Raw genomic sequence first — 115343 nt, 5'->3', positions numbered from 1 at the left:
CGCAGTCCAGGCGCATTTCGTGCAACTTCTGCACATGCCCCGATTCCTCGCCCTTGCGCCACAGCTTGCCACGCGAACGCGACCAGTAGATGGCGCGTTGTTCGGCGGCGGTCAACGCCAGCGATTCGCGGTTCATCCAGGCCATCATCAGTACGCGTCCGGTCTTGTGGTCCTGGGCGATCGCCGGCACCAGGCCGTCGCTGTTCCACTTGATCTCGTCCAGCCAGTCTTTCATCGTCGACTCCAAAACCGGGCCCGCTCCTGTGCCGGGCCCTTTGCGCTAGTGTGCCAGCCAGCAGCGCGGCTGGCTATTGGCGCACGATCAGGTACAGGCCGCCGGCCAGCATCAGCCACGCCGGCCAAGCGGCGGGGGCGGCCAGGCTGGCCGCTTCGGCGGCGCCGGTGGCCAGCACCGCACCGCCGCCGAGCAGGCCGGCGCCGAGCAGGCGCAGCGCCCAGCGGTCGCCCTGGCTGCGGCGCCGCTCGGGCATCTGCGGGTCTTGCAGGTGCGGCTGCGACAGGCGTTCGAGCAGGTCGCGGGTCATGCCGGCCAGGTGCGGCAGCTGCTCGGCCTGGCTGTAGATGTTGCCAAGCACCGCCTTGGGGCTCATGCGTTCGCGCATCCAGCGTTCCAGGAAGGGCTTGGCGGTGCTCCACAGGTCGAGGTCGGGGTACAGCTGGCGGCCCAGGCCCTCGATGTTGAGCAAGGTCTTCTGCAGCAGCACCAGCTGTGGCTGCACTTCCATGTTGAAGCGCCGCGCGGTCTGGAACAGGCGCATCAACACCTGGCCGAAGGAGATGTCCTTGAGCGGTTTTTCGAAGATCGGCTCGCACACGGTGCGGATCGCCGCTTCGAACTCGTTGACCTTGGTATGCGCTGGCACCCAGCCCGAGTCGATGTGCAGCTGGGCCACGCGGCGGTAGTCACGCTTGAAGAAGGCGATCAGGTTGCGCGCCAGGTAGTCCTGGTCCTCGGCGGTGAGGCTGCCGACGATGCCGCAGTCGATGGCGATGTACTGCGGGCTCCACGGCTTGACCGTGCTGACGAAGATGTTGCCGGGGTGCATGTCGGCGTGGAAGAAGCTGTCGCGGAACACCTGGGTGAAGAACACCTCCACACCGCGCTCGGCGAGCATCTTCATGTCGGTGCGCTGGTCGGCCAGGGTCGCCATGTCGGTGACCGGCACGCCGTAGATACGCTCCATCACCAGCACCTTGGGACGGCAGTGGTCCCAGTACACCTGCGGCACGTACATCAGCTCCGAACCTTCGAAGTTGCGCCGCAGCTGGCTGGCGTTGGCCGCCTCGCGCAGCAGGTCGAGTTCGTCGTAGATGGTCTTTTCGTAGTCGCCGACGATTTCCACCGGGTGCAGCCGGCGGGCATCGGCCGAGGCCCGCTCGGCGGCCTTGGCGATCAGGAACAGCCAGGCCAGGTCCTGGGCAATCACGGGCTTGAGGCCCGGGCGCACCACCTTGACCACCACCTCTTCACCGCTTTTCAGGCGTGCGGCATGCACCTGGGCCACCGAGGCCGAGGCCAGCGGTTCGACGTCGAAGCGGCTGAACACCTCGCCGACCTTGGCGCCCAGTTGCGCCTCGATCAGCGCCACGGCCTTTTTCGGGTCGAACGGCGGTACCCGGTCCTGCAGCAGCATCAGCTCGTCGGCGATGTCGGTGGGCAGCAGGTCGCGGCGGGTCGACAGCAGCTGGCCGAACTTGATGAAGATCGGCCCCAGGTCCTGCAGCGCCAGGCGCAGGCGCGCACCGCGGCTGAGCTCTGACGGCTTGCGTGGCAGCCAGCGCCAGGGCATGAGCAGGCGCAGGCTCCGCAGCCACCAGGGCAGCGGCAGGTCGAACAGCAGGTCATCGAGACGGTAGCGGATCACCACGCGCTGGATGCGAAAGAGACGGCGGACGGCGAGCAGCTTCATGCGTTATCGCTGGTATCAAGGGATCGGGAGAGGCGCTGCAGGCGCGCCTCGAGGCGTTCGATATCGACCTTCAGCGCATCGAGCTCGCTGAAGGCGGCTTCGGCTTCACGCTTGCCCACCAGGGTGCGCGATTCTTCGGCCAGGTATTCGGAAAGGTTCTGCTGGAAACGCGCCAGGCCCTGGCGGGTCCAGCGCGCGCGCAGGCGCACGTGGCCGGCGAGCAGGGCGGTTGCGACCGGGCCGAGCCAGCGCTGCAGCTCGTGCTCCCAGTCCAGTTCCAGGTCCTGCAGCACGCCGAACAGGTCGAGCAGCACGGCGCTGTCGCCATGCAGCTCGACCTGCGGGGTGTGCAGCACGCCGGTCTTGTCCTTGGCCAGGGCCAGTTGCAGCAGGCTGCCGGCCGGGGCGCGCAGGCTGCAATCGACCTCACCTTCCCAGTGGGCGGCGAGCATCAGGCCCTCTTCATCGGGCAGGATGAAGACCTGCAGGGCCGGCTGGCGGCAATCGATCTCGATGACCTTGCCTTCCAGCGCGGCCAGGCGCGGCAAGGCCGTGCTGTCCATGCGCAAGACGCGGTTCAGGCCATGTTCGACGCTGGCGAGCAGCCCTGCCAGCAGCATCAGGGCTTGATTCCCCGGTGCACGGCGACGATGCCGCTGGTCATGTTGTGGTAGGTGACGCGGTCGAAGCCGGCATCGACCATCATGGCCTTGAGGGTTTCCTGGTCGGGGTGCATGCGGATCGACTCGGCGAGGTAACGGTAGCTTTCCGAGTCATTGGTGATCAGCTTGCCGGCCAGTGGCATGAAGGCGAACGAGTAGGCGTCGTAGGCCTTGGACATCAGCTTGCTGGTCGGCTTGGAGAACTCCAGCACCAGCAGGCGGCCGCCTGGCTTGAGCACGCGCAGCATCGAGCGGATGGCTTCGTCCTTGTGGGTGACGTTGCGCAGGCCGAAGGCGATGGTCACGCAGTCGAAGTGGTTGTCCGGGAACGGCAGCTTCTCGGCGTCGGCCTGGACGAACTCGATGTTGCCGGCCACGCCACGGTCGAGCAGGCGGTCACGGCCGACCTTGAGCATCGATTCGTTGATGTCGGCGAGCACCACCTGGCCAGTCGGGCCGACCAGGCGCGAGAACTTGGCGGCCAGGTCACCGGTACCGCCGGCGATGTCCAGCACCCGGTTGCCGGTGCGCACGCCCGACAGCTCGATGGTGAAGCGCTTCCACAGGCGGTGCATGCCGCCGGAAAGCACGTCGTTCATCAGGTCATACTTGGCGGCCACCGAGTGGAACACTTCGGCGACTTTCTTCGCCTTCTGGCTCTCGGGGACGTCCTGGTAGCCGAAATGCGTGGTGGGTTCGGCGTGTTCGCCTTTGCGCTGGTCGTTCATATCGCTTCACCGGAAAAAATTACCGCCATTCTAGGGCGAACGGGCGGATTTGTCTTGGCGGGGTGTGCCGTGGGGCAGGGGCGGGCATAATGGCGATTATGTCTTCATATCCAGGAACACCCGCATGACCCAGATCAGCGTCGAACGCAAACACTCCCTCGGCCGCGAGGCCGCCCGTGCCAAGGCCGAAGCGCTGGTGGACAAGCTGAGCCGCGAGTACGACCTCAAGGCGACCTGGAACGGTGACCGCGTCGACGTGGCGCGCAGCGGCGCCAACGGCAGCGTGCACATCTTCGATGACAGCATTCGCGTCGAGCTGAAGCTGGGCATGATGCTGTCGATGATGGGCGCCAGCATCAAGAGCGAGATCGAGCGGGCGCTGGACAAGGCGCTGGCCTGACCCCGCGCGGTTTCAGGCAGGCGGGAACGGGATCACCCCCTCTATCTGCGCCAGGCGCAGGTCGCCCCGGTAGATGTCTATGCGCTCTGCCGGGGCGAGCGAGCGTTCCAGCCGTTCGTCCCGGCCCATGGCCCGGGGCTCCCAGAACTTCAAGTGGCCCTTGGCGAAGGCGCGCGGCGCGGCCTGGGCGCTGGTGTAGTGAAAGTGCGCCTCCCAGAGCATCTGCCTGGGCTGCTTGCGATGGATGCTGTAGACATCCAGGTAGTCATTGGCCTTGAGCCGCTTGCGCCTGGTGATGAGGCTGATCTCGACCTGGTCTTGCTGGTGAAGGTAGGCCAACGCCTTGCTGTCCGGGTGCCGGGTGTTGAGGTAGGCGTCGATGAGCAGGCGGCGCTTTTCGGCTTGCAGCTCCTCCACCGCTGCGTTCAGCTGCGTTTCCATTGCCTTGCCGTCGGCCGGGCCGGCGGCCAGTTGGCGGGCGATCTCCGCCATGTCCTGGATTTGCCAGTCCATGAGGTCTGCCAGGCTGTTGGGTTCGCGTGAGTAGCGGGCAATGAGCGCAAGCTTGTCGTTTTTCTGCGCCAGCAGGCTGGCGCCGACGCGTCGAAGGTAGGCATTGCTGTGCGCAGTAGCGGCACCGGGGATGGCCTCCCAGTGTTCGCCGTGCTGCTGGTACTGGACCTTCTGCTGAGTCAAGGGGTCGGTCTGGGAGGCCAGGCTGCCCTGCTCCTCGGTGTGTTCGGCCAGGATCGTTCTGCCCTGCGTGGTGCGGATCATCTTGGGTTTGCCTGGCCGCCCGCGGTAGGTCAACTGCCGAGGCTGTGCAGGCGCCCCGCTTTCGCTGGCGAGCAGGGCGCTGCTCAAGTCGCGCTCGGCCGCCGACTGCAACGCTGCCACCTCGCGGATGTACTGCTCCACGCGGGCAGTGTTCAGTGCCGGGTCGTTCATCGACAGCAGGTAGTTGGCCTTGCCCAGCGAGGCCTGGTACTCGCGCAGTGTATTGCCGAGGATTTCCGCCTGTTCCTCGGCGGGCAGGTTTGCCTCCGCCAGGCCATCATGGCTCAGCAATGCCGCCTCGAAGTTGCGATTGCGCAGCGCTGCCTGCATGCGCAGCATTTCGTCGAAGTTGTCGCTGGTCAGTTGCTCCCGGTTAATCACCAGCTGGGCCAGGTCGCTGATGACCTGGGCGCGGGTGATGATCGTCGAGTAATGGCGCTGGTCGATGATGTCTTCAAGCTTGGACTGCTTGTTCTTGAACTGCAGGGTGTTGTCGAGCAGGGCCTGCGCGATGTTCTGGTCCAGGCGTTCACTGACCGCCAGTACGCGCGCATGGGTGGTGTACGCCGCTTCAAGGTTGGCGCGAAAGGCAAGGTACAGCAGCCCTTGCTCTTCACCGAACGGCAGCACCACCAGTTGCTGCGACTGCTGCCTGAGGACCTCGTAGTCGGTCAGGTCGAGCAACAGGTGAAACAGGTGCAGGTCGGTTTCGATCAATTGCTCGGCCCACTGCCCGCGGCCATAGGCCGAACTGCCGCGAGGGTCGAGCCTGGCGAAGCGGGGCTCGCTCATCTGGGTGAACAGCTCGATTTGCGAGGCCATCAGGTTGGCCTGCTTTTCATAGGTCAGCGAGATGACCAGCAGGTTCGGGCGGGCCTCCTTGCGCATCGCCTGTACCGTGCGCAACTGTGCCTGCAGTGTTTCGGGCAGGTCTTCAGGGGCTACGCCCGGGTGTTGCAGCAAGGCCTGGCGAAATGCCCGCGCGGCATCGTCGTAGGGCTTGGTCAGTGCCAGGTAGCGCTTGAGGAAGGCCTCGTTCTTCATGATCGTCTCATCGTTGCGCTTGCGCAGGTCTTGCAGGGCAATGATCGCGCTGCGGTTTTCATCGATGACGCCCTTGCGTGACCTGGGCATGCCGCCCGCCAGCCGCAGGTCGATCGCCCATTCGCCGTTCCAGCGCGCAAGCCACGGCCCGCGGCTGCGTTCGCGGCCGACGATGTAGTAACCATCCCAGGCGCCGCCGAATGCCTGCCAGTCGCCCTTGCTGGTGTCGGGGCCGATGATGCGCAGGCCAGTCCAGCACTCTTCGATTTCGTAGGCGGTTGCCTCGAGCTTCACGTAATAGCGCTGGCCGACCTGGTATAGCCCGCGCAAGCGCCCCTGCTGCAGCGCAGCCAGCCCTTGCAGGTCAACGTTGGCGCGCAGTTGCAGCAGCGCGTTGCGGGCCGCGGCTGGAAGGTTGCCGATGCGCTGCTCATCGCCCCAGGTGCTCACCTCGAAGGGGGCGGGCGCAGGCTGCTGTTCCGGCGCTTGCCAAGCGATGGTCTGCGGCTGCTCCTGCGTTGCCGCGCTGCCGGCCTGGCGGGGCGCCGGGCGCAGCCTGGGCTGCTCCGGCTGCGGCAGTGAGCTTGTGGGTGCGTGCACCAGCAGCATGGCGATATTGAAGACCAGGTCGGAGGCGGCCAGGGCCTTTTCCCCGGGGCTGCCCCCGGTCAACGTCGCCAGGTCGGTTTTCAGGCTGACCAATGCGGCCACCAACCAGGCCAGCGTGGCTGCGGGGCCGCGCAGCAGCACGGTGACCGTGTTGAACGCCATCCAGCCCAACTGCACCACCATCGCCCAGCGCAGTTCGGCATTGGAGGCGCTCTGGCGCGAAGCCAGCAGTATTATCGCCTCGGCATGGGCTTGCAGCAGTTGGCTGTGCAGGTCCTCGGCCCAGGCGCTGAAGGCCAGGCTGGCCGGGGCCCGCAATTGCGCCAGGCTCTGGAAGCTCAGGTCGGAGCCGGGCCCCAGCAACTCGGCCAGTTCGGCCAGGTGCGGGTGCAGGTTGGGCACGCTGAAACCGCCGTTGTCGTAGAGGGGGCGGTCTGCATCATCCAGCCAGGCGAGGACGCTTTGCTGCAATTGGCCGGCGCGACGAATAGCGGCCATCAGGTCCGCCTGGCTGGCGTAGGCCACGAGCCTGCGGGTCGCGCTCAGGGGGCGATAGAGCAGCCAGGTGTGGGCCACCTCGATCACGAACATGCCGTGCACCCGGTTCGCCCGGCTGGCGCCCGGTGTGCAGTGAAAGGCCAGCGGCGCTACCTTGGCGGCACCCGCAGCAGTTGCCGCGCCCCGGCACCATGGCGCCAGTGCGTGCCAGGCAGGCTCGCTCACGTGCCCCTCGATCCTGGCCTGCAGGGCGTCCAGCAGCAGGCTGTTGCGCCAGGCGCTGGCGAAGCGCTGGATACGCCCGTCTCTATCGACCGGGTCTTGCAGCCTGGCGTGGACGTACAGGGGGTATTGGCCGCCCACGTCGACCGTTTGCACCAGCCGATTGAGGTAGTCGAGGTTCAGCCAGCTCTGGCTGGGCTGGGTGCAGGGCGTGGCGATTGCCGAGGCCACTTCATTCAGGTTCGCCCGCATGCGGGTGATGGCCAGCTCGGTGAGCGTGACGGTCTTGAGCGGCTCCAGGCGCGCCGGCCCGCTGGACGATGCCTCGATCACCTGGGAAATCGTGATCAACAGTTGGTCGGGCTCTGGCACTGGCAAGCCGGGCTGGTCCGCCTGCATCTGCTCGCGCAGGCGGCGGGTGGTATAGCGCTGCAGGTCGTCGAAGCCGTCCGGCGCTGCCGTGCCTTTTGCCAGCGCCTGGCGTGCGGCCAGCGTGAGCATTGCCCGGTGGTAGTCGAAGCGGTCGCTGGCGCTGGCCTGGGCGAGCCAGGCCGGCAGGGCGATGGCCGGCGCCTGGCGGTCGATGCAGGCGTGCTCCGGGAATACCGAGGATGGGTCGCAGCGCTGGCTGTAGAGGTGCTCCAGTTCGCTGACCTTGGCGATCGTGCAAAGCGGCACGCGCTCGATGCCCTGCAAGATGGCGTTGAGCAACTGGCTGGCCTGGTAGCGAAAGGCATCGCCCACTACCGGCGAGCAGGCCCACGACAGTGTGTCGAAGTCATGCTGGTCGGCCAGCGCGTCGCGCAGGGCCAGGGCAAACCCGGGCAGGTCGTCGAAGCACCGCAAAGTGCCTGATGGCTGGCACCAGAGTACCAGGCGGGCGTCGTCGCGCTCGGCGATCAGCAGCAGGTCCGCCGATACCTGGCGGTACTCCACCCCCTGATGCCGCAATGACAGCTGCAGCCCCTGCAAGGCGGGCGTGCTGCCGTCTTCGGCAAGCCACGCGTACAACAGCCTTTTCGCACCCTCGGCCAGGCCCTGGCGTTCGAGCGCACTGAGCAGGGTTGCCTTGAGCATCTGCTCCAGCCAGCGCAGGCGCGACACCTGCGAGTCGCCCTGCTGGCCATTCCAGAAGCTGACCTGGGCCAGCTGAAAGCTCAGGGCAACGGTTGCCAGCATGTCGTCGAACGCCTGGTTCACATCGTCCATGCGCAGGTCGATGGTGGGGTTGTGTGCTTGCGCGCGGAACACCGCCGGGGGCTGCAGGCTGAGCTGGTCGGTGGCGGCCAAGGCCATGCTGCGGCCGCTCAAGAAATGCGCAAGCAGCGTATCGAGCAGGTCACTCTGCTGCGCCGCATCCGGGCCTTGCGGCGCATGCAGGATGGCCATGCCCTCGAGCGACTGCAGCGTCGGGTGATTGCTGCGGATCCACGGGTAGCGGCCTGCCAGGGCCTCGAAGGCGGCCCTGGCCATGACGCTGCGCAGGTCCGGGCGGTCGGCGAAGTGGGCGGCCACCTGTTGCTTGAAGGCGTGGCAGGGGAGTGAATGGGGCATGGCATCGGCGCTCCGTTGGCAAGGGAGGCGCATGTTCGGCGGCGGTGCCTGGGCGGCGGTGGTAGATAGGTCAGCGCGAGCTTAGGGTGAAGATTCTAATTTGCCTCACTACCTTATGCTCAAGCCCAACCTCCATGGGCGGTTCCTCCCCTCCACTCATGAGCATGAGGTACAGAGCATGGCCAAAGTGAATGTGAAGAAGACGGATGACGCCCAGAGCACCTTGGGTGAAGTTCGCGGGTACGCACGCAAGATCTGGCTGGCAGGCATCGGCGCCTATGCGCGCGTCGGCCAGGAAGGTTCCGACTACTTCCAGGAACTGGTGAAAGCCGGTGAAGGCGTCGAGAAACGTGGCAAGAAGCGCATCGACAAAGAGCTCGATGCCGCCAACCATCAGCTCGACGAAGCGACCCATGAAGTCAGCCGTGTACGCGGCAAGGTCGAGGTTCAGCTCGACAAGATCGAAAAGGCTTTCGACGCACGGGTGGGCCGCGCCTTGAATCGCCTCGGCATTCCGTCTAAACATGACGTTGAGGCGTTGTCCATCAAGCTTGAACAGCTGCACGAGCTGCTCGAGCGCGTCGCGCACAAACCATAAGGAGAGCAGGATGGCTGGCAAGAAGAATTCCGACAAAGAAGGCAGCTCCTGGATCGGCGGGATCGAGAAGTACTCCCGCAAGATCTGGCTGGCGGGGCTGGGTATCTATTCGAAGGTCGACCAGGACGGCCCGAAGCTGTTCGATTCGCTGGTCAAAGATGGCGAGAAGGCCGAGAAGCAGGCGAAGAAAACCGCTGAAGACGTGGCCGAGAACGCCAAGTCCTCGACCACTTCCCGCGTGTCTGGCGTGAAAGACCGCGCCCTGGGCAAGTGGAGCGAGCTCGAAGAGGCCTTCGACAAGCGCCTCAACAGCGCCATCTCGCGCCTTGGCGTGCCAAGCCGCAACGAGATCAAGGCCCTGCACCAGCAGGTCGACAGCCTGACCAAGCAGATCGAGAAACTGACCGGCGCTTCGGTGACCCCGGTTTCCGCGCGCTCGCGCGCAGCTGCGGCCAAGCCTGCTGCCAGCAAGACCGCCGCCAAGCCACTGGCCAAGGCCCCGGCCAAGCCTGCGGCGAAAACCGCTGCGGCCAAGCCTGCTGCCAAACCAGCAGCCAAGACTGCCGCGGCCAAACCTGCGGCCAAGCCTGCTGCGGCCAAACCCGCTGCGGCGAAGAAGCCTGCTGTGAAGAAGGCCCCGGCCAAACCGGCCGCCGCCAAGCCTGCAGCACCGGCTGCCAGCGCCACCCCGGCCGCCACCGCCGCGCCTGCGCCAAGCGCCGCCCCGGCCAGCAGCGCACCCTCGGCACCGGTGAACGCAGCCACTCAGGCCTGATACCGCGTCGTCCCCATCGCCGGCAAGCCGGCTCCCACGGTACCTGTGGGAGCCGGCTTGCCGGCGATGGCGCCAGGCCTACCCCTCCAGATACCGCCGGGCCAGCTGCTGCGCTGCCTGCCGCGGCTTCTCCTCAAGGTGCGGTGCCACCAGCATCATCACCTGATACACCACCACCCCCACATCGCCCTCACGCCCCAGCACCCGCTGGTAATCCAGCGAGAACAGCAGGGTCAGGCTGATCTGTTCCACCAGCTGCCCCAGCGCCTGGGTTTCGCTGACCACCTGCCCCTGGCCCTTGAGGCTGGCCAGCAACGCCGCCAGGGTGCGCTTGAGGCCATTGATCAGGCTGCGCATGCCACGGGCCAGCTTGGGCAGGCGCCCGGTCAGGTTCGACAGGTCCTGGAACAGGAAGCGGTAGCGGGCCATGTGCTCGACGATCAGGTGCAAAAACAGCCAGTAGTCCTCGGCCTCCAGGCGCACCTCCAGCGGCGGGTCGAGCAACGGCATCAGGCTTTCTTCGAAGCGCTCGAACAGGCCCAGCACCAGCGGCTCCTTGCCGTGGAAGTGGTAGTACAGGTTGCCCGGGCTGATGCCCAGTTCGTTGGCAATCTCGAGGGTCGAGACATTCGGCTCGCCCTGCGCGTTGAACAGCTGCAGGGCGCATTCAAGGATACGGTCGCGGGTTTTCATCCAGGCAGGCTGCTCATCGGGTCAGGACATAGGTGCCTGGCGCAGGGCCCAGCGGTGGATAGGTGGCGTTGCCCAGCTCCAGGCGCGGCGCCTTGAGCGGGCCGGAGCGGGGGGTGATCCACTCCAGCCACAAGGGCCACCAGCTGCCGTCGCTGCGCTGGGCATCGTGGAACCAGGCGCGTGGGTCGCTCGACAGCCTGGGGTTGTCCAGGTAGTAGGCCTTGGGGTTGCCGGGTGGGTTGATGATGCTCTGGATATGGCCGCTGTTGGACAGCACGAAGCGCCGCTCGCCGCCCAGCAGCAAGGCCGAACGGTACACGGCATCCCACGGGGTGATGTGGTCGTTGCTGCCGGCCACGGTGAAGCTGTCGAGGTCCACCTGCTTGAGGTCGATGGGCGTGCCGCACACTTCAAGCCCAGTGGCGTGGGCCAGCGGGTTGAGCTTGAAGAAGTCCAGCAATTCGCCGTGCAGGGCCGCGGGCAGGCGGGTGCTGTCGGCGTTCCAGTAGAGGATGTCGAAGGCCGGTGGCGTCTTGCCGAGCAGGTAGTTGTTGACCCAGTAGTTCCAGATCAGGTCGTTGGGCCGCATCCAGGCGAAGATCCGCGCCACCTCGCCGCCGTCCAGCACCCCGCGCTGGTAGGAGCGGCGCTTGGCGGCCTCGATGGTCTGCTCGTCGGCGAACAGGCTGGCCGGGCTTTCGAACTGGCTGTCCAGCAGGCTCACCAGGTAGGTGGCGCTGCGCACCTTGCGCAGCTGGTGCTTGGCCTGCAGGTGGCCTTGCAGCGCGGCCATGGTCAAGCCGCCGGCGCAGGCGCCCATCAGGTTGGGGTCGCGGCTGCCACTGATGCTGCGGCAGGCGTTGAGCGCCTCTTCCAGCGCCTGCACATAACTCGACAGGCCCCATTCGCGGTGCCGTGGGTCGGGGTTGCGCCAGCTCACCATGAACACCTGCAGGCCATGCTTGAGCATGTACTGCACGTAGCTGTTGTTCGGCTGCAGGTCGAAGATGTAGTACTTGTTGATCTGCGGCGGCACCACCAGCACTGGCCGGGCGTGCTGCTTCTCGCTCATCGGCTTGTACTGGATCAGCTCCAGCATCTCGTTGCGAAACACCACCGCGCCGGGCGTGGCGGCCAGGTTGCCGCCCACTTCGAAGGCGCGCTCGTCGACCTGGCGCGGCAGGCCGTCGTTGTGGCGCAGGTCATCGAGCAGGTGGGCCACGCCACGCACCAGGCTCTGCCCGCCGGTATTGAACAGCTCCTTGACCGCCAGCGGGTTGAGCAGCGAGTTGCTGGGCGCCAGGGCGTCGTTGATCAGGTTGAACAGAAAGTGCGCGCGGGCGCGGTCATCGTCGTCGAGGTGGCTTTCCTCGATCCACAGGCGCGTCTGCTTCTGCCAGGCCAGGTACGCCTGCAGGCTGCGCCGGTAGAACGGGTTCTGGCTCCAGGTCGGGTCGTTGAAGCGGCTGTCGCGCGGGTTTGGCTGGTAAGGGGTGTCGCCCAGCATCACGCGGCCCAGCTGGCCGCTCAGGGCCAGCAGGTGGCGGGCGGTGTGCAGCGGGTTGCGCAGGCTCTGGCGGCCGACGCTGCGCAGCGTGGAAATCAGGTCGCGCCCGCGCAGGCCGAGTATGGCGTTCTGCACGTTCATGCTGGTGGCGGGAGACGTTGTCGTTCCTCGAGCCGGTTTGTCTTTCATGGCAACACTCCCTCGTCTTACCGGATTCGCGGGCAGCGACTATCAACCGCCAGAGGCGGGGCGCGGATGCATGACCGCGCGCTGACGTTCTTCCTGGAGAAACTTCATGATGATCGGGGCGACGGCCTCGGCCCGGGTAATCAGGAACAGATGGCCGTCGTCGATAATGTGTAGCTGGGCATTGGGAATTCGCCAGGCCAGCAGGCGCATGTTGATCAGCGGGATCAGCGGGTCATCGTCACCGGCCAGCACCAGCGTCGGCTGCTGGATCTTGTGCAGCCAGTGGATGCTGGTCCAGCCAAGGCCGGCGAACAGCTGCCAGTAGTAGCCAAGCTTGCCGCCGGAGCGCACCTTGGCCGCGTGGTGCATGGCCAGCTCCGGGTCGCGGCGAAAGCCGCCGCCGTAGATCAGCGGGGCGATGCGAATGACATGCGAGGGCTGCACGTAGCGCCTCGGGCTTGCCATCATCCACAGCACCTTGGGCTTGCCCGGCACCATCACCGCGCCGGCCGCCGTGGCCGCCAGCACCAGTTTCTTGCAGCGCTCGGGGTAGTCGTGGGCGAACTGCTGGGCCAGCGCGCCGCCCCAGGAAACGCCAATGACATTGACCTGGCCGTAGTCCAGGTAGTCGAGCATGCGCGCGCTGAGCTTGGCCAAACCCGGGAAGCGATAAGGGTGGCGCGGGGTGGAAGAGCCGCCCACCCCCGGTACGTCGAACGCGATCACTTCCAGGTCCGGGTCGAGCGCTTCGATGAACGGGAACACCAGTTCCAGGTTGGCGCCGATGCCATTGAAGATCAGCAGCGGCGTCAGGTGTGGCTTGCCCGGCCGCACCGCGGTGCGGATGGATTGGTCGTCCAGTTCGACGGTCCTGAATATGTAGGGTTGCGACATGCGCGTGGCTCTGTGGTGGCAAAAAAAAGCGCCGTGGCGCGCCATTGGCGGCCACGGCGTTGCAGCTCATCGTTCGTGAACGTAGGTACCCGGTGCGGCTTCGCCTGCGGCGTAGGCGCGGTTGCCCAGGCGGGTGGGCGCCTTCTTCAGGTCGCCGGCGCGCTCGCCCAGCCAGTTCTGCCAGTGCAGCCACCAGGAGTCGGCATGCTTGTCGGCGTTCTCCTGCCAGGCAACCGGGTCACCCGGGCGGTCGGCGCCGGTCATGAAGCGCGCCTTGGGGTTGCCTGGGGGGTTGAGGATGCTCTGGATGTGGCCGCTGTTGGACAGCACGAACTCGATCTTGCCGCCGAACAGGTGCGCCGAGCGGTAGCACGACTGCCAGGGGGTGATGTGGTCGGTGGTGCCGGCCACGCTGAAGATGTCGCACGTGACGTTCTTCAGGTCGATGGCGGTGCCGCACACTTCCAGGGCATTGCTGCGGGTCAGCGGGTTGTTCTTGAACAGCTCGATCAGGTCGCCGTGGAAGGCGGCCGGCAGGCGCGTGGTGTCGTTGTTCCAGAACAGGATGTCGAACACCGGCGGCTCGTTGCCGAGCAGGTAGTTGTTGACCCAGTAGTTCCAGATCAGGTCGTTGGGGCGCATCCAGGCGAACACCCTGGCCATGTCGCTGCCTTCGAGCACACCGGCCTGGTAGGAGTGGCGCTTGGCCGATTCCAGCGTCTGCTCGTCGACGAACAGCGCCACATCGGTGTCCATGGTGGTGTCGAGCACGCTGACCAGCAGGGTCAGGGCATTGACCTTGTTCTCGCCCAGGGCGGCGTAGTGGCCGACCAGCGCGGTGCAGGTGATGCCGCCGGAGCAGGCGCCGAGGATGTTCAGGTCCTTGCTGCCGGTAATCGCCAGCACCGCGTCGACCGCTTCCTTGAGCGCATCGATGTAGGTCGACAGGCCCCATTCGCGCTGGGCCTTGGTCGGGTTGCGCCAGCTGATGATGAAGGTCTGCTGCTGCGAGCGCAGGCAGAAGCGCGCCAGGCTTTTTTCCGGGCTCAGGTCGAACACGTAGAACTTGTTGATCTGCGGTGGCACCACCAGCAGCGGGCGGGCATGCACCTGCTCGGTGATGGGGCTGTACTGGATCAGCTCCAGCACGTCGTTGCGGTAGACCACGGCGCCTTCGGAGTTGCCGAGGTTCTTGCCCACTTCGAAGGCGTCCATGTTGACCTGGCTGGGCATGCCGCCATTGTTGACCACATCCTTGGCCAGGTTGGACAGGCCATCGAGCAGGCTCTTGCCGCCGGTCTCGAAGAAGCGCTTGACCGCGGCCGGGTTGGACAGGGTGTTGGTGGGCGCCATGGCCTCGGTCAGCAGGTTGATGACGAACTGGCCGCGGGCGATGTCCTGGGCTGACAGGTCACTTTCGCCGATCCAGTCCTGAAGCTCCTGGCGCCAGGCCAGGTAGGTCTGCAGGTAGCGTCGATAAAGCGGGTTCTTGCTCCAGGCCGGGTCACTGAAGCGACGGTCGTCGCTCTGCGGGGCCAGGGTGGATTTGCCCAGCAGCACATTCTTCAGCTCAAGGCCGAAGTGGGCCACGTGCTTGGCACTGTGCAGCGGCTGGCGCATGGCCTGGCGCAACACGGTACGCGCTGAGCTCAGCAGGTCCTTGCGGCGGATGCCGATGACCGGGTTCAGCCCCAGGGTGTTGTCCGAGGCCTGCCGCTGCAACTCATCGTTGTTCTTGTTACTCATCTACGACGCTCCGTTGTCCTGAGACGAGTACCGGTTTGCTGTGGCACATGCACAGTCTGCTGCCCGGTACTGCTACTCGGGTGACCAGTGATAAGGAACAGCGGTGCTGCGGGCCGGATGCTTTCGGCGATGAGCTGCGGGGGAATCTGCGTGTGAAGACAGCCTGCTTTCGCTCGCGACCTCTACAAACCGGCCTGGCCCTGCTTGCCTCATTGGCGATGCAGGGAACTTGCCAGCCCCATTGGTTACCCGACTTTCATGTAATGCGCAAGACAGCCCGATTGCGGGCTGTCTGTAGGGCATTCAAGCAGATGAGATTAGAAAATGCGCTCTAAACCCTGGAAGGCTTGCGCTAGAGCATGAGTTTGACCACCGACTCGGCCGGGTCGCGGGATTTGCCGGCCTTGTGCAGTTCGTCGAGGTACTCGGCCCAGAGCTGTTCCTGGCGCAGGCAGAGCTGTTCCAGGTACTCCCAGGTGAACAGGCCGCTGTCATGGCCGTCGTCGAAGGTCAGTTTCAGTGCGTATTGGCCGGCAGGTTCCAGGCCGACCAGGCCGACGTTGATCTTGCCGAACTGCAGGATGGGGTTGCCGTGGCCCTGGACCTCGGCGGACGGGGAGTGCACGCGCAGGAACTCGGCGGGCAATTGGTAGACCTCGCCGGGGGCGTAGGTGAGGCTGAGGGTCTTGGAGGCTTTGTGCAGGTTGATGGCGGTGGGCAGGCGGGCCATGGGCAGAATCTCTGGGGAGCTGATGGTGCAAGCTTCGAGAGATTCTGGGGATAGTGCAAGAGGCTGCTGCGCAGCCCATCGCCGGCAAGCCGGCTCCCACAGTGGCCAGCGCTGCTTGTGGGAGCCGGCTTGCCGGCGATTGGCCTTACAGGATGTAACGCGACAGGTCTTCGTTCTGCGCCAGTTCGCCCAGGTGGCCGTTCACGTAGGCCGCGTCGATCTGGATCGGCGTTTCGTCATGGGCACTGGCCAGGTCGCCAGCACTGAACGACACCTCTTCGAGCAAGCGCTCCAGCAGCGTGTGCAGGCGGCGGGCACCGATGTTCTCGGTCTTCTCGTTGACCTGGTAGGCGATCTCGGCCAGGCGCTTGATGCCGTCGGCCTGGAACTCGATGTTCAGCCCTTCGGTCTTGAGCAGCTCGCGGTACTGCTCGGTCAGCGAGGCGTGCGGCTCCTGCAGGATGCGCTCGAAGTCTTCCGGGGTCAGTGCCTTGAGTTCCACGCGGATCGGCAGGCGGCCCTGCAGCTCGGGCACCAGGTCGCTCGGCTTGCTCAGGTGGAACGCGCCGGAGGCGATGAACAGGATGTGGTCGGTCTTGACCATGCCCAGCTTGGTGTTGACGGTGCAGCCTTCGATCAGCGGCAGCAGGTCGCGCTGCACGCCTTCGCGGGACACGTCGGCGCCGCCAACGTTGCCACGCTTGGCCACCTTGTCGATCTCGTCGATGAACACGATGCCGTGTTGTTCCACCGCTTCCAGGGCCTTGGCCTTGAGCTCTTCCTCATTGACCAGGCGGCTCGCTTCTTCGTCGCGAACCATCTTCAGCGCTTCCTTGACCTTGAGCTTGCGCGCCTTGCGCTTGCCCTTGCCCATGTTGGCGAACAGGTTCTGCAGCTGGTTGGTCATCTCTTCCATGCCAGGCGGCGCGGCAATCTCGACGCCCACGCTGTCGGCGACTTCGATCTCGATTTCCTTGTCGTCCAGCTGGCCTTCGCGCAGGCGCTTGCGGAACAGCTGGCGGGTGTTGGAATCGCTGCTGGTCTGCGCGGCTTCCTCGCTGAAGCTGGTCACCCGCGCCTGCGGCAGCAGGGCGTCGAGGATGCGGTCTTCGGCGGCGTCTTCGGCACGGTGGCGCACGCGGACGATTTCCTGCTCGCGCAGCATCTTCAGCGCGGCATCGGCCAGGTCACGGATGATCGATTCGACATCGCGGCCGACGTAGCCCACTTCGGTGAACTTGGTCGCTTCGACCTTGAGGAACGGCGCGTTGGCCAGCTTGGCCAGGCGGCGGGCGATTTCGGTCTTGCCGACGCCGGTAGGGCCGATCATCAGGATGTTCTTCGGCGTCACTTCGGCACGCAGCTCGGCAGGCAGCTGCATGCGCCGCCAGCGGTTGCGCAGGGCGATGGCGACGGCGCGCTTGGCGTCGTCCTGGCCGATGATGTGGCGGTTGAGTTCGTGGACGATCTCGCGGGGGGTCATGGACATGATGAAAATGGTCCTCGAGCGGGGCAATCAGTGTGGAAAAGTCCCGCAGCGAGCGGGACGCCAAAACAACTGATCACTCGGCCAGGTCCTGCTCCTCGATGGTCAGGTTGTGGTTGGTGAACACGCAGATGTCGCCGGCGATGTTCAGGGCAGTCTCGGCGATTTCACGCGCCGACAGGTCGGTCTTGTTCAGCAGGGCGCGGGCTGCGGCCTGGGCGTAGGCGCCGCCGGAGCCCATGGCGATCAGGCCGTCTTCGGGTTCGACCACGTCACCGTTGCCGGTGATGATCAAGGATGCGTCCTTGTTGGCGACCGCCAGCATGGCCTCCAGGCGGCTGAGGGAGCGGTCGGTACGCCATTCCTTGGCCAGCTCGACGGCGGCGCGCACCAGGTGGCCGGAGTGTTTCTGCAGTTGCGCTTCGAAGCGCTCGAACAGGGTGAAGGCGTCGGCGGTGGCACCGGCAAAACCGGCGATCACTTCGCCGTTGTACAGGCGCCGGACCTTCTTGGCGTTGCCTTTCATGACGGTGTTGCCGAGGGATACCTGGCCGTCGCCACCCATGACGACTTTGCCGTGACGGCGGACAGAAACGATGGTGGTCAAGGGGAGAGTCTCCACGCAGCGGGGCGAAAATGCCTGATGCAGACTCATATGGGGGTGGGGGGAAGGATTTCAACCGGGGGGGATGAATGGTTGCTACCTGGCAGTGCTGGCCTCATCGCCGGCAAGCCGGCTCCCACAGTGGCTGCAGCGCTGCAAATCCCTGTGGGAGCCGGCTTGCCGGCGATGAGGCCGCAAGGCCTACTCAGCCCTCGTGGCAGACATGCCCATCGACCAAGGTATAACGCACCGCACCCGGCAGGCAGTGGCCGATGAACGGGCAGTTGTCGCCGCGCGAGAACCACTGCTCGCCCGCCACGGTCGAGGCCTTGGCATCGAACAGCACCAGGTCGGCCGCGCCACCCACTTTCAGCTCACCGGCTGGCAGGCGCAGGGCCGCAGCCGGGCCGCTGGTCAGCCGCGCCAGCAGGGTAGGCAGGTCGAGCAGGCCATCGTCGACCAGGGTCATGGCCAGTGGCAGCAGCAGCTCGACGCTGCTGATGCCAGGCTCGGTGGCGCCGAACGGGGCCAGCTTGGCATCGCGCTCGTGGGGCTGGTGGTGGCTGGAAATCGCCTGGATCACCCCCGACTTCACCGCCTCGCGCAGGCCGTCGCGGTCTGCAGCACTGCGCAGCGGCGGTTGCACGTGGTAGAGGCTGGAGAACTCACGCAACGATTCGTCGGTGAGGATCAGCTGGTACAGCGCCACGTCGGCGGTAACCGGCAGGCCGAGCTGCTGGGCCTGGGCGATCAGCTGCGCGCCGCGGGCGCTGGTGATCTGGCTGAAGTGGGCGCGCACGCCGCTTTGTTCGACCAGCAGCAGGTTGCGCGCCAGGGCCACGGTCTCGGCGCTCTCGGGGATGCCCGGCAGGCCGAGGAAGCTGGCCATGGCGCCTTCGTGGGCCAGGCCGCCCTGGGCCAGGTCGCGGTCCTGGGAGTGGAACACCACGGTCAGGTCGAAGGTGGCGGCGTATTCCAGGGCGCGGGCCAGGGTGCGGTTGTTGGGGATTTCCTTGAGGCCGTTGCCGAAGGCCACGCAACCGGTGTCGCGCAGGGCCACCAGCTCGGCCAGTTGCTCGCCTTCCAGGCCCTTGGTCAGGGCGCCGATCGGGTAGACCTTGCTGTTGCTGGCCTCGCGGGCGCGGTCGAGGATCAGCTCGGCCACGGCCGAGGTGTCCAGCACCGGCTTGGTCTGCGGCGGGCAGCACAGGCTGGTGACGCCACCGGCCACGGCGGCGCGGGTTTCGCTGGCGATGGTGCCCTTGCGGCTGTAGCCCGGCTCGCGCAGGGAGACGCCAAGGTCGACCAGGCCCGGCGCGGCGACCAGGCCATCGGCCTGGATCGTGCGGCTGGCGCTGAAGCCTGCCGGGGCGGCGCCGATGGCGGCGATGCGCCCGCCGTCGATGTGCAGGTCGGTGACCTGGTCCAGGCCGGTCTTGGGGTCGATGACCCGGGCGCCAAGAATGCTGAGGGTCACTGGGCGTTCTCCTGGTCGAATTGACGTTGCGCGTTCTGCCCGCTCATGGCCATGGACAGCACCGCCATGCGCACGGCGATGCCGTAGGTGACCTGGTTGAGGATCACCGAGTGTTTGCCGTCGGCCACCGCCGACTCGATTTCCACGCCGCGGTTGATCGGCCCCGGGTGCATGACGATGGCATCGGGCTTGGCCCCGGCCAGGCGTGCGGTGGTCAGGCCGAACAGGCGGTAGAACTCGCCTTCGCTGGGCAGCAGGCCGCCGGCCATGCGTTCACGCTGCAGGCGCAGCATGATCACCACGTCGACGTCCTTCAGGCCTTCGGCCAGGTCGGTGTAGACCTTCACGCCGTATTGCTCGATGCCGATCGGGATCAGGGTCTTGGGGCCGATCACGCGGATGTCCGGGCAGCCCAGGGCCTTGAGCGCGAGCATGTCGGAGCGGGCCACGCGCGAGTGCAGGATGTCGCCGACGATCGCCACCGAGAGGTTCTCGAAGCTGCCTTTGTGGCGGCGGATGGTGAGCATGTCGAGCATGCCCTGGGTCGGGTGCGCATGGCGGCCGTCACCGCCGTTGATGACCGCGACGTCCGGGCACACGTGCTCGGCGATGAAGTGCGCGGCGCCCGAGTCGGAGTGGCGCACGACGAACATGTCGGCGGCCATGGCTTCGAGGTTGCGCAGGGTGTCGAACAGGGTCTCGCCCTTGCTGGTCGAGGAGGTCGACACGTTCAGGCTGATCACGTCGGCCGACAGGCGCTGGGCGGCCAGTTCGAAGGTGGTGCGGGTACGGGTGGAGTTCTCGAAGAACACGTTGCACACGGTCTTGCCGCGCAGCAACGGGACTTTCTTCACGGCCCGGGCGCCGACTTCGAGGAACGAGTCGGCGGTGTCGAGGATCTCGGTGAGCAGTTCGCGGGGCAAACCGTCGAGCGAGAGGAAGTGGCGCAGCTGGCCCTGGTCATTGAGCTGCAGCGGGCGCTTGGCGTCGATTGGCGTCATCGCGAGGGGACTCTTAAAGGGCGGAAGCGGTGGCGAGGTCCTGGCGCTCGAGGACGAGCGGTGCGGGTCCGGTCAATTTTACCCGTTCATGGGCGGCCAGCGACAGCGTGGCGCCAAGCACGTTGGGGCGGATCGGCAGTTCGCCGGCATCCAGGTCGAGCAGGCAGACCAGCGTCACGCTGGCCGGGCGCCCGTAGTCGAACAACTCGTTCAACGCCGCGCGGATGGTGCGGCCGCTCATCAGCACGTCATCGATCAGCACCAGGTGCTGGCCCTCGACTTCGAACGGCAGCTCCGATGGGCGCACCTGCGGGTGCAGGCCGTTCTGGCTGAAGTCGTCGCGGTAGAAGGACACGTCCAGGGTGCCCAGCGGGCTGCTGTCGGCCATTTCTGCCTGCAGGGCCTGGGCTACCCAGACGCCGCCGGTGCGGATGCCGATGAAGCGTGGTTCGGTGATGCCACGGCGGGCCAGATGGGCGCGAAGGTCGACAGCCATCTGCCGGATCAGGTCGGCGGGATTGGGTAGGCTCATTGCGTGTCTCCTGGAGGGCGCCGGGCTGGCCCGACGCTGAGGCGGGAATTCAGGTGTTGGCCTCCAGCCAGCCTTGCAGCAGCAGGGCGGCGGCGATGGCATCGACCGGGTTGTCGCGGTAGCTGCCGCGCTGGCCGCCACGGGCCAGGCGTTCGCCCTTGGCCTCGAAGGTGGTCAGGCGCTCGTCGTGGGTGTGCACGGGCAGGTTGAAGCGGCCATTGAGGCGGCGGGCGAACTTCTCGGCGCGGGCGCTCATTTCGCTGGGCGTGCCGTCCATGTTCAGCGGCAGGCCGACGACGATGGCGTCGGGCTTCCACTCATTGATCAGTTTTTCCACCTGGGCCCAGTCCGGCACGCCGTTCTGTGCCTTCAAGGTGCACAGCTCGCGGGCCTGGCCGGTGATCACCTGGCCGACGGCCACACCTATCTGTTTGCTGCCGTAGTCGAAGCCCAGCAGCAGGCGCAGCTCGGCCATCAGGCGTGGCCCGCCTGGCTGGTCAGCAGGCTCAGGTTGATGCCCAGGCTGGCGGCCGCGGCCTCCAGGCGCTGGTCGCTGGCCAGGCCGAAGATGATCTCGGGGTCGAACGGGCAGTTGAGCCAGGCGTTGTCGGCCAGCTCCGCTTCCAGCTGGCCGGCTTCCCAGCCGGCGTAGCCGAGGGTGATAAGGCTTTTCTGCGGGCCCACGCCGCCGGCGATGGCGAACAGCACGTCCTGGGAGGTGGACAGCGACAGGCCCTGCAGCTCGACGGTGGCCTGGTAGCTGCATTCGCTGGTGTGCAGCACGAAGCCGCGGTCGGTCTGCACCGGGCCGCCCTGGTAGATCGGCACCTGCAAGGTGCTGGCGGGAGGTTCCTCGTCCGGGCGCAACTGCTCGAGAATGTCGGCCAGGTTCAGCTCCTGGGGCCGATTGACCACCAGGCCCATGGCGCCATTGGCGTTGTGCTCGACGATGTACGTGAGGGTCTGGGCGAAGTTCGGATCGGCCATGTGCGGCATGGCGATCAGGAACTGATGCTTGAGATAGCTCGGGGCGAGGGTTTTCATGGGGGATAGTGTGGCGCCAGGTGGCGAGGCTGACAAGGTGCTGTGCGGGCAGTTTGGGGGCCGCTTCGCAGCCCATCGCCGGCAAGCCGGCTCCCACCGGGACGGCGCGGCTGCAAGGCAGCCCCTCAGTTGCTCGACAGGCGATCCCCACGGGCAAAGCGCCAGGTGCGGATGATCTCCAGCCGGTCGAATTCGGCCAGGTCCCCGGTGAACGGCGCGAACGGCGCCGCCAGGCGCACGATGCGCTGCGCCGCCTGGTCCAGCACCGGCTGCCCGGACGACTCCAGCACCAGCACCTCATACAGCGAGCCATCGCGGTTGATCGACACCATCATGCGCAAGTTGCCGTAGATCTGCTGCCGGCGGGCTTCATCCGGGTAGTTGAGGTTGCCCACCCGCTCGACCTTCTTGCGCCACTCTTCCTTGTACCAGGCACCCTTGTCGCGCATGGTCGAAGCGGCATTGAGGCGGTGGATGCGCGGGCGCTTGGCGTACAGCTGCTGTTCGTTGGACAGCTCGGCCTCAAGGCTGGCGATCTGGCTCGACAGCTGGGAGCTGTCGAAATCCGGCGTGGCCGCCGCAGGCTTGGGCTGCGGCTTGCTTTCCTTGGGCTTGGGCTCGACCTTCTGCGGCTTGGGCGCCTTGGTGGCGACGGCGGATTTCTCCGGCGCGGGCGGCACTTCGGGCTTGGCCGCAGGCGGCGGGGTGACCTTGTTGATCTTGCTGTCCTGGAACGGCGCGACCTCGGTGGTCTTGGGCACCGCCTTCTTCTCCAGGGTGCCGCTGCCCTGCTGGTTGTCCTGGGCCTGGAAATCGGCCTTCTCGGGCGCTTTCTCGCTCTTGAAGGTGGCCAGGGTGATGTCCATGGTCTGGCGGATTTCTGCCGGCTTGACCACGGTAAAACCGACGCCGAGGATCAGCGCCAGGTGCACCAGGGCAGCCAGGAACAGGGTAAAGCCAAGCCGGTCCACCGGGCGAACGCGGGGTGGCAGCAGGTCGGCGGGGATGTCGGCGGGCAGCGTCATCAGGTATCCAGCAACCGCGAGGCGGGGCAGCAGCTCAGTCGAATAGGACCGGCATCATACCCCACTGCGCGTCATTGCTCTGTGTCGGCGGTCAGCGCGCCTTCAGCTGGCGATCAATGGCATCCATCAGCTTGCCACCGATATCGGTGTTGTAGGCGGCGTCGATCTCGCGAATGCAGGTCGGGCTGGTGACGTTGATTTCGGTGAGGTAGTCGCCGATCACGTCCAGGCCGACGAACAGCAGGCCCTTTTCGCGCAGGGTCGGGCCGACCTGGGCGGCGATCCAGCGGTCGCGCTCGCTCAGCGGGCGCGCTTCGCCACGCCCACCGGCAGCCAGGTTGCCGCGGGTCTCGCCGCTGGCCGGGATGCGCGCCAGGCAATAGTCCACCGGCTCGCCGTCGATCATCAGGATGCGCTTGTCGCCGTCCTTGATCGCCGGCAGGTAGGCCTGCGCCATGATCTGCTGGGCGCCCAGCGCGGTCAGGGTTTCCAGGATCACCGAGAGGTTGGGGTCGCCTGCCCGGTGGCGGAAGATCGAGGTGCCGCCCATGCCGTCCAGCGGCTTGAGGATCACGTCACCGTGCTCGGCGGCGAACTGGCGGATGATGTCCGGGCGGCGGCTGACCAGGGTCGGCGGCGTGCACTGCGGGAACAGCGTGGCGAACAGTTTTTCGTTGCAGTCGCGCAGGCTCTGCGGGCGGTTGACCACCAGCACGCCTTCGGCCTCGGCCTGCTCCAGCAGGTAGGTGCTGTAGACGAACTCCATGTCGAACGGCGGGTCCTTGCGCATCAGGATCACGTCCAGCTCGGCCAGCGGGCTGTCCTGCTCCTCGCCCAGCTCGAACCAGCGCGCCGGGTCGGCGAACACGTTGAGCGGGCGCATGCGCGCGCGGGCCTTGCCTTGCGCCTGGTACAGGTCGCGCTGCTCCATGTAGAACAGGCTCCAGCCGCGGGCCTGGGCGGCCAGCAGCATGGCCAGCGAGCTGTCCTTCTTGTAGGAGATGGACGCGATGGGGTCCATGACAATGCCGAGGCGAACGCTCATGGGGGTGGTTCCTCTTGGCGGCCGGTAGCCGCGACGAATCGAAAGAAAAGTGGCTCAGGGTGGCGCTGCGAACGCCGCCGGTCAAGGGGGCGGCAGATGGAACGGGCTCCGGGAGTGTGCTAAAAATGCCTTCAGCTTCAAGCTGCACGCCATCCGCGGCCTGCAGCCCTCACTGTGCAGCGATGGTAGCGCAACTTATGGAACAGCCCCTGAAGGTGATGGTGATCGACGATTCACGCACGATCCGCCGCACCGCGCAGATGTTGCTCGGCGAAGCGGGCTGCGAAGTGATCACCGCCAGCGACGGCTTCGATGCCCTGGCCAAGATCGTCGACCACCAGCCGCAGATCATTTTCGTCGACGTGCTGATGCCGCGCCTGGACGGCTACCAGACCTGCGCCGTGATCAAGCACAACAGCGCCTACAAGGACATCCCGGTGATCCTCCTGTCGTCCCGCGACGGCCTGTTCGACAAGGCCCGCGGCCGGGTGGTCGGCTCCGACCAGTTCCTCACCAAACCCTTTGGCAAGGAAGAACTGCTCGATGCGATCCGGGCCCACGTGCCCGGTTTCGTCGCGCAGCAACAACACGCACCCTGACCGCGCCCGAGGTGGCGCGGCTTCTATTTCCTGATGGGGAAACAGCATGGCCCGAGTTCTGATTGTCGACGACTCGCCGACAGAGATGTACAAACTGACCGCCTGGCTGGAAAAACACGGCCACCAGGTGCTCAAGGCCAGCAACGGTGCCGACGCCGTGGCCCTGGCGCGCCAGGAGAAGCCTGACGCGGTGCTGATGGACATCGTCATGCCCGGCATGAATGGCTTCCAGGCCACCCGCCAGCTCAGCAAGGACCCGGAAACCAGCGCGATTCCGGTGCTGATCGTGACCACCAAGGACCAGGAAACCGACCGCATCTGGGCACAGCGCCAGGGCGCGCGCGGTTTCGTCACCAAGCCGGTGGAAGAAGACGCCCTGATCGCCAAGCTCGACGAAGTGCTGGGCGCTTGACCACCCGCCCCCAGGGCGCGTCGCTGACCGCCTTCGAGCTGTTGCTGGACATCGACCGGCGCTGCCGCCTGCTGGTGGCCGACCAGCCCCCGCAGGACACCCGCCTGCAGCAATGGAGCGGCATCGGCTTTCGTATTGCCGGGCAGTGGTTCGTGGCGCCCATGGGCGAGGTCGCCGAGGTGTTGCGCGAGCCGCGCAGCAGCCGGGTGCCGGGCGTGCAGCCGTGGGTTTGCGGCGTTGCCAACCTGCGTGGCCGGCTGCTGCCGGTGATGGACCTGAGCAGCTTCTTCGGCCTCGGCCCGGCAGCCCCGGGCAAGCAGCGCCGGGTGCTGGTGCTGGACCACGAAGACCTGTTCGTCGGCCTGTTGGTCGACGAAGTGCTGGGCCTGCAGCATTTCGCCCTGAGCAGCCTGGAGCTGTCGCCGCCGCAGCCGTTGCTGCGCGCCGCTGCCCGTTTCGTCCAGGGGCATTTCCCGCGTGAACGCAACTGGGCGATCTTCAGCCCCTTCGCCCTGGCCCAGGCGCCGGGCTTTCTCGATGTGGCGTTATAGGACTTTCGAACGTGAACAAGCCGGCCACCAGTGTCGCCCCCAACAGCATGACCCCGCGCACGCGCAGCATCGTGCAGATCACCGTGCTGTTCGTGGTGCTGATCCTGTCGATCATCCTGCTGTTCGCCAATTTCGCCTACCTCAACACCCAGTCCAACCACGACAAGCAGTACATCGGCCATGCCGGCGAGCTGCGCGTGCTGTCCCAGCGCATCGCCAAGAACGCCACCGAGGCGGCGGCGGGCAAGGCCCTGGCGTTCAAACTGCTGTCGGATGCGCGCAACGATTTCGAGCGGCGCTGGGGCTACCTGCGCGAGGGTGACAAGTCCACCGGCCTGCCCGCCGCGCCGGCCACGGTGCGCGATGAAATGGAAGCCGTGCGCCAGGACTGGGAAAACCTGCGCAAGAACACCGACACCATCCTGGCCAGCGAACAGACCGTGCTGTCGTTGCACCAGGTGGCGGCGACCCTTGCCGAAACCGTCCCGCAGTTGCAGGTGGAATACGAAAAAGTCGTCGAGATCCTGCTGCAGAGCGGCGCCCCGGCCAACCAGGTGGTGGTGGCCCAGCGCCAGTTGCTGCTCGCCGAACGCATCCTCGGCTCGGTCAACACCGTGCTGGCCGGCGACGACTCCGCCGCCCAGGCCGCCGACGCCTTCGGCCGCGACGCCAGCCGCTTCGGCCAGGTGCTCGAAGGCATGCTCGCCGGCAATGCGGCGATCCAGGTCACCCGCGTGGAGGACGCCGATGCCCGTGCGCGGCTGGCGGAAATCGCCGAGCTGTTCCAGTTCGTCGCCGGCTCCGTGGATGAAATCCTCGAAACCTCGCCCGAGCTGTTCCGCGTGCGTGAGGCGGCGGGCAATATCTTCAGCCTGTCGCAGACCCTGCTCGAAGAAGCCTCGCACCTGGCCAACGGCTTCGAGAACCTGGCCGCAGGCCGCACCCTGGATACCGTGGGCGGCTACGTGCTCGGCCTGCTGGCGCTGGCCTCGATCATCCTGATCGGCCTGGTGATGGTGCGCACCACCAACCGCCAGCTGCGCGAAACTGCCGAAAAGAACGAGCGCAACCAGCAGGCGATCATGCGCCTGCTCGATGAAATAGAAGAACTGGCCGACGGCGACCTGACCGTCACCGTGTCGGTCACCGAGGACTTCACCGGCGCCATCGCCGACTCGATCAACTATTCGGTCGACCAACTGCGCGACCTGGTGGCGACCATCAACCACAGTGCCGAGCAGGTGGCCGCGGCCGTGCAGGACACGCAGAACACCGCCCGCCAGCTGGCCAAGGCCTCCGAGCACCAGGCCGAGCAGATCAGCGAGGCGTCGGAAGCGGTGGGCGACATGGTCGAGTCGATCGACCGGGTGTCGGCCCACGCCTACGAGTCGGCCAAGGTGGCCGAGCGCTCGGTGGCCATCGCCAACAAGGGCAACGAGGTGGTGCACAACACCATCAATGGCATGGACAACATTCGCGAGCAGATCCAGGACACCGCCAAGCGGATCAAGCGCCTGGGCGAATCGTCCCAGGAGATCGGCGACATCGTGAGCCTGATCGACGACATTGCCGACCAGACCAACATCCTCGCGCTCAACGCGGCGATCCAGGCGTCGCTGGCGGGCGAGGCCGGGCGCGGCTTTGCCGTGGTCGCCGACGAGGTGCAGCGGCTGGCCGAGCGTTCCTCCTCGGCCACGCGGCAGATCGAGGCACTGGTGCGCACCATCCAGGCCGATACCAACGAGGCGGTGATTTCCATGGAGCAGACCACCGCCGAGGTGGTGCGCGGTGCTCGCCTGGCCCAGGACGCCGGCGTGGCGCTGGCCGAGATCGAAGGCGTATCGCAGAACCTCGCCGAACTTATCCACAGCATCTCCGACGCGGCGCAGTTGCAGACCTCCTCGGCAGGGCAGATTTCCCACACCATGGCGGTGATCCAGCAAATTACCGCGCAGACCTCCGCCGGCTCCGGCGCCACCGCCGACAGCATCCGCCACCTGGCGCGCATGGCCAGCGAGATGCGCCGTTCGGTGTCCGGCTTCACCTTGCCGGCACCGGCCGAGCGGCGTTGATGGACGTGCCCATGGCTTCTGCAGCAGTGAACCCCGAACGCCACGACACCGTGGCCCTGGCCTGGACCCGGGCGGCCATCCTCGATTGCCTGGGCCAGGCGCGCCAGGCTCTTGAACGCTTTGCCGGGGAAACCGACGACCGCTCGATCCTGGCCTTCGTGGTCGACAACCTGCACCAGGTGCATGGCTGCCTGCGCATGCTCGAACTGCGCGGCGCCACGCGCCTGGCCGAAGAGCTCGAACTGCTGGCGCGGGCCTTGGCCGATGGCCAGGTGAGCCCGCGTGGCGACTGCCTGGGCCCGCTGTTTCGCGGCCTCGAACAACTGCCCTCGTACCTGGAGCGGCTGCGCGGCGCGCGCCACGACCTGCCGCTGGTGATGCTGCCGCTGCTCAACCAGCTGCGTGCCTGCCGCGGTGTCGAGCCACTGGCCCAGGGCAGCCTGATCAGCGGTGCGGCCCAGCGTTTTGCCGGCTCCGACGACCTGGCCAACCTCGACCTGTCGCTGGGCAACTGGCGCGAACAGGTGCAGGCCGGGCCGGGCCGCGATGCCCTGCGCTCGGTGATCACCGCGCTGTGCGACGACCTGGTGCGGATCAAGGAGCGGCTTGACCAGTTCGTGCGCAGCGATCGCCAGCACATCGAACAGCTCGATGCCCTGCTGGCGCCGCTGCGGCACGTTGCCGACACCTTGGCGGTGCTGGGTTTCCAGCAGCCTCGGCGGGTCATCATCGACCAGGTGCTGGCCCTGCAGGCCCTGGCCCAGGGCGAGCGTGCGGTGGATGACCCGGTGCTGATGGATGTGGCCGGCGCGCTGCTGTACGTGGAGGCCAGCCTCAATGGCATGGTCGGCCCGATAGAAGAGGGTGGGCAGAATGGGCTGCCCGGCTCGGACCTGGCCGAGATCCGCCAACTGGTGCTCAACGAGTCGCTGGCCGTGTTGCAGCAGGCCAAGGACCTGATCGGCGACTACCTCGAATCCGATTGGCCGCGCCAGCGCCTGCAGCCGCTGCCCGGCTTGTTGCAGCAGGTGCGCGGGGCGCTGGCGATGCTGATGCTGCCTGCCGCCGCGCAGGTGTTCGGCGGCTGCGCAAGTTATGTGCAGGGCTGGCTGCAGCACCTGGATGTGGAGCCGCCAGCGGAGCAACTGGAGCACTTGGCGCAGGCGCTCAGCGCCGGCGAGTGCTACCTGCAGTGGCGGGTGGCCGACCCGCTCGCCGATGGCCAGCCGTTCCTCGACATGGCCCGCGCCAGCCTCGCGGCGCTGGGCGTGGCGTGCAGCCATGGCGAGGCGCCGGGCAGCCACGACGACAGCAGCGATGGCATCGACGACGAGCTGCGCGAAGTGTTTCTCGAAGAAGCCGGCGAGCTGTTGCCGGAGATCGAGCGCCACTGGCTGCGCTGGCGCGCCGACAACAGCCTGCGTGACGCCCTGGTGGAGGTGCGCCGCGACCTGCACACGCTCAAGGGCAGCGGGCGCATGGTGCATGCCCAGGCCGTCGCCGAGCTGGCCTGGGGCGGCGAACACCTGCTCAACCGCGTGCTCGAAGGGCGCATCGCGCTGTCGCCGGAAGGCGCCGTGGCGCTGCAGCAGGTGGTGGTGCACCTGCCGGACCTGCTGGCCGACTTCGCCGCCGGGCAGATGCCGCAAGTCACCGAGATCGAGCAGTTGGCCAGCCACCTGCACGCGCTGGCCGAGAACGACACGCTTGCCAGCGCCGACATCCAGGGCCTGGACCCGCAACTGCTGGATATCTTCCGCAATGAGGCCCAGGGCCACCTGGCCAGCCTGGACGCCTTCCTGCAGGCGGCCAACGGGCAGGGCACGCCGGTCAGCGATGACCTGCAGCGCGCCTTGCACACGCTCAAGGGCAGCGCTGCCATGGCTGGGGTGATGCCGATCGCCGAGCTGGCCACGGCGTTCGACCGCCTGGTGCGCGAATACCGCGGCCACCAGTTGCCATTGCAGGGCGCCGAAATCGCCTGGCTGGAGTCGGCGCATGCGCTGTTCCAGCAGGGCCTGGCGCAACTGGGCAGCACCCCGTTGGCCGCTATCCCGGGCGCTGCACCCTTGATCGAGCAGGTTGGCGAGGCGGTCGACGAACGCCTGGCGACATTGCACGAGGAACAGTCCCATGCGCGGCGCAACGCCCGCGACCCGCAACGCACAGCCCTGTTCCTGGCCCAGGCCATGGACATCCTGCTGGATGCCGAGTCGCTGCTGTCGCGTTGGCAGGAGCAACCTGGCCAGCGCCAGTCGCTGGACAGCCTGCTCGATGAGCTGACCACGCTGTGCCACGCGGCCCACCTGGCCGACCTGTGGCAGATGGATGACGTCTGCGAGGCCCTGCTGGACCTCTACGGCGCCGTCGAAGAGGGCAGCCTGGGGGCCGATGCCCGCTTCTTCGCCCAGGCCCGGCAGGCCCATGAAGTGCTGCTCGACATGCTCGATGAGGTGGCTGCCGGCCAGGAGCTGACCCCGCGCCCCGATTGCGTCGATGGCCTGCGCGCCTTGCTCGCCAGCGCCCTGGCACCGGAGGCCACGGGTCTGGTGGCGCCTGGGGCGGTGACGCCGCTGAACGCGCCGCTGGAGCTGGCCGAAGAAGACGACAGCCCCGGCGACAAGGAGCTGCTGGAAGTCTTCCTCGAAGAAAGCTCGGACATCGTCGAAAGCGCCGGCGCCGCGCTGGCCCGCTGGCAGGCCGACCCGCGCAACAGCGTCGAGGTGGAAAACCTGCTGCGCGACCTGCATACCCTCAAGGGCGGCGCACGCATGGTGGAAATCGCCGCCATCGGCGACCTGGCCCACGAACTGGAATTCCTCTACGAACTGCTCGCTGCCGGGCGCTTGCCGCCCAGTGCGGCGCTGTTCGCCTTGCTGCAGAACTGCCATGACCGCCTGGCACACATGCTCGATGCCGTGCGCCTGGGCCAGCCGCTGCACGCGGCCACCGCGCTGATCGACTACATCCGCAACTTCAGCAGCGCCGCCTTGACCGACAGTGCTGCCGGCCAGGCGCCGGCCGAAGCGGCGCACCCCGACCAGCCCAGCGCTGCGCCGGAGCGTGCGGCCGGCGACATGGTCAAGGTCGACGCCGAACTGCTCGACGACCTGGGCAACCTGGCCGGCGAGCACTCGGTCATCCGGGGGCGTATCGAGCAGCAGGTCAACGACGCCCAGTTCGCCCTCAACGAAATGGAAACCACGCTGGAGCGCATGCGCGACCAGTTGCTGCGCCTGGACAACGAGACCCAGGGGCGGCTCAGCAGCCGGCAGCCGTTCGAAGGCGACGCCTACGAAGATTTCGACCCGCTGGAAATGGACCGCCACTCCCAGCTGCAGCAGTTGTCGCGGGCCTTGTTCGAATCGGCCTCCGACCTGCTCGACCTGAAAGAGACACTGGCCCTGCGCGCCCAGGAGGCCTACAGCCTGCTGCAGCAGCAGGCGCGGGTGAACAGCCAGTTGCAGGAGGGCCTGACCGCCACCCTGATGGTGCCGTTCGAGCGCCTGGTGCCGCGCCTGCAGCGGGTGGTGCGGCAGGTGGCGAGCGAGCTGGGCAAGCAGGTCGAGCTGGTGGTCGGCAACGCCGAGGGCGAGCTGGACCGCAGCGTGCTCGAGCGCATGGTCGCGCCGCTGGAGCACATGCTGCGCAATGCCGTCGACCATGGCCTGGAAGCGCGCGAGGTGCGCCTGGCCGCCGGCAAGCCGGAGCAAGGCACCATTGCTTTGAACCTGCTGCACGAGGGCGCCGACATCGTCATCGAAATGACCGACGACGGCGCCGGCGTACCTCTGCAGGCGGTGCGCCGCAAGGCCATCAAGCGCGGGCTGCTCGACCCCCAGGCCAACCTCAGCGACCACGAGATCCTCCAGTTCATCCTGCGCCCGGGGTTTTCCACCGCCGAGAAGATCACCCAGATTTCCGGGCGCGGCCTGGGCATGGACGTGGTGCACGAGGAGGTCAAGCAACTGGGCGGCTCGATGACCATCGAGTCGGCCCAGGGCAAGGGCGCGCGCTTCCTCATTCGCCTGCCGTTCACGGTGTCGATCAACCGTGCCCTGATGGTGCACCTGGGCGAGGAGCAGTACGCCATCCCGCTCAACACCATCGAGGGCATCGTGCGCGTGCCGCCGGCGGAGCTCGCCGCCTGCTACCAGCTGGATGCGCCGCGCTACGTGTATGCCGGCCACGAATACCAGCTGCGTTACCTCGGCGAGCTGCTGCAAGGGCTGCCGCGGCCCAGCCTGCTGGGGCAGAGCGTGCCGCTGCCGGTGCTGCTGGTGCATTCCCAGGAGCAGTCATTCGCGATCCAGGTCGACAGCCTGTCGCCAAGCCGCGAGATCGTGGTGAAGAGCCTTGGGCCGCAATTTGCCGCCGTGGCGGGTTTGTCGGGCGCGACCTTGCTCGGCGATGGCCGGGTGGTGCTGATTCTCGACCTGCTCGGCCAGTTGCGTGGCCAGCAGCGGCGCCTGGCGCGCCTGCCGGGCGGCAGCGGGGTGCAGAGCACGCTGTTCGGCCCGGCGCCACGGCGCGCCTTGCTGGTGATGGTGGTGGACGATTCGGTGACGGTGCGCAAGGTCACCAGCCGCCTGCTCGAGCGCCACGGCATGAGCGTGCTGACCGCCAAGGACGGGGTCGATGCCATGGCCCTTCTGGAAGAACACCGCCCCGACGTGCTGCTGCTGGATATCGAGATGCCGCGCATGGACGGCTTCGAAGTGGCCACCCGCATTCGCCGTGACGAGCGGCTCAAGGACCTGCCGATCATCATGATCACCTCACGCACCGGGCAGAAGCACCGCGACCGGGCCATGGCCATCGGGGTCAACGATTACCTGGGCAAGCCGTACCAGGAGTCGGTGCTGCTGCAGAGCATCGCCCATTGGAGCCAGCACCATGCTTGAACTGATCGCCGGCCAGCGCAGCAGCCTGACCGGCCTGCTGCTGCCCCTGGGTGACCGCACCCTGGTGCTGCCGAACGTGGCCGTGGCCGAACTGATCGGCCAGCGCAATCTCTTGTGCCAGCCGGGCGAGCCGGCCTGGCACCTGGGCTGGCTCGACTGGCGCCAGCAGCATTTGCCGCTGATCGGCTTCGAGGCCGCCTGCGGCGGCGAGACGCCGTGTGGCGAGCGGGCACGGGTGGTGGTGCTCAATGCCCTGGGCGATACCGGGCTGCGTTATCTGGCGGTGTTGCTGCAGGACATCCCGCGCTCGTGCAAGCTCGACAGCCAGCTCAACTATGTGGATGTGGCGCTGGGCAGCCTTGAGCTGGCGGCGGTGCAGGTGGGCGAGCAGGTGGCGCGGGTGCCGGACTTGGTCGGGCTGGAAAGGCTGGTGCGTGACGCGCAATTGCAACCTGGGGTTGGGTAGGATGTAACGCTCATGGCCCTGTCGCCAGGCTTTGCGCGGTACCTGTGGGAGCCGGCTTGCCGGCGATCGGGCCGCAAGGCGACCCCAAGAAGGAACCCAGCCCACCCAAGGAGGTCTGTGTTTGCATGTATTACGGTGAACGCTTCAACGCCTGGACCCACCTGGTCGGTGCCGTCCTGGCCTGTATCGGTGCCATCTGGCTGATCGTCGTCGCAGGCCTGCAGGGCGACCCCTGGAAGATCGTCAGCTTCTCCATCTACGGCGGCACCTTGCTGCTGCTCTACAGCATCTCGACCCTTTACCACAGCACCCGCGGCCGGGCGAAAGTGATCATGCGCAAGCTCGATCACCTGTCGATCTACCTGCTGATCGCCGGCAGCTACACGCCTTTCTGCCTGGTCAGCCTGCGCGGCCCGTGGGGCTGGAGCCTGTTCGGGGTGGTCTGGGGGCTGGCAGTGATCGGCATGCTGCAGGAAATAAAACCGCGCTCGGAAGCGCGGATTCTGTCGATCATCATCTATGCGGTGATGGGCTGGATCGTGCTGGTGGCGGTCAAGCCATTGCTCGCAAGCCTGGGCACCGCCGGCTTTGCCTGGCTGGCGGCCGGCGGGGTGTTCTACACCGTGGGCATCATCTTCTTCGCCTTCGACAGCCGCTTCCGCCATTGGCACGGCATCTGGCACCTGTTCGTGATCGCCGGCAGCCTCATGCACTTCGTCGCGGTGTCGTTCTACGTGCGCTAGCGCCGGTCAAAAATCGCCCCACAGCTGCTGCGCCACGGCCAAAGCCACCACCGGCGCGGTCTCGGTGCGCAGCACGCGAGGGCCGAGGCGCGCGGCATGAAAACCCGCCGCCTTGGCCTGGTCCACTTCCGCCTCGCTCAGGCCGCCTTCGGGGCCGATCAGGAAGGCCAGGCGTGCCGGCCTGGCGTGGCTGGTCAGTGGCTCGGCGACCGGGTGCAGCACCAGTTTCAGGTCGGCATCGCTGGCCTTGATCCATTCGGCCAGGGTCACTGGCGGGTGGATCACCGGCAGGGTCGAGCGGCCGCATTGCTCGCAGGCGCTGATGGCCACCTGGCGCCAGTGGGCCAGGCGCTTGTCGGCGCGCTCGTCTTTGAGGCGCACTTCGCAGCGTTCGCTGACGATCGGGGTGATTTCGTTGACGCCCAGTTCGGTGGCCTTCTGGATTGCCCAGTCCATCCGCTCGCCGCGGGACAGGCCTTGGCCCAGGTGGACATGCAGCGGTGAGTCGGCCTGGCCGGGCAGGGCCTGGTCGAGGGTCACGCGCACGCTTTTCTTGCCCACTTCGAGCAGTTGGCCGAGGTATTCCTGGCCACTGCCGTCGAACAGTTGCACGGCATCACCCGGGGCCATGCGCAGGACGCGGCCGATGTAGTGGGCCTGGGCCTCGGGCAGGTCGTGCTCGCCAAGGCTCAGGGGGGCGTCGATGAAGAAGCGGGACAGTCTCATGGTTCTGCTCAAACTGAAGGGTGGGCACAGCCCGTAGGAGCGGCCTTGTGTCGCGAAAGGGCTGCAGAGCAGCCCCATATTTCAGCGGCGCTGCAACATGCCGGGGGCCGCTTTGCGGCCCTTTCGCGACACAAGGCCGCTCCTACAGGGTATTGCGAACGTGGGTGGGGCTAGCCCGGATCGCGGAAGTCGGGGTGGAAGTTGGCCGGCACCGCAACGCTGACGCTATCACGCGTGGCGATATCGATGCCTTCGCTGGCCACCTCGGCCAGGAAGTCGATCTGCTCCGGGGTGATCACATACGGCGGCAGGAAGTACACCACGCTGCCCAGCGGGCGCAACAGGGCGCCGCGGCTCAGGGCATGCTCGAACACCTTCAGGCCGCGACGCTCTTGCCACGGGTAGGCGACCTTGCCGGCCTTGTCCTGGACCATCTCGATGGCCAGGGCCATGCCGGTCTGGCGGATCTCGGCGACATGCGCGTGGTCGGCCAGGTGTGCGGTGGCGCTGGCCATGCGCGCCGACAACGCCTTGTTGGCCTCGATCACGTTGTCCTGCTCGAAGATGTCCAGCGTCGCCAGGGCCGCAGCGCAGGCCAGCGGGTTGCCGGTGTAGCTGTGCGAGTGGAGGAACGCGCGCAGGGTCGGGTAGTCGTCGTAGAACGCCTGGTACACGGTATCGGTGGTCAGGCACGCGGCCAGGGGCAGGTAGCCGCCGGTCAGGGCCTTGGACAGGCACAGGAAATCGGGGCGGATGCCGGCCTGTTCGCAGGCGAACATCGTGCCGGTACGGCCGAAGCCCACGGCGATTTCGTCATGGATCAGGTGCACGCCATAGCGGTCGCAGGCCTCGCGCAGCAGCTTGAGGTACACCGGGTGGTACATGCGCATGCCGCCGGCGCCCTGGATCAGCGGCTCGATGATTACCGCCGAAATGGTCGCGTGGTGTTCGGCCAGGGTCTGCTCCATGGCTGCGAACAGGTTGCGCGAGTGCTCTTCCCAGCTCATGCCTTCGGGGCGCAGGTAGCAGTCCGGGCTGGGCACCTTGATGGTGTCGAGCAGCAGGGCCTTGTAGGTTTCGGTGAACAGCGGCACGTCGCCGACCGACATGGCGGCGATGGTTTCGCCGTGGTAGCTGTTGGTCAGGGTGACGAAGCGCTTTTTCTCTGGTTTGCCGATGTTCTGCCAGTAGTGGAAGCTCATCTTCAGCGCCACTTCGATGCACGACGAGCCATTGTCGGCGTAGAACACCCGGTCCAGGCCGGCCGGGGTCATGGCCACCAGGCGCTCGGACAGCTCGATCACCGGCTGGTGGCTGAAGCCTGCGAGGATCACGTGCTCGAGCTGGTCGACCTGGTCCTTGATGCGCTGGTTGATGCGCGGGTTGGCATGGCCGAACACGTTGACCCACCAGCTGCTGACCGCATCCAGGTAGCGCTTGCCCTCGAAGTCCTCGAGCCACACGCCTTCGCCGCGCTTGATCGGGATCAGCGGCAGTTGCTCGTGGTCTTTCATCTGGGTGCAGGGGTGCCACAGGACCTTGAGGTCACGTTGCATCCACTGATCGTTGAGGCCCATCGGCACTTCTCCTGGCGTTGCGGCATGGTTTGACCGCGTAAGCCTAAGCAATGCCAGGGGGCAGGACAACCGCTAGTGGTCAATGGCGACAGGTGCCCGTCCATTCGAGCTTGCGGATGTGCACGGTGCCGGCCTGGGAGGTGGAGATGGTCAGGCACCGGAACGGCCCATCGAGGATCTGGTGGTAAGGCTGGGTGGCGATGGGGCCGGGCAGGAACGCGGTGTGGCCGCTGCCGGACAGCGTGAGCCAGTAGAAGCTGCGCGGGACCGGCACGAACAGGTCGGCTTCGTGGCCATCGGCATCCTGCAGCACGTGCATATCGTCGTAATGCGGGTCGCTAACCACGTAGTACTCCAGGCAAAGGCTCTCGACCTCCTGGCTGAAGACGATCTCTACCTCGCTGTGCTCGCCAATCACCAGTTCGGTGCCATTTTCACCTTTGAAGGCTTCGTGAAAGGCCGTCCAGGACGTGCCATTGGCGCAGATGCTCAACCCTGAGGGGGTGAGTAAGGCCTGTTTGTGCCACAGAAACTGCCTCTGGACCTGTGCGAAATGCTCCTCAAAGATCATGCGCAGCTCCTTCTGTCGGTTCTTCTGGCTATGCGTGAGAGCATCGCCCGCAAACGCAAAGCCGGCTACTGACAAAAATGCCAGTTGCCAAAGGCACTTGATATCGCCGTGCTGGCAGGGTCTGCAGACCTGACGTATTCTTAACGCATCTCGCTCGGGGCAATTCTTGCCTCTTCCCATTCCTGTAACGTCTGACTCGGAGTTCGCCATCATGGCTGCTGCTTGGGTGCGCCTGTGCGCGTTGGTATTGATCGGTGTATCCAGCGGCGCCACGCTGGCCAAGGACAAGACACCTACGGCAATCGTCGTGGGCGGTGGCCTGGCAGGCCTGACCGCAGCCTACGAGCTGCAGAACAAGGGCTGGCAGGTGACCCTGCTGGAAGCCAAGTCGGGCATGGGCGGGCGTTCGGGGCTGGCCACCAGCGAGTGGATCGGCAATGGCAAGGCCCAGCCGGTGCTCAACCAGTACCTGGACCATTTCAAGCTGGAAACCCTGCCGGCACCGGAGTTCGTGCGGACCCCGGGCTACCTGATCGACGGTGAGTACTTCAGCGCCGCGGACCTGGCCACCAAGCAGCCCGCCACCGCCGAGGCGCTCAAGCGCTACGAGAAGACCCTCGACGACCTGGCCCGCTCCATCGACGACCCGCTCAACCCCCAGGCCAACAGCACCCTGTTCGCCCTCGACCAGATCAACGTGTCCAGCTGGCTCGACAAGCTGCAACTGCCGACCACCGCACGCCAATTGGTCAACCAGCAGATCCGCACCCGCTACGATGAACCGTCGCGCCTGTCGCTGCTCTATTTCGCCCAGCAGAACCGCGTCTACCGTGGCGTCAGCGACCGCGACCTGCGCGCCGCGCGCTTGCCAGGCGGCAGCCCGGTGCTGGCCCAGGCCTTCGTCAAACAGCTGAAAACCATCAAGACCAGCTCGCCGGTGACCTCGATCGTGCAGGACAAGGACGGCGTGACGGTCAAGGCCGGCAGCGTCGGCTACCAGGCCGACTACGTGGTCATGGCCGTGCCGCTGCGCGCCCTGGCCAAGATCCAGATCACCCCGGTGCTCGATACCCAGCACGTGGCCGCCCTGCGGGGCACCAACTACGGCTGGCGCGACCAGTTGATGCTCAAGTTCAAGCAGCCGGTGTGGGAAAGCCGTTCGCGGATGTCTGGCGAAATCTTCAGTAACGCCGGCCTCGGCATGCTGTGGATCGAACCGGCACTCAAGGGCGGCGCCAACGTTGTGATCAACCTGTCCGGCGACAATGCGCGGTTGCTGCAGGCCTTTGGCGACAAGCAGATGGTCGACCAGGTGCTGATCCGCCTGCACGCCTTCTACCCACAGGCGCGTGGCGCGTTCACCGGTTACGAGGTCAAGCGCTACAGCACCGACGCCGGCACCGGCGGCGCCTACCTGGCCTACGGCCCGGGGCAGATCAGCAAGTACTGGCGCCTGTGGGAGCGCCCGGTGCAGCGCATCGCCTTTGCCGGCGAGCATACCGACGCCCTTTACCCAGGTACCCTGGAAGGCGCCCTGCGCAGTGGCCAGCGTGCGGCCAGCCAGGTGCAGGACCTGCTGGCCGGCAAGTCGTTCGACCCGGCCAAGGCCGCGACCGTGGCGGCTGCGGCAGGCGCAGGCGCGGCGGCGAGCAAGGACAAGGGCGGGTTCTTCTCGCGCCTGTTCGGGGGCGGCGACAAGCCTGAAGTGAAGGCTGCACCGGTGGCCAAGGCCGAGGAAGTGGCCCCGGCACCAGCACCTGCGCCAGTGGCGGCACCTGCCCCGGTAGTGCCGGCACCGATCGCCAAGGAAGAACCCGCCAAGCCAGCCGCCACCAAGGCCGCTCCGGCCAAACAGGCGCCCGCGCACAAGCCGGCGGCCAAGCAGGCGCACAAGGCGGCTGAGCCGAAGAAGGCGACCGTGAAGTCCGAACCTGCCAAGAAGCCGGTGAGCGACGCCCAGGCCAAGGCTGGCTGATGCCTTGACCTGTATCCGCTCCCACAGAGCTAAGCAAATTACCTGTGGGAGCGGGCTTGCCCCGCGAAGAGGCCGGAACTGACAGGTTGCTATTTCCCGCTATTGTTAATGTTTCCTTAATAGCCAACTCACACACTATTTATCGGATTTCTCGATAATCCGGAGCAATTTTTTACGCTTTTATTCGATACGATTCGCGTTAGTCTGTGCACAGCTTTCACGGGGAAACACTGCATCATGCAACTGCGCAACTCACCTTCTCGCTATGGCGTCGTCAGCATCGTCCTGCACTGGGGCGTGGCACTGGCGGTCTTCGGGCTGTTCGGCCTGGGCTTGTGGATGGTCGGCCTCGACTACTACAGCCCCTGGCGCAAATCGGCCCCTGACCTGCACAAGAGCATCGGCCTGGTGCTGCTGGGGGTGATGCTGCTGCGCGTACTCTGGCGCTTCATCAGCCCACCGCCTCCGGCGCCGGCCAACCACGGGCCACTCACCCGCCTGGCTGCCAAGCTGGGGCACCTGGCGCTGTACCTGGGGCTGTTCGCGGTGATGGGCGCCGGTTACCTGATTTCCACCGCTGATGGCGTGGGCATCCCGGTCTTCGGCCTGTTCGAAGTGCCTGCACTGATCAGCGACCTGCCTGACCAGGCCGACGTGGCAGGTGTCATCCACCTGTGGCTGGCCTGGGGCCTGGTGATCTTTGCCGTGCTGCATGGCCTGGCAGCCTTGAAACATCATTTCATCGACCGTGACGCGACCCTGACACGCATGCTGGGCCGCAAAGCTTGACTCTCAACTCAATTGCATAGGAAGGAAGTAAGGATGTTGAAAAAGACTTTTGCCGCTCTGGCGCTCGGTACCGCACTGTTCTCCGCCGGCCAGGCCATGGCCGCCGAGTACAAGATCGACAAGGAGGGCCAGCACGCGTTCGTCGACTGGAAGATCAGCCACCTGGGCTACAGCTTCATCCACGGCACCTTCAAGGACTTCGATGGCACGTTCACCTGGGACAGCGCCAAGCCTGAAGCCAGCAAGATTGCAGTCGACGTGAAAACCGCCAGCCTGTGGTCGAACCATGCCGAGCGTGACAAGCACATCGCCAGCAAAGACTTCCTGGACGTGAGCAAGTACGCAGACGCCAAGTTCGTATCCACCAGCGTCAAGCCCACTGGCGACAAGACTGCTGATGTAACTGGCGACCTGACCATGCACGGCGTCACCAAGCCGGTCACCTTCAAGGCGACCTTCAACGGCGAAGGCAAGGACCCATGGGGCGGTGAGCGCGCAGGCTTCAATGCCACCACCACCCTCAACCTGAATGACTTCGGCATCAAGGGCCCAGGCCCAACCTCGCAGACCCTGGACCTGGATATCAGCGTCGAAGGTGTGAAGCAGAAGTAAGCGTTTGCCCGCGCAATAAAAAACGCCGCCCGATTGGGCGGCGTTTTTTATTGCCTGGCGTTACTCAACCCTTGCGGGTCAGCAGCGCAGGGCGCTCGCCACGTGGGCGGCTTGGCAAGTCGTCCAGTTGCTCGGGCGTCGGGTAACGGTCGAGCTTGGATTCCTTGCGGATGATCACCGGCTGGTTCTGCGGCTCACGCGAGCTGCGCACTGCCGGTTCCTGGCGCAGGGCATCGTCGCGACCGGCCGGGCGGTTGCGACCACCGCCACCATCACGGCGGCCAGCGCCGCCATTGTTGTTGCGCGGCGGGCGCTTTTCGCCGCTGGCGCTTCGAGGCTGGCCGCCATTACGGCCCTGGCCACCGCCGTTGTTGCGCTGGCTCGCGCCCTGGCCCGGCTGGGCCTGGCCGGCACCGGCAGCGCCACCTGGGCGGCGGTTGCGGCCCTGGTTCTTGGCGTTCTGGTAGGGGCTGACGTAGTCGGCGCGGTTGCCGAAGTTGTCGACGTCGTCGTCGAGGAACTCTTCCGGGTCACGGTCGGCAGAGGTTTTCGGCGCGTTGCCCTGGCTTGCCTGCTGCTGGCGCGGCTTCTTGTCGCGTGGCTTGCGCGGCTGTTGCTTGTCGCCGGCCTTTTCCTTGTCGGCCGGTTTCTCCGCAGCTTGCGGCTTGGCCTTGCCTTTGTCCTTGCCCTTGTCCTTGCGGCCACCGCCGCCGTCCTTGCCGCCATCGCCACGGGCCTGCTGGTTACGGCCACCGCGGCCGTTGGTCTGCTGGCGTTCGCGTACTTCCGGCTTCTCGGCTTCCACCTGGCTTGCGTCGAAGCCCATCAGGTCGCCATCGGCAATCTTCTGCTTGGTGACGCGCTCGATGCTCTTGAGCAGCTTCTCTTCATCCGGCGCGACCAGGGAAATGGCCTCGCCCGAACGCCCGGCACGGCCGGTGCGGCCGATACGGTGAACGTAGTCTTCCTCGACATTCGGCAGCTCGAAGTTGACCACGTGGGGCAGTTGGTCGATGTCCAGGCCGCGCGCGGCGATATCGGTGGCGACCAGCACCCGTACCGAGTTGGCCTTGAAGTCGGCCAGGGCCTTGGTGCGGGCGTTCTGGCTCTTGTTGCCGTGGATCGCGGCGGCGCTCAGGCCGTGCTTTTCCAGGTACTCGGCCAGGCGGTTGGCGCCATGCTTGGTGCGGGTGAACACCAGCACCTGTTCCCAGGCACCCAGGGTGATCAGGTGCGCCAGCAGGGCACGCTTGTGGCTGGCGGGCAGGCGATAGACGCGCTGCTCGATGCGCTCGACCGTGGTGTTCGGTGGGGTGACCTCGATGCGCTCCGGGTTGTGCAGGAGCTTGTCGGCCAGGTCGGTGATGTCCTTGGAGAAGGTCGCCGAGAACAGCAGGTTCTGGCGCTTGGTCGGCAGGCGGGCGAGGACCTTCTTGACGTCATGGATGAAGCCCATGTCGAGCATGCGGTCGGCTTCGTCCAGCACCAGGATTTCCACGTGGGCCAGGTCGACCTTGCCTTGGCCGGCCAGGTCGAGCAGGCGACCCGGGCACGCCACGAGCACGTCCACGCCCTTGGCAATGGCCTGGATCTGCGGGTTCATGCCGACGCCGCCGAAGATGCAGGCGCTGACCAGTGGCAGGTCGCGGGCGTACACCTTGAAGCTGTCATGCACCTGGGCTGCCAGCTCGCGGGTCGGGGTCAGGACCAGGACGCGCGGTTGGCGCGGGCCATGGCGCTGGGATTTGTCAGGGTGACCGGCCGGGAACAGGCGCTCGAGGATCGGCAGGGCGAAACCGCCGGTTTTACCAGTACCAGTCTGTGCGGCAACCATCAGGTCGCGGCCTTGCAACACGGCGGGAATGGCCCGCTGTTGCACCGGAGTCGGCTGGGTGTAGCCCGCAGCTTCGATAGCGCGGACAAGAGCCTCGGAGAGACCGAGGGAAGCAAAGGACATGGGCAATCCTGTTCTCGTTGGGGCTGGGCCCGTTGGGATGTTCTGCCTGGCGCGACGGGCATCGGAGGGATGCGATCGCGTCCGGTCCAGCTGGGCTTTCACTGCACATCCGGGAAGCGGGGGGTGGACGCCAAGGGGCGTCAATGCCGATCGGGATGCTTGTTTCGAGGCCGAGCGTCCGGGCGTGAGCCGGGCGGGAAGGCCCGAGTATAACAGAGCTATTGCAGCGTGCTGCTTTCCTGCTGCTCAACGGCGTGAGGAAGATGGCGGGTGTCGCCAATATAGCGTTCGATTATCGCGACGAAGGCGGGTTCCTGCTTGAACCGGCGCAGCTCATCGGCGAAGGCCTGGGCCAGCTGTTCGCGCCCGGGTTTGCGCGCCAGGCCCAGGTACTGGGGCTGGCGGCTGACCACCAGCGGCAGCTCTTCGACCTGTTGCTCAAGGCCCAATTGCCGGCGCAGGTAGCGCCCGACCAGGCGGTCGGTAATCAGCAGGTCGATGCGGCCCAGCACGAGTTTGCCGAAATTGGCCTCGTGGCTGGGCGCCGATTCACGCTTGAAGCCCGTTGCCTCGAGAAATTCCGGGCCGTAGGCGTAGCCTGGCGAGGTGCCGACGGTCAGGCCATCGAGGTCGCCGAGTTGATGGATGGCATGACGGCGGCGGCTGGCCTGATACAGGACGAATTCGGCATCGGACATGGGTTCCATCGGGTAGACCATGTAGGCCTTGCGCGCATCGACCTTGAAGATGTCCATCACGCCGTCGGCCAGGCCTTGCTCGATCATCGCCAGGCAGCGCTTCCAGGGCATGAATTCCCACTCCACCTCGACCCCCAGGCGCTTGAACACTTCGCGCGAGACTTCATAGTCGATGCCCTTGGTTTGGCCGCCATCCTGGTAGATGTACGGCGCCCAGTCGTCGCTGACCAGGCGCAGGCGCTCGCCAAGCGCCATCGGGCTCAGGCAGGCGAGCAGGAGGATGCAGAGCAGGCGGGTGATCGCAGACATGGCGCGAGATTACGCGCTCGGGCGGGGCAAGGCCAGTGACCGGCTCAGTGCGCAGAGGCTTTGAGCAGGTGCGCCTCGATGTCCTTGCGCCGCTCACCCAGCGACAAGCGCAGGCCCGGGTGGCGCAGGCACTGGCGCAACTGCTCGGGGGCGGTGTGGCCGTGGCGCTGGTTGAGATTCTCCAGCGCCTTGTCCCACCAGGCCGGGGCGCAGGCGCGGTCGAACTCGTTGGGGTAGGGATAGCAGCCATACAGCAGCTCGCGGGCAAACTGCCGTTCGCGGCTTGGCAGGGTCAGGCTCAGGGCCTTGTAACCCAGGCGGTGCAGCGCCGGGGGGCGTGGCAACTGGTCGTTGACCAGCGCCACATCGGCCCGCGCCGGCGCACTCAGCAAATCGTCGCCATGCTTGTGCAGCCAGGCCTGGATCTTGGCGCGGAACTGCGCCTTGCGGCTCCAGTAGTGGTGGATGACATCGGCACACCCGGCCACCTCGAGCGTGCGATACGCCGCCACTGCCAGGCAGAATTCTTCCAGCGTGTAGGCCGTGCGGGCCAGCGGATAGAGCTCATCCATCAGGGCGATGGAGCGATCGAGGGTGGCGGCGTCGTCAGCGCTGAGGCCGATCACCCCCGAGTTCAGCAGCGGCATCTGGCAATCGGCAAGGCCGCGCTGCTCGAGGATCGCCACCAGGTTGCGGTACAGCAGGCAGGCCTGGTTGGCGCCGTAGCGCGGGCCGATGAAGTTGCACAGCATGTGGCCTGGGCGAACGCGCTGGAACAGCTTGAGGGGCGAGGTGCGAAAGAAGGTGTCGGTATCGATCAGCACGGCCAGCGGGTGCTGCTGCAGCACCTTGCGCAGCAGCACGTGCTTGCTGCGGAAGTGATAACCGTGGGGGGCGTTCCAGGCTGCGCGGGTGGCTTCGTCGAGCAGGTGCACGGTAACCGGCAACTGGCCGTAGGGCGCCGGATTGTCGGTATAGACCTGGATATCCAGCGCTTCGCCGGCCTGCGTGTCGAGGTGAGCGAGGGCGCTGACGATGCTGAAACAGGCTTCCTGGTGATAGGTGGCCGGCCCGAAGGCGAGGTAGACCAGTTGCGGGCGGCTAGGCGAGAGCGGTGGCATGTGTGGCAAGACCTGCATGTTCCAGGAAGGAAATAAGGCCTTAGTCTATGACTTAAGCCTTAATCCTTACTGAATAAGATCTTGCCAAAAAGTTTCAGCGAGGCAGCTTCAGGTTGTTCCAGATGGCCAGGCTGGCATCGGCCTGGTTCAGGGTATAGAAGTGCAGGCCCGGCGCGCCGCCTTGCAGCAGTTGCTCGCACATGCGGGTGATCACTTCTTCACCGAAGGCCTGGATGCTGGCGGTGTCGTCGCCATAGGCTTCCAGCTGCTTGCGGACCCAGCGCGGGATCTCGGCGCCGCAGGCGTCGGAGAAGCGTGCCAGCTTGCTGTAGTTGGTGATCGGCATGATGCCGGGCACCACCGGGATGTCCACGCCCAGCTTCTGCACGCGTTCGACGAAGTAGAAATAGCTGTCGGCGTTGAAGAAGTACTGGGTGATGGCGCTGTCGGCACCGGCCTTGACCTTGTGCACGAAATTGGCCAGGTCGGCTTCGAAATTGCGCGCCTGCGGGTGCATTTCCGGGTAGGCGGCAACTTCCAGGTGGAAGTGGTCACCGCTTTCCTGGCGGATGAACTCGACCAGGTCGCTGGCGTAGCGCAGTTCGCCACTGGCCATGCCCATGCCCGACGGCAGGTCGCCGCGCAGGGCAACGATGCGCTTGATGCCGGCTGCCTGGTACTGGGCGAGCAGGGCGCGCAGCTCGTCCTTGCTGTCGCCGACGCACGACAGGTGCGGGGCGGCCGGGACCTTGGCTTCGCTTTCCAGCTGCAGCACGGTGTTCAGCGTGCGGTCGCGGGTCGAGCCGCCGGCACCATAGGTGCAGGAGAAGAAGTCCGGGTTGTAGGCGGCCAGCTGCTTGGCCACGGCCATCAGCTTTTCGTGACCGGCGTCGGTCTTGGTGGGGAAGAATTCGAAACTGTAGCGGCGTTCTTGTGACATCTCTGTTTCCTCAGCTGCAAGCCATGGGCCGCAAGCTGCAAGTAAAAGCCAGGGCGGTGGGGGCCGGCCTGGCTCGGGCATCGATCAAGATTCAACGACTACCAGCGCCCGGCGGCATGCCACCGGGCGCTTGCCGCTTAGTAGCGGTAGGCGTGCGGCTTGAACGGGCCTTCCACAGCCACGCCGATGTAGTCGGCCTGCTGCTTGGTCAGTTGGGTGACCACGCCGCCGAAGCCGCGGACCATTTCCAGGGCCACTTCTTCGTCGAGCTTCTTCGGCAGCACTTCAACGGTCAGACGCTCGGCTTTCTTCTCGGCCGACAGGTCGGCGTACTTCTGCTCGAACAGGAAGATCTGCGCCAGTACCTGGTTGGCGAACGAGCCGTCCATGATGCGGCTTGGGTGGCCAGTGGCGTTGCCCAGGTTCACCAGGCGGCCTTCGGCCAGCAGGATCAGGTAGTCGTCGTTCTGCGGGTCGAAGTCGCCAGCGCCGGTGCGGTGGATCTTGTGCACCTGTGGCTTGACCTCTTCCCACGCCCAGTTCTTGCGCATGAAGGCGGTGTCGATCTCGTTGTCGAAGTGGCCGATGTTGCAGACCACGGCGCGCTTCTTCAGGGCCTTGAGCATGTTGGCATCGCAGACGTTGACGTTACCGGTGGTGGTGACGATCAGGTCGATCTTGCCCAGCAGGGCCTTGTCGATGCTGGCTTCGGTGCCGTCGTTGATGCCGTCGATGAACGGCGAGACCAGCTCGAAGCCGTCCATGCAGGCCTGCATGGCGCAGATCGGGTCAACTTCGGTGACCTTGACGATCATGCCTTCCTGACGCAGGGACTGGGCCGAACCCTTGCCCACGTCACCGTAGCCGATCACCAGGGCTTGCTTGCCCGACAGCAGGTGGTCGGTGCCGCGCTTGATGGCATCGTTGAGGCTGTGACGGCAGCCGTACTTGTTGTCGTTCTTGCTCTTGGTGACCGAGTCGTTGACGTTGATCGCCGGGACTTTCAGCTCGCCTTTGGCCAGCATGTCCAGCAGGCGGTGCACACCGGTGGTGGTCTCCTCGGTAACGCCGTGCACGCGGTCCAGAACGGCCGGGTACTTCTTGTGCAGCAGCTCGGTCAGGTCGCCGCCGTCGTCGAGGATCATGTTGGCGTCCCATGGCTGGCCATCCTTGAGGATGGTCTGCTCCAGGCACCACTCGTATTCTTCCTCGGTTTCACCTTTCCAGGCGAAGACCGGGATACCGGCGGCAGCGATGGAGGCGGCAGCCTGGTCCTGGGTCGAGAAGATGTTGCACGACGACCAGCGCACTTCGGCACCCAGGGCAACCAGGGTTTCGATCAGCACGGCAGTCTGGATGGTCATGTGGATGCAGCCCAGGATCTTCGCACCCTTGAGCGGCTGCTCAGCCAGGTACTTGCGACGCAGGCCCATCAGGGCAGGCATTTCCGATTCGGCGATGATGGTTTCGCGACGGCCCCAGGCGGCGAGGGAGATGTCGGCGACTTTGAAATCGGTAAAACCTGCAGGCGTGTTTACAGCGCTCATTGAGAGCCTCCATTCGTAGTGTGCGAATGGGCGCCGTTGTGCGTTGAGCGTCCGCGGCAGCGGACAACGCCCCATCCGAGCCTGACAGGCCGAGCCTGCTGCAGCGCCCCTCGGGTGGGTGGCGGGCATGGCACCGCTAATGGCTGCCATGTGAATCGGCAGGGATTATAGCCGTGGCCGTGTGACACACCAAAGGCTTTCTGTCGATTAATCGAGACGATAGTCGATGTTCAATGGAGCGCCCGGCGCCGCTCTGCCATCATTACTTCACGTTAGCCAAGCAGGTCAGGAGTACTGATGAACTTTCACACCCGCAAGTGGGTAAAACCCGAAGACCTCAACCCCAACGGCACACTGTTCGGCGGCAGCCTGCTGCGCTGGATCGACGAAGAAGCGGCGATCTACGCCATCGTCCAGCTGGGCAACCAGCGCGTGGTGACCAAGTACATGTCGGAGATCAACTTCGTCAGTGCCTCGCGCCAGGGCGACATCATCGAGCTGGGCATCACCGCCACCGAATTCGGCCGCACCTCGATCACCCTGCGCTGCGAAGTGCGCAACAAGATCACCCGCAAGAGCATTCTCACGGTAGACCGCATGGTCTTCGTCAACCTCGGCGAAGATGGCTTGCCGGCGGCCCATGGGCGCACCGAGATCAAGTACGTGCAGGACCAGTTCCCCGACTCGGCGGTGGAGTGATGGCCTGGGGCTGCTTTGCAGCCCATCGCCGGCAAGCCGGCTCCCACAGCTGTGGCCTACCTGTGGGAGCCGGCTTGCCGGCGATAGGGCCACAAAGCGGCCCTCAGCGTTTCAAGGCTGTGCGCTGACCTTGCGCACCACCCGGCCGATGCTCAACCCCTGCACCAGAATCGACGACAGCACCACGATATAGGTGATCGACAGCAGCAGGTCGCGCTCGCTGCCTTGGGGCAACGACAGCGCCAACGCCACCGAAACCCCGCCCCGCAAGCCACCCCAGGTCAGCACCCGCACAGTGCCTTTCGGCACGCTCCGCCAGCGCCGCAGCAGCACGATGGCCGGCGCCACCGTCAGCAGGCGCGACAGCAGCACCGCCAGGGCCAGCACCCCACCGGCCGCCAGGTGCAGCCAGTTGAACGGCAGCAGCAACAGCTCCAGGCCGATCAGGGCGAACAGCAGGGCGTTGAGCATGTCGTCGATCAGCTCCCAGAAGCCGTCCATGTAGCGGCGGGTCATGTCGTTCATCGCCAGGTTGCGGCCCAGGTTGCCGATGATCAGGCCGGCCACCACCATGGCGATCGGCGCCGAAACGTGCAGCTCGTAGCACATCGCCGAACCGCCGATGACCAGCGCCAGGGTCAGCATGACCTCGACCTGGTACTGCTCGACGCTCTTGATCATGCGGTAGGTGGCGTAGCCGATCACCCCACCGAACACCACGCCGCCGATGGCCTCGCGGGCGAACAGCAGCGCCGTCTCGGAAAAGCTCGGCGTTTCGCCCAGCTGGATGATGCCCAGCAGCACGGTGAATACCACCACCGCGGTGCCATCGTTGAACAGCGACTCGCCGACGATGGTGGTTTTCAGCGGCTTGGAGGCGTTGGCGGTGCGCAGGGCGCCGAGCACTGCGATGGGGTCGGTCGGCGAGATCAGCGCACCGAACAGCAGGCAGTAGATCAGCGGCACCTGCCAGCCGAACAGGGCGAACACCCAGTGCGACAGGTAGCCGATCACCACGGTGGCGATCAGCACGCCGATGGTGGCCAGCAGGCCGATGGGCCAGCGGTAGCTGCGCAGGTCCGCGAGGTTGACGTGCAGTGCGCCGGCGAACAGCAGGAACGCCAGCATCCAGTGCATCAGCAGGTCGTTGAAATCGATCTGGTTCATCAGCCCTTCGACGCGTGCCTCAAGGCCCGGGAAGCCGATCAGGCTCAGGCCCTGCAGCAGCAGGGAAAACAGCAGCGCGGTGACCATCACGCCGATGGCGGGCGGCAGGCCGATGAAACGGTAATTGACGTAGGTGAGGAGGGTGGTGAGGCAGATAAACGCGGCAACTAATTCAAGCATCCCGAATCCTGTAACAATGGCTTCCAAGTCGTACCCGAATGGCATCGGGCAGTTGTTTGATGACCTGGCGATGGTTTCGGGACACAGGTTTGACCAGATTTGTTCTTTTCGTTCCATCGCGCTTTCCGGGCCTGAAGCGTTGTATCGTTGCCCGCTCTGACTGCAAGGAGCTCCCCGCGTGTTGGCAACTTCCCTGGTCCTGATCGCCGCCCTGCTGCACGCGACGTGGAACACCCTGATCAAATTCAGCGGCGAGCGCCTGTTGGTCATCGCCAGCATGGATACCGTGGCACTGGCCTTCGCGGTGTGCGCCGTGGCCTTCACAGAGTTCCCGCCGGCCGAGATCTGGCCGTGGCTGCTGGCCTCGGCACTGGCCGAGCAGCTCTATCGCTTCTTGCTGATCCAGGCCTACCGGGTCGGCGACCTGGGCCTGGTCTATCCTCTGATGCGCGGGCTGTCGCCGCTGGTGGTGCTGGGGCTGACCCTGGCGTTCGCCGGCGAGTCGCTGAGCCAGCAGCAGATCATCGGCATCCTGCTGATCCCTTGCGGCATGGCCTGCCTGTTGTGGCAGGGCGGCGGCGGGGACCGGCTGCCCTGGTCGATGCTGCCGGTGGTGGCACTGATCGGCTTGTGCATCGGTTGCTACACCTGGTTCGACGGGCAGGCCGTGCGGCTGTGGGGCAAGCCCTGGGACTACCTGGTCTGGCTGACCTTGCTCAGCGCCTGGCCTTTTCCGCTGTTGGCCAGTGTGGCGCGGCTGGCGCCGTTCGTACTGTTCTGGCGTACGCAATGGCGGCTGGGCCTGGCGGTGGGGTTGTGCGTGCTGCTCAGCTATGCGCTGGTGCTGTGGGCCATGCACCTGGGCTCGGTGGCCGAGGCGGCGGCGCTGCGTGAACTGAGCGTGGTGCTGGTGGTGCTGCTGGGCATGCGCTACCTCAAAGAACCTTTTGGCGGGCCGAGACTCCTAGCTTGCGGGCTGGTCCTGGCAGGCATGCTGGTGATGAAGCTCTAACCCATTTTCGTACAAGGAGTCATGAGCATGACCGTTGCCCTGTGGTGCATCCTGATCGCGCTGGTGCTGCCGCCTTTCTGTGCGCTGATCGCCAAGGTCGCCAGCGGCCGTTTCGGCCTGAAGGACAATCACGACCCGCGCGCCTTCCTCGACACGCTGTCCGGGTTGCCACGCCGTGCCCATGCTGCGCAGCAGAACAGCTATGAAGCGTTTCCGGCATTCGCGGCGGCGGTGCTGGTGGCGGATGTGGTCGGCAATGCCGAACAGGTGACCCAGGATGTGCTGGCGGTGATGTACATCACCAGCCGCTTGCTCTACATCATCTGCTACCTGGCGGACTGGGCGGCGTTGCGCTCGCTGGTGTGGTTTGCCGGGTTGGCGTTGATCGTGTCGTTCTTCGTGGTTTCGATCTGAAATCGAGGTGGCTTCATCGCCGGCAAGCCGGCTCCCACAGGTAGTTCATCAGGCGTGAGGCCTGGGGCGACCCTGTGGGAACCGGCTTGCCGGCGATGCGGCCACTGCAGCTCTACAGAACCTTCGGCACGTCAGGCAGCGGCTGGCCTTTGGGCCACAGCATCCAGATCTGCCCCTGCTGCTTCATGTTCCCCGCCAGTTCCCCAGCCTGCGGCCCGGTGCCCCAGAACAGGTCCGCGCGCACCTCGCCAGTAATGGCCCCACCCGTATCCTGAGCCCCCACCGGCCGCACCACCGGCGTGCCGTCCGGGCGCGTGGTGGACAACCACAGCAAACTGCCCAGCGGGATCACCTTGCGGTCGATGGCAACGCTGTAGCCTGCCGTCAGCGGCACGTTGAGCGAGCCGCGTGGGCCCTCGTTGCTGTCGGGGCGGGTGCTGAAGAACACGTAGCTGGGGTTGCTGGCCAGCAGTTCCGGTACCCGTTGCGGGTTGGCCTGGGCCCAGGCGTGGATGGCGCCCATGCTCACGTCTTCTTTCTTCAGCTGGCCCTGCTCGATCAGCCAGCGGCCGATCGGCCGGTAGGGGTGGCCGTTCTGGTCGGCATAACCCAGGCGCAATTGGCGGCCATCAGCCAGTTGCACGCGCCCCGAACCTTGAATCTGCAGGAACTGCAGGTCCATCGGGTCGGTGAGCCAGGCCAGCACCGGTGCCTTGGCGCCATCGCGGTAGATCACTTCGGCAGTGTCGTAGGGCTTGAGCACGCGCCCTTCGATACGGCCCCGCAGGCGCTTGCCCTTGAGTTCGGGGTAGATGCTCGCAAGGTCGACGACAATCATGTCATCGGGGATGCCATACACCGGCACCTGGGCCTTTTCGGTGCGCTTGAGGCTGCCTGGGTAGACCGGCTCGTAGTAACCGGTGATCAGGCCATTGGCGTTGTTTTCGGCAGAACGCAGGCCGTAGACCTGCAGTTGCTGCTGCAGGAAGGCGCGTACCTGGGTGGCATCTTCGGGAATGCCTTGCGCAGCTTCGCAGGTGGCGGCCCACACCGGGTCACGCTTGAGTTTTTCGCAGCCCACTCGCCAGGCATCGAAGCCTGCCAGCAGCTCGCTGTCGCTGACCTTGGGCAGGTCGTTCCAGGTGGCGGGGGCGTAGGTGGCGATGGCATGCGGCTCGGGCTTGGCGCTTTCGCCGCCGTTGCAGCCCGCCAGCAGGGCCAGGGCCGGGAGTGTCCAGGCCAGGTGGCGCAGGGCAGATTTCATCGGTGGGTTCCTGTGGGGGCGAACATGAAGATTCACCCCTGTTTTTTATGTGGCTATTGGTCTTTGCCTGGCAGGCGGCGATACTGGCCGCCCATTTGCGAGGCCCAAGAGACCGTGATGTTCAAGCGATTGACCGTAGTACTGCTCGCCGCCCTTGCCCTGACCGCCTGTGACCGGGTCGACCCGAACTCGCCACTGGGCAAGCGCAAGGCCATCTTCAAGGACATGCTCAAGACCAGCGAGGACATGGGTGGCATGCTGCGCGGGCGCCTGCCGTTCGACGCCAGCAAGTTCGCCGACGGTGCGCTGACGCTGGACGCCCTGGCCCACGAGCCCTGGCAGCACTTCCCTCAGGTGCAGGATGACGGCAACAGCAGTGCGCGGCCCGAAGTGTGGCAGCGCCAGGCGCGCTTCCATGAGCTTGCCCAGGCGCTGGAAGGCGTCACCGGCGAACTGGTCGAGGTGACGCGCAGCCAGCCGCTCGACGCTGCGCAGTTGAAAGGGCCGATGGACAAGGTCGAGGCTGCCTGCAAGGCGTGCCATACCGAATTCCGCAATCATTGATCAGCTGTGAGGGCCTCATCCAACCCGTTCACCGCAGGCCTGAACCCGGGTGGTGAACGTGTGGGAGCCGGCTTGCCGGCGATGAGGCCCTCAGGGCGATCAACGGTCGAGTTCGTCGACCGCTTCCTGCAGTTCCTTGCGCGACTCGGCCAGCTTGTCCTTGCGCTTGTTGATCTTTTCCGAATCGCCTTTCTTCTCGGCCTTCTTCAGGTCCTTCTCGCGCTGGGCGACTTCATGGCGGGCATCCAGCACCTTTTGCTCGCGCTCTTTGCGCAGGCTCGCGTCGGTGCAGTTGTCGACGCCGCGCAGCGCTTGTTCCAGGCCCGCGACCTGGTTGCTGTTGCCGTGCTCGCGGGCGATCTTCAGCTGGTTCTCGATGGCGCTGCGCTTGGCGGCGCAGCCAGTCAGACCCTCATCCGGTTGGGCAGCCTGCGCGACACCTGCGGCCAGACCGAGTGTTGCCAGCAGAACGAGGGTGGAAATACGTTTCATCAGGGCCTCCTTGACGGGGCGGGGCAGCAAAAAGTTGTGGCAAATGCTGCCTTGGTTTTGCCGATTTAGGAACCCTTGTTGGACTTTTCTAGAACAAACCAAGGCATTTCAGGCCGATATTTTTGTGAAAACTCATTGCGCCGTGCTTGCGCCGCGCTGCGAGAAACCGTCTACATCGAATTTCCCCAGCCGCTCGGCGATGCCCTGAACGGCCGCTGTGGAAAAGAAAGTGCTCAGCTGTTGCGCCCGCGTTTCACCTACCCCAGGCAGTGCCTGCCAGTCACTCGGGGAGCGCTGGGCCAGGGTTTGCCAGCTGCCTTCAAGCAGCACCGCGCGCGGTGCGGGCACGCCAAGCGCACGCAGCCACTGTTCGAAGGGCCGGGCACGGCCACTGGCGAACGCATCGAGCAAGCGCCTGGCGGTGGTTTCGCTGATGCCCGGCACGCCCATGAGCTGCTCGGCATCGAGCGCGAGCCAGTCACCGATCGCGCTCACCCGGCCACTTTCCACCAGCCGCTGCCAGGTGCCCGGGCCGGTACCCGGCATGGCCAGGCCATGCTTGCCGCTTAGCCAGGTGAGCCGGGCGATGAACTGCTCCTGGCAGCCTTCGCTGGCCTGCCAGCAGCTGTGGGCGTGGTAGCGCCCGGGTGCAGGCGGCGTGACGCTGGGCCGCTGCACCGCGCGGTGCACCACTTGTTCGAAGCGCGGGATGGCCAGCCCGGCCAGGCTGATGGCCACCTGATCCCCTGGGCGCACGTCAGCGGCCCGCCAGCGCGCCAGCGAGCCCAGGCTGACCTGGGTGATGCGCCGATCGTCCAGCGCCACTGGCCTGAGCTTCAGCAGCGGGGTGACCTTGCCGGTGCGCCCCACGCGAAAGTGCACCTCGCGCACTTCGGCCAGTGCCTGGGCAAAGGGATGTTTCCACGCAGCGATCCAGTAGGGCGCGTTGGCTTGCCAGCGCTCGGCAGGTGGGCGGCTGTCCTGGCGCAGGATCACGCCGTCGGTGGCGAAGGGCAGGGGGGAGCGGTACCAGTGCTGGCGCCATTGGCTGGCGTGTTCGAGGTTGTCGATGGGGTGGCTGTAGGATTGGCTGTCCGGGAAGCCCAGTTCGCGCAGTTTTGCCAGGCGCTCGGCTTGGCGGGCGGGGCCTTGGGGCCAGTCCCAGACGAACAGGCCGATGCTGGTGCCCGGTTCGGCGCCCAGCTGCTTGCGTGCCAGCAAGCCGGCCACGGTGCCGCGGGCGTTGGCGCTGCCTGCCTGGGCTTGCACGTGCTGCTCCAGGCGCAGGTAGAGCTCGCCCTGCAGTGTCAGATCCAGTGCCTGGGGCAGTTGCCGGGGTAGCGCGGTGAGCTTTGCAATATGGCGGCTCCAGTCGTGCCCCTGAAGCCCGTCGCCACGGCTGAGCACTTTCACCAGGCGGCCCTGTTGGTAAATCAACGTGGCAGCAACGCCGTCGACCTTGGGCTGGATCCACACCCCCGACTTGCTGGCCAGCCAGTGCGCCACGGCCGTTTCGTCGGGCAGTTTGACGACCCCGGTATGGGCAATGGGGTGAGCGATCGGCCCGCGTGCGCTGGCCAGCGAGCCCAGTTCGCGCTCCATCGCAAAGCACTGCTCAAGCTGCAGCAGGCGTTGGCGGCTCTGGTCGTACAGCTCGTCGGCCACCTGCGCCTGGCCCAGGCGGTGGTAGTGGTCGTCCCAGCGCTGCAGGGTGTCGCGCAAGCTGGCCACTTCGGCGGCGGCCTGCGTGGCGGACCATGCCGGGCATTGGCCTGCATGGGCAGGCAGCAAGGGCAGTATCAGCAGGGCGAACAGCAGCATCCAGGGCATGGCCAGCATCCTTGCGTGGCGGGAAGGTGCTCCTCAGCCTAGGCAAGTGCCCCGGGGCCTGCCGAATGCAGTTGTCAGCCGATATGTCACGAAAAAGCCCCTGCCGATCGCTCGGCAGGGGCTTTTGTTTACGCCTGCAGGAGCCTTACAGGCCGGCAGCGTCACGCAGCGACTGGGCGCGGTCGGTGCGCTCCCAGGTGAAGGTGGTGAAGGTGTCGTCGCCGACAGTCTTCTGCTGCGGGGTGCGGCCGAAGTGGCCGTAGGCAGCGGTTTCCTGATACATCGGGTGCAGCAGGTCGAGCATGGTGGTGATCGCGTATGGGCGCAGGTCGAAGCACTCGCGCACCAGCTGGACGATCTTCGCGTCGGACACCTTGCCGGTGCCGAAGGTGTTGATCGAGATGGAGGTCGGCTGGGCCACGCCGATGGCGTAGGACACCTGGATCTCGCAACGCTCGGCCAGGCCTGCGGCAACGATGTTCTTGGCCACGTAGCGGCCGGCGTAGGCAGCGGAACGGTCGACCTTGGACGGGTCCTTGCCGGAGAACGCGCCACCACCGTGGCGAGCCATGCCGCCGTAGCTGTCGACGATGATCTTGCGGCCGGTCAGGCCGCAGTCGCCCACTGGGCCACCGATGATGAAGTTGCCGGTCGGGTTGATGTGGTACTGGGTGTCCTTGTGCAGCAGTTCGGCAGGCAGGGTGTGCTTGACGATCAGCTCCATCACCGCTTCCTGCAGGTCTTTTTGCGACACTTCAGGGTTGTGCTGGGTCGACAGCACGACCGCGTCGATCCCCACGACCTTGCCGTTTTCATAGCGGCAGGTGACCTGCGACTTGGCATCCGGGCGCAGCCAAGGCAGCAGCTTGGACTTGCGCGCTTCGGCCTGGCGCTCGACCAGGCGGTGCGAGAAGCAGATCGGTGCTGGCATCAGCACGTCGGTTTCGTTGCTGGCGTAGCCGAACATCAGGCCCTGGTCGCCGGCGCCCTGGTCTTCCGGGCGGGAGCGGTCAACGCCCTGGGCGATGTCCACCGACTGCTTGCCGATGATGTTCATCACGGCGCAGGTGGCGCCGTCGAAGCCGACGTCGGAGCTGTTGTAGCCGATGTCGATGATGACCTTGCGCACCAGCTCTTCCAGGTCGACCCAGGCCGAGGTGGTGACTTCGCCGGCGATGATGGCGACACCGGTCTTGACCAGGGTTTCGCATGCCACGCGGGCGTACTTGTCCTGGGCGATGATGGCGTCCAGGACCGCGTCAGAAATCTGGTCGGCGATCTTGTCCGGATGCCCTTCGGACACGGACTCGGAGGTGAAAAGGGAGTATTCGCTCATCTCGACGGGTTCCTAAAATTTACCGATGGTGTGTGTCGCCAGTCGTCCGCTGAAAATGGCGGACCTGTATCTGGAAACCGTTACGCAAGCCCACGTAGAGGCTGTCCCCGAGGGCCAGCCCGGCCGCATTGGCCCAACGGGCCAGGTCGTCCTGTTCGAAGCCCAGCCAGAGGTCGCCGCAGGCATCGCGCGCCCACCCCTGGTCATGGCTGCACAGTTCGGTGACCAGCAGGCTCCCGCCCGCTTTCACCCGTTTGGCCAAAAGGCGCAGGGCCAGGGCCGGGTCGCTGAAATGGTGCAGCACCATGTTCAGCACAACGCAGTCGGCTTCCACATCCGTTGCACCCAGTGCATCGGCCAACTGCAGGTTTACATTATTCAAGCCTTCGCGCTCGCACACCTGGCGCGCCAGCTCGAGCATGGTCGGGCTGTTGTCCAGGGCGGTGACGCGGGCAAAGCGCCGGGCCAGGTCGGGCAGAAAACCGCCGTCACCGGGGCCGACTTCCAGCGCACTGGCGCTGGGCGCAAAATTCAGCGTGTCGAGCAGTGTCAGCAGGCTTTCGCGGTACTGCGGCAAGCCGGCGATCAGGTCTTGCTGGGCGCGGAACTTCTCTTCCACACGCAGGAAGAAGTCCTGGCTGGTGGCGGCGCGGCGTTGCTGGATCTGCGCGATGCGGGCCTGGACATCCTGGGCCAGGGCCAGCTCGTCGACCTCGTCGAGCAGCGCCGTGTGCAGGCGGCCATGGGGCAGGGCGCGGCGGTAGAAGATGGCGTTGCCTTCGCGGCGCGTGGCCACCAGCTCGGCCTGGGCCAGCACCTTGAGGTGGTGGCTCATGCCCGACTGGCCGATGTCGAAGATCTGCGCCAGCTCCAGCACGCCGAACGAATCGCTGGCCAGCACCCGCAGAACATTCAGGCGCAGCTCGTCGCCGCTGGCTTTGCACAGGGCAGCCAGGGTGTCACTTTGCTGGGGCGGGATCGATTGCGCACGCTGATTCATGGGCCGGCAGTCTAGACAGGCATCGTTGCCCTCGCAAGGCCAATATCAAAAAGTTTTGATATTGGCTGATGGGCGGGTGCGGTGGTCGCTGTGGATTCCCGGTTTTCACCCGCTTTGGCGGCCAATCACAGGAAAAATACCCAACTGCGACCATACGTCATTGCCCCGGGGCCCGCCTGTGGGCGAAAATGGCCGCCTTTTTCGTAACACCACCTATTCAAGCCCCAGGAGATAAGCGATGCCCAGCCGTCGTGAACGTGCCAACGCCATTCGTGCCCTCAGCATGGATGCCGTGCAAAAGGCTAACAGCGGCCACCCAGGTGCCCCCATGGGCATGGCGGATATCGCTGAAGTGCTTTGGCGCGACTATCTGAAGCACAACCCGAGCAACCCGAAATTCGCTGACCGTGACCGCTTCGTGCTGTCCAACGGCCACGGCTCGATGCTGATCTACTCGCTGCTGCACCTGACCGGCTACGACGTCACCATCGATGACATCAAAGGCTTCCGCCAACTGCACAGCCGCACCCCGGGCCACCCGGAATACGGCTACACCCCAGGCGTTGAAACCACCACCGGCCCGCTGGGCCAGGGCCTGGCCAACGCCGTAGGCTTTGCCCTGGCTGAGAAGGTACTGGCTGCCCAGTTCAACCGCGAAGGCCACAACATCGTCGACCACAACACCTATGTGTTCCTCGGCGACGGCTGCATGATGGAAGGCATCTCCCACGAAGTCGCCTCGCTGGCCGGCACCCTGGGCCTGAACAAGCTGGTTGCCTTCTACGATGACAACGGCATCTCCATCGACGGCGAAGTGCACGGCTGGTTCACCGACAACACCCCGGCACGCTTCGAAGCTTACAACTGGCAGGTGATCCGCAACGTCGACGGCCACGATGCCGAAGAGATCAAGATGGCCATCGAGACGGCGCGCAAGAGCGACCGCCCGACCCTGATCTGCTGCAAGACCATCATCGGCTTCGGCTCGCCGAACAAGCAGGGCAAGGAAGACTGCCACGGCGCTCCGCTGGGCAACGACGAAATCGCCCTGGCCCGCAAGGAACTGAACTGGAACCACGGCCCGTTCGAAATCCCCGCCGACATCTACGCCGAGTGGGATGCCAAGGCCGCCGGTGCCCAGGTCGAAGCCGACTGGAACCAGCGCTTCGACGCCTACGCCAAGGCCCACCCGGAGCTGGCTGCCGAGTTCAAGCGCCGTGACAGCGGCGAGCTGCCGGCCGACTTCAGCGAAAAGGCCCAGGCCTACATCAATGAAGTGGCGGCCAAGGGCGAGACCATCGCCAGCCGTAAAGCCAGCCAGAACACCCTGAACGCCTTCGGCCCCCTGCTGCCTGAGTTCCTCGGCGGCTCGGCCGACCTGGCCGGCTCCAACCTGACCCTGTGGAAAGGTTGCAAGGGCATCGAAGCCAACGACGCCAGCGGCAACTACGTGTTCTACGGCGTGCGCGAGTTCGGCATGACCGCGATCATGAACGGCGTTGCCCTGCACGGCGGCCTGGTGCCTTACGGCGCGACCTTCCTGATGTTCATGGAATACGCCCGCAACGCGGTGCGCATGTCGGCGCTGATGAAGCAGCGCGTGATCCATGTGTACACCCACGACTCCATCGGCCTGGGCGAAGACGGCCCGACCCACCAGCCGATCGAGCAGCTGACCAGCCTGCGCAGCACCCCGAATCTGGACACCTGGCGCCCAGCCGACGCGGTCGAGTCGGCCGTGTCCTGGAAGCACGCCCTGGAGCGCAACGACGGCCCTTCGGCGCTGATCTTCTCGCGCCAGAACCTGCAGCACCAGGCGCGCGACGCCCAGCAGATCGCCGACATCAGCCGCGGCGGCTACGTGCTCAAGGACTGCGCCGGCGAGCCTGAGCTGATCCTGATCGCCACCGGTTCCGAAGTGGGCCTGGCCGTTCAGGCGCATGCCAAGCTGGCCGAGCAAGGCCGCAACGTGCGCGTCGTGTCGATGCCCTGCACCAGCGTGTTCGACGCCCAGGACGCCGGCTACAAGCAGTCCGTGCTGCCGGTCGAAGTGGGCGCGCGTATCGCCATCGAAGCTGCCCACGCCGACTTCTGGTACAAGTACGTCGGCCTGGAAGGCCGTGTCATCGGCATGACCACCTACGGTGAGTCGGCGCCGGCACCTGCGTTGTTCGAAGAGTTTGGCTTCACCCTGGAGAACATCCTGGGCACCGCCGAAGAGCTGCTGGAAGACTGATAGAGGCGTAAGGCGAGGGCTTTGCCCTCGTTTCGCGACACAAGGCCGCTCCTACAGGGGACGATGTACTTCTGTAGGAGCGGCCTTGCGTCGCGATGGGCCGCAACGCGGCCCCAACCAGCCATCCTGTGTTAGCGAGCCACCGAATGCCCCACCCGCGTCCCTACAAAGTTGCACTCAACGGTTATGGCCGCATCGGCCGCTGTGTCTTGCGCGCACTGTTCGAGCGTGGGGCCAAGGCCGGTTTCGAGATCGTTGCACTGAACGACCTGGCCGACCAGGCCAGCGTTGAATACCTGACACGCTTCGACTCCACCCACGGGCGTTTCCCCGGCGAGGTGAAGGTCGACGGCGATTGTCTGCATATCAATGGCGACTGCGTGAAAGTGCTGCGCAGTACCACCCCCGAGGGCGTCGACTGGGCGGCCCTGGATATCGACCTGGTGCTGGAATGTTCCGGCGCCTACCACACCCGCGCCGATGGCCAGCGCTTCCTCGATGCCGGCGCGCCGCGGGTGCTGTTTTCCCAGCCCATGGCCAGCGAGGCGGATGTGGATGCCACGGTGGTCTACGGCATCAACCAGGCCTGCCTGACCGGCAGCGAGCGCCTGGTGTCCAACGCCTCCTGCACCACCAACTGCGGCGTGCCGCTGCTGCGCGTGCTGGACCAGGCCTTTGGCATCGAATACGTGCAGATCACCACCATTCACTCGGCGATGAACGACCAGCCGGTGATCGACGCCTACCACCACGAAGACCTGCGCCGCACGCGCTCGGCCTTCCAGTCGGTGATTCCGGTGTCCACCGGGCTTGCGCGGGGTATCGAGCGCCTGCTGCCGGAACTTGCCGGGCGAATCCAGGCCAAAGCGGTACGCGTACCGACCGTCAACGTCTCGTGCCTGGACATCACCCTGCAGACCGCCCGCGACACCAGCGCGGCCGAGGTCAACCGGGTGCTGCGCGAGGCGGCGCTGGAAGGCCCGCTCAAAGGCTTGCTGGCCTATACCGAGCTGCCCCATGCCAGCTGTGATTTCAACCACGACCCGCATTCGGCGATCGTCGATGCCAGCCAGACTCGCGTCTCAGGCCCTCGCCTGGTGAACCTGCTGGCTTGGTTCGACAACGAATGGGGGTTTGCCAACCGTATGCTCGACGTTGCCGAACACTATCTGCACGTCGTCCACCCAACCCGCACCAAACAGCCCTGAAGGACTGCATTCATGACCGTGTTGAAGATGACCGACCTCGACCTGCAAGGTAAGCGCGTACTGATCCGCGAAGACCTCAACGTGCCTGTGAAGGACGGTGTGGTAACCAGCGACGCGCGTATCCTGGCAGCGCTGCCGACCATCAAGCTGGCCCTGGAAAAGGGCGCGGCGGTAATGGTCTGCTCGCACCTGGGCCGCCCGACCGAAGGCGAATTCTCGGCCGAGAACAGCCTCAAGCCGGTTGCCGACTACCTGAGCAAGGCCCTGGGCCGCGACGTGCCGCTGGTTGCCGACTACCTGGACGGCGTCCAGGTCAAGGCCGGTGACCTGGTGCTGTTCGAGAACGTGCGCTTCAACAAGGGCGAGAAGAAGAACGCCGACGAGCTGGCGCAGAAATACGCTGCCCTGTGCGACGTGTTCGTGATGGACGCCTTCGGCACCGCCCACCGCGCCGAAGGTTCGACCCACGGCGTTGCCAAGTTCGCCAAGGTCGCCGCAGCTGGCCCGTTGCTGGCCGCCGAACTGGATGCCCTGGGCAAGGCCCTGAAAGCCCCGGCCAAGCCGATGGCGGCCATCGTTGCCGGCTCCAAGGTGTCGACCAAGCTGGACGTGCTGAACAGCTTGAGCACGGTGTGCGACCAGCTGATCGTCGGTGGCGGCATCGCCAACACCTTCCTTGCCGCAGCCGGCCACCCGGTTGGCAAGTCGCTGTACGAGCCTGACCTGGTCGAAACCGCCAAGGCCATCGCTGCCAAGGTCAGCGTGCCGCTGCCGGTGGACGTGGTGGTGGCCAAGCAATTCGCCGAAAGCGCCGAAGCCACCGTCAAGGCCATCGCCGACGTGGCGGCTGACGACATGATCCTGGACATCGGCCCGCAAACCGCGGCCAACTTCGCCGAGCTGCTGAAGTCGTCCAAGACCATCCTGTGGAACGGCCCGGTCGGTGTGTTCGAGTTCGACCAGTTCGGCAACGGCACCCAGGTGCTGGCCAAGGCCATCGCCGAAAGCGCTGCGTTCTCCATCGCCGGTGGTGGTGACACCCTGGCGGCCATCGATAAATATGGCGTCAGCAAAGATATCTCCTACATTTCTACCGGTGGCGGTGCATTCCTCGAGTTCGTCGAAGGCAAGGTACTGCCGGCCGTGGCGATCCTGGAAGAGCGGGCAAAAGCCTGACAATGGCGGCGCCTGGCAAAGGGAGCGACCTGATGGTCAAGCGATTGCCTGTGATGATCGTGGCGGGCCTGCTGAGCGCATGCTCCAGCGGCCCGACGCCGGACGGCGACCCGGCGCAAGCGCCCAAGGGTGGTTGCTACCAGTCCGAATGGCAGGCTGAAACCGTGCCGGTGATCAGCAAGCGCGTGGGCCCCGAAGGCCTGGAAAAATACGATGAAGAGCACCAGCGCCAGGCGCCGGGCTGCCCTTGATCGGGCGGCAGGCAACCTGAAGGCTGTTTTGTGGTCTTGAACAAGGGGCCGCTGTGCGGCCCAATCGCCGGCAAGCCGGCTCCCACAAGGTACAGCGCTGACCTCGGGAGCAGCGCTTGACCTGTGGGAGCCGGCTTGCCGGCGATTGGGTCGCGCAGCGACCCCTAGCGGAGTAACGTGATGAAAGCGCTCTTGGCCGTGACGGCCCTGGCGACACTGGCAGGATGCTCGCTGCTGCAGCCGGCGCAGCCCGCCCCGGCAGACAACTGGACCCGCTGGGTCTGCGACAGCCAGGCCGAGGTGCTCTGGCGCTTCGCCGATGCGCAACAGGATTCGGTCGACGTTCGCCTCGGCGGCGGCGACCAGGTCTACCGGCTCAAGTCCGAGCCGAGCGCCTCGGGGGCGATGTACAGCGATGGCGTGCTGGCCTTCCACACCAAGGGCGACGAAGGCCTGGTGTACTGGGTGGCAACCAACGATCTGATAGGGCGGGGCTGCAAGGCACCGTGACTGGCCGGGCCGCGCAGGCGGCCCACACTACTTGAACAGCAACCGCCCCTGCGGCAGGCTTGCACGAAACAAACGACGCTTGTCGGGAGAGAGATACACAATGGCACTCATTAGCATGCGCCAGATGCTGGACCACGCCGCCGAGTTCGGTTACGGCGTTCCGGCTTTCAACGTCAACAACCTCGAGCAGATGCGCGCCATCATGGAAGCGGCCGACAAGACCGACTCTCCGGTCATCGTCCAGGCCTCCGCCGGTGCTCGCAAATACGCCGGTGCGCCGTTCCTGCGCCACCTGATCCTGGCTGCCATCGAAGAATTCCCGCACATCCCGGTGTGCATGCACCAGGACCACGGCACCAGCCCTGACGTGTGCCAGCGCTCGATCCAGCTGGGCTTCAGCTCGGTGATGATGGACGGCTCGCTGGGCGAAGACGGCAAGACCCCGACCGACTACGAGTACAACGTGCGCGTTACCCAGCAGACCGTTGCCATGGCCCACGCCTGCGGCGTGTCGGTCGAAGGCGAGCTGGGCTGCCTGGGTTCGCTGGAAACCGGCATGGCCGGTGAAGAAGACGGCATCGGCGCCGAAGGCGTGCTGGACCACAGCCAGATGCTGACCGACCCGGAAGAGGCCGCCGACTTCGTCAAGAAGACCCAGGTCGACGCCCTGGCCATCGCCATCGGTACCAGCCACGGTGCCTACAAGTTCACCAAGCCGCCTACCGGTGACGTGCTGGCCATCGACCGCATCAAGGAAATCCACAAGCGCATCCCCAACACCCACCTGGTGATGCACGGTTCTTCCTCGGTACCGCAAGAGTGGCTGGCGATCATCAACCAGTACGGCGGCGACATCAAAGAGACCTACGGCGTACCGGTCGAAGAAATCGTCGAAGGCATCAAGCACGGCGTGCGCAAGGTCAACATCGACACCGACCTGCGCCTGGCCTCCACCGGTGCCATGCGCCGCCTGATGGCCCAGAACCCAAGCGAGTTCGACCCGCGCAAGTTCTTCGGTGAAACCGTCAAGGCCATGCGCGACGTGTGCATCGCCCGTTACGAAGCCTTCGGCACCGCCGGCAATGCCTCGAAGATCAAGCCGATCTCCCTGGAAGGCATGTTCCAGCGTTACCTGAAAGGTGAGTTGGCCGCCAAGGTCAACTGATCCGCTGAACGGTACGGAAAACCCGCAGAAATGCGGGTTTTTTTATGGCCGAAATGCCAGCAGGTGACCGTTAGTCGACTACCCTTAGATTTCTTCACTGATAGCGTTCTGATTGCATTGCGTGTTGCAGGCTGGTGTCTAGAGTATTAATCGGATCCAATTGCAGGTTGAAGTCGGTCACACAAGAGAAGCAGCATGGATGGCGCTTACCCTCACCCCCCAGAGAGCAAATCTGTGCTCCTGGTGGTGGATGATTACCCGGAAAACCTCATCAGCATGCGCGCATTGCTGGCGCGCAACGATTGGCAAGTGCTAACGGCAAGCTCGGGGACGGAAGCCTTGAGCGCCTTGCTCGAACACGATGTCGACCTGGTGCTGCTGGATGTGCAGATGCCGGAAATGGACGGCTTCGAAGTCGCCCGGCTGATGCGTGGCAGCCAGCGTACCCGGCTCACCCCGATCATCTTCCTCACCGCCAACGAGCAGTCCGATGCCGCCGTGCTCAAGGGCTACGCCAGTGGCGCGGTGGATTACCTGTTCAAGCCGTTCGACCCGCAGATCCTCAAGCCCAAGGTGCAGGCGCAACTGGACCAGCAGCGCAACCGGCGCATGCTGCAGCGCCTGACCCGCGAGCTGGAAGCGGCCCGGGCTTTCAATGCCTCGATCCTGGAAAACGCCGCCGAGGGCATCCTGGTGGTCGATGCCTCGGGCACCATCAGCTTCGCCAACCCGGCCATTTCACACTTGCTCCAGGCGCCGGTGGAGCAACTTCAAAGCGTGCACCTGCTGGATCTGGTGCAATTGCCCAATGCCACCTTGTGGCACGACTCCGACTTCCACCAGGCCTACCTGGCACGGCGCATCTTCCGGGTGCACGACGCCCATTTGCGCACGGTGGGCGGCCACCTGGTGCCGGTGGCGCTGTCGTGTGCGCCCTTGCCCGCCGACCAGCAGGCAATGGTGGTGACGGTGCTCGACATGTCGGTGGTGCGCAACCTGCACCAGCAGCTCGAATACCAGGCGGTAACCGACCCTCTCACCGGGCTGCTCAACCGCCGCGGCTTCTACCAGGCCGCCGAAGGCGTGCTGCTGCGCAACGAGCGCTCCGGCAAGGCCCAGGCGCTGATGTACATGGACCTGGACGGCTTCAAGCGCATCAACGATTCGTTGGGGCATGAGGCCGGTGACCGGGTATTGCGCTGGGTGGCCGAGCAGTTCAAGGACTGCCTGGGCAGCGAGGCGCTGCTGGCGCGCATGGGCGGCGACGAGTTCACCGCACTGTTCGACAGCCTGCCGTACCCCGAACAGGCCGGGCGCTTCGCCGAGCAACTGCTGGAGCGGGTTTCCATCCAGCAGCCGATGGAGGGCCTGGATGTCAGCCTGGGCGTGAGCATCGGTATCGCCACCTACCCGGACTGCGGGGCCACGGTGGAAGGCCTGCTGCGCGCCGCCGATGCGGCGATGTATGCGGCCAAGCAGGCTGGGCGCCAGCAATACCGCTTCTACGACCAGGAGCTCAACGGCCGCGCGCGTTCGCGGTTGATGCTCGAAGACAGCGTGCGCCAGGCAGTCGAGGCGCAGGACTTCAGCCTGGTCTACCAGCCGCAGGTCGGCTTCGCCGATGGGCACCTGCGCGGCTTCGAGGCCTTGCTGCGCTGGCAGCACCCCAGTGTGGGCGATGTACCGCCAGGGCTGTTCATTCCCCTGCTGGAAGAGGCCCGCCTGATCAACCGCCTGGCCAGCTGGATTTACCGCCAGGGCGCGGCCCAGCGCCACGCCTGGCGCGAGCGTTTCGCGCCGGACCTGGTGCTGGGCATCAGCCTGAGCCGGGCGCAATTCGCCATGCCCAGCCTGGTCGATGAGCTGCGGCGGGTGATCGACGAGTACCATTTGGTGCCCTCGCAGCTGGAGGTGGAGGTCGCGGAGACTTCCCTGACCGACAACCTCGAGGCGGCCATCAAGCAGATACACCGGGTGCACGAACTGGGCGTGAGGGTGGCGCTGGACGACTTCGGTGCCGGTGACTGCTCGCTGCGCATGCTGCGCGACCTGCCGATCGATACCTTGAAGCTGGACCGCCACCTGGTGGCGCGCCTGCCGGACTCGGCCGCCGATGCCGCGCTGGTGCGCAGCGTCATCGGCCTGTGCGCGCAATATCGCATCACGGTCATCGCCGAAGGCGTGGAAACGCCGGCCCAGGCGGCCTGGCTGAAAGCCAACGGCTGTGCCTACGTGCAAGGTTTTCTGGTCGCCCACCCGATGACGGCGGCGCACGCCAGCGAGTTCCCGGCAATTTTTCCCTGGCCCCGGCCCTGATTGGCTAGAATCGGCGTTCGTTACGCCGAAAACCGTGCCATGACCGTATTACGCTACTTGCAAGCCTACCCGCCGCACCTGCAACAGCAGGTGCAGCAAATGATCGACAGCGACCGCCTGGGCGGCTACCTGCAGCAGCGCTACCCGGGCCGCCATGACGTGCAGAGCGACAAGGCGCTGTACAACTACGCCCAGCAACTGCGCCAGCAGTACCTGCGTACTGCGCCGCCGCTGGACAAGGTGCTGTTCGACAACCGCCTGGACCTCACCCACCGCGCCCTGGGCCTGAACACGGCGGTGTCCAGGGTGCAGGGCGGCAACCTCAAGGCGAAGAAGGAAATCCGCATCGCCTCGCTGTTCAAGGAGGCGGCGCCGGCGTTTCTGCGCATGATCGTGGTGCACGAGCTTGCGCACCTGCGCGAGCGCGACCACAGCAAGGCGTTCTACCAGCTGTGCCAGCACATGGAACCGGACTACCACCAACTGGAATTCGACCTGCGCGTGTACCTGACCTATCGGGAACTGCCAGGCAACCTGTAAGGACCCCGCAGCATGGAAGTGAGCAAGACCAAGAGCAGCTTCTATCGTCGTTTGTACGTGGCCTGGCTGATCGACAGCCAGACCGCCACCAGCGTACCGGCCCTGATGGAGGCCACCGGCATGCCGCGGCGCACCGCCCAGGACACCATCGCAGCCCTGGCCGACCTGGACATCGTCTGCGAGTTCGAGCAGCAGGAAGGGGCGCGCAACCACGCCGGGCACTACCGCATCCATGACTGGGGGGCGATCGACAAGCAGTGGATCATCCGGCACCTGCGCCAGATCCGCGAGGTGCTCGGCTACCCGTGAGCTGCCGGGCTCAGGCCTTGCGCATGCCGATGTGGGGGATGTCGTCTTCCAGGTACTGCTCGCCCACCACTTCGAAGCCGTGCTGGCCATAGAAGCCCTGCAGGTGCGCCTGCGCCGACAGGTACACCGGCGTGCCCGGCCAGCAATGCGCGGCCGCTTCCAGCCCTTTGAGCAGCAGCGGGTGGCCCAGCTTCAGCCCGCGCGCCTGCGGCGCCGTCACCACGCGGCCAATGACCACGTCGCCACCCTGGGACTGCGGATCGAGCAGGCGCAGGTAGGCCAGCAGCTGGTCTTCCTGCCACGCCATCAGGTGCAGGGTATCGCCTGCCAGGTCCTGGCCGTCGACTTCCTGGTAGGCGCAGCGCTGCTCCACCACGAACACTTCGGTGCGCAACTGCAGGATGGCGTAGAGCTGCTCCTTGCTCAGATCAGTGTGGTGCTTGCAGACCCATTCGATGGACATGGCGGGTAACTCCTGAAAATGATCGTCGATCATCGCAAATCTGCTGGCCGGCGACGAGTGGCAGATGGGTTCGGCCAAAATAGAGGCTAAATGACACTATTGGCCGCTGCCCTGCGCCACGGCTTTGTGTACTCTCGTTTGCAGATGCCTTTCATCACGTGTGCCCCCTCTGCAAAAGGACTTCAGCATGCGGCCACTGCTTTACGCGTTGGGATTGTTGGGCGTGATGCTGACAGCACCTGCCCTGGGCCAGGAAAAGCTGCGGCTGGTGGCCGACAACTGGCCGCCGTTCACCGACAGCGGCATGCCCGGCGGTGGCCTGGCCACCAGCCTGGTCACTACAGCGCTGACACGTGCGGGTTATGCCAGCGGCTACGAGGAAGTGCCCTGGGCGCGAGCGCTGATGGGCATTGGCGAAGGGCGCTACGACGTGCTGATCAACACCTGGTACAACGACTCGCGGGCGCAGGTCGGCCAGTTTTCCAAGGGCTACCTGAACAACCGTATTCGCCTGCTCAAGCGCAAGGGCGACAACTTCCGCTACCAGCAGCAGAGCGACCTGTACCCCTACAGCATTGCCGTGGTGCGCGACTACGCCTACTCGCCGGTGTTCGATGACGACAGCCGCCTGCACAAGGTGCAGGTGCGCAACTTCTCCACGGCCGTGCGCATGCTGGCGGCAGGGCGGGTGAACCTGGCGGTGGAGGATGAGTACGTGGCGCGCTACAACCTGCAGCGCGAGCCGCAGCAGGTGCGCGATGGCGTGACGCTGGTGGGGCCGCCGCTGGCGGAGAATACCCTGCATATTCTGGTGAGCCTGAAGCATCCCGAGCACCAGCAGATCGTCGAACGCTTCGAACGGGCCATTGCGGCGATGAAGGCCGATGGCAGCTATGCGCGGTTGTTGCGCCAGCATGGCTTTTGACCTCTGGCGTCTGTGCTGGCCCTATCGCCGGCAAGCCGGCTCCCACAGGTACCCCTTTGGTCTTCAGGGCTGTGCAGATCACTGGCTTTGTGAGCCCTCTTTGATCAGGTGCGCGGCCAGGGTCCGCAGCGGCCCCAGCTGCCGGCAGATCAAGGCCAGCTGCGTCTGCACCAGCCGCTGATGCTCATCCACCTCATCGGGCATCTGCTCCAGCGCATTGGCCAGCGCCTCCTCGGCGTCGCTATGAATGGCCACCGGCAAGCGCGCCGCCAGGCCATTGGCAATCTCGTCCAGGCTGTCGGCCAGGCTCTGCCCGGCGCCGTCGATCAACTGTTCCTGCACCTCTGCCGGCAAGGCATTGTCGCGGTGTGCGCCCAGCCCCGAGAGGTAGCTGAGCAAGGTATGCGACAGCACCAGGAAGCGGAAGCCCACGTCCGCCTCCTTACGGAAATGCCCAGGCTCCATGAGCATGTTGGCCAGCGTGGTGGACAGCGCGGCATCGGCGTTGTGGGCGTTGCGCCGGGCCAGGCGGTAGGCGAGGTCGTCGCGCTTGCCGTGGGCGTACTGCTGCATGATCTGGCGCAGGTACAGGCTTGCGCAGCTCAAGGTATTGGCCAGCGCCTTGTTCAGGCGCCGGCCCTGCCAGTCGGGGAGGAACAGGAACACCGCGAGGATGGCGATCAGGCTGCCCACCAGCGTATCGAACAGGCGCGGCAGGAACAGGCCGTAGCCATCGCCGATCTGATTGAAGCAGAACAGCACCATCAGCGTGATGGCCGCCGTGGCCAGGGTGTAGCGGGTTGTGCGGTTGACGAAGAACACCACCCCGGCAACCACCGCGAACAGCGACTGGATCACAGGGTTTGGGAACAGGTCGAACAGCGCCCAGCCCACGGTCAGGCCGATGGCCGTGCCGAAAATCCGCTGCACCAGCTTGCGCCGGGTCGCGCCGTAGTTGGGCTGGCAGACGAACAGCGTGGTGAGGATGATCCAGTAGCCCTGGGTCGGGTGGATCAGGTGCACCATGCCATAGCCGATCGACAGCGCCAGCGGCAGGCGCAGGGCGTGGCGGAACAGCAGCGAGGTGGGTGTGAGCTGGGTGCGCAGGCGGGTCCACACGTCTTTGAGGTTGCGCGGCGAGCGGTCGAGCAGGCTGCTGTCGCTGGCATCGGCGAGGCTGTCCGGGTTGCTGGCGGCGCCCAGCAGGCGGTCGAGGGTGGCCAGGTTGGCCGCCAGTGCTCGCAGCGAGCGCAACAGGCCGCGCCAGGCCGGGTTGTTCTGGTTGCGCAGGTGCTCCAGGGAGGCGTTGAGGTCTTCCAGGGTGTCGGCGAAGCGGCTGTCGAGCACGAACGGCTGGCGCAGGCGGATCGAGCGCGCCAGGTCCTGGCAGGCCGAGCCTTGATGGCGCAGCAGGCGCTGGCAGCGGAACATCACGTCGCTGTGGAAGAACGCATCGGCCAGGGCGTTGTAGGGGTAGTGCGAGGCGCTGACGCGCTCGTGGATGTCCTGGGCCAAAAAGTACAGCTTCAGGTAGCGGCTGACCTTGGAGTTGGGCTGGCTGTTGCCCACCCTGTGCAGGATGATTTCCTTGGCCGCGTTGAGGGCCGCGACCACCTTGCCGTTCTGCTGGGCCAGCTCCAGGCGCCGGGCTTCCAGGTCATGGTTGCGGATCGGCTCGAACAGGTTGGCCTTGAGCTTGAGGTAGCGGCCCAGTTCGAAGAACAGCTTGGCCAGGCTCTGCTGCACCGGCTGGTTGGAAAACAGCGCCTGCCACAGCACCGACAGCAGGCCGTACCAGGCAGCGCCGGCCACCAGCAGCAGCGGTTCGTGCCAGAAGTCGGTGACCTGGCCGCCGCGCTGGTCGACGCCGATCATGGTGTACACCGCGGTGATCAGCGTGGCCGAGGCGATGGCGCCATAGCGCTCGCCCAGCGCCCCGAGCATGGTCAGGCCGAAGGCCGCCAGCGCCAGGGCGATAGCGAATATCCAGGGGTAGGGGAACAGCAGCTCGACGGCGAGGGCGGCGATGGCGAAGCACACCAAGGTCACCGCCAGGGCGCTGAGGCGGCCCTGCCAACTGTCGTCGGTCTCGGCCAGGGCGCTGGCGATGATGCCGAGGAACAGCGGAATCAGCAGGCCCATCTCGTTCTGGTACCAGCACAAGGCCAGGCTGCCGGTGAGGGCAATGGTCACTCGAATGCTGTAGCTGAACTTGTCTTGGCCCCACAGGCGACGCAGTGACTGACGGAACGAGCTCGATGACATGATGGCCTTGGGCAGTGATCGAATGAATGCATTGCCGCACGGACCAGCAAGAAGCGTTCCGTGCTGCTGAATGGATTCTACTCTACACGAACTGCGCCGCAGCGTTGGCCGATGCCCAGGCCCACTGGAAATTGAAACCGCCCAGGTGGCCGGTGACATCCAGCACTTCACCGATGAAGTACAGCCCAGGGCTCTTCAGCGATTCCATGGTCTTGGACGACACCTCGCGGGTGTCGACACCGCCCAGGGTCACCTCGGCGGTGCGATAGCCCTCGGTGCCGGCCGGCACCAGCTGCCAGGCGGCCAGCTTGTCGGCGATCTGCGCCAGTTCCGCCGGGGTGTACTGCTTCATTGGCTTGGATTCGAACCACTGCTCGGCCAGCAGGTTGGCCAGCTTGCGGGTGAATACCTCGCCCAGCACCGTCTTGAGCTCGGCGTTGGCGCGTTCGGCTTGCTGCTGTTGCAGCCAGGCCAGCGCATCGCGATCGGGCAGCAGGTTGATCTCGACGGTGTCGCCGGCTTCCCAGAACGATGAGATCTGCAAGATCGCCGGGCCACTCAGGCCGCGGTGGGTGAACAGCAGGTTTTCGCGAAAGCTGGTGCCGTTGCAGCTGGCCGTGCAGTCCAGCGAGGTGCCCGAAAGCTCGGTGCACAGTGCCTTGAGTTGGGGCTCGGTGATGGTGAACGGCACCAGGCCGGCGCGGGTCGGCAGCAGGGTGTGGCCGAACTGGCGCGCCACCTGGTAGCCGAAACCGGTGGCGCCCAGGGTCGGGATCGACAAGCCGCCGGTGGCGATCACCAGCGACTGGCAGGCGAACTGGCCGGCGCTGGTTTGCAGCAGGTAGCCGCCTTCGGTCTTCTCGATGTGCTGGATGCTGGTTTCCATGCGCAGTTCGGCACCGGCCTCGGCGCATTCGGCCAGCAGCATGTTGAGGATGTCGCTGGCCTTGTTGTCGCAGAACAGCTGGCCGAGCTTTTTCTCGTGGTAGGGCACGCCGTGCTTGGCCACCAGCTCGATGAAGTCCCACTGGGTGTAGCGGGCCAGGGCCGATTTGCAGAAGTGCGCGTTGTGCGACAGGAAGTTGGCCGGCTCGGTGTACAGGTTGGTGAAGTTGCAGCGCCCGCCGCCGGACATGAGGATCTTCTTGCCGGGCTTGTTGGCGTGGTCGAGCAGCAGCACCCGGCGGCCACGGCGGGCGCTGAGCTGGGCGCACATCAGGCCGGCGGCGCCGGCGCCGAGGATGATCACGTCGGTGGAGTGCACGGTATACCTCTTGGTAATAGGGGCCGCGGTGCGGCCCAATCGCCGGCAAGCCGGCTCCCACAAGGGCGGGCACACTCCTCATGTGGGAGCCGGCTTGCCGGCGATTGGGCTGCAACGCAGCCCCAGGAATCGTCAGATAATGCGGACTTTCAGGGCCCGGCCCTTGATCTTGCCGCTGTTCAGCCGCTGCATGGCCTGCTTGGCCAGCGCCCGCTCCACGGCAACGAACGCCTGGAAGTCGAAGATGGCGATCTTGCCCACCTGCTTGCCCGGAATGCCGGCATCACCGGTCAGCGCACCCAGGATGTCTCCCGGGCGCAGCTTGTCCTTGCGCCCGGCGGCAATGCACAGGGTGGTCATCACCGGCAGCAGCGGCTCGCCGCCTTTGTGCTTCAGGCTGTCCAGCTGGTCCCAGCGCAGCGGGCTCTTCTGCAGCGCTTCGATGGCCTGGGCGCGGTGGCCTTCGGCTGGCGCCACCAGGCTCACGGCAATGCCTTTCTCGCCTGCACGGCCGGTGCGGCCGACGCGGTGCACGTGGATTTCCGCATCACGGGCCAACTCGACGTTGATGACCATGTCCAGGCCATCGATGTCCAGGCCACGGGCGGCCACGTCGGTGGCCACCAGCACCGAGCTGCTGCGGTTGGCGAACATGGTCAGCACCTGGTCGCGGTCGCGCTGCTCCAGGTCGCCGTGCAGGGCCTGGGCGACGATGCCCTTGGCGGTCAGGTGGGCCACCACGTCCTCGCACTGCTGCTTGGTGAAGCAGAACGCCACGCAGGACTGCGGGCGGTAGTGGCCGAGCACGCGGGTAACGGCCTCCAGGCGCTGCTGCGGGTCGATCTCGATGAAGCGCTGCTCGATCTGGTTGTCGGTGTGCAGGCTCTCGACCTTCACTTGCTGCGGCTTGCGCATGAAATCGGCGGCCAGCTGCTCGATGCCGGCCGGGTAGGTGGCCGAGAACAGCAGGGTCTGGCGGCGCGACGGGGTCTTGCCGATGATGGCGGCGATGGCGTCGAAGAAGCCCATGTCGAGCATGCGGTCGGCCTCGTCGAGCACCAGGGTGTTGAGCCCGTCGAGGACCAGGGTGCCCTTGTCCAGGTGCTGCTGGATGCGCCCTGGGGTGCCGACGATGATGTGCGCACCGTGCTCCAGCGAGGCGATCTGCGGGCCCAGCGACACACCGCCGCAGAGGGTGAGGATCTTGATGTTGTCCTCGGCCCGGGCCAGGCGCCGCAGCTCCTTGGCCACCTGGTCGGCGAGCTCGCGGGTGGGGCACAGCACCAGGGCCTGGCAGCCGAAGTAGCGCGGGTTGATCGGGTTGAGCAGGCCGATGCCGAAGGCGGCGGTCTTGCCGCTGCCGGTCTTGGCCTGGGCGATCAGGTCCTGGCCCTTGAGGATGACGGGCAGGCTCTGGGCCTGGATGGGCGTCATCGAGGCATAGCCGAGGGCGTCCAGGTTGGCCAGCATGGCGGCGGACAGCGGCAAGGTAGCAAAGGCGGTGGATTCGGTGGTCACGAGGCGGGCCTGCGGTGCGAAGCGAAAAATGCCGCACAGTCTACCAGCCCCATGGCCATTCGCCCTACGATTCCACGTGTTGTTCCGGACGACGGGCACGCCTTCCGTCCGTCGGCGCCAGTTGCAGGAAGATCGCCGCGGCCAGCATGGCCATGACGCCGATGGTCACGAAGGTCAGCTGGAAGGCCTGCAGGGTGGTTTCCACGCCTTCGGCGCTGCCGGCGGCGGTGAAGCCGCCGAGCAAGGCGCCGGCGCAGGCCACGCCCAGGCTCAACGACAGCTGCGCGACCACCGACAGCAGGCTGTTGCCGCTGCTGGCGGCGGCATCGTCGAGGTCGATCAGGGTCACCGTGTTCATGGCCGTGAACTGCATCGAGTTGACCGCCCCGAGCAGGCCCAGTTGCACCAGCAGCACGGCATAGGGGGTCTGCTCATCGACCAGCCCCAGGCTGGCCAGCAGCAGGCCCAGCAGCAGCGTGTTGCCGGTGAGCACGATGCGGTAGCCCAGGCGCTCGATCAGCGGCCTGGCGATGGACTTGGCAAGCATCGCCGCCGCCGCCAGCGGGATCATGCTCATGCCCGCCTGGGCCGGCGAATAGCCCAGCGCCACCTGCAGCAGCAACGGCACCAGGAACGGCAGGGCGCCGCTGCCCAGGCGCGCGAACAGGTTGCCGAGGATGCCGATGGCGAAGGTGCGCACGCGAAACAGGCTGGGCGAGAACAGCGGCTCCGGGTCGCGCCCGGCGCGCAGCCAGTAGGCGGCCAGGCAGGCCATGCCGGCGAACAGCAAGAGCATGACCCGCAGGTGCGGCAGGTGCAGTTCGCCCAGGCCTTCCATGGCGATGGTGATCAGCACCATCGCCGCGCCAAAGAGGATGAAGCCCGGGCCGTCGAAGGTGGTGCGCTCGGCGCCGCGCAGGTCGGGGATGAACTTCCACACCGCATAGCAACCCAGCGCGCCCACCGGCAGGTTGATCAGAAAGATCCAGTGCCAGCTGAGGATTTCCACCAGCCAGCCGCCCAGGGTGGGGCCCAGCAGCGGGCCGAGCAGGCCGGGGATGGTGATGAAGCTCATGATCCGCACCAGCTCGGTGCGTGGGTAGGCGCGCAGCACCACCAGCCGCCCCACCGGCAGCATCAGCGCGCCGCCCAGGCCCTGTACCACGCGGGCGAAGATCAGGAAGCCGAGGCTGTTGGTCATGGCGCACAGCAGCGAGCCGAAGCTGAACAGCAGGATGGCGCTGAAGAAGATGCGCTTGGTGCCGAAGCGGTCGGCGATCCAGCCCGAGGCGGGGATCAGCAGGGCCACGGTGAGCATGTAGGCAATGATCACGCCCTGCATGCGCAGCGGGTTTTCATCCAGGGAGCGGGCCATGGCCGGCAGGGCGGTGTTGAGGATGGTGCCGTCCAGGGACTGCATGAAGAAAGCGATCGCCACCACCCAGGGGATCCAGCGGGCGGTGGTCGGGTCCAGCGGGGTGCGTTCGGGCATGGCGTCCTCTTCCGTCTGTCCGGGCCTCATCGCCGGCAAGCCGGCTCCCACAGGGGTGTTGTGGGAGCCGGCTTGCCGGCGATGAGGCCCGGATGGCCAATCACAATGTCAAGGTCAGCCCTTTGACCAGCGCCCCCGGCAAATGACTCGACCCGGTACTGCGCTGCCCATAGGTACTGGTCGACAGGATCATCTCGCGCTCGCAGGTCAGGTCTTCCAGCTGGCTGCCCAGCAGGCTGTACAGGCTGTCATCGAAGCGCATGGTGCTGACTGGCCCCTGGATCTGCCCGTTCTCCACCCAGAAGGTGGCAAAGCGGGTCAGCCCGGTCATGCGCGCGGCGGGCAGGTCCGAGTAGTTCAGGTACCACAGGTTACTGATGTATAGCCCAGTGCCCAGGCGCTCAAGAATCTGCTCGTGGGCCAAGCCGCCGGGCGCCAGGCTCAGCGCGCAGGGCGACTCGTAGCTGTCGGCGCCGTTGCTGGGCAATTCGAACTCCACTGCACTGCGAGCGCTGACCAGCTTGTCCACCGCGCGCCCCTGGCTGATCAGCGGCACATCCAGGCGCGGCGAGCCCTCATCGGAAAACGCCGGGCTCAACGAACCACTGACCTGTTCGCTGAAGCTGACCTGCGGGCTCAGCCGCGCATCGCCGTTGTACAAGCGCTGCAGGGCACTGTTGCCGGTGGCCAGCGCCTGGGCCGAGAAACCGCCCCAGCACAGCATGCCGGCGATTTCGTCCATGGCGGCAGGTGCCAGGTAGGCGCGGTAGCTGCCGGGCTTGAGGGTGACTGCCGGGCGGCCGAGGAAGCCCAGCTGCTCACGGGCCTGGCGCAGGCGCGCGCTGAACTCGTCGGCGTTCCACACCTGGCCGGCATAGTTGGCTTTCACGGCCTGGCCATTGCTGTGGAACAGGCTCCAGTCGAAGTTGAAGCTGTTGGCCTGGTGCCAGCCAAAGGCGCCGAAGGAGCTGGCGAAACCGCGGCAGATCGGGCCGGCGGCATAGATGCCGACCAGGTCCAGGTCGCCCGCTTCGCGCTCGAGCAGCGCCAGCACTTCGCTCAGCGCCGGCAGCGGCTGTTGCTGCTGGCTGTGGCTGTGCCAGGCGTTCTCGTCCAGGCGCAGGTAAGGGTCCACGGCCAGCAACGGCAGGGTCTGGCGCAGTTGCTGCAAAGCCTCGCCCAGGCGCTGGCGGTCCAGCTGCGCATCGTCGCTCAAGGTGACCTGGTGTTCGGCCTGGCGCCCGTCACGGATCAGCCGCAACTGCGCGCTGGCCTGGCTCACGGCGCCGGCCTGGCGCACCTTGGCGTGGTTGAAACGCACGAACTGCGAGTGTTCGGCGCTGTAGCCGAGGGTGAACTGCTCGCCGGGTTGCAGTGCATCGCGCAGCACGCCCACCAGGGCTTCGAATGTTTGCTGTGGTGTCATCAGGCGTCTCCCCCGAATACGTCGATCTGGCGGAACACGCAGGCGGGCGAGGCGTGGCCCACGCGTACCACCTGGTTGGGCTCGCCCTTGCCGCAGTTGGGCGTGCCCAAGACCTGGAAGGTGCTGCGGTCGCCGACCGCCGCCAGGTTGCCCCAGAACTGCGCGGAAATACCGCGGTAGTTGGGGTTCTTGACGATGCCCTTGAGCTCGCCGTTTTCGATCAATTGCCCCCATTCGCAGCCGAACTGGAACTTGTTGCGCGCATCGTCGATGGACCAGGAGCGGTTGGTGCGCATCAGGATGCCGTGCTCGATGCCTGCGATCAGCTGCTGCAGCGGCTGGTCGCCGGGCTCGATGTTGAGGTTGGCCATGCGGTCGATCGGCGCGCGGTTCCAGCCGCAGGCACGGCTGTTGGCCACGCCGTCCAGGCCTGAGCGGAACTGCGACAGCGCACCGCCCAGCGGGCGCAGCAGCAGGCCGTCGCGAATCAGGTACTGCTTGCGGGCCGGGGTGCCGTCGTCGTCGTGGCTGTAGCTGGCCAGCTCTTCGCCGATGGTCGGGTCGAAGGTCACGTTGAGCCATTTGGAGCCGTACTGCAGGTGGCCGAAATCGCTGGCTTTGACGAAGCTGGTGCCGGCGTAGTTGCGCTCGTCGCCGAGGATGCGGTCCATCTCCAGCGGGTGGCCGATGGACTCGTGGATCTGCAGCATCATCTGGTCGGGCATCAGCAGCAGGTCGCGGGCGCCGCTGGGGGTGTTGGGCGCCAGCAGCAGTTGCAAGGCCTCGTCGGCGATGTGGCGGCCGGCGCCGACCAGGCCGCAGCGCTCGATGACCTCGAAGCCGCCCTGCTGGCCGAAGTTGTCACGGCCAAGGCTACGGCTCTGGCTGTCTTGCCCGTCGCTGGCGGTCACGCCAAGGCCTGGGAACAGGAAGCGCTGGGCATGGCGCAGCTCGGCGCCGGCGCTGTTCAGGTAGGTCTGCTCGACCAGGCTCATGCCAAGGCTGGCCTGCCAATCCACTAGGCGGCTGTCCTTGGGCACGCTGGCCGATTCGGCGGCGAGCAGGCCAAGGCAGTCGGCGAGGCTCGGCAGCGGTTGCTCGAAGTTGGGCGACACATGGTCGTGGCGCGCAGCGGTCACCGCTTGCTCGCGCAGGTCGAGCAGGCTGTGCCGGGCGATTTGCCGGGCCAGGTTTTCGGCCTGTTCGAGGGCGCGCTGCAGGCCTTGCTGGGACAAGTCGGCGGTGGCCGCATAGGCCTCCACGCCATTGACCCGCACGGTGAGCATGGCGCCTTCGTCCTGGCTGAACAGCGGCGGCTCGGCGACGTTGCGCCGAACCGAAAGTGATTGGTGCGACTGTTTTACATGACGCAGGGAAAACAACTCGGCCGTGCTGCGCAGCGCGGCGAAGCGCTGGCGCAGCAAAGCGCTGGAATCGAACATGGAAAAGCCTCCGTGTACACGGTGGCTCCCCCTAGAACCACCCCTCTTGCATGGCCAGGCAGGTATCGTCGCGCGCCTCGAGCAATGCCAGCTCATTATGGCAGCCAGGTACTTCCCAGGTCAGGAAATAACGTGCGGCCTGCAGCTTGCCCTGGTAGAAGTCGCGGTCGCTGGCATTGCCCTCGAGCAGGCCCAGTTCGGCGTGGATGGCCTGCTCCAGCCAGCGCCAGCCGACCACGCAATGGCCGAACGCCTTGAGGTACAGCGCGGAGTTGGCCAGGGCGCCGGCGACCTTGCCGTGCGCCAGGTCGCCGAGCAGGGCCAGGGTCACGGCCTGCAGGCGATTGACCAGTTGCTCCAACGGCTGGCGCAGGGCGTCGAGGTTCGGATGATGGCTGGCGCGTTCGCCGGTTGCGGCGATCAGGCGGATCAGCAGTTTCAAGCCGGCGCCGTTGTTCTGCGCCAGCTTGCGCCCGAGCAGGTCGAGCGACTGGATGCCCTCGGTGCCCTCGTGGATCGGGTTCAGGCGGTTGTCGCGGTAGTACTGCTCCACCGGGTATTCGCGGGTGTAGCCGTGGCCGCCGAGGATCTGGATGGCCAACTCGTTGGCCTTGAGGCAGAAGGCCGAGGGCCAGGATTTGACGATCGGGGTCAGCAGGTCGAGCAGTTCCTTGGCCTGTTGCCGTGCGTCTTCATCGGGGGCGGTGTGGGTGTCGTCGAACAGGCGCGCAGCGTACAGGCCGAGGTCGAACGCGCCCTCCACGTAGGCTTTCTGCGCCAGCAGCATGCGCTTGACGTCGCTGTGGTTGATGATCGGCACGGCCGGGCTGTGCGGGTCCTTGCTGTCCGGCAGGCGGCCCTGCGGGCGCTGGCGGGCGTACTCCAGCGAGTACAGGTAGCCGGCGTAGCCGAGCATTACCGCGCCCATGCCGACGCCGATGCGCGCCTCGTTCATCATCTGGAACATGCAGGCCAGGCCCTGGTGGGGCTGCCCCACCAGGTAGCCGACGCATTCGCCGTTGTCGCCGAAGTTCAGCGCAGTGGAGGTGGTGCCGCGCCAGCCCATCTTGTGGAACAGGCCCGCCAGCAGCACATCGTTGCGCGCACCGCGGCTGCCGTCGTCGTTGACCAGGTACTTGGGCACGATGAACAGCGAGATGCCCTTCACCCCGGCGGGGGCGTCCGGCAGCTTGGCCAGCACCATGTGCACGATGTTTTCCGACAGCTCGTGGTCGCCGCCGGAGATGAAGATCTTGTTGCCCTTGAGCCGATAGCTGCCGTCGCCGGCAGGTTCGGCGCGGGTGCGGATATCGGCCAGCGAGGAGCCGGCGTGGGGCTCGGTCAGCGCCATGGTGCCGTAGTAGCGGCCTTCGATCATCGGCTGCAGGTACAGGCGCTTTTGTTCTTCGCTGCCGAAGGTTTCGATCAGGTTGGCCGCGCCCATGGTCAGGAACGGGTAGGCCGTGGTGCCGGCGTTGGCCGCCTGGAAGTGCGCGAAGCAGGCTTGCGAGACCAGGCTGGGCAACTGCATGCCGCCCACTTCGAAGTCGCGGTTGGCGTTGAGGAAGCCTGCTTCGAGGAAGGCGTCCACCGCAGGCTTGACCTCGGGAATCAGCTCGGCGCGGCCGTCCACATAGCGCGGCTCGTTCTCGTCGGCCTTGCGGTTGTGCGGGGCGAAGTACTTCTCGGCGATGGTGCGGGCGGTGGACAACGCGGCGTCGAAGGTTTCGCGGCTGTGCTCGGCGAAGCGCGGGCGTTGGGTCAGGGCTTGGGCGTCGAGCACTTCGTAGAGTTCGAAGGCGAGGTTGCGGGAGCTGAGCAGGGTCTCGGGCATGGGGGCGGTCCTTGGGCGGGCTTGGGCCGAGTCTAGGGATTGAGGGGGAAGGGGGACAGGTTAATTGGTGTGGGTGATATGGGTTCAGAAGATGACGTGGCCGATGAGGGCTCGCCCGGTGCCCGACGGGGTGTCTATAGGAAAATTCTTACTTGCGCCTAGGACGCGTATGGCAGATTCCCTTGCGATAGAGCGGTTGAATAGTGATCCCTTTCAAGTCGCGGGCTGGATATCAATGTCGTTAGAGTCAAACGCCTCATTTATGGTTAACCGGCAGTTTTTCGTCGTGTCCCCCAAGAAGTTTGCAGTTATGACAATTTTTACATTCGGCGGGTATTCGCTTTTCTGTTTTTATCGTTCCTGGGTGTTGCATCGTGCTGCTACGGGAGAGCGGGTTTTACCGCTCATGCGCGCACTCTTTGGCCTCTTCTTCATGTACTCACTTTTCAGGCGCGTCGATAAAAAGATTTGCCAGACGGGGCGCAGCTACACGTGGTCTCCGGCTAAGCTGACGGTCGCGATTGTTCTTGGATGGATAGTGCTCTTGTTAGTGGATCAGGGGTTGTGGCAGAGCCATCCACATCTGGCGAGTTCATTGCTTATTGGAGCCTTTGGCCTGCAGGTGTTTGCGCTCACCCGGGTTCAGTGCGCCATTAACTTCTGTGAAGGAGATGAGAGTGGGCAGTCGAACGCCAAATTCACCATTGCGAACTGGCTAGGGATGGCGTTGGGCCTTGTGATGTGGCCCTTGCTTATTCTGTTGACGCTGCTTTCCGTGTTGTTGAGTTACAACATTGTCGGCGCTTGATTGGGCGCCTGTGGGAGCCGGCTTGCCGGCGATAGGGCCAGATCAGCCAGTAGAGAGATTTCAGGGATGTGTGTATCAAACGCATGGCGTTCCACGCTGTTGTTCTGGAGCGCCATGGATGCCTTCTATATCGGTTTTGTGTTGTTTAGCAGCCTGCGCCGGGGTGCGATACCGCTTTGGACCGACCTGAATGATGCGCTCGGCAACATGAACAATTGGGGTGGCGGTCTCGAGGTAATGATATGGATAGGCCTTGCTGTACAGCTTTCCGTGGTTGTGAGCTGTGTGCTGTTCTATAGAGGTGGCAGGTCGGCTATCTACTTTGCGGCTGTGCAGTTTCCATTTCGAGCGTTCTTCATTGTTCCGTCGGTGTCTGTTTTCTTGATGGTGCCGGCTTTGGTTGCCGGCTTGAGTAACTGGGTGTGGGCTTGCCTGTTGGTGGCTTCCGAATTGGCCAAGGCAGTGAGTTTATGGCGCCAATACAGGCACCTTTGACCCACAAAAAAAGGAGAGCCTAAGCTCTCCTTCTTCACCACCAACCCTCAGCCTCAGCCAATGGTCATCAAGCTGGCGTTGCCCCCCGCCGCAGCGGTGTTCACGCTCACCGCCCGCTCAATCACCAAGCGCTCCAGCGCAATCTGGTGATCACCGCTGGACAGCCCGTGCACGCCAACGATCGCCCCGGCACGCTTGGCCACCTGCTGGCAAACGCCTCGCAGCTGGTCCGAGTCGCCATGGTGGATCACGGCATCGAACGCCACTTCATCCTTGTTCCAGTCCGCCACCAGCTTGACCTTGGCCTGCAGCTCCTTCGGCAGGCGGCCGCGCAGGGCTTTGCCTGGTTCGTCATCCACCCACACCGCCGAGCTGCCGACTGCCAGCACCGCGGCAAACTGCGCGAGCAGGTCAGCCTCGTTGTCGGCCAGGCACAGCACATGCTCGCGCGGCAGAATAGTGTAGCTGTTGCGCTCGCCGGTCGGGCCAGGCAGCAGGCGGGCGATGCCGCTTTGCGACTGGCTGGCGAACTGCTCGCACAGCGCGACCAGGTCGGCTTGCTGGTTGCCCTGGGCCCAGGCCTTGAGGCTGTGCAGCGGCTTGATCAGTTGCTCGTGCAGGGTGCGGTCCGGCTTGCCGTCGCCGTCCTGCTGCTGGAAGTGGCGGCCAATCGCGTCGGCCGGGCGGGTCGACAGCAGGCGGTACAGGTACAGCGGGCCGCCGGCTTTCGGGCCGGTGCCGGACAGGCCTTCACCGCCGAACGGCTGCACGCCCACCACGGCGCCAACGATGTTGCGGTTGACGTACATGTTGCCGGCGTTGGCGTGCTCCACCACCTTGGCGATGGTCTCGTCGATGCGGGTGTGCACGCCGAGGGTCAGGCCGTAGCCGGAGTCGTTGATCTGCTCGATCAGCTGGTCGAGGTTGCGGCGGTTGTAGCGCACCACGTGCAGCACCGGGCCGAAGATCTCGCGCTTGAGCTCGTCGAAGCTTTCCAGCTCGATCAGGGTCGGCATGACGAAGGTGCCGCGCTTGACCTCGGCCGCATCGGCGATGGCCACCTGGTAGACCGCGCGGCCTTTCTCGCGCATGCCCTGGATGTGCTTCTCGATGCCGGCCTTGGCCTCGGCGTCGATCACCGGGCCGATGTCCACGGCCAGGCGGTCGGGGTTGCCCAGGCGGCTTTCGGCCATGGCGCCCTTGAGCATCTCGATCACGCGGTCGGCGGAGTCTTCCTGCAGGCACAGTACGCGCAGGGCCGAGCAACGCTGGCCGGCACTGTCGAAGGCCGAGGACACCACGTCGATCACCACCTGCTCGGTCAGCGCCGAGGAGTCGACGATCATCGCGTTCTGCCCGCCGGTTTCGGCGATCAGCGGGATCGGCCGGCCCTGGTTGTCCAGGCGCCCGGCGACATTGCGCTGCAGCAGGCGCGCCACTTCGGTGGAGCCGGTGAACATCACGCCCTTGACCCGTTCGTCGCCGACCAGGCCGGCACCGACGGTTTCGCCGCGCCCTGGCAGCAGTTGCAGCACGCCTTGCGGGATGCCGGCTTCGAGCAGCAGGCGCACGGCCTGGGCAGCGATCAGCGGGGTTTGTTCGGCCGGCTTGGCCAGCACCGGGTTGCCGGCGGCCAGGGCCGCGGCCACCTGGCCGGTGAAGATCGCCAGCGGGAAGTTCCACGGGCTGATGCACACCACCGGGCCCAGTGGGCGGTGGGCGTCGTTGCTGAAGTCGTGGCGGGCCTGCACGGCGTAGTAGCGCAGGAAGTCCACCGCTTCGCGCACTTCGGCGATGGCATTGGCGAAGGTCTTGCCGGCCTCGCGGATGAGCAGGCCCATCAGCGGCTGGATCTCGGCTTCCATCAGGTCGGCGGTGCGCTCGAGAATCGCGGCGCGCTCGGCCGGCGGGGTGGCCTGCCAGATCGGTGCGGCATTCAGCGCGCACTGGATGGCGTTGTCGACGTCGGCGACCGTGGCTTCCTGCACGTGGCCCACCACATCACGCTGGTCGGCCGGGTTCAGCACTGGCACGGCAGCGGCCTCGCTGGCGGCGCAGGCCAGCAGCGGGGCGGCTTTCCAGGCGTTGTTGGCGGTGGCCAGCATGGCGCAGGACAGCGATGCCAGGCGGTGTTCGTTGGCCATGTCGATGCCGGCCGAGTTGGCCCGCTCGCTGCCGTACAGGTCGCGCGGCAGGGGGATGCGCGGGTGCGGCAAGCCGATGCTGCCTTCCTGGGTGCCCATGCGCTCGATGCTGGCGACCGGGTCGGCGACCAGTTCCTGGATGGAGATCGAGTGGTCGGCGATGCGGTTGACGAACGAGGTGTTGGCGCCGTTTTCCAGCAGGCGACGAACCAGGTAGGCCAGCAGGGTTTCGTGGGTGCCGACCGGTGCGTACACGCGGCACGGCCGGTTCAGCTTGCCTTCGGAAACCTTGCCCACCACTTGTTCGTACAGCGGCTCGCCCATGCCGTGCAGGCACTGGAATTCGTACTGGCCTGGGTAATAGTTCTGGCCGGCGATGTGGTAGATGGCCGACAGGGTGTGGGCGTTGTGGGTGGCGAACTGCGGGTAGATGGATTCTGGTACCGCCAGCAGTTTGCGTGCACAGGCAACGTAGGAAACGTCGGTGTACACCTTGCGGGTATACACCGGGTAGCCTTCCAGGCCATCGACCTGGGCGCGCTTGATCTCGCTGTCCCAGTAGGCGCCTTTCACCAGGCGGATCATCAGGCGGTGGCGGCTGCGCTTGGCCAGGTCGATGACGTAGTCGATCACATACGGGCAGCGCTTCTGGTAGGCCTGGATGACGAAGCCGATACCGTTCCAGCCGGCCAGCGAAGGCTCGAAGCACAGGCGCTCGAGCAGGTCGAGGGACAGCTCCAGGCGGTCGGCTTCTTCGGCGTCGATGTTCAGGCCGATGTCGTACTGCTTGGCCAGCAGGGTCAACGCCAGCAGGCGTGGGTACAGCTCTTCCATCACGCGCTCGTACTGGGCGCGGCTGTAGCGCGGGTGCAGTGCCGACAGCTTGATCGAGATGCCCGGGCCTTCATAGATGCCACGGCCATGGGAGGCCTTGCCGATCGAGTGGATCGCCTGCTCGTAGGAGGCCAGGTACTTCTGGGCGTCGTGCTCGGTCAGTGCGGCTTCGCCGAGCATGTCGTAGGAATAGCGGAAGCCCTTGGCTTCGAAGCGGCTGGCATTGGCCAGGGCTTCGGCGATGGTTTCGCCGGTGACGAACTGCTCGCCCATCAGGCGCATGGCCATGTCGACGCCCTTGCGAATCATCGGCTCGCCGCTCTTGCCGATGATGCGGGTGAGCGAGGAGGTGAGGCCGGATTCGTTGTGGGTGGAAACCAGCTTGCCGGTCAGCAGCAGGCCCCAGGTAGCGGCGTTGACGAACAGCGACGGGCTGTTGCCCAGGTGCGGCTGCCAGTTGCCGGTGCTGATCTTGTCGCGGATCAGCGCGTCACGGGTGCCTTTGTCGGGGATGCGCAGCAGGGCTTCGGCCAGGCACATCAGGGCCACGCCCTCCTGGGACGACAGCGAAAATTCCTGCAGCAGGCCCTGAACGATGCCTGCACGGCCACCGGCGCTCTTCTGGTTACGCAATTTTTCGGCAAGGCCCGCCGCCATCTTGTTGGTGGCCTCTGCCAGCGGTGCGCTCAGGCGCGCCTGCTCCAGCAGCATCGGTACCACTTCCTGCTCGGGGCGGCGGTAGGCGGCAGTGATCGCCGAGCGCAGCACCGATTGCGGAAGGATGCTTTCGGCAAATTCCAGGAAGCACTGATGGCTGTGTTCGGCCTGGACTTCGCCGGCATCGTCGGCGGCATTGCTGGCATGACCGTTGAGTTCGGTCAGGGTGGCACCACCCTCGAGCTTCTCCAGGTAATTGAAGATCGCTTGCTTGATCAACCAGTGCGGCGTGCGGTCGATGGACTGCGCAGCGGCCTTGAGTCGCTCGCGGGTCGGGTCGTCAAGTTTGACCCCAAGGGTGGTCGTCGCCATTTCTTATCCTCATTATTGGCCATCGGTCGTGGCCTAAGCTGGCGTCAAGAGTATCTGTAGGACAATTCGGGTGCAACCAGGTGCAACCCGAATTTTTTGTGTAAAAGGTGCAACTCGTCCGCTGCTATTTTCGGCAGGTAAAAAACTGACTTTTGCCGCAGTTTTTCTGCTGAAAAACCCGCTTATCGCACCAAAAGGGAGCAAAAAAGCCACTTGAGCTGAAAATGCACGGCCGGGTGCAACTTGCAAATGAAAAATGGTTGCACCTACTTTGCGTTGTTGCATAGGATTCGCGGCCTGGGTGCAACCGTCTCGCTTACGGGTGCGCATGAGATAAAAACAAACGCCAGGGCACACGCATGGGCAATCCACTAACGATCACTTTCGTGGTCTACATCGCGGCAATGGTGCTGATCGGCTTCGCCGCCTATCGCTCCACCAACAACCTTTCCGACTACATCCTCGGCGGACGCAGCCTGGGCAGCGTGGTCACCGCGCTTTCCGCGGGCGCCTCCGACATGAGTGGCTGGCTGCTGATGGGCCTGCCGGGCGCCATCTACTTCTCCGGCCTGTCCGAGGCCTGGATCGCCATCGGCCTGACGGTCGGTGCCTACCTCAACTGGCTGTTCGTTGCCGGCCGCCTGCGCGTGCAGACCGAGCACAACGGCGATGCACTGACCCTGCCGGACTACTTCTCCAGCCGCTTCGAAGATGCCAGCGGCCTGCTGCGGATCATCTCGGCCATCGTCATCCTGGTGTTCTTCACCATCTACTGCGCCTCCGGCATCGTCGCCGGTGCCCGTCTGTTCGAGAGCACCTTCGGCATGCCTTACGAGACCGCACTGTGGGCGGGTGCCGCGGCGACCATCGCCTACACCTTCGTCGGCGGTTTCCTGGCGGTGAGCTGGACCGATACCGTGCAGGCCTCGCTGATGATCTTCGCGCTGATCCTGACGCCAATCATCGTGCTGATCTCCACCGGCGGCATCGACACCACCTTCCTCGCCATCGAGGCGCAGAACCCTGCCAACTTCGACATGTTCAAGGGCGCGACCTTCATCGGCATCATCTCGCTGATGGGCTGGGGCCTGGGCTACTTCGGCCAGCCGCACATCCTGGCGCGCTTCATGGCCGCCGATTCGGTCAAGTCGATCGCCAACGCCCGCCGCATCTCCATGACCTGGATGATCCTGTGCCTGGGCGGCACCTGCGCCGTGGGCTTCTTCGGCATCGCCTACTTCTCCGCGCACCCCGAGCTGGCAGGCCCGGTCACCGAGAACCATGAGCGCGTGTTCATCGAGCTGGCAAAGATCCTGTTCAACCCATGGATCGCCGGTGTGCTGCTGTCGGCCATCCTGGCGGCGGTGATGAGCACCTTGAGCTGCCAGCTGCTGGTGTGCTCCAGCGCCCTGACCGAAGACTTCTACAAGTCGTTCCTGCGCAAGAATGCCTCCCAGCGCGAGCTGGTGTGGGTCGGCCGCCTGATGGTGCTGGCCGTGGCGCTGATCGCCATCGCCATGGCCGCCAACCCGGAAAACCGCGTGCTGGGCCTGGTGGCCTACGCCTGGGCCGGCTTTGGTGCCGCCTTCGGCCCGGTGGTGCTGATTTCGGTACTGTGGAAGGGCATGACCCGTAACGGTGCGCTGGCTGGCATCGTGGTGGGTGCGCTGACCGTCATCCTGTGGAAGAAATTCGACACCCTCGGGCTGTACGAAATCATCCCGGGCTTCCTGTTCGCCAGCATCGCCATCGTGCTGGTGAGCAAGCTGGGCAGCCCGTCCAAGGGCATGGTCGCGCGCTTTGAAACGGCCGATGCGGCCTATCACGCCGACAAGTAACGCGTGGTGATTGGCCTGGCGCCATCGCCGGCAAGCCGGCTCCTACAGGTATGGCGCTGCTCTTGAGGGTAGCGCTCAACGTGTGGGAGCCGGCTTGCCGGCGATGGCGGCGGCGCCGATCGACAGCCAGGCCTGACTCCGTGCGCAAGGCGAGGTAAACTTGCCGCCCCCGCAGGAGTTTCCATGAACTATCGTCACGCCTTCCACGCCGGCAACCACGCCGACGTCCTCAAGCACATCGTGCTGACCCGCCTCATCGCCCTGATGTCGCGCAAGGAGCAGCCGTTCGCCTATATCGACACCCATGCCGGCCTCGGTCTGTATGACCTGCAGGGCGACCAGGCGACCCGTACCGGTGAATACCTCGAAGGTGTCGCGCGCCTGTGGAACCGTGATGACCTGCCGGCGATGGCTGCCGACTACCTGCGCATCATCAAGCGCCTGAATGCCGATGGCGAGCTGCGCTACTACCCGGGTTCGCCGGAGCTGGCGCGCCGCCTGATGCGCCAGCAGGACCGTGCGCTGCTCAACGAGAAGCACCCCGAAGACGGCCCGCTGCTCAAGGAAAACATGAAGAAGGACCCCCGCGTGGTGGTCCATCTGGGCGAGGGCTGGCACGTGCCGCGGGCGCTGCTGCCGGTGCCGGAGAAGCGCGCGATCATGCTGATCGACCCGCCTTTCGAGCAGGCCGATGAGCTCAAGCGCTGCACCACCTCGATGAAAGAGGCGATCGGCCGCATGCGCCAGACGGTCGCGGCGATCTGGTACCCGATCAAGGACCAGCGCTCGCTGACCCGCTTCTACCAGGACCTGACCAGCACGGGCGCGCCCAAGCTGCTGCGGGTCGAGCTCTATGTGCATCACCAGGACAGCCCGCAGGGCCTGAACGGCTCGGGCCTGGCCATCGCCAACCCGCCATGGGGCCTGGAAGACGAACTCAAGGAGCTGCTGCCGTGGCTGGCCAAGGAATTGGCACAGACGGCGGGTAGCTACCGGATGGACTGGCTGATCGCCGAGTGACCTGCGGCGGCATCCCTCTGTAGGAGCGGCCTTGTGTCGCGAAAGGGCTGCGAAGCGGCCCCGACATTTTCCGCGTTGCTGCTAAAAACTGGGGCCGCTGCGCGCCCCTTTCGCGACACAAGGCCGCTCCTACAAGGGGGCGGTGTGTCGTACTTGTTTGCGTTATAATCTCGCCCTTTAGCCGCCACCCGCCCACGAGGCCGCTGGCGCATCTCTACCGAATGAAGAGGCTAAACCCTTGGCATTGACGATTCTTGGCCTGTCCGGCGCCCTTAGCCATGACCCTTCCGCGGCCCTGTACATCGACGGCAAGCTGATTGCCGCCGCCGAAGAAGAGCGCTTCGTGCGTGACAAGCATGCGAAGAACCGCATGCCTTACGAGTCGGCGAAGTTCTGCCTGGAGCAGGCGGGCATCAAACCGTCCGATGTCGACGTGGTCGCCATCCCGTTCGCGCCGATCAGCCTGTTCGGCAAGGCCCGCTGGCACTATGCCAAGCGTTACTGGTACGCCCCGGACCGCGCCCTCGACGCCATCCTGATGGGCAACCGCCGCTACAAGCGCTACCGCAAGAAGATCGTCTGGTGCCTGGAGCAACTGGGCTTCGACCCGAAAAAGGTCAAGATCGAGCCGGTCGAGCACCACCTGGCCCACGCCTCCAGCGCCTACCACTGCTCGGGCTTCAAGGAAAAGACCGCGATCCTCGGCATCGACGGCAAGGGCGAGTACGCCACGACCTTCTTCGGCTACGGCGAAAACGGCAAGATCCACAAGATCAAGGAATTCTTCGACCCGGATTCGCTGGGCGGCCTGTATGGCGCGATCACCGAATTCCTCGGCTTCGAGATGCTCGATGGCGAGTTCAAGGTCATGGGCATGGCGCCGTATGGCGATGCCAGCAAATATGACTTTTCGCGCCTGGCCAGCTTCGAGAACGGCGAGCTGGTGATCAACACCGAATACGCCAACGTGATCGGCCTGCGCCGCTATAAAGAGAAGGGCAAGGGCTTCTACTTCTCGCCCAAGCTGATCGAATGGCTGGGCCCCAAGCGCGAAGGCGACATCGCCGACGAGCCGTACATCCACTATGCGGCCAGCATGCAGGCGCTGTTCGAGAAGCTGGCGCTGCAGATGATCGACCACTACCTGGGCGACACCCTGCGTGAAACCGGCAAGCTGGCCTTCGCCGGCGGCTGCGCGCTGAACGTCAAGCTCAACCAGAAGATCATCGCCCGTCCCGACGTGAAGGAACTGTTCGTCCAGCCGGCTTCCGGCGACGCCGGTACCGCTGTGGGTGCCGCTGCCTATGTGTCCCACGCCCGTGGCGTGCCGGTCGAGAAGATGGAACACGTCTACCTCGGCCCGTCTTACTCCAACGAGGACGTGATCGCCGCCTGCGCACGTCACCCGAACCAGCCGAAATGGCGCAAGCTCGACAACATGCCGCAGCAGATCGCCAAGATCATGGTCGACGGCAACCCGGTGGCCTGGTTCCAGGGCCGCATGGAGTTCGGCCCGCGTGCGCTGGGTGGTCGTTCGATCATCGGCTGCCCGAGCGTCGAAGGCGTGGCCGACCGCATCAACCACCAGATCAAGTTCCGCGAGCGCTGGAGACCCTTCTGCCCGTCGATGCTCGACACCGTCGCGCCGCAGATGATCAAGGTCGACCATCCGGCGCCGTTCATGACCTTCACCTTCGAAGTGGCTGAAGAGTGGAAGACCCGCGTACCGGAAGTGGTGCACGAGGACGGCACGTCGCGAGCCCAGGTGCTCAAGCGCGAGTACAACCCGCGCTACTACGACATGATGAAGGCGCTGGAGGACCTGACCGGCAACGGCGTGTCGCTGAACACTTCGCTGAACCGCCGCGGCGAGCCGATGATCTGCTCGCCGACCGATGCCCTGAACATGTTCTTCGGTTCGGACCTGCAGTACCTGATCATGGAAGACATCCTGGTCGTCAAGGACGGCGCGGCCGCGTATGACCAGCCGCTCTGAACCGCGTGTGCTGCAGTTCTGCCATGGCTATGACGGGCCGTTCCTCGACTGCGCCCGTCAGTACGCCAGCCTGTTCCAGGGCAGCGGCTACAAGGTCACCACGGTCTTTCTCACCGGCGCCCGCGACCCGCAGGTCGCGGCCGGTTGCGCGTCGGACGAGGTGCTGTTCCTGGAATTCAGCTCCAAGGCCGTGCGCGGCCTGAAGCTCGGCGCCATCCGCGCCTTGCGGCGCATTGCTGCCGAGCGCGATTTCAGCTTCTGCATCGCCCACCGCTTCAAGCCGATCTATATAACGTTGCTGGCGACTGGCCTGCCGGTGATTGGCGTGCACCATGCCTTCGGCGACTATCAGCGCAAGGGGCGGCGGCTGTTCGCCAACCTGTTCAGCAAACGTTTGAGCCTGCTCGGCGTGTCGGATGCGGTGCGTGACGACATGCGCCGCTGCTTGGCGCAGTGGCCTGCCGAGCGCATCCAGACCCTGTACAACCGCATCGACATCCAGGCCCTGGAAGCGGCCCTGGTGCCTCGCGCCGAAGCGCGCGAGGCGCTCGGGCTGGATGCGCAGGCGTGGGTGGTGGGTAACGTCGGGCGCCTGCACCCGGACAAGGACCAGGCCACCTTGCTGCGTGGCTTTGCCCAGGCGCTGCCGATGCTGCCGGCTGGCGCACGCCTGGCCATCCTTGGCAAAGGCCGCCTGGAAGACAAGCTCAAGGCACAGGCCGCAGAGCTGGGTATCGCCGGGCAGGTCGACTTCCTTGGCCAGGTACCCGATGCGCGCCGCTATTTCCAGGCATTCGACGTGTTCGCCCTGAGCTCCGACCATGAGCCGTTCGGCATGGTCCTGCTCGAAGCCATGGTCGCCGGCGTGCCGGTGCTGGCCACGGCCTGCGGTGGCGCACGCGAGGTGGTCGAGGGCGTGGGCATGCTGTTCCCGCTCGGCGACGCCGGGCAGCTGGCCCAGGGCCTGCAGCACATGGCCCAGCTCGATGCGCAGCAGCGCGAGGCGTGCGCCATGCACATGCTGCAACGCCTGCAGCAGCGGTTTTCCGACCAGGCGGTGCGCGAGGCCTTCTGGCAATTGCCGCAGGTACGTGCGTTGGTGGCGAAGGCGTGATGCTCAATCATATTCAAGCGTTTCGCGAGCGCGGCTGGCAGGTCATCGATGCCGCCACTTATGCCCAGGCCTGGGCGCGCTTCGGCGGCAGTGTGGCGACGCATCCGCTGGTGATCGAACAGCTCGCTGAGCTGGCGCAGATCCCCGTGCGTTACCTGGGCTGGCACCAGGCGGGCGAGCTGAAGGCGGCCATTCCTGCCTGGGGGCGTCACCTGGCGCTGTCCAAGGAGGTGCTCAAGCGCGCGGGCAAGAAGGGCCTGTTCGACCTGGGCAATGCCGAGATCCTGCTGCCGGCCGCCGCCGATGCTGCGGCGCCTTTGCGCCATGCCGGGCGCTATCTGTCCGAACTGAGCCAGGGGCGCTTCACTGGCCTCAAGGCGCAGAAGGAGCAACTGGCCATGGCCAGGGCGCCTGAAGACCTGTCGAAGAAATTCCGCTACAACCAGCGCCGCGAGTTGCGCCTGCTGGAAGAGGCGGGTGGCGTGGTGCGCCCGATCAGCGAGTTCAGCGCCAGCGAGATCGCGGCCATGTACCTGGACCTGTTCCAGCGCCGCTGGAATTTCCCGGCCACTGGCGCCGAGCGCATGGCCGAGGTGATCGAGCGCTTGCGCGAGCTGCTGATCGGCTCGGTGCTGATGCTCGACGACAAGCCCATCGCCATTCAACTGGTGTATCGGGTCGAGGCGCCGGAATGGGTCAGCGTCGAATACGTCAACGGCGGCGTCGACCCTGAAACCAAGGCGTTCAGCCCCGGCAGCGTGCTGAGTTTCCTCAACACCCAGGCTGCCTGGGAAGATGCCCGGGCGCGCAACAAGCCGCTGCGGTTCTCGTTCGGTCGTGCCGACCGCGAGTACAAGGACCGCTGGTGCAACCCCGTGCCGGTGTACCAGGCGTGAGTCGCAAGCAGCAGTTGCTCAAGCGCCACCGGCGCAACAAGCGCCTGGGCCTGCTGGCTGGCCTGGTCGCGCTGGTGTGCCTGGGCGTGTTCGCCTGGTGGTGGCTGCCGCTGTTGCTGCTGCCACTGCTGTGGGCCGCGCACGAGGCCTGGTTCGCCGATCACCTGTTCTATGCACCGAACGAAGACTATGCCTACCGCTTTGGCGAGCACACCCGTGAAGGCGCCGTCACCTGGCGTGGCGGGCTGCTCAAGGCCGATACGCTACTGCAAGGCGATGAAACGCTGATTCTCGAAGTGCGGGTAAAAAGCGGCTGGCTGGGGCGTTTTCTCGACCCGCGCGTCGAGCTGCTGGCCGATTCGGGCAGCGACAGCCAGGCGTTCGAGCGGGGCGTGGATGGGGTGCGCTTTCTCAACCTGACCGGGCTGGCCACACCGCTGCAGGCGGGTACGCTGCGGGTGCGTGGGCGTCATTGCCGCGTGCTGGGCGAGCCGCGCCTGTGGGTAACGCCCAGTGTCGAGCTGCAACGGCGCCGGGTGATGGTGATTGCGCCGCATGCTGATGATGCGGAACTGGCGGCCTACGGCTTGTACAGCCAGGCAGACGAAACCTGGGTGGTGACCCTGACCGCTGGCGAGATCGAGGCCCAGCATTATCAGCAGATGGGCTTGGCCAAGGCCGAGGCCGCCCGCCTCAAGGGCCGCCTGCGTGCCTGGGACAGCATTGCCGTGCCACGCTGGGCCGGGGTGCCGGAAGCGCATTGCCTGCAGCTGGGCTATTTCTGCCTGCAGCTGCCTGCCATGCAGGCCGCGCCGGATACCCCGGCCGCCTCCCGCGAAGCGGACATGGCCGATATTCGCCCGTTCCGCCAGTTCAACCCGTTCCCGTTGCCGGGTGACAGCGATGGCGCGCCGACCTGGCGCAACCTGCTGGCCGACCTGCGTGCGCTGCTGGAGATGGCCAAGCCCGAGGTGCTGGTCATGCCGCACCCGCAGCTCGACCCCCACCCCGACCATATCTGTGCCCAGGCCGCTGTGCTGGAGGCCCTGCAGGGCCTGGCGTGGCAGCCGCAGACGCTGCTCTGCTACGCCAACCACCTGCATGACAACGACCGCTGGCCGATGGGTGACAGCGGCGATGGCGTGGCCCTGCCGCCGCAAATGAGCGCCGAGCAGGCCTGGGCGCCGTGCACCTTGGTGCTGGACCTGGCGACCCAGCGCGACAAGGCCATGGCCCTGGGCATGATGCACGACCTGCAGCCCCGGGCGCCGTTCAAGCGTCGCCTGCGCCGGTTGCTGCAGCGCTGGCTGGCTGGGCGGCGGCCTTCGCCCTACGGCGAGAACGAATTCTTCCGCAAGGCCGTGCGCCGCCATGAACTGTTCTGGCGCCGCGAGCTGTAACAACGCTGATGGTTGACCGCGAAGGCGCAGAGCGCCAAAGGAAAGCAATGAAAGTCCTATTTCTGGTGCAGAAGGAACAGCGGGCCATCCTCGATCGCCTGTACGACGGCGTCGCGGCCAACTGCGAGTGCGACTTGCGCTGGCTGACCAGCGAAGACCAGCGCAACCTGCGCCGCTACTTCAAGCGTGAAGTGCAGGTCGAGCGTTATGACCGCATCGTCTTCTTCCTGCGCTTCAAGCAGGAAATCCGCCAAGTCGCGTTCATCCGCACGGTGCCCAACCTGGTCATCCTCGAGCACGACGCCTACCAGAACTACATCCCTTGCAAGTACACCGGCAAGTTCAGCGCCCATTACCGCAAGTTGCCCTGGGCGCGGGTGATCAGCTCCGGCTACATGGTCAGCGAGCGGCTGCGCCAGGAAGGGTTCGATGCGGTCTTCGTGCCCAAGGGCTACGATGAGCAGCTGCTCAACGACCAGGGCCGCGAGCGCGACATCGAACTGGCCTTCGTCGGCAGCACCAACAGCGTCGCCTACAGCGGGCGCAAGGCGCTGCTGGACGAGCTGGGGCGGGTGGAAAACCTGGTGGTGACCCGTACCAAGTCGGGCGAGGACTACTGCAACACCCTCAACCGCATCCGCTTTTTCGTCAGTGCCGATGTCGGCATGGGCGAGTACATGATCAAGAATTTCGAAGCCATGGCCTGCGGTTGCGTGCTGCTGGCATTCGACCAGGGCGAGGAAGAAAACCGCGCCCTGGGCCTGCAGGACATGCACAACGTGGTGTTCTACGACAGCATTCCGACCCTGCAGGCAAAGCTGAAAACGTTGCGCGCCGACCCTGCGTTGGCACGGCAAATTGCAGAAAACGGGCGCCATTTGGCAGTTTCCCGTTTCAGTTTTGCTGAAGTTGGCCGTAGCATCGTCGACCACATGCGCCCGGCACTGAGGCTGCACCCACCCCTGTCCGCATGGCAGCGGTTGCGCTTGAAGTTGGGAATTTAACCAAAAGAACTTTCGTGCTCACGGACCGGGAACGGGAAGTCGATTGTCGCAACGCGGAGGGAGTCCGGTGCGCTTTTCTGAAGAAAGTGATGTCACGCTTGTCGTGACCAGCTGCGGCCGATTCGACCTGCTCAAGGACACCCTTGAGAGTTTCGATCGCTTTAACACCGCGCCTGTACGTGAAGTATTGATTACCGAAGACTCGGGGGACGATGCCGTGCACGGCGCTGTGCCCGAGCACTGGAAGCCGTATTGCACGGTGTTCGTCAACCGCCCCAAGCTTGGGCAGTTGCCGTCCATCGACCTGGCCTATAGCCGGGTCAGGACGCCTTACATCTTCCACTGTGAAGATGACTGGCAGTTCTATCGCCAGGGGTTCGTGGAAGATTCCCGCACGGTACTGGGCGAGCGCCCCGACCTGTTGCAGGTCTGGTTGCGCAGCTATGCCCATGACCTGGCGATCCACAGCCCTTACATTCACCTGGGTGATCGCCAGGTGATCGCCGGGGTGCCTTGCTACCCTCTGTTGTCGGAAAAGGCCGAGTGGCAGGCGTTTTCGCTCAACCCAGGCTTGCGTCGCCTGAGCGATTATCAGCGCTGTGCGCCATTTGCCGCCTATTCTGGTGAGAAGGCGCTTTCCCGCCGCTATGCTGAGTTAAATCTGACAGCTGTATCGCTGGAGGGTGATGCAGTCTTGCACACGGGGTTTGGCAGCCACGTAACCTTGCCCGAAGAGGTTCAGCGCAAGGCCAAACGGCGCCAGAGAGATCGGATAAAGCTGGCATTGACGCTGGTTATGGGTGCCTTGGTAGGCTTGGGAATATCTTTTTTTGTTCAATGACATCGCTGTCCCACCTGGCTTGCACGGGAGAGGGGCACTAACCCCATGAACATCGTCAACATGATGTGGGCAGGCGGTTCGCCCTACATGTCCATCCACCAGGTGCACCGGCAGGTGTTGTCCAATGCCGGTGCCGATGCCCGTATCAGCAACTGGCTGCTGCTGGGCAGTGGCCTGTGTTGTGGGCTGGGCTCCACGCGTGAATGGCATATGCCTCAGCGGGCGCTGAAAGGGCGCCATCTGTGGCGCCTGCTGCGCCCATGGTTGCGCATGCGCCTGCGCAAGGCGCTGACCGAAGCCCAGGCCGACGTGCTGCTGCTCGATGGCATTGGTGTTGCACGCCTGGCGCTGCCATTGCTGCAGAAGTTTCCTGGCGTGCGGGCGAAAGTGCTGTTCCATGGGCGCACCCGCTTGCAGGCCAGCGACATTCGCCTGCTCAGTGCATTGCCTGCCGAGCGCCTGAGCATCGCCGCGGTTTCGCATACCCTCGCGCAATCGCTGGAGCGAGACCTCGGCCGGCCAGTGCAGACCTTGCGTATGGCCCTGGAGCCAGAGACCTTCCGTCACGCCTTGATGAGCCGGGAGCAGGCGCGACAGGCGCTGGCCTTGCCCTCAGGTAGCGAGCAGGTGATTGGCGCCGTGGGCCGGCTGGTGGAGAGCAAAGGTTTCGATATGTTGATCGAGGCATTTGCCAAAGGCGCGGCCCTGCAACCTCACTTGCATCTGGCAATTATCGGCGACGGCCCGTTGCGTGGGGCGCTGCAGGCGCGGGTCGAGGCGCTGGGCTTGCGCGAACGGGTGCACCTGTGCGGCTACCGCGATGACCTGCGCCAGCTCTACAACGCACTCGACTGGCTTCTGGTGCCGTCCCGTGCCGAAGGCCTGGGTTTGGTGGTGCAAGAGGCAGTGATGGCCGATGTGCCGGTAATCTGCAGTGACTTGCCGGTATTTCGCGAGCAGCTCGAAGGCGCGGGGCGCTACCTGCCGGTTGGCGATCTCGATGCCTGGGCCGATGCCATCGCGCACTGTGATGCGTGTGGCGCGGCGGCCCTGGCCGCCAGGCAGCGCCAGGCGCTGGCGCCGGAGGCGGCCTGGCTGGCCTTCCAGCATGGCTCGGCGAGCCTGCTGCGCGGCTGAGGTTCAGCGCGCCAGCAGGGCCGCCTCGAAGTCGGCGAGCGGGAAGCGGTCGCCGAGCTTCTCCCGTTCGATGTAGCGCACCATGTGCTGCACATTGCGCCGAACCATCCGTGCCGACAGCGGCGGGCGCAGGAAACGCATGTCTGCCACGTCGATCAGGCCAAGGCGATCGTCAGGCGTTACCACTACATTGCCCAGGTGCAGCGAGCGGAAATACACCCCGCTGCGGTGCAGCTGGCGAATCAGTTCGATCAGGCGCGGCAGGTAGGTGGCCCAGCTGAAGTCGATATCGCGCGACATCTGCAACAGCGTGCGCCCCGGCAGCGGGCGGTACAGCACCGCCGTGCGCCCTGGCAGGTCGAGCTTGTGATAGCTGATCACCTGCAGGGTGGGAATGCCCAGTTGCGCAAGGCGTTCGGCATTGTCGATGAAGCGCTGTGAGTAAGGGCGCAGCAGTGCAGATGAAATCAGGCGCTTGCGACGAAAAACCTTGAGGAAATTACCATCCTCGAGCAGGTAGACTTTGGCGCCATGGCTGTCTGCCTCTATCACCTGGGCGCCAAGTGTCAGCTGATCGAAGTCGACCTGGTTGAGCCGGGAGCATTGCATGAATTGAGCCTTGTCGTCTGGCGAACAAAATGACCGGCAATAATGCCGAAAATAATGCGGTAGCACCATGATGGTGTCTTTTGAGTGACCGGGGGAATGGATGTTGTACGAAAAAAACTGGGCACGGGCCTGGTTGGGTTTTGGCTTGGTCTGGTTCGTGGCGGCGATCGCCCTGGCGCCCAGCAACAAGATTTATCAACAAGGCCTGGTGCTGTTTTTATGGCTGCCTACTTTGGTGCTCGCGTGGTCGGCGCGGGCGGTGTATCTGCAGGCGTTCCGGCTCCAGCCGGCGCTATGGGCCTCTCTGCTGGCATTGATGGTGTGGGCGGGGCTGACGCTGGTGTGGTCGACTGCACCGGATCCCGGGCGTGAGGTGAAGCGGCTGGTCTACATCCTGGTGTTTCTGATGGCGTTCCCCTTGCTGGCCCAGGCCGGGCTCGCGCGCATTCGCTGCTTGCTGCAGCTCGGTGCTGGCTTGCTGGCGATTGCCGCACTGATCTCTATCGTCAAGTTCTATGGCGTGCAAGGCCGGCCATTGCTGAATCGTATCGAAGGCATCGGTGAAATATCGCACCCGATTCTCGGCGCCTATGTAATAGGGGCGGCCGTGCTGATGCTGCTCTATCAAATGCCTCGGCAGCGCGCCGCCCAGCTTGGCTGGGTGCTGGCATTGGCGTGCCTGGGAGCGTTCATTGCGCTCAGCCAGAGCCGTGGCGCGGTATTGGCGTTGCTGATTACCGTGGTGCTTGCGCCGCTGTGGTTCCGTGACCGTCATAGCCGGCTCTTCGCGGTGCTGGCATTGCTTGCCACCGGTCTTGCCTTTTTCTTTGTCTACGACGTTATCACCCAGCGTGGCTCCTCTTATCGTCCGGAGATTTTCCAGGCGGTGCTGCAGATGATCGGCGAGCGTCCCTGGACGGGGCTGGGGCTGGGTGCCGAATACGATGTGAGAACGGCGAGGAAGGTGTTCGATCACTCGCACAACATGTTCACCCACGTCGCGATCGAGATAGGCCTGCCCGGCATGCTGCTGTGGGTCGCCGCCTGGCTGTTCGCCCTGGGCGAAATCGTGCGTGCCCGGAATACCCTGATGGGCAAGATCCTGCTCGCGCTGTGGGTCTACTCGACCCTGGCCATGCAGTTCGATGCCGCCAGCATCAGCGGAACCCCGCGCGCCGAATGGTTCGTCAGCTGGCTGACGGTCGGCCTGGCCATGTTGTTACCCTGGGGGCGTGCCGAAAAGGGCGCCTGTGGTAAAATTTCCGGTTCAACCTGAACAGCGAGCTCGATGATGGCCGAAACACCGCGACCGGCGGAGCATTCCTCCAGCCTGAAGATCTACTTCCGGCTGCTGAGCTACGTGAAACCCTATGTCGGCATTTTCCTGCTGAGCATCATCGGTTTCGTGATCTTTGCCTCGACCCAGCCCATGCTGGCCGGCATCTTGAAATACTTCGTCGATGGCCTGAGCAACCCCGAAGCGGTGTTGTTCCCCAACGTGCCGTACCTGCGCGACCTGCAGTTGCTGCAGGCGGTGCCGCTGCTGATCATCCTGATCGCCGCCTGGCAGGGGCTGGGGTCGTTCCTGGGCAACTATTTTTTGGCCAAGGTTTCCCTGTGCCTGGTGCATGACCTGCGCGTCGAATTGTTCAACAAGCTGCTGGTACTGCCCAACCGCTATTTCGACAACCACAACTCCGGGCACCTGATCTCGCGCATCACCTTCAACGTGACCATGGTCACCGGCGCCGCCACTGACGCGATCAAGGTGGTTATCCGCGAAGGCCTGACGGTGGTGTTCCTGTTCGCCTACCTGCTGTGGATGAACTGGCACCTGACCCTGGTGATGGTCGCCATCCTGCCGGTGATCGCGGTGATGGTCAGCGTCGCCAGCAAGAAATTCCGCAAGCAGAGCAAGAAGATCCAGGTGGCCATGGGCGACGTGACCCACGTCGCGTCCGAAACCATCCAGGGTTACCGCGTGGTGCGCAGCTTCGGCGGCGAAGCCTACGAGCAGCAGCGCTTCGGTCGCGCCAGCCAGAGCAACACCGACAAGCAGCTGCGCATGACCAAGACCGGTTCGCTGTACACGCCGATGCTGCAGCTGGTGATCTACAGCGCCATGGCCGCGTTGATGTTCCTGGTGCTGTTCCTGCGCGGTGAGTCCACCGCCGGTGACCTGGTGGCCTACATCACGGCCGCGGGCCTGCTGCCCAAGCCGATCCGCCAGCTTTCGGAAGTCAGCTCGACCATCCAGAAGGGCCTGGCCGGCGCCGAAAGCATCTTCGAGCAGCTGGACGAGGAGCCTGAGCTCGATACCGGCACGGTCGAGAAGGAGCGCGTGCAGGGGCGCCTGGAAGTGCGCAACCTGAGCTTCACCTACCCGAACACCGAACGCGAAGTGCTCAGCGATATCAGCTTCGTCGCCGAACCTGGGCAGATGATTGCCCTGGTGGGCCGCTCCGGCAGCGGCAAGTCGACCCTGGCGGCGCTGATTCCGCGCTTCTATCACCACAGCAAAGGGCAGATCCTGCTCGATGGCGTGGAAATCGAGGACTATCGCCTGCGCAACCTGCGCAAGCACGTGTCGCAGGTGACCCAGCATGTGACCCTGTTCAACGACACGGTGGCCAACAACATCGCCTACGGCGACCTGGCCGGCGCCCCGCGCGCGGACATCGAAGCGGCAGCGGCCGACGCCTATGCCAAGGAGTTCGTCGACCGCCTGCCCAAAGGCTTCGACACCGAGGTGGGCGAAAACGGCGTGCTGCTCTCCGGCGGCCAGCGCCAGCGCCTGGCAATTGCCCGGGCCTTGCTGAAGAACGCCCCGCTGCTGATCCTCGACGAAGCGACCTCGGCCCTGGACACCGAATCCGAACGGCATATCCAGGCCGCGCTGGACCACGTGATGCAAGGCCGTACCACCCTGGTGATCGCTCACCGCCTGTCGACCATCGAGAAGGCCGACCAGATCCTGGTCATGGACCAGGGCCGCCTGGTGGAACGTGGCACCCATGCCGAGCTGCTGGCTGCAAATGGCCATTATGCCCGCCTGCATGCCATGGGCCTGGACGAGCCGACCAAGGCCGATATCACCTGAGCCTACCTTGATCGGGGCCTTGCGGCCCCGATTGTCACTGGAATTTTCCAGGGCCCGATCTGGCCGTAAAGCCCTCGTCTGCCCTGTGCTAATATCCTGCCCCTGTTCATTATTTTCATATGGGTTGCCCATGAAGTTGTCCATGCCGCGTTTCGATCAAGCCCCGGTACTGGTGGTCGGCGATGTCATGCTCGACCGCTACTGGCATGGCGGTACTTCGCGTATTTCGCCTGAAGCGCCGGTGCCGGTGGTCAAGGTCGATCAGATCGAGGATCGCCCCGGCGGCGCGGCCAACGTTGCCTTGAACATCGCCGCCCTGGGCGCGCCGGCTTCGCTGATCGGCGTGACCGGCCAGGATGAAGCCGCCGACAGCCTGGCCAACAGCCTGCAGGCCGCCGGCGTACGCTCGGTATTCCAGCGCATCGCTCACCAGCCGACCATCGTCAAGCTGCGGGTCATGAGCCGCCACCAGCAACTGCTGCGCATCGATTTCGAAGAACCCTTCGCCACCGACCCGCTGTCGCTGGGCACGGAAGTCGACAGCCTGCTCGAGGGCGTCAAGGTGCTGGTGCTGTCCGACTACGGCAAGGGCGCGCTGAAGAACCACCAGAGCCTGATCCAGGCCGCCCGTGCCAAGGGCATTCCGGTGCTGGCCGACCCCAAGGGCAAGGATTTCTCCATCTACCGCGGCGCCAGCCTGATCACCCCGAACTTGAGCGAGTTCGAAACCATCGTCGGCCGCTGCGCCGACGAGGCCGAACTGGTCGCCAAGGGCCTGCAGCTGCTGCAGGACCTGGACCTGGGTGCCTTGCTGGTAACCCGTGGCGAGCATGGCATGACCCTGCTGCGCATCGGCCAGCCGGCGCTGCACCTGCCGGCCCGTGCCCGTGAAGTGTTCGATGTGACCGGTGCCGGCGATACCGTGATCTCCACCCTGGCGGCGGCCATCGCCGCGGGTGAAGACCTGCCGCATGCCGTGGCCCTGGCCAACCTCGCGGCCGGCATCGTGGTCGGCAAGCTGGGTACCGCGGCCATCAGCGCACCTGAACTGCGCCGCGCGATCCAGCGCGAGGAAGGTTCCGAGCGTGGTGTGCTGGGCCTGGAGCAGCTGCTGCTGGCGATCGACGACGCGCGTGCGCACAACGAGAAGATCGTGTTCACCAACGGTTGCTTCGACATCCTGCATGCCGGCCACGTGACCTACCTCGAGCAGGCGCGCGCCCAGGGCGATCGCTTGATCGTCGCGGTCAACGACGATGCGTCGGTCAGCCGCCTGAAAGGGCCGGGTCGGCCGATCAACAGCGTCGATCGGCGCATGGCGGTGCTGGCGGGGCTGGGTGCGGTGGACTGGGTCATCAGCTTCCCCGAAGGCACGCCGGAAAACCTGCTGAGCCAGGTCAAGCCGGATGTGTTGGTCAAGGGCGGTGACTATGGCATCGACCAGGTGGTCGGCGCCGATATCGTCCGCGCCTATGGCGGCACGGTGAAAGTGCTGGGGCTGGTCGAGAACAGCTCGACCACGGCGATCGTCGAGAAAATCCGCAAGAACTGATGTAGCCGGGGCCGCAGGGCGGCCCCGTATCACTTGTGCAGGGTAGTGCGCGCCCGCTCCAGCAGCGCCCGCGCCTTGTCGCCAAAGCGCTGCAGGTGTGAGGCTGGCTCGGCCTTGCGCTCCACCAGGCCCTGCTGCTTCACCCAGTCCTTCCAGCGGATGCGCTCTTCGGCAACCACCCAGCCGCTCTGCCTGGCAAAGCTTTCGGCCAGGTACAGCCCGCGGGTGCTCGCCGGCACCAGTTCGTCCTTCTTCAGCGTGTACAGCTCGGCCAGTGGCTGACCGTCTTGCAGTGGCATCAGGTACAGGTCTGGCCGTTTGCGGTTCAGCCGTGCCACCAGCTGCCCGCCTTCGAGCCGTTCATCGACGTGGAACAGGCTCAGCTTCTTGGCTTCTTTGGGCACTTGCAGGCGCATGTCGTAGATCAGCTGCAACGATGCCGTTGGCAGGTGAACATAGGCACGCGGGCGCTCCAACAGCATCAGGTTGCCGCAATGTACGGCGCGCGCGGCGCCGGATTCTGGCGTCAGCACGAAGGGCAGAGCTTCGCGGTAATGCAGGGCTGCGGCATAAGGCGCCGGCAGCCAGGTGTCGTTGAAGCGCCCGCCCAGCCAGCCCTCTGGCGTTTCCAGCAGGCATTCCTCGGCCACTTCCTGCACGGCAGTGTGCAGCGGCAAGTTGAGTTCCTGGGCCGGGACATAGCCTGAGATCAGCTTCAGCACCACATCGCCACGGTCCTGGCGGCGTTGCCGGACCAGCACCCAGTAATCACGCTGCTGCCAGTGCAGGGTCAGGCGCACCGAAACGCCGAGGTTGGCCAGCTCGACCACGAAGCGCTGGTTGTCGGGCAGCTGGATGGCCTTGCGCCGCTGCTGGGTCTGGGCGAAGTTCAGCGGCATGCCGATGCTCTGGTAGACCAGGCTTTCGGCCGTGGCCTCGACATGCAGTGGCAGCGTCTTGAAATTGCTCGGGTTCTTGCGGATCAGGGTACGCGGCACGAGGCTCCTCCTTGCGTCGGGCCCGTTTCCAGGCCCTGGGGTGGGGTCAACTCAATGCTGGCCCAGGATGCGGGCGACGGTGGCCACGTTATGGGCCAGGTGCAACGGATTGATGGTGCCGACGATAGCACTGCTCACGCCCGGGTGGGAGAACAGCAACTCGAAGCTGGCCTGTACCGGGTCGACACCCGGCGCCAGGCAGATATGCCCGCTGGCCAGGGCCTTCTTCACCAGGATGGCCTTGCCGTGCTCGGCAGCGTAGTCCAGCACCGGGCGCTCTGCCTGCTCGTTGAGGTTGTAGGTGACCATCGCGCAATCACCTTGCTCCAGGGCCTTGAGGCCGCCGGCCACGGTCTTGCCGGAGAGGCCGAAGCCAAGAATCTTGCCTTCCTGCTTGAGCGCGGCGAGGGTCTGGTAGACCTCGGTCTGCTCGAGGATCGCCAAATCGTTGCCGTCGGAATGCACCAGCACCAGTTCGATGCGGTCGGTTTCCAGGCGCTGCAGGCTGCGTTCCACCGAGCGGCGAGTATGGGCGGCACTGAAGTCGAAGTGCGACTGGCCGTTCTCGAACTCTTCACCAACCTTGCTGACGATCACCCATTCATCGCGCTGGCCGCGCAGCAGTGGGCCCAGGCGTTCCTCGCTGCGACCGTAAGCTGGCGCCGTGTCGATCAGGTTGATGCCCAGCTCGCGGGCCTGGGCCAGCAGCAGGCGGGCTTCGTCGTCGCCGGGGATGGTGAAGCCGGAGGGGTATTTCACGCCCTGGTCGCGGCCGAGCTTGACCGTGCCCAGGCCCAGGGGCGACACGGTGAAGCCGGTGCTGCCCAGGGGGCGGTGGAAGTCGTGCAGGGTCGGCAGGGTCATGGCAGCAGTTGCTCCCAGGCCGCTACGCCGAGGGGCGGGCGTGGCAGGTCGGCCAGGTCGGCCTGGGCCTGGGGGCGGATGCCGTCGCGTTCCAGGTGGCTGATCACTCGGTCGCTGAAGTCTGGTGCCAGGGCCAGTTTGGTCGGCCAGCCCACCAGCAGGCGCTGCTGGTCGGCGAGAAACGCGTTGTCCGGGCGTACCAGGCCGGATTGCGCAGGTTCGGCGCGATCCACCCGCAGGGTGGCCCAGCGTACCTGGCTCTGGTCGACCCACGGCAGCAACTGGGCGACCTCCTTCTGCGCGGCGGCAATCTGCGCGGCGGGCTCGCGGGCGACCCCGTCGGCTTCGGCCAGGTCGCCGCCCATGTACCACACCCATTGGCCATCGGCGGCCGGGTGAGTGGTGATCGTCACCCTGGGCTTGGTGCCGCCGCCCAGGCAGTGGGCATAGAGCGGTTTGAGGTTGGCGCCTTTAGCCATGACCATGTGCAGTGGGCGTGTCTGCATGGCGGGCTGCTGCAGGCCCAGGGCGTGCAACAGCTCTTCGGTGCCGGCGCCTGCGCTCAGCACCACGCGCTGGGCGCGGATCTCGCGGCCGTCGACGCGCAGGCCGAGCAGTTCGTCGCCTTCGCGCAGCGGTTCGATGCGCTCGCCGGCCAGCAGGCTGTCTCCTGCCAGTTCGGCCAGGTTGGCCAGCAGGCTGGGCACGTCGATCACCAGCTCGGCCAGGCGATACACCTTGCCCTTGAAGGCGCGGTCCTGCAGGGCCGGCGGCAGCTGCTCGCCCTTGACCTGTTCGACCCGGGTGCGCACGGCCTTGCTGGCGAAGAAGCTGGTGAGGTTGCCGGCCAGGGTGCCGGGCGACCACAGGTAATGCGCATCGGACAGCAGGCGGGTGCGGCCGAGGTCGAGCTCGCCGCTGCCAGCCAGCGCTTCGCGCCAGCGCCGCGGCATGTCGGCGATGGCCTCGGAGGCGCCGGTCAGGGCGCCGTGCAAGGCGTACTTGGTGCCGCCGTGGATGATGCCCTGGGACTTGATGGTCTGCTCGCCGCCGAGGCTGGCGCGTTCCACCAGCACGGTCGAATAGCCCAGGCGACGCAGCCGGGCATTGAGCCACAGGCCTGCGACCCCGGCGCCGACGATCAGCACGTCAGTGGAAATGGCGGTTGGCATGGCGGTACCTCGAAGACTGGGACAGCTGGCAAGTATACAGCCCGCATCAATGCCCGGCAGTTTTCGAGAACAGCTGGATCACCACCACCCCGCCAACGATCATCGCCATGCCCAGCATCGCCGGCACATCCAGCTTCTGCCCGTAGACCACCAGCGCGGCCACGCTGATCAGCACGATGCCCAGGCCCGACCAGATCGCATAGGCGATGCCCACCGGGATGCTGCGCACCACCAGGGTCAGCATCCAGAACGCGATGCCATAGCCGACCACCATCAGCAGCAACGGCAACGGCGTGCTCAGGCCCTTCACCGCCTTCATGGAGGCAGTGGCGATGACTTCGGCGCAGATGGCGATGGCGAGGTAGGTGTAGGCGTTCATGGTGCGATTCTCCGGTGACTGGTCGAGCATTCTAGACGCCCCTCGGATGCGGTAAAGTCATTGCCTATCGTTATGGGAGATAGGTTGATGGCAGAACGTTGGGACCTGGAGCAACTGCGGCTGTTCGCCCGGGTGGCCGAACTGCGGTCGTTTTCTGGCGTTGCGCGCGAGCAGCGCAAGGCGCAATCGGCGGTCAGCAATGCCATTGCGCTGCTGGAAGCCGACCTGGGCGTCACCCTGTTCGAGCGCAGCAGTGGCCGGCAGCCCAAACTCACCGAAAACGGCACAGCGCTGCTGCAGGATGCCCGTGAACTGTTGCGCCAGTGCGAGCACCTGGATGGCCGGGCGCTGGCCCTGATGCGTGGCCAGGAAGCGCTGTTGCGGGTGGCCCAGGACGAAGCCATGCCTTACCAGCCGGTCATCGACAGCCTCGACGAGCTGGCCAGCCGCTACCCGCACCTGGAAGTGCAACTGGCCAGCGGTGCCCAGGGCGACGTGGCGCGCAAGCTGGCGGAGCGGCGCGCGGACCTGGGGTTGTTCTTCCACCACGAAAGCATGCCCGCCGCGCTGGAACGGCGCACCCTGGGCAGTGTGGAGATGGTCACGGTGTGTGCGGTCGACCATCCGCTGGCGCGTGAAGGCCGGGTCACCCGCCAGCAGCTGGCGCGCCACCGCCAGTTGCTCATCACCCCGCAGCAGAGCGGCTACCCTGGTGGCGAGGCGATCAGCCCGCAGGTCTGGCGCGCCGACAGCTTCTACGCCATGGCCGAACTGCTGATGCGTGGCCTGGGCTGGGCCTGGCTGCCGCGGCATGTGGTGCAGTACCCCACCTACCAGGCGCAGATGGTCGAGCTGCACAGCGAATGGCGCCCGCCCGCCTTGGTGGTGGAACTGGCCTGGCGCCGCGACGAGCCCTTGGGCCCGGCCGCGCAATGGCTGGCCGAGCGCTTTGCGGTACACCTGCGTGCGATCGGGTAGACTTCGCCGCCATGAACAGAACTCTCTATACCCTGCTGTTTCACCTGGGCCTGCCACTGGTTGCGCTGCGCCTGTACCTGCGTGCCCGCAAGGCGCCGGCCTATGGCCAGCGTATCGGTGAGCGCTTTGCCCGCAACCTGCCGGCCATGCGCCAGGGCGGCATCTGGGTGCATGCGGTATCGGTCGGCGAAAGCATCGCGGCCGCGCCCATGGTGCGCGCGCTGCTCAAGGCCTACCCGGACCTGCCGATCACGCTCACCTGCATGACCCCGACCGGTTCCGAGCGCATTCGCGCCCTGTTCGCCGATGAACCGCGCATCCAGCATTGCTACCTGCCCTACGACCTGCCGTGGGCGGCGGGGCGCTTTCTCGACCATGTGCGCCCCTGCCTGGGCATCATCATGGAAACCGAGCTGTGGCCCAACCACATCCACCAGTGCGCCAAGCGCGGCATTCCGGTGGCCCTGGCCAACGCCCGCTTGTCCGAGCGCTCGGCCCGTGGCTATGCACGCTTTGCCAGGCTGACCCGGCCCATGCTCGCCGAGATGAACCTGATCGCCGTGCAGACCGAAACCGAGGCGCAGCGCTTTCGCGACCTGGGCGCCCGCGCCGAGTGCGTGCAGGTGACAGGTTCGATCAAGTTCGACCTGAAGGTCGACGCGCAACTGCTGCCGCGCGCCAGGGCGTTGCGTGAGCAGTGGGGCGCGAGCCAGCGCCCGGTGTGGATCGCCGCCAGTACCCATGAGGGCGAGGATGCGGTGATCCTGCAGGCGCACCAGAAGTTGTTGCAGGTGCACGCCGATGCGCTGCTCATCCTGGTGCCGCGCCACCCCGAGCGGTTCGATGCGGTGCATGCCCTGTGCAGCCAGCAGTTCGCCACGGTACGCCGTTCCGCCGGCACGGCGGTCGACGCCCAGACCCAGGTGCTGCTGGGCGACACCATGGGCGAGTTGCTGTTCCTGTATGCGCTGGCCGACATCGCCTTCGTCGGCGGCAGCCTGGTCGCCACCGGCGGGCACAACCCGCTCGAGCCTGCGGCTTTGGCGTTGCCAGTGATCATGGGGCCGCACGTGTTCAACTTCCTGGAGATCAGCGCGATGCTGCGCGAGGCAGGCGCCCTGCAGCAGGTGGATGATGCCGATGGCTTGGCAGAGGCCGTGCGGCGGCTCATCGAGCTGCCGCAGGATGCCCGGCGCATGGGCGCGGCCGGGCAGGCGGTGATGCAGCGTAATCAGGGGGCGCTGCAGCGGTTGCTGGACGCCCTGGGGCGGCTTGTCACAGGCTGAGTGGATAGAGGGCCACGAAGCCCTGGAAGTCATTGCTGTCCTTCATGCGGATCCCTCCGCCGACTACCAGGCGGGGAGGGTCCTGCAGCAACAGCATGCTGTTTGCCAGTGTGGTTTGCTTGCCGATTACCACGCCTTCCGGGAATTCTTCCTGCACCAGGCCATGCTGGTCGAAAGCGGCAGCGACGAAACCTGGAGTGGGGAAGGCAATGACGCCACCGACAGCGTAGATTCGCTCCTCCTGGCCCTTGTTCAGTCGCGAGGCCACCTGCAGGAACGAGGTCTCGTAGCCTTTGAGCTCGAGGTGGAAGGGGCGGCCGTGGTTGAAGCCCGCATCGAGGCTGCCATCGAGGGCATCGAGCCGCGCCACCAGCGCCCTTCGCTGGCCATTCACGTGAGTCATGCCAACGACCGTCACCGCGCGCTGGTCGGGCGAGAAGGTCAGGTTCATCAGGTTCACGCTGTCTTCATGCTCGAGCGTCACCACTCCCTTGCCGTTGAAGCCATCGATCGGCCTGCCGGACATGTCGTAGGTGGCAAGAATGCCCTTGGCGCCGGCATTGCCGATGACCACGATCACGTCTTCGCTGCGCAGCGCAGCATTGGTCAGTTCGAAACCCTCGGCGCCTTGTGGCGCTGGTTTGAGCTTGCCGCCATCGCCGAAGCTGCTGTCGAGGTCGCCGTTTTCCTTGAGGCGCAGCAAGTAACCGGTTTCTGCCGAAGCGACCAGGTAGCCACCGCCCGGCAGGGTGATGTGGGAGGTGGACGAGGGTGCAGCGTAGCTTGCCATCGCCGTTGTCTGGACGCTCAAGGCTCTGGCCGGGGTAGCCTGCCTCGATGCCAGGTCACGCAGGACCTTGGTGCCACAGTCACCAAACGAGGTGTCCAGCGAGCCGGTCGATTTGAGCCTTGCAAACGCCGGGTAGAGATCATCGCCCCACAGCGCGCCGGCGAGGAACAGGGTGCCGTCTTGGCGGGGCTGGGCCGATAGCCCGAAGAACAGCTCGTCACCTGGCTCGAAATAGTGCGTGGCCAGCAAGGTTTCCTGTTTTTCGCGATCCAGGCTCGTCACGGTGAAGGCGCTGTCCTCCAAGGCCGAGTTGCCGGTAAGGAGCAGCAAGTCCTTGGATCCCGGCGCGAGGCTGACAGTGCCGACCTCGCCGGTCTTGTCCAGGTAGATGAAGTCCGGGTTCTGCTGGTTCTGCTTGCAGTTCATGTTCTTTCCATCCTCATTGGCCGATGTTGGCGAACGCTTTCGGCGAATGTAGGAGGAAGTGCAAAGCTGCGTAACTGTCAGAAATGCTAGGCAAGCCCTGAAGAGACGCCCCTTCAGGGCCGAGCCGGTAGCTTAGGGTTTGCGCTCGAAGTTCTTGGCGGCAGCGGCTGCCAGGTCCGGTGGCAGGAAGTCCTTGTCCGGGTTGTAGTCAGCCTTCAGGTAGCGCTTGAGGTCGATCAAATCCTGCGGGCTCAGGGTGCCGGCGGCCTGCTTCAGGCTCAGGTTGTCGAGGATGTAGTCATAGCGGCTGTTGTTGTAGTCGCGCACCGACGTGTACAGCTGGCGCTGGGCATCGAGCACGTCGACGATATTGCGGGTACCGACCTGGTAGCCGATTTCGGTCGCTTCCAGTGCGCTCTGGTTGGAAATGATCGATTGCTTGCGTGCCTGCACCTGCTCCACGTCGGTGTTCACTGCGCGGTGCAGGTTGCGGGTGTTCTCCACCACCTGACGGCGCAGGCTTTCGCGCTGCTGCTCGCTCTGGCTCAGGCGCTGATAGGCCTCGCGCACCTGCGAGCTGATCAGGCCGCCGCTGTAGATCGGGATATTCAGCTGCAGGCCGATGCTGGTCTGTTCAACGTCGCCGCCATAGCGCTGGCCGGGGAAGGGCGAGGGGTTGTTGAAGCCGAAGTTGTCGTTGTCGCCTTTCTCGTAGCGGGCCACCGCATCGAGGGTCGGCGCGTGCCCGGCCTTGCGCTGGCGCAGGGTTTCCTCGGCGGCGTCGACGGCATGGTTGGTGGCCAGCAGGTTGAGGTTCTGGCGCCCGGCGGTTTCCACCCAGGCCTTGGCGTCGTTGGGGGTGGGCACCTGGATCGGCAAGGTGTGGACCACACCCTGGATCGAGCTGTACTCGCGGTTGGTCAGCGTGACCAGCGCCTCGAAGGCATCCTGCACCTGGCGCTCGGCGATGATCCGGTTGGCGCGCGCGGTGTCGTAGCTGGCCTGGGACTGCAGCACGTCGGTCTTGTCGGAAAGGCCGACATCGAAACGTTCATTGGACTGGTCGAGCTGGCGCTTGAAGGCGGCCTCCTCGGCCTTGGTCGCGGCCAGGTTGTCCTGGGCGCGCAGCACCGCGAAGTAGTTTTGCGCGGTCTGCAGGATCAGGTTCTGCTCGGTCGCCGACAGCTCCAGCGCCGCCTGCTCGTTGACCGCCTCGGCTGCCTGCAGCTGGAACCAGCGGTCGGCGCGGAAGATCGGCTGCGAAAGGGTGGCGTTCCACGAGTTGCCACTGCGGTTGCTGGTGGTCGACGGCTCGTCGAGCTTGGTGCGCGTGCTGAGCATCTCGGCACCGGCCGAGAGGTTCGGCAGCAGGCCGGCGCGGGCCTGGGGCACCACTTCGCGGCGGGCGCCATAATCGGCGCGGGCGGCAGCAAGATCGGCGTTGTTGTCTACCGCTTCCTGGTAGACGCTGACCAGATCGGTCTTCACCGTCGTGGGCACATCCGCTGCCCAGACCACTCCGTTGGACGCACAAGACACGGCAATCGCCAGTGAGAGTTTGCGCAGCATAAGAGGCAATCCTTGTACGAAATTGTAATTTCTGAACTGTTGAGTATCGAATGACGGGCCAGTGTAGTGCCGTGAGCAGTCGGCAACAATCGCCGAGTGCGCCTTTCATCATCGCTACGTTTTACCCGCTTGGCTTAGCCGACCACTCCAGTCTAGACTGCGCATGTTCTTGTCGGGGTGCCTTGAAGCAAAGGCTGAGATCGCAGAGGTGCGGATCCCGTTGAACCTGATCAGGTTAGCGCCTGCGTAGGGAACAAGATTGCTCGCCTTCCCGGGGAGCCTCTTGTGCCAGGTCCGGGAATGTCGCAGCTGCATGCAGCTCAAGGCACCCCTCCATCCGGCACTGCACACCCGTCAAGGGGTGCGTTCGCGTCTTTCAGGTTCTCCCCGACATTCCACCCGCAAGGAAGACGTCTGGAGAGCCTGTGATGAGCAAACAAGAAAAAACGATCAACCTCAGCGAGTCGGCGCAAGTCGACCAGCAGTCGGTGCAGCCCTTCCCGCGTTCGCGCAAGGTGTATGTCGAAGGCTCGCGCCCGGACATCCGCGTGCCCATGCGCGAAATCAGCCTGCACGACACGCCCACCGACTTCGGCGGCGAAAGCAATGCGCCGGTGCTGGTCTACGACACCTCCGGCCCGTACACCGACCCCAATGTCATCATCGACGTGCGCAAAGGCCTGGCCGATGTGCGCTCGGCCTGGATCGACGCCCGCGGCGACACCGAGCGCCTGGCCGGCCTGAGCTCCAACTTCGGCCAGCAGCGCCTGAACGATACCGAACTGGCCAAGCTGCGCTTCGCCCACGTGCGCAACCCGCGCCGGGCTAAAGCTGGCGCCAACGTCACGCAGATGCACTACGCGCGCCAGGGCATCATCACCGCCGAGATGGAATACGTCGCCATCCGCGAGAACATGAAGCTGCAGGAGGCCCGCGCCGCCGGCCTGCTCAGCCAGCAGCACGCCGGCCACAGCTTCGGCGCGAGCATCCCGAAAGAAATCACTGCCGAATTCGTGCGCGAGGAAATTGCCCGCGGCCGCGCGATCATCCCGGCCAACATCAACCACCCGGAGCTGGAGCCGATGATCATCGGCCGCAACTTCCTGGTGAAGATCAACGGCAACATCGGCAACAGCGCGCTGGGCTCCTCAATCGAGGAAGAAGTGGCCAAGCTGACCTGGGGCATCCGCTGGGGCTCGGACACGGTCATGGACCTGTCCACCGGCAAGCACATCCACGAAACCCGCGAGTGGATCATCCGCAACTCGCCGGTGCCGATCGGCACCGTGCCGATCTACCAGGCGCTGGAAAAGGTCGGCGGCATCGCCGAGGACCTGACCTGGGAGCTGTTCCGCGACACCTTGATCGAACAGGCCGAGCAGGGTGTGGACTACTTCACCATCCACGCCGGCGTGCTGCTGCGCTACGTGCCGCTGACCGCCAAGCGGGTGACCGGCATCGTCAGCCGCGGTGGCTCGATCATGGCCAAGTGGTGCCTGGCGCATCACCAGGAGAACTTCCTGTACACGCATTTCGACGAGATCTGCGAAATCATGAAGGCCTACGACGTCAGCTTCTCGCTGGGCGACGGCCTGCGCCCGGGCTCGATCGCCGACGCCAACGACGCCGCCCAGTTCGGTGAGCTGGAAACCCTCGGCGAGCTGACCAAGATCGCCTGGAAGCACGACGTGCAGTGCATGATCGAAGGCCCGGGCCACGTGCCGATGCAGCTGATCAAGGAGAACATGGACAAGCAGCTGGAGTGCTGCGACGAGGCGCCGTTCTACACCCTCGGCCCGCTGACCACCGACATCGCCCCGGGCTACGACCACATCACCTCGGGCATCGGCGCGGCGATGATCGGCTGGTTCGGTTGCGCCATGCTCTGCTACGTCACGCCCAAGGAGCACCTGGGCCTGCCGAACAAGGACGACGTCAAGACCGGCATCATCACCTACAAGATCGCCGCCCACGCCGCCGACCTTGCCAAGGGCCACCCGGGCGCGCAGATTCGTGACAACGCGCTGTCCAAGGCGCGCTTCGAATTCCGCTGGGAAGACCAGTTCAACCTGGGCCTGGACCCGGACACCGCACGGGCCTTCCACGACGAGACGCTGCCCAAGGAATCGGCCAAGGTCGCGCACTTCTGCTCGATGTGCGGGCCGAAGTTCTGCTCGATGAAGATCACCCAGGAAGTGCGTGAATACGCCGCCAACCAGCGCATCGAGGCGGTGGATGTGGCGGTCGAGGATGGCATGCGCGAGCAGGCCGAGCGGTTCCGCCAGGAAGGCAGCCAGCTGTACCACAAGGTTTGACAACAACAATCGGGCGGTGCGCACGGCGCACCGCATCGCCGGCAAGTCGGCTCCCACACCCTTCTGTGGGAGCCGGCTTGCCGGCGATTGGCCCCAATACTTTTTCTGGCGAGCACGAATCAGCATGACCACCCCCAGCCACTTTTCCCCCGACCACCCGGTCCCTTCAAGCCAGCGCCCGTTCGGCGCCCGCGACCTGTTCTCCCTATGGTTCTCCCTCGGCATCGGCCTGATGGTCCTGCAAGTGGGCGCCATGCTCGCCCCCGGCCTGGGCCTGGCCGGCGCGGTGCTGGCCATCGCCCTGGGCACGGGCGTGGGCGTACTGCTGCTGGGCGCCGCCGGCGTGATCGGCAGTGACACCGGCCTCTCGGCCATGGCCACCCTGCGCCTGAGCCTGGGCCGCCACGGCGCACGCCTGCCGGCGCTGCTCAATCTGCTGCAACTGGTGGGCTGGGGCGCGTTCGAAATCATCGTCATGCGTGACGCCGCCAGCCTGCTGGGCGCGCGCACCTTCGGCGAACACAGCCTGTGGAACAGCCCGATGCTCTGGACCCTGTGCTTCGGCGGCCTGGCTACCCTGCTGGCGGTCAGTGGGCCATTGGCCTTCGTGCGCAAGATCCTGCGCAAGTGGGGCATCTGGGTGCTGATGGGCGCTTGCCTGTGGCTGACCTGGAACCTGTTCGCCAAGGCCGACCTGGCCCAATTGTGGAACCGCGGTGGCGATGGTTCGATGTCGCTGGCCGTGGGCTTTGACATCGTCATCGCCATGCCCCTGTCGTGGCTGCCGCTGATCGCCGACTACTCGCGTTTTGCCAGCAGTGCCAAGCGCGTGTTCGGCGGCACCGTGCTGGGCTACTTCATTGGCAATACCTGGCTGATGAGCCTGGGCGTGGCCTACACCCTGGCCTTTGCCCCGAGCGGCGAGGTCAATGCCTTGCTGCTGGCCCTGGCGGGCGCCGGCATGGGCATCCCGTTGCTGCTGATTCTGCTGGACGAGTCGGAAAAGGCCTTTGCCGATATCCATTCGGCTGCCGTTTCCAGCGGCCTGCTGGTGCCGGTGAAGGTCGAGCACCTGGCCCTGGCCATCGGCGTGCTGTGCACCTTGATCGCCCTGCTGGCGCCGCTGGCGCAGTACGAGAACTTCCTGCTGCTGATCGGTTCGGTGTTCGCGCCGTTGTTCGGCGTGGTGCTGGTGGACCACTACCTGGTGCGCCGCCGCCGTGCCCCGGCACAGATCGACGGGCTGCACTGGCAGGCGCTGCTGGCCTGGGTGGTGGGTGTTGCGGTCTATCACCTGATCGCCGCGCAGGCGCCGTCGCTGGGTGCGACCCTGCCAGCACTGCTGCTGGCAGGTGGGCTGCATGCGCTACTGAGCTTCAGCCGCGGCCGGGAAACAGTTCAGGCTTGAGCACGCCGTTCAGGCGCGGGTAGGGGATCTTGAGCTCCACGTGGCCCATGGAATAGGGCGCGATGGTGTAGACCTCGTACTTGACCACTACCGCGCCGTAGGTGAGGGCGATGTGCGGGGACTTCTGGAACGGCCAGGTCTTGACGAACTCGGCGTCCTTGTCCATGCCCACGCTGATCAGCCAGGCGCGGTGGGATTCTTCCACGGTCTTCCAGAAGGTGTCTTCCTGGCCCGGCACCAGCATGTCCTGCAGGGTCAGCACCTTGTCCTGCTTGCGCGAATAGTTGATGAAGGCACGCCCAGGCATGCCGTGGGCGCCGCCGCTGTCGAGGTAGCTCGACAGTTCGACGATCACCAGGCCGTCATGCTGCTCGCGTACCTTGGCTTGCAGGTAGCTGCTGTTGCGCTTGTCGGCATTGGCCAGGTACTGCTGCTCGTAGGCCTGCAAGGTGGCCGGCGCGGTGCCATGCTGGTTGTCTTCGGTGAGCTGCAGCAGGCGCTTCTCGACGATGGCGTCGAGTTTTGGCAGGGCCGGGAAGTGCACGGTGTCGATGTTCACCAGGGGGCAGTCACTGGCGCTGCAGCCAGGTTTGATGTGCTCCCAGGCGTCGCGCTTGACCTCGAGCGGGGCGCGGTAGTTGGGTGTGAACAGGCTCTGGCAGGCCCCCAGGGCCAAGGCCAGCACCGCCACGGAAGTCAGTTTGACAAGTGTCATGATGATCCTTGCAGAACAGGGAAAAGTCGGCCTTTGACCGTCTGCGCGGCCTTCAGTTCGCCACTAAGCTAACAGAGAGAAGGCGTGCTGTCCCGACTGGGCGAACGGTTGCCGGAAAGGGATGAAACCGGCAGGCGTGCAGAGTAGGATGGCGCGAAGCGGTAGTTGAGGTAATGAGGATTTCCATGTCAGACGCGTTCAATTCAGTGCCCAAGGGCTTCGAGATCATCGAGCGGGCCAATTGCTTCCAGGGCTTCTACAAGCTCGACAAGCTGCGCCTGCGCCACGAGCTGTTCGCTGGCGGCATGGGCCGCGAGATCAGCCGTGAGCTGTTCGTGCGGCACGACGCCGTGTGCGTGCTGCCCTACGATCCGCAGCGCGATGAAGTGGTGCTGATCGAGCAGTTTCGGGTGGGTGCGCTGGACAAGGTCGGCAACCCCTGGCTGATCGAGATGGTCGCCGGGCTGATCGACAAGGACGAGCAACCGGAAGAAGTGGCCCACCGTGAAGCCGAGGAAGAAGCCGGCCTGACTTTCAGTGCCCTGTGGCCGATGACGCGTTATTTCCCCTCGCCGGGCGGCAGTGATGAATACGTGCACCTGTTCCTCGGGCGCTGCACCAGCGAAGGCGCCGGTGGCCTGCATGGCCTGGAGGAGGAGGGCGAGGACATCCGGGTACGCGTGTGGTCGTTCGAGGATGCCCTGCAAGCCGTGCGCGACGGGCGCATCTGCAATGCGGCGACCATCATCGGCCTGCAATGGCTGGCCCTGAACCGCGATGAAGTCCGAGGTATGTGGAAGTGAACCTGCTGCGTGAGCGTTATCGGGTCGACCTGGCCGGGCTGCAAGCAGCCTGCGAGGCCAACTATGCCCGGCTCATGCGCCTGCTGCCCGACATGCGCACCACCCAGAGTTCGCGACGCATCGGCATGACCCAGGGCGACCAGATGCTGGGCGTGCTGGTGCTCGACGTGTTGCTGGCCTGCCCCTACACCACCACCTTGCGGGTGCGCCAGGAGCACAGCCTGCCCTGGCTGCCGGTGCCGCACCTGGAAGTGCAGGTGTACCACGATGCGCGCATGGCCGAAGTGGTCAGCGCCGAGCACACCCGGCGCCTGCGCAGCATCTACCCGTATCCCAACGAAGCGATGCACCAGCCGGACGAGAAAGCCCAGCTCAACCTGTTCCTCGGCGAATGGCTGAGCCACTGCCTGGCCTGCGGCCACGAACTGGCAAGTGTGCGCTGAAATGTGACGGCAGTCTGCTTCGACGGTTTGCGCGGCGCGGCTGCAGCGCCATAATTCCCGCTGAATCCGCTCGAGGAGACGGCCGTTGCCGCACCCAGACCCTTCCCCGGCACCCGTGCATGTGGTGCAACTGACCGACGCTCACCTGTTCGCCGACCCGGCGGGCACGCTGCTGGGCCTGAACACCCGCGACAGCCTGCGCCACGTGATCGACCAGGTGCGGCGCGAGCAGCCGCGTATCGACCTGCTGCTGTGCACGGGGGACCTGTCCCAGGACGCCAGTGTCGCGTCCTACCAGGCATTTCGTGATCTGACCGCCGGGCTGGGGGCGCCTGCACGCTGGTTGCCGGGCAACCATGACGAGGCGCGGGTGATGGCCGAGGTGGCGCCGCAACTGGTGCAGGCAGTGACCGACGTGGGTGGCTGGCGCGTGGTGATGCTCAACACGGCCGTGCTCGGGGCGACCCATGGGCTGCTTGCGCAGGACCAGTTGGCCGTGCTCGACGAGGCCCTGGCAACGGCAGGTGAGCGGCATTGCTTGGTGTGCTGCCACCACCAGCCGGTGGATATCGGTTGCGCCTGGATCGCGCCGATCGGCCTGCGCAATGCCGATGAGCTGATGCAGCGGCTGGCGGGTTATCCACAGGTGAAGGCCTTGCTCTGGGGGCATATCCACCAGCCATGGGACGAAGTGCGCGATGGCCTGCGCCTGCTGGCCACGCCGTCCACCTGCATCCAGTTC

The 115343-nt window shown here is 65.4% G+C and carries 99 protein-coding genes and 2 riboswitches (2 of these 101 running past the window's edge); of the genes, 48 read left to right on the top strand and 51 right to left on the bottom strand.

Annotation, left to right across the window (positions count from 1 at the left end):
- From hisI to ubiE, 4 genes are all read right to left on the bottom strand, one after another.
- On the bottom strand, nt 1–235 hold the 5' portion of the coding sequence (gene hisI, locus L6D75_RS11080; protein WP_176515044.1) for a phosphoribosyl-AMP cyclohydrolase. 158 nt of this gene lie to the left of the window's left edge; the window shows 235 of its 393 coding nt (coding positions 1–235); the start codon lies at nt 233–235; its stop codon lies off the left edge, out of view.
- Between the two features lie 73 nt (nt 236–308).
- A complete protein-coding gene (gene ubiB / locus L6D75_RS11075; protein ID WP_176515046.1) occupies nt 309–1931 on the bottom strand; it encodes a ubiquinone biosynthesis regulatory protein kinase UbiB in 1623 nt (540 codons plus the stop codon).
- Nucleotides 1928–2551: a ubiquinone biosynthesis accessory factor UbiJ gene (locus tag L6D75_RS11070; protein WP_176515048.1), complete on the bottom strand. Its 624-nt coding sequence runs from the start codon at nt 2549–2551 to the stop codon at nt 1928–1930. The genes ubiB and L6D75_RS11070 overlap by 4 nt, the downstream gene beginning before the upstream one ends.
- Entirely contained in the window at nt 2551–3321 is a 771-nt protein-coding gene (gene ubiE / locus L6D75_RS11065) for a bifunctional demethylmenaquinone methyltransferase/2-methoxy-6-polyprenyl-1,4-benzoquinol methylase UbiE (RefSeq protein WP_236193527.1), read from the bottom strand. The genes L6D75_RS11070 and ubiE overlap by 1 nt, the downstream gene beginning before the upstream one ends.
- Before the next feature lie 124 nt (nt 3322–3445).
- Between ubiE and L6D75_RS11060 the strand changes: the two genes are divergently transcribed.
- Complete coding sequence (locus L6D75_RS11060) at nt 3446–3721, top strand: polyhydroxyalkanoic acid system family protein (protein ID WP_176514057.1); 276 nt, start codon at nt 3446–3448, stop codon at nt 3719–3721.
- A gap of 12 nt (nt 3722–3733) precedes the next feature.
- Here the strand turns inward: L6D75_RS11060 and L6D75_RS11055 are convergent, their stop codons facing one another.
- Nucleotides 3734–8425: a DUF6543 domain-containing protein gene (locus L6D75_RS11055; RefSeq protein WP_236193526.1), complete on the bottom strand. Its 4692-nt coding sequence runs from the start codon at nt 8423–8425 to the stop codon at nt 3734–3736.
- A gap of 178 nt (nt 8426–8603) precedes the next feature.
- Between L6D75_RS11055 and L6D75_RS11050 the strand changes: the two genes are divergently transcribed.
- Nucleotides 8604–9023, top strand: a complete 420-nt coding sequence (locus tag L6D75_RS11050) for a phasin family protein (RefSeq protein WP_176514059.1) — start codon at nt 8604–8606, stop codon at nt 9021–9023.
- Nucleotides 9024–9033: 10 nt separating this feature from the next.
- Complete coding sequence (locus L6D75_RS11045) at nt 9034–9798, top strand: phasin family protein (RefSeq protein ID WP_176514061.1); 765 nt, start codon at nt 9034–9036, stop codon at nt 9796–9798.
- Between the two features lie 78 nt (nt 9799–9876).
- Here L6D75_RS11045 and L6D75_RS11040 read toward each other — a convergent pair whose 3' ends face one another.
- From L6D75_RS11040 to gshB, 14 genes are all read right to left on the bottom strand, one after another.
- Entirely contained in the window at nt 9877–10491 is a 615-nt protein-coding gene (locus L6D75_RS11040) for a TetR/AcrR family transcriptional regulator (RefSeq protein ID WP_176514062.1), read from the bottom strand.
- 13 nt (nt 10492–10504) lie between these two features.
- Nucleotides 10505–12187 (bottom strand): class II poly(R)-hydroxyalkanoic acid synthase, encoded by a 1683-nt coding sequence (gene phaC, locus L6D75_RS11035; RefSeq protein ID WP_176514064.1) that lies wholly within the window; start codon nt 12185–12187, stop codon nt 10505–10507.
- A gap of 42 nt (nt 12188–12229) precedes the next feature.
- The gene (gene phaZ, locus L6D75_RS11030; protein ID WP_176514066.1) at nt 12230–13081 is read right to left on the bottom strand and encodes a poly(3-hydroxyalkanoate) depolymerase; all 852 of its coding nucleotides are present in this window, start codon (nt 13079–13081) and stop codon (nt 12230–12232) included.
- Between the two features lie 66 nt (nt 13082–13147).
- Nucleotides 13148–14827, bottom strand: coding sequence for a class II poly(R)-hydroxyalkanoic acid synthase (gene phaC, locus L6D75_RS11025; protein WP_176514068.1), 1680 nt, complete (start codon nt 14825–14827; stop codon nt 13148–13150).
- A gap of 352 nt (nt 14828–15179) precedes the next feature.
- The gene (locus L6D75_RS11020; protein WP_012274559.1) at nt 15180–15557 is read right to left on the bottom strand and encodes a gamma-butyrobetaine hydroxylase family protein; all 378 of its coding nucleotides are present in this window, start codon (nt 15555–15557) and stop codon (nt 15180–15182) included.
- 145 nt (nt 15558–15702) lie between these two features.
- Complete coding sequence (hslU, locus tag L6D75_RS11015; RefSeq protein WP_176514071.1) at nt 15703–17046, bottom strand: ATP-dependent protease ATPase subunit HslU; 1344 nt, start codon at nt 17044–17046, stop codon at nt 15703–15705.
- 73 nt (nt 17047–17119) lie between these two features.
- Complete coding sequence (gene hslV, locus L6D75_RS11010; RefSeq protein ID WP_012312406.1) at nt 17120–17650, bottom strand: ATP-dependent protease subunit HslV; 531 nt, start codon at nt 17648–17650, stop codon at nt 17120–17122.
- Between the two features lie 202 nt (nt 17651–17852).
- Entirely contained in the window at nt 17853–19124 is a 1272-nt protein-coding gene (locus tag L6D75_RS11005; RefSeq protein WP_176514072.1) for a dihydroorotase, read from the bottom strand.
- The gene (locus L6D75_RS11000; protein ID WP_008099987.1) at nt 19121–20125 is read right to left on the bottom strand and encodes an aspartate carbamoyltransferase catalytic subunit; all 1005 of its coding nucleotides are present in this window, start codon (nt 20123–20125) and stop codon (nt 19121–19123) included. The genes L6D75_RS11005 and L6D75_RS11000 overlap by 4 nt, the downstream gene beginning before the upstream one ends.
- Before the next feature lie 13 nt (nt 20126–20138).
- On the bottom strand, nt 20139–20657 hold the full coding sequence (gene pyrR, locus L6D75_RS10995) for a bifunctional pyr operon transcriptional regulator/uracil phosphoribosyltransferase PyrR (RefSeq protein WP_176514074.1): 519 nt from the start codon (nt 20655–20657) through the stop codon (nt 20139–20141).
- A gap of 49 nt (nt 20658–20706) precedes the next feature.
- Nucleotides 20707–21132 carry a Holliday junction resolvase RuvX gene (ruvX, locus tag L6D75_RS10990; RefSeq protein WP_110748630.1) on the bottom strand — a complete coding sequence of 142 codons (426 nt, stop codon included), beginning with the start codon at nt 21130–21132 and terminating at the stop codon, nt 20707–20709.
- Entirely contained in the window at nt 21132–21701 is a 570-nt protein-coding gene (locus L6D75_RS10985; RefSeq protein ID WP_176514076.1) for a YqgE/AlgH family protein, read from the bottom strand. Before L6D75_RS10985 ends, ruvX begins: the two co-directional genes overlap by 1 nt.
- A gap of 125 nt (nt 21702–21826) precedes the next feature.
- Entirely contained in the window at nt 21827–22726 is a 900-nt protein-coding gene (locus tag L6D75_RS10980) for an energy transducer TonB (protein ID WP_176514078.1), read from the bottom strand.
- Between the two features lie 91 nt (nt 22727–22817).
- A complete protein-coding gene (gene gshB, locus L6D75_RS10975; RefSeq protein WP_176514080.1) occupies nt 22818–23771 on the bottom strand; it encodes a glutathione synthase in 954 nt (317 codons plus the stop codon).
- 197 nt (nt 23772–23968) lie between these two features.
- Here gshB and L6D75_RS10970 point away from each other — a divergent pair, with 197 nt between their 5' ends.
- From L6D75_RS10970 to trhA, 7 genes are all read left to right on the top strand, one after another.
- On the top strand, nt 23969–24370 hold the full coding sequence (locus tag L6D75_RS10970) for a response regulator (protein ID WP_176514083.1): 402 nt from the start codon (nt 23969–23971) through the stop codon (nt 24368–24370).
- A gap of 46 nt (nt 24371–24416) precedes the next feature.
- On the top strand, nt 24417–24782 hold the full coding sequence (gene pilH / locus L6D75_RS10965) for a twitching motility response regulator PilH (protein ID WP_176514085.1): 366 nt from the start codon (nt 24417–24419) through the stop codon (nt 24780–24782).
- Nucleotides 24779–25333: a chemotaxis protein CheW gene (locus L6D75_RS10960; protein ID WP_008094837.1), complete on the top strand. Its 555-nt coding sequence runs from the start codon at nt 24779–24781 to the stop codon at nt 25331–25333. The genes pilH and L6D75_RS10960 overlap by 4 nt, the downstream gene beginning before the upstream one ends.
- Before the next feature lie 47 nt (nt 25334–25380).
- Entirely contained in the window at nt 25381–27405 is a 2025-nt protein-coding gene (locus tag L6D75_RS10955; protein ID WP_236193529.1) for a methyl-accepting chemotaxis protein, read from the top strand.
- An 11-nt stretch (nt 27406–27416) separates the two neighbouring features.
- Entirely contained in the window at nt 27417–32309 is a 4893-nt protein-coding gene (locus L6D75_RS10950; RefSeq protein ID WP_176514089.1) for a hybrid sensor histidine kinase/response regulator, read from the top strand.
- Nucleotides 32302–32775 (top strand): chemotaxis protein CheW, encoded by a 474-nt coding sequence (locus L6D75_RS10945; RefSeq protein WP_176514091.1) that lies wholly within the window; start codon nt 32302–32304, stop codon nt 32773–32775. Before L6D75_RS10950 ends, L6D75_RS10945 begins: the two co-directional genes overlap by 8 nt.
- 125 nt (nt 32776–32900) lie before the next feature.
- The gene (gene trhA, locus L6D75_RS10940) at nt 32901–33518 is read left to right on the top strand and encodes a PAQR family membrane homeostasis protein TrhA (protein WP_176514093.1); all 618 of its coding nucleotides are present in this window, start codon (nt 32901–32903) and stop codon (nt 33516–33518) included.
- 6 nt (nt 33519–33524) lie between these two features.
- Here trhA and L6D75_RS10935 read toward each other — a convergent pair whose 3' ends face one another.
- The 3 genes from L6D75_RS10935 to L6D75_RS10925 form a co-directional block, all read right to left on the bottom strand.
- Nucleotides 33525–34244 (bottom strand): 16S rRNA (uracil(1498)-N(3))-methyltransferase, encoded by a 720-nt coding sequence (locus L6D75_RS10935; RefSeq protein ID WP_176514095.1) that lies wholly within the window; start codon nt 34242–34244, stop codon nt 33525–33527.
- A gap of 170 nt (nt 34245–34414) precedes the next feature.
- Complete coding sequence (locus L6D75_RS10930; protein ID WP_176514097.1) at nt 34415–35821, bottom strand: adenosylmethionine--8-amino-7-oxononanoate transaminase; 1407 nt, start codon at nt 35819–35821, stop codon at nt 34415–34417.
- A gap of 79 nt (nt 35822–35900) precedes the next feature.
- Nucleotides 35901–36392 carry a hypothetical protein gene (locus L6D75_RS10925; protein WP_176514099.1) on the bottom strand — a complete coding sequence of 164 codons (492 nt, stop codon included), beginning with the start codon at nt 36390–36392 and terminating at the stop codon, nt 35901–35903.
- Between the two features lie 211 nt (nt 36393–36603).
- On the opposite strand from L6D75_RS10925, the gene L6D75_RS10920 reads away from it, so the two are divergent.
- The 3 genes from L6D75_RS10920 (at nt 36604) to L6D75_RS10910 (ending at nt 39768) form a co-directional block, all read left to right on the top strand.
- Nucleotides 36604–38367 (top strand): flavin monoamine oxidase family protein, encoded by a 1764-nt coding sequence (locus tag L6D75_RS10920; RefSeq protein WP_176514101.1) that lies wholly within the window; start codon nt 36604–36606, stop codon nt 38365–38367.
- Between the two features lie 237 nt (nt 38368–38604).
- Nucleotides 38605–39156 carry a cytochrome b gene (locus L6D75_RS10915; protein ID WP_176514103.1) on the top strand — a complete coding sequence of 184 codons (552 nt, stop codon included), beginning with the start codon at nt 38605–38607 and terminating at the stop codon, nt 39154–39156.
- Nucleotides 39157–39189: 33 nt separating this feature from the next.
- On the top strand, nt 39190–39768 hold the full coding sequence (locus L6D75_RS10910) for a YceI family protein (RefSeq protein WP_176514105.1): 579 nt from the start codon (nt 39190–39192) through the stop codon (nt 39766–39768).
- A gap of 64 nt (nt 39769–39832) precedes the next feature.
- Here L6D75_RS10910 and L6D75_RS10905 read toward each other — a convergent pair whose 3' ends face one another.
- From L6D75_RS10905 to ahcY, 5 genes are all read right to left on the bottom strand, one after another.
- Nucleotides 39833–41725, bottom strand: a complete 1893-nt coding sequence (locus tag L6D75_RS10905) for an RNA helicase RhlE2 (RefSeq protein WP_176514108.1) — start codon at nt 41723–41725, stop codon at nt 39833–39835.
- 218 nt (nt 41726–41943) lie between these two features.
- Nucleotides 41944–42732, bottom strand: coding sequence for a substrate-binding periplasmic protein (locus L6D75_RS10900; protein WP_176514110.1), 789 nt, complete (start codon nt 42730–42732; stop codon nt 41944–41946).
- A 44-nt stretch (nt 42733–42776) separates the two neighbouring features.
- Nucleotides 42777–43853, bottom strand: a complete 1077-nt coding sequence (locus L6D75_RS10895) for a hypothetical protein (RefSeq protein ID WP_176514112.1) — start codon at nt 43851–43853, stop codon at nt 42777–42779.
- A gap of 94 nt (nt 43854–43947) precedes the next feature.
- Nucleotides 43948–44793: a methylenetetrahydrofolate reductase [NAD(P)H] gene (metF, locus tag L6D75_RS10890; protein WP_176514114.1), complete on the bottom strand. Its 846-nt coding sequence runs from the start codon at nt 44791–44793 to the stop codon at nt 43948–43950.
- Between the two features lie 137 nt (nt 44794–44930).
- Nucleotides 44931–46340, bottom strand: a complete 1410-nt coding sequence (gene ahcY / locus L6D75_RS10885) for an adenosylhomocysteinase (protein ID WP_176514116.1) — start codon at nt 46338–46340, stop codon at nt 44931–44933.
- A gap of 21 nt (nt 46341–46361) precedes the next feature.
- Nucleotides 46362–46458, bottom strand: a riboswitch (S-adenosyl-L-homocysteine riboswitch).
- Between the two features lie 179 nt (nt 46459–46637).
- On the opposite strand from ahcY, the gene L6D75_RS10880 reads away from it, so the two are divergent.
- Complete coding sequence (locus L6D75_RS10880) at nt 46638–47039, top strand: acyl-CoA thioesterase (RefSeq protein ID WP_085676699.1); 402 nt, start codon at nt 46638–46640, stop codon at nt 47037–47039.
- A 111-nt stretch (nt 47040–47150) separates the two neighbouring features.
- On the opposite strand, the gene L6D75_RS10875 is transcribed toward L6D75_RS10880, so the two are convergent.
- On the bottom strand, nt 47151–48386 hold the full coding sequence (locus L6D75_RS10875) for a cation:proton antiporter (protein ID WP_176513759.1): 1236 nt from the start codon (nt 48384–48386) through the stop codon (nt 47151–47153).
- Nucleotides 48387–48564: 178 nt separating this feature from the next.
- On the opposite strand from L6D75_RS10875, the gene L6D75_RS10870 reads away from it, so the two are divergent.
- Nucleotides 48565–49398 (top strand): EamA family transporter, encoded by an 834-nt coding sequence (locus L6D75_RS10870; RefSeq protein ID WP_176513761.1) that lies wholly within the window; start codon nt 48565–48567, stop codon nt 49396–49398.
- Between the two features lie 27 nt (nt 49399–49425).
- A complete protein-coding gene (locus L6D75_RS10865; RefSeq protein ID WP_176513763.1) occupies nt 49426–49812 on the top strand; it encodes an MAPEG family protein in 387 nt (128 codons plus the stop codon).
- Nucleotides 49813–49924: 112 nt separating this feature from the next.
- Here L6D75_RS10865 and mltA read toward each other — a convergent pair whose 3' ends face one another.
- Nucleotides 49925–51076: a murein transglycosylase A gene (gene mltA, locus L6D75_RS10860; protein WP_176513765.1), complete on the bottom strand. Its 1152-nt coding sequence runs from the start codon at nt 51074–51076 to the stop codon at nt 49925–49927.
- 117 nt (nt 51077–51193) lie between these two features.
- Here mltA and L6D75_RS10855 point away from each other — a divergent pair, with 117 nt between their 5' ends.
- Nucleotides 51194–51640 (top strand): c-type cytochrome, encoded by a 447-nt coding sequence (locus L6D75_RS10855; protein WP_176513767.1) that lies wholly within the window; start codon nt 51194–51196, stop codon nt 51638–51640.
- 99 nt (nt 51641–51739) lie between these two features.
- On the opposite strand, the gene L6D75_RS10850 is transcribed toward L6D75_RS10855, so the two are convergent.
- The 4 genes from L6D75_RS10850 to L6D75_RS10835 form a co-directional block, all read right to left on the bottom strand.
- The gene (locus tag L6D75_RS10850; RefSeq protein ID WP_176513769.1) at nt 51740–52132 is read right to left on the bottom strand and encodes a DUF1090 domain-containing protein; all 393 of its coding nucleotides are present in this window, start codon (nt 52130–52132) and stop codon (nt 51740–51742) included.
- A 132-nt stretch (nt 52133–52264) separates the two neighbouring features.
- The gene (ligB, locus tag L6D75_RS10845; RefSeq protein WP_176513772.1) at nt 52265–53962 is read right to left on the bottom strand and encodes an NAD-dependent DNA ligase LigB; all 1698 of its coding nucleotides are present in this window, start codon (nt 53960–53962) and stop codon (nt 52265–52267) included.
- A 145-nt stretch (nt 53963–54107) separates the two neighbouring features.
- The gene (metK, locus tag L6D75_RS10840; protein ID WP_176513774.1) at nt 54108–55298 is read right to left on the bottom strand and encodes a methionine adenosyltransferase; all 1191 of its coding nucleotides are present in this window, start codon (nt 55296–55298) and stop codon (nt 54108–54110) included.
- Nucleotides 55299–55317: 19 nt separating this feature from the next.
- On the bottom strand, nt 55318–56298 hold the full coding sequence (locus L6D75_RS10835; protein WP_176513776.1) for an ArsR/SmtB family transcription factor: 981 nt from the start codon (nt 56296–56298) through the stop codon (nt 55318–55320).
- Nucleotides 56299–56536: 238 nt separating this feature from the next.
- Between L6D75_RS10835 and tkt the strand changes: the two genes are divergently transcribed.
- From tkt to L6D75_RS10790, 9 genes are all read left to right on the top strand, one after another.
- The gene (gene tkt, locus L6D75_RS10830) at nt 56537–58534 is read left to right on the top strand and encodes a transketolase (protein ID WP_176513778.1); all 1998 of its coding nucleotides are present in this window, start codon (nt 56537–56539) and stop codon (nt 58532–58534) included.
- 146 nt (nt 58535–58680) lie between these two features.
- Nucleotides 58681–59742, top strand: coding sequence for an erythrose-4-phosphate dehydrogenase (gene epd, locus L6D75_RS10825; RefSeq protein ID WP_176513780.1), 1062 nt, complete (start codon nt 58681–58683; stop codon nt 59740–59742).
- 12 nt (nt 59743–59754) lie between these two features.
- Entirely contained in the window at nt 59755–60918 is a 1164-nt protein-coding gene (locus L6D75_RS10820; RefSeq protein ID WP_176513782.1) for a phosphoglycerate kinase, read from the top strand.
- A gap of 32 nt (nt 60919–60950) precedes the next feature.
- Complete coding sequence (locus L6D75_RS10815) at nt 60951–61169, top strand: hypothetical protein (RefSeq protein WP_176513784.1); 219 nt, start codon at nt 60951–60953, stop codon at nt 61167–61169.
- A gap of 180 nt (nt 61170–61349) precedes the next feature.
- Nucleotides 61350–61679, top strand: a complete 330-nt coding sequence (locus tag L6D75_RS10810; protein WP_176513785.1) for an MliC family protein — start codon at nt 61350–61352, stop codon at nt 61677–61679.
- A gap of 100 nt (nt 61680–61779) precedes the next feature.
- A complete protein-coding gene (fba, locus tag L6D75_RS10805; RefSeq protein ID WP_008093958.1) occupies nt 61780–62844 on the top strand; it encodes a class II fructose-bisphosphate aldolase in 1065 nt (354 codons plus the stop codon).
- 195 nt (nt 62845–63039) lie between these two features.
- On the top strand, nt 63040–65160 hold the full coding sequence (locus L6D75_RS10800) for a putative bifunctional diguanylate cyclase/phosphodiesterase (RefSeq protein WP_176513787.1): 2121 nt from the start codon (nt 63040–63042) through the stop codon (nt 65158–65160).
- Between the two features lie 39 nt (nt 65161–65199).
- Nucleotides 65200–65700, top strand: a complete 501-nt coding sequence (locus tag L6D75_RS10795; RefSeq protein ID WP_176513789.1) for a M48 metallopeptidase family protein — start codon at nt 65200–65202, stop codon at nt 65698–65700.
- 12 nt (nt 65701–65712) lie between these two features.
- Nucleotides 65713–66009, top strand: a complete 297-nt coding sequence (locus L6D75_RS10790) for a winged helix-turn-helix domain-containing protein (RefSeq protein ID WP_003249396.1) — start codon at nt 65713–65715, stop codon at nt 66007–66009.
- A 10-nt stretch (nt 66010–66019) separates the two neighbouring features.
- On the opposite strand, the gene L6D75_RS10785 is transcribed toward L6D75_RS10790, so the two are convergent.
- Nucleotides 66020–66472: a GNAT family N-acetyltransferase gene (locus tag L6D75_RS10785; protein ID WP_176513791.1), complete on the bottom strand. Its 453-nt coding sequence runs from the start codon at nt 66470–66472 to the stop codon at nt 66020–66022.
- Between the two features lie 187 nt (nt 66473–66659).
- Between L6D75_RS10785 and L6D75_RS10780 the strand changes: the two genes are divergently transcribed.
- A complete protein-coding gene (locus tag L6D75_RS10780; protein ID WP_176513793.1) occupies nt 66660–67397 on the top strand; it encodes a substrate-binding periplasmic protein in 738 nt (245 codons plus the stop codon).
- Nucleotides 67398–67475: 78 nt separating this feature from the next.
- Here L6D75_RS10780 and yccS read toward each other — a convergent pair whose 3' ends face one another.
- From yccS to L6D75_RS10745, 7 genes are all read right to left on the bottom strand, one after another.
- Entirely contained in the window at nt 67476–69662 is a 2187-nt protein-coding gene (gene yccS / locus L6D75_RS10775) for a YccS family putative transporter (protein WP_176513795.1), read from the bottom strand.
- 82 nt (nt 69663–69744) lie between these two features.
- The gene (locus L6D75_RS10770; protein WP_176513797.1) at nt 69745–70926 is read right to left on the bottom strand and encodes a BaiN/RdsA family NAD(P)/FAD-dependent oxidoreductase; all 1182 of its coding nucleotides are present in this window, start codon (nt 70924–70926) and stop codon (nt 69745–69747) included.
- 132 nt (nt 70927–71058) lie between these two features.
- Nucleotides 71059–72396: an ATP-dependent RNA helicase DbpA gene (dbpA, locus tag L6D75_RS10765; RefSeq protein WP_236193528.1), complete on the bottom strand. Its 1338-nt coding sequence runs from the start codon at nt 72394–72396 to the stop codon at nt 71059–71061.
- A gap of 112 nt (nt 72397–72508) precedes the next feature.
- Entirely contained in the window at nt 72509–73936 is a 1428-nt protein-coding gene (gene mdtD / locus L6D75_RS10760) for a multidrug transporter subunit MdtD (RefSeq protein ID WP_176513801.1), read from the bottom strand.
- Between the two features lie 100 nt (nt 73937–74036).
- On the bottom strand, nt 74037–75362 hold the full coding sequence (locus tag L6D75_RS10755) for a TldD/PmbA family protein (protein ID WP_236193525.1): 1326 nt from the start codon (nt 75360–75362) through the stop codon (nt 74037–74039).
- Complete coding sequence (locus tag L6D75_RS10750; protein WP_176518133.1) at nt 75362–76804, bottom strand: TldD/PmbA family protein; 1443 nt, start codon at nt 76802–76804, stop codon at nt 75362–75364. Before L6D75_RS10750 ends, L6D75_RS10755 begins: the two co-directional genes overlap by 1 nt.
- Before the next feature lie 31 nt (nt 76805–76835).
- Nucleotides 76836–78638, bottom strand: coding sequence for an acyl-CoA dehydrogenase (locus L6D75_RS10745; RefSeq protein WP_176518134.1), 1803 nt, complete (start codon nt 78636–78638; stop codon nt 76836–76838).
- A gap of 169 nt (nt 78639–78807) precedes the next feature.
- On the opposite strand from L6D75_RS10745, the gene L6D75_RS10740 reads away from it, so the two are divergent.
- A complete protein-coding gene (locus tag L6D75_RS10740) occupies nt 78808–79446 on the top strand; it encodes a hypothetical protein (RefSeq protein ID WP_176518135.1) in 639 nt (212 codons plus the stop codon).
- A 114-nt stretch (nt 79447–79560) separates the two neighbouring features.
- Nucleotides 79561–79941, top strand: coding sequence for a hypothetical protein (locus tag L6D75_RS10735; RefSeq protein ID WP_236193524.1), 381 nt, complete (start codon nt 79561–79563; stop codon nt 79939–79941).
- A 53-nt stretch (nt 79942–79994) separates the two neighbouring features.
- Here L6D75_RS10735 and putA read toward each other — a convergent pair whose 3' ends face one another.
- Both putA and L6D75_RS10725 read right to left on the bottom strand, forming a co-directional pair.
- Nucleotides 79995–83948 carry a trifunctional transcriptional regulator/proline dehydrogenase/L-glutamate gamma-semialdehyde dehydrogenase gene (gene putA / locus L6D75_RS10730; RefSeq protein ID WP_176518137.1) on the bottom strand — a complete coding sequence of 1318 codons (3954 nt, stop codon included), beginning with the start codon at nt 83946–83948 and terminating at the stop codon, nt 79995–79997.
- Nucleotides 83949–83981: 33 nt separating this feature from the next.
- Nucleotides 83982–84233, bottom strand: a complete 252-nt coding sequence (locus L6D75_RS10725; RefSeq protein WP_176518138.1) for a hypothetical protein — start codon at nt 84231–84233, stop codon at nt 83982–83984.
- A 74-nt stretch (nt 84234–84307) separates the two neighbouring features.
- Between L6D75_RS10725 and putP the strand changes: the two genes are divergently transcribed.
- From putP to L6D75_RS10680, 9 genes are all read left to right on the top strand, one after another.
- On the top strand, nt 84308–85786 hold the full coding sequence (gene putP / locus L6D75_RS10720) for a sodium/proline symporter PutP (protein ID WP_176518139.1): 1479 nt from the start codon (nt 84308–84310) through the stop codon (nt 85784–85786).
- Between the two features lie 183 nt (nt 85787–85969).
- Nucleotides 85970–86806, top strand: coding sequence for a 23S rRNA (adenine(2030)-N(6))-methyltransferase RlmJ (locus L6D75_RS10715; RefSeq protein WP_016395292.1), 837 nt, complete (start codon nt 85970–85972; stop codon nt 86804–86806).
- A 238-nt stretch (nt 86807–87044) separates the two neighbouring features.
- Entirely contained in the window at nt 87045–88802 is a 1758-nt protein-coding gene (locus L6D75_RS10710; protein ID WP_176516160.1) for a carbamoyltransferase family protein, read from the top strand.
- Entirely contained in the window at nt 88786–89916 is a 1131-nt protein-coding gene (locus L6D75_RS10705) for a glycosyltransferase (protein WP_176516158.1), read from the top strand. The genes L6D75_RS10710 and L6D75_RS10705 overlap by 17 nt, the downstream gene beginning before the upstream one ends.
- Nucleotides 89916–90812: an antimicrobial resistance protein Mig-14 gene (locus L6D75_RS10700; protein ID WP_176516156.1), complete on the top strand. Its 897-nt coding sequence runs from the start codon at nt 89916–89918 to the stop codon at nt 90810–90812. Before L6D75_RS10705 ends, L6D75_RS10700 begins: the two co-directional genes overlap by 1 nt.
- The gene (locus L6D75_RS10695; RefSeq protein ID WP_176516154.1) at nt 90809–92212 is read left to right on the top strand and encodes a PIG-L deacetylase family protein; all 1404 of its coding nucleotides are present in this window, start codon (nt 90809–90811) and stop codon (nt 92210–92212) included. The genes L6D75_RS10700 and L6D75_RS10695 overlap by 4 nt, the downstream gene beginning before the upstream one ends.
- 47 nt (nt 92213–92259) lie before the next feature.
- Nucleotides 92260–93216 (top strand): glycosyltransferase family protein, encoded by a 957-nt coding sequence (locus tag L6D75_RS10690; RefSeq protein WP_176516152.1) that lies wholly within the window; start codon nt 92260–92262, stop codon nt 93214–93216.
- Between the two features lie 67 nt (nt 93217–93283).
- On the top strand, nt 93284–94057 hold the full coding sequence (locus tag L6D75_RS10685; RefSeq protein ID WP_176516150.1) for a glycosyltransferase family 2 protein: 774 nt from the start codon (nt 93284–93286) through the stop codon (nt 94055–94057).
- Nucleotides 94058–94102: 45 nt separating this feature from the next.
- Nucleotides 94103–95194, top strand: a complete 1092-nt coding sequence (locus L6D75_RS10680; RefSeq protein WP_176516148.1) for a glycosyltransferase — start codon at nt 94103–94105, stop codon at nt 95192–95194.
- Between the two features lie 3 nt (nt 95195–95197).
- Here the strand turns inward: L6D75_RS10680 and L6D75_RS10675 are convergent, their stop codons facing one another.
- On the bottom strand, nt 95198–95803 hold the full coding sequence (locus tag L6D75_RS10675; protein WP_176516146.1) for a serine/threonine-protein kinase: 606 nt from the start codon (nt 95801–95803) through the stop codon (nt 95198–95200).
- A gap of 100 nt (nt 95804–95903) precedes the next feature.
- On the opposite strand from L6D75_RS10675, the gene L6D75_RS10670 reads away from it, so the two are divergent.
- From L6D75_RS10670 to hldE, 3 genes are all read left to right on the top strand, one after another.
- Nucleotides 95904–97079, top strand: coding sequence for an O-antigen ligase family protein (locus L6D75_RS10670; RefSeq protein WP_176516145.1), 1176 nt, complete (start codon nt 95904–95906; stop codon nt 97077–97079).
- Nucleotides 97080–97094: 15 nt separating this feature from the next.
- A complete protein-coding gene (msbA, locus tag L6D75_RS10665; RefSeq protein WP_176516143.1) occupies nt 97095–98903 on the top strand; it encodes a lipid A export permease/ATP-binding protein MsbA in 1809 nt (602 codons plus the stop codon).
- 130 nt (nt 98904–99033) lie between these two features.
- On the top strand, nt 99034–100455 hold the full coding sequence (gene hldE, locus L6D75_RS10660) for a bifunctional D-glycero-beta-D-manno-heptose-7-phosphate kinase/D-glycero-beta-D-manno-heptose 1-phosphate adenylyltransferase HldE (protein WP_176516141.1): 1422 nt from the start codon (nt 99034–99036) through the stop codon (nt 100453–100455).
- 29 nt (nt 100456–100484) lie between these two features.
- On the opposite strand, the gene L6D75_RS10655 is transcribed toward hldE, so the two are convergent.
- From L6D75_RS10655 to L6D75_RS10640, 4 genes are read right to left on the bottom strand one after another with little or no spacing between them, the layout of a single operon-like run.
- Entirely contained in the window at nt 100485–101453 is a 969-nt protein-coding gene (locus L6D75_RS10655) for a metal ABC transporter ATPase (RefSeq protein ID WP_176516138.1), read from the bottom strand.
- A 51-nt stretch (nt 101454–101504) separates the two neighbouring features.
- On the bottom strand, nt 101505–102317 hold the full coding sequence (locus L6D75_RS10650; protein WP_176516137.1) for an aldo/keto reductase: 813 nt from the start codon (nt 102315–102317) through the stop codon (nt 101505–101507).
- Nucleotides 102314–103489: an NAD(P)/FAD-dependent oxidoreductase gene (locus tag L6D75_RS10645; RefSeq protein WP_176516134.1), complete on the bottom strand. Its 1176-nt coding sequence runs from the start codon at nt 103487–103489 to the stop codon at nt 102314–102316. The genes L6D75_RS10650 and L6D75_RS10645 overlap by 4 nt, the downstream gene beginning before the upstream one ends.
- Before the next feature lie 46 nt (nt 103490–103535).
- On the bottom strand, nt 103536–103868 hold the full coding sequence (locus tag L6D75_RS10640; protein ID WP_054887895.1) for a DMT family transporter: 333 nt from the start codon (nt 103866–103868) through the stop codon (nt 103536–103538).
- A gap of 87 nt (nt 103869–103955) precedes the next feature.
- Here L6D75_RS10640 and L6D75_RS10635 point away from each other — a divergent pair, with 87 nt between their 5' ends.
- Both L6D75_RS10635 and waaA read left to right on the top strand, forming a co-directional pair.
- Nucleotides 103956–104846, top strand: coding sequence for a LysR family transcriptional regulator (locus tag L6D75_RS10635; RefSeq protein ID WP_176516132.1), 891 nt, complete (start codon nt 103956–103958; stop codon nt 104844–104846).
- A gap of 11 nt (nt 104847–104857) precedes the next feature.
- Complete coding sequence (gene waaA / locus L6D75_RS10630; RefSeq protein WP_176516130.1) at nt 104858–106132, top strand: lipid IV(A) 3-deoxy-D-manno-octulosonic acid transferase; 1275 nt, start codon at nt 104858–104860, stop codon at nt 106130–106132.
- Here waaA and L6D75_RS10625 read toward each other — a convergent pair.
- Nucleotides 106122–107348 (bottom strand): hypothetical protein, encoded by a 1227-nt coding sequence (locus tag L6D75_RS10625; protein ID WP_176516128.1) that lies wholly within the window; start codon nt 107346–107348, stop codon nt 106122–106124. The two genes, waaA and L6D75_RS10625, sit on opposite strands and share 11 nt — an antisense overlap.
- Before the next feature lie 132 nt (nt 107349–107480).
- Nucleotides 107481–108917 (bottom strand): TolC family outer membrane protein, encoded by a 1437-nt coding sequence (locus L6D75_RS10620; RefSeq protein ID WP_176516127.1) that lies wholly within the window; start codon nt 108915–108917, stop codon nt 107481–107483.
- A 163-nt stretch (nt 108918–109080) separates the two neighbouring features.
- Nucleotides 109081–109187: riboswitch (TPP riboswitch) on the top strand.
- Nucleotides 109188–109345: 158 nt separating this feature from the next.
- On the opposite strand from L6D75_RS10620, the gene thiC reads away from it, so the two are divergent.
- Both thiC and cytX read left to right on the top strand, forming a co-directional pair.
- On the top strand, nt 109346–111232 hold the full coding sequence (gene thiC / locus L6D75_RS10615) for a phosphomethylpyrimidine synthase ThiC (protein WP_176516126.1): 1887 nt from the start codon (nt 109346–109348) through the stop codon (nt 111230–111232).
- A 124-nt stretch (nt 111233–111356) separates the two neighbouring features.
- On the top strand, nt 111357–112640 hold the full coding sequence (gene cytX / locus L6D75_RS10610; protein ID WP_176516125.1) for a putative hydroxymethylpyrimidine transporter CytX: 1284 nt from the start codon (nt 111357–111359) through the stop codon (nt 112638–112640).
- On the opposite strand, the gene L6D75_RS10605 is transcribed toward cytX, so the two are convergent.
- Nucleotides 112609–113355 (bottom strand): RsiV family protein, encoded by a 747-nt coding sequence (locus L6D75_RS10605; protein WP_176516124.1) that lies wholly within the window; start codon nt 113353–113355, stop codon nt 112609–112611. The two genes, cytX and L6D75_RS10605, sit on opposite strands and share 32 nt — an antisense overlap.
- Before the next feature lie 185 nt (nt 113356–113540).
- Here L6D75_RS10605 and L6D75_RS10600 point away from each other — a divergent pair, with 185 nt between their 5' ends.
- The 3 genes from L6D75_RS10600 to cpdA all read left to right on the top strand — a co-directional run.
- Nucleotides 113541–114158, top strand: a complete 618-nt coding sequence (locus L6D75_RS10600; RefSeq protein WP_176516123.1) for an NUDIX domain-containing protein — start codon at nt 113541–113543, stop codon at nt 114156–114158.
- Nucleotides 114149–114601, top strand: a complete 453-nt coding sequence (locus L6D75_RS10595; protein ID WP_027920723.1) for a DUF1249 domain-containing protein — start codon at nt 114149–114151, stop codon at nt 114599–114601. The genes L6D75_RS10600 and L6D75_RS10595 overlap by 10 nt, the downstream gene beginning before the upstream one ends.
- Before the next feature lie 85 nt (nt 114602–114686).
- Nucleotides 114687–115343, top strand: partial view of a 3',5'-cyclic-AMP phosphodiesterase gene (gene cpdA / locus L6D75_RS10590; RefSeq protein WP_176516122.1) — the 5' portion only. It continues 147 nt past the right edge of the window; the window shows 657 of its 804 coding nt (coding positions 1–657); its start codon is at nt 114687–114689; its stop codon lies off the right edge, out of view.

The sequence above is a fragment of the Pseudomonas faucium genome (assembly GCF_021602585.1).
Classification (GTDB): domain Bacteria; phylum Pseudomonadota; class Gammaproteobacteria; order Pseudomonadales; family Pseudomonadaceae; genus Aquipseudomonas; species Aquipseudomonas faucium.
The sequence above is the reverse complement of the archived record's forward strand: the minus strand, read 5'-3'. Positions and strand labels throughout refer to the sequence as shown.

Coding starts and splice junctions, on each gene's coding strand:
- ubiB (WP_176515046.1), bottom strand. CDS start 1,931: ATGAAGCTGCTCGCCGTCCGCCGTCTCTTTCGCATCCAGCGCGTGGTG.
- L6D75_RS11070 (WP_176515048.1), bottom strand. CDS start 2,551: ATGCTGCTGGCAGGGCTGCTCGCCAGCGTCGAACATGGCCTGAACCGC.
- ubiE (WP_236193527.1), bottom strand. CDS start 3,321: ATGAACGACCAGCGCAAAGGCGAACACGCCGAACCCACCACGCATTTC.
- L6D75_RS11060 (WP_176514057.1), top strand. CDS start 3,446: ATGACCCAGATCAGCGTCGAACGCAAACACTCCCTCGGCCGCGAGGCC.
- L6D75_RS11055 (WP_236193526.1), bottom strand. CDS start 8,425: ATGCCCCATTCACTCCCCTGCCACGCCTTCAAGCAACAGGTGGCCGCC.
- L6D75_RS11050 (WP_176514059.1), top strand. CDS start 8,604: ATGGCCAAAGTGAATGTGAAGAAGACGGATGACGCCCAGAGCACCTTG.
- L6D75_RS11045 (WP_176514061.1), top strand. CDS start 9,034: ATGGCTGGCAAGAAGAATTCCGACAAAGAAGGCAGCTCCTGGATCGGC.
- L6D75_RS11040 (WP_176514062.1), bottom strand. CDS start 10,491: ATGAAAACCCGCGACCGTATCCTTGAATGCGCCCTGCAGCTGTTCAAC.
- phaC (WP_176514064.1), bottom strand. CDS start 12,187: ATGAAAGACAAACCGGCTCGAGGAACGACAACGTCTCCCGCCACCAGC.
- phaZ (WP_176514066.1), bottom strand. CDS start 13,081: ATGTCGCAACCCTACATATTCAGGACCGTCGAACTGGACGACCAATCC.
- phaC (WP_176514068.1), bottom strand. CDS start 14,827: ATGAGTAACAAGAACAACGATGAGTTGCAGCGGCAGGCCTCGGACAAC.
- L6D75_RS11020 (WP_012274559.1), bottom strand. CDS start 15,557: ATGGCCCGCCTGCCCACCGCCATCAACCTGCACAAAGCCTCCAAGACC.
- hslU (WP_176514071.1), bottom strand. CDS start 17,046: ATGTCCATGACCCCCCGCGAGATCGTCCACGAACTCAACCGCCACATC.
- L6D75_RS11000 (WP_008099987.1), bottom strand. CDS start 20,125: ATGACGCCAATCGACGCCAAGCGCCCGCTGCAGCTCAATGACCAGGGC.
- pyrR (WP_176514074.1), bottom strand. CDS start 20,657: ATGAGCCTACCCAATCCCGCCGACCTGATCCGGCAGATGGCTGTCGAC.
- ruvX (WP_110748630.1), bottom strand. CDS start 21,132: ATGGCCGAGCTGCGCCTGCTGCTGGGCTTCGACTACGGCAGCAAACAG.
- L6D75_RS10985 (WP_176514076.1), bottom strand. CDS start 21,701: ATGAAAACCCTCGCCCCGAGCTATCTCAAGCATCAGTTCCTGATCGCC.
- L6D75_RS10980 (WP_176514078.1), bottom strand. CDS start 22,726: ATGACGCTGCCCGCCGACATCCCCGCCGACCTGCTGCCACCCCGCGTT.
- gshB (WP_176514080.1), bottom strand. CDS start 23,771: ATGAGCGTTCGCCTCGGCATTGTCATGGACCCCATCGCGTCCATCTCC.
- L6D75_RS10970 (WP_176514083.1), top strand. CDS start 23,969: ATGGAACAGCCCCTGAAGGTGATGGTGATCGACGATTCACGCACGATC.
- pilH (WP_176514085.1), top strand. CDS start 24,417: ATGGCCCGAGTTCTGATTGTCGACGACTCGCCGACAGAGATGTACAAA.
- L6D75_RS10955 (WP_236193529.1), top strand. CDS start 25,381: ATGACCCCGCGCACGCGCAGCATCGTGCAGATCACCGTGCTGTTCGTG.
- L6D75_RS10950 (WP_176514089.1), top strand. CDS start 27,417: ATGGCTTCTGCAGCAGTGAACCCCGAACGCCACGACACCGTGGCCCTG.
- L6D75_RS10945 (WP_176514091.1), top strand. CDS start 32,302: ATGCTTGAACTGATCGCCGGCCAGCGCAGCAGCCTGACCGGCCTGCTG.
- trhA (WP_176514093.1), top strand. CDS start 32,901: ATGTATTACGGTGAACGCTTCAACGCCTGGACCCACCTGGTCGGTGCC.
- L6D75_RS10935 (WP_176514095.1), bottom strand. CDS start 34,244: ATGAGACTGTCCCGCTTCTTCATCGACGCCCCCCTGAGCCTTGGCGAG.
- L6D75_RS10930 (WP_176514097.1), bottom strand. CDS start 35,821: ATGGGCCTCAACGATCAGTGGATGCAACGTGACCTCAAGGTCCTGTGG.
- L6D75_RS10925 (WP_176514099.1), bottom strand. CDS start 36,392: ATGATCTTTGAGGAGCATTTCGCACAGGTCCAGAGGCAGTTTCTGTGG.
- L6D75_RS10920 (WP_176514101.1), top strand. CDS start 36,604: ATGGCTGCTGCTTGGGTGCGCCTGTGCGCGTTGGTATTGATCGGTGTA.
- L6D75_RS10915 (WP_176514103.1), top strand. CDS start 38,605: ATGCAACTGCGCAACTCACCTTCTCGCTATGGCGTCGTCAGCATCGTC.
- L6D75_RS10910 (WP_176514105.1), top strand. CDS start 39,190: ATGTTGAAAAAGACTTTTGCCGCTCTGGCGCTCGGTACCGCACTGTTC.
- L6D75_RS10905 (WP_176514108.1), bottom strand. CDS start 41,725: ATGTCCTTTGCTTCCCTCGGTCTCTCCGAGGCTCTTGTCCGCGCTATC.
- L6D75_RS10900 (WP_176514110.1), bottom strand. CDS start 42,732: ATGTCTGCGATCACCCGCCTGCTCTGCATCCTCCTGCTCGCCTGCCTG.
- L6D75_RS10895 (WP_176514112.1), bottom strand. CDS start 43,853: ATGCCACCGCTCTCGCCTAGCCGCCCGCAACTGGTCTACCTCGCCTTC.
- metF (WP_176514114.1), bottom strand. CDS start 44,793: ATGTCACAAGAACGCCGCTACAGTTTCGAATTCTTCCCCACCAAGACC.
- ahcY (WP_176514116.1), bottom strand. CDS start 46,340: ATGAGCGCTGTAAACACGCCTGCAGGTTTTACCGATTTCAAAGTCGCC.
- L6D75_RS10880 (WP_085676699.1), top strand. CDS start 46,638: ATGAACTTTCACACCCGCAAGTGGGTAAAACCCGAAGACCTCAACCCC.
- L6D75_RS10875 (WP_176513759.1), bottom strand. CDS start 48,386: ATGCTTGAATTAGTTGCCGCGTTTATCTGCCTCACCACCCTCCTCACC.
- L6D75_RS10865 (WP_176513763.1), top strand. CDS start 49,426: ATGACCGTTGCCCTGTGGTGCATCCTGATCGCGCTGGTGCTGCCGCCT.
- mltA (WP_176513765.1), bottom strand. CDS start 51,076: ATGAAATCTGCCCTGCGCCACCTGGCCTGGACACTCCCGGCCCTGGCC.
- L6D75_RS10855 (WP_176513767.1), top strand. CDS start 51,194: ATGTTCAAGCGATTGACCGTAGTACTGCTCGCCGCCCTTGCCCTGACC.
- L6D75_RS10850 (WP_176513769.1), bottom strand. CDS start 52,132: ATGAAACGTATTTCCACCCTCGTTCTGCTGGCAACACTCGGTCTGGCC.
- ligB (WP_176513772.1), bottom strand. CDS start 53,962: ATGCCCTGGATGCTGCTGTTCGCCCTGCTGATACTGCCCTTGCTGCCT.
- metK (WP_176513774.1), bottom strand. CDS start 55,298: ATGAGCGAATACTCCCTTTTCACCTCCGAGTCCGTGTCCGAAGGGCAT.
- L6D75_RS10835 (WP_176513776.1), bottom strand. CDS start 56,298: ATGAATCAGCGTGCGCAATCGATCCCGCCCCAGCAAAGTGACACCCTG.
- tkt (WP_176513778.1), top strand. CDS start 56,537: ATGCCCAGCCGTCGTGAACGTGCCAACGCCATTCGTGCCCTCAGCATG.
- epd (WP_176513780.1), top strand. CDS start 58,681: ATGCCCCACCCGCGTCCCTACAAAGTTGCACTCAACGGTTATGGCCGC.
- L6D75_RS10820 (WP_176513782.1), top strand. CDS start 59,755: ATGACCGTGTTGAAGATGACCGACCTCGACCTGCAAGGTAAGCGCGTA.
- L6D75_RS10815 (WP_176513784.1), top strand. CDS start 60,951: ATGGTCAAGCGATTGCCTGTGATGATCGTGGCGGGCCTGCTGAGCGCA.
- L6D75_RS10810 (WP_176513785.1), top strand. CDS start 61,350: ATGAAAGCGCTCTTGGCCGTGACGGCCCTGGCGACACTGGCAGGATGC.
- fba (WP_008093958.1), top strand. CDS start 61,780: ATGGCACTCATTAGCATGCGCCAGATGCTGGACCACGCCGCCGAGTTC.
- L6D75_RS10800 (WP_176513787.1), top strand. CDS start 63,040: ATGGATGGCGCTTACCCTCACCCCCCAGAGAGCAAATCTGTGCTCCTG.
- L6D75_RS10795 (WP_176513789.1), top strand. CDS start 65,200: ATGACCGTATTACGCTACTTGCAAGCCTACCCGCCGCACCTGCAACAG.
- L6D75_RS10790 (WP_003249396.1), top strand. CDS start 65,713: ATGGAAGTGAGCAAGACCAAGAGCAGCTTCTATCGTCGTTTGTACGTG.
- L6D75_RS10785 (WP_176513791.1), bottom strand. CDS start 66,472: ATGTCCATCGAATGGGTCTGCAAGCACCACACTGATCTGAGCAAGGAG.
- L6D75_RS10780 (WP_176513793.1), top strand. CDS start 66,660: ATGCGGCCACTGCTTTACGCGTTGGGATTGTTGGGCGTGATGCTGACA.
- yccS (WP_176513795.1), bottom strand. CDS start 69,662: ATGTCATCGAGCTCGTTCCGTCAGTCACTGCGTCGCCTGTGGGGCCAA.
- dbpA (WP_236193528.1), bottom strand. CDS start 72,396: ATGCTGGCCAACCTGGACGCCCTCGGCTATGCCTCGATGACGCCCATC.
- mdtD (WP_176513801.1), bottom strand. CDS start 73,936: ATGCCCGAACGCACCCCGCTGGACCCGACCACCGCCCGCTGGATCCCC.
- L6D75_RS10755 (WP_236193525.1), bottom strand. CDS start 75,362: ATGACACCACAGCAAACATTCGAAGCCCTGGTGGGCGTGCTGCGCGAT.
- L6D75_RS10750 (WP_176518133.1), bottom strand. CDS start 76,804: ATGTTCGATTCCAGCGCTTTGCTGCGCCAGCGCTTCGCCGCGCTGCGC.
- L6D75_RS10745 (WP_176518134.1), bottom strand. CDS start 78,638: ATGCCCGAGACCCTGCTCAGCTCCCGCAACCTCGCCTTCGAACTCTAC.
- L6D75_RS10740 (WP_176518135.1), top strand. CDS start 78,808: ATGGCAGATTCCCTTGCGATAGAGCGGTTGAATAGTGATCCCTTTCAA.
- L6D75_RS10735 (WP_236193524.1), top strand. CDS start 79,561: ATGGATGCCTTCTATATCGGTTTTGTGTTGTTTAGCAGCCTGCGCCGG.
- putA (WP_176518137.1), bottom strand. CDS start 83,948: ATGGCGACGACCACCCTTGGGGTCAAACTTGACGACCCGACCCGCGAG.
- L6D75_RS10725 (WP_176518138.1), bottom strand. CDS start 84,233: ATGCAACAACGCAAAGTAGGTGCAACCATTTTTCATTTGCAAGTTGCA.
- putP (WP_176518139.1), top strand. CDS start 84,308: ATGGGCAATCCACTAACGATCACTTTCGTGGTCTACATCGCGGCAATG.
- L6D75_RS10715 (WP_016395292.1), top strand. CDS start 85,970: ATGAACTATCGTCACGCCTTCCACGCCGGCAACCACGCCGACGTCCTC.
- L6D75_RS10705 (WP_176516158.1), top strand. CDS start 88,786: ATGACCAGCCGCTCTGAACCGCGTGTGCTGCAGTTCTGCCATGGCTAT.
- L6D75_RS10700 (WP_176516156.1), top strand. CDS start 89,916: ATGCTCAATCATATTCAAGCGTTTCGCGAGCGCGGCTGGCAGGTCATC.
- L6D75_RS10690 (WP_176516152.1), top strand. CDS start 92,260: ATGAAAGTCCTATTTCTGGTGCAGAAGGAACAGCGGGCCATCCTCGAT.
- L6D75_RS10680 (WP_176516148.1), top strand. CDS start 94,103: ATGAACATCGTCAACATGATGTGGGCAGGCGGTTCGCCCTACATGTCC.
- L6D75_RS10675 (WP_176516146.1), bottom strand. CDS start 95,803: ATGCAATGCTCCCGGCTCAACCAGGTCGACTTCGATCAGCTGACACTT.
- L6D75_RS10670 (WP_176516145.1), top strand. CDS start 95,904: ATGTTGTACGAAAAAAACTGGGCACGGGCCTGGTTGGGTTTTGGCTTG.
- msbA (WP_176516143.1), top strand. CDS start 97,095: ATGGCCGAAACACCGCGACCGGCGGAGCATTCCTCCAGCCTGAAGATC.
- hldE (WP_176516141.1), top strand. CDS start 99,034: ATGAAGTTGTCCATGCCGCGTTTCGATCAAGCCCCGGTACTGGTGGTC.
- L6D75_RS10650 (WP_176516137.1), bottom strand. CDS start 102,317: ATGACCCTGCCGACCCTGCACGACTTCCACCGCCCCCTGGGCAGCACC.
- L6D75_RS10645 (WP_176516134.1), bottom strand. CDS start 103,489: ATGCCAACCGCCATTTCCACTGACGTGCTGATCGTCGGCGCCGGGGTC.
- L6D75_RS10640 (WP_054887895.1), bottom strand. CDS start 103,868: ATGAACGCCTACACCTACCTCGCCATCGCCATCTGCGCCGAAGTCATC.
- L6D75_RS10635 (WP_176516132.1), top strand. CDS start 103,956: ATGGCAGAACGTTGGGACCTGGAGCAACTGCGGCTGTTCGCCCGGGTG.
- waaA (WP_176516130.1), top strand. CDS start 104,858: ATGAACAGAACTCTCTATACCCTGCTGTTTCACCTGGGCCTGCCACTG.
- L6D75_RS10625 (WP_176516128.1), bottom strand. CDS start 107,348: ATGAACTGCAAGCAGAACCAGCAGAACCCGGACTTCATCTACCTGGAC.
- L6D75_RS10620 (WP_176516127.1), bottom strand. CDS start 108,917: ATGCTGCGCAAACTCTCACTGGCGATTGCCGTGTCTTGTGCGTCCAAC.
- thiC (WP_176516126.1), top strand. CDS start 109,346: ATGAGCAAACAAGAAAAAACGATCAACCTCAGCGAGTCGGCGCAAGTC.
- cytX (WP_176516125.1), top strand. CDS start 111,357: ATGACCACCCCCAGCCACTTTTCCCCCGACCACCCGGTCCCTTCAAGC.
- L6D75_RS10605 (WP_176516124.1), bottom strand. CDS start 113,355: ATGACACTTGTCAAACTGACTTCCGTGGCGGTGCTGGCCTTGGCCCTG.
- L6D75_RS10600 (WP_176516123.1), top strand. CDS start 113,541: ATGTCAGACGCGTTCAATTCAGTGCCCAAGGGCTTCGAGATCATCGAG.